Below are 113,698 nucleotides of genomic sequence, written 5' to 3'. Positions count from 1 at the left end.
TGCCGCTGCAGGATATTCTGGCCCAACAACGTCTTTGCTTCGGTATTGACCGCAATAATCCGTTCCGTCTGGTCAACCATCAGCGCGGGCATCGGGATGGCGGTTACAATTTCTTCAAGTTGGTCGTTGGTCATAAAGGGGCAGTTCTCTTAGCAACGCAGTTGGACGCTAGGATAGCTCTCGCATTGTATCGCGAAAATGACGCATGTTTTCTTGATAATGCAAGGCGCTGAAGGTCAGTTTCTGGGCGGTTGCAGCGTCGATCTCCCGCACCACTTTACCCGGTGATCCCATGACCAGAGAGTTATCCGGTATCTCTTTTCCTTCGGTCACCAAAGCCCCTGCCCCGATCAGACAGTTTTTGCCGATCTTGGCACCGTTCAACACGATGGCCCCCATTCCGATCAGGGTATTATCCCCGATCGTACAGCCATGCAGCATGACCTTATGCCCAATCGTGCAGTTCTTCCCGATGGTCAGAGGATACCCCGCATCAATATGCATGACGCAGTTTTCCTGAACATTGCTGCCTTCTCCAATCCGAATTTCTTCGTGATCAGCGCGAATCGTACAGCCGAACCAGACCGAGGCCCCCTGCTCGAGCACGACTTTGCCGATCAGATTGGCGTCTGGGGCGACCCATGTGTCTTCGTGGATTTCCGGTACATCAGAGCCAAGGGCATAGATGGTCATGACTGATCCTCGAATTCGTTTTGCAGCGTACGGACATGATCCTGAAGCTTGGGTTGCTGGATACGCCGAATTCGCTCGGCACTGACGATGGTTTTCAGCTTTTCTTCGGTCTCGTCCAGATCGTCATTGACCAGCACATAGTCGTAATATCCCCAATGACTGATCTCATCCCAGCTTTTGAGCATCCGCTTGGAAATAACCTCTTCACTGTCCTGACCGCGGCTTTCCAGTCGGCGGCGCAATTCGGGGATCGACGGTGGCAGGATGAAAATTGACAGGGCGTGTTTGCCCAGATCCGAGTTCCTAATCTGCACCTCGCCCTGCCAGTCGACATCAAACAGAACGTCCTTGCCGTCATTGATGGACTCGCGGACTGGCCCAGCCGGAGAGCCGTAGAAATTGCCAAATACATGGGCATGTTCCAGCATCTGTCCCTCGGACACCTGCTGTCGAAAGGTATCTTCGGTCAGGAAATAATACTCACGCCCATGTTCTTCCCCAGGCCGGGGCGCGCGTGTTGTGGCCGAAACCGAGAACTCCAGATCTGTGTCCCATTGCATCAGACGCTTGGCCAACGTGGATTTCCCTGCGCCCGAAGGCGAGGACAGAATGATTAATAGGCCGCGTCGATCCGCCATCAGGGCGCTCCTGTCATTATTCTACGTTCTGCACTTGCTCGCGCATCTGATCTATTACCGCCTTTAACTCAAGCCCAACCGATGTCAAATCGGCGCTTTGTGCCTTGGAACACAGCGTATTGGCCTCGCGATTGAACTCTTGCATCAGAAAATCAAGCTTGCGCCCCACGGCGGCATCCTGTGCAAGCAAATCGCGTGCGGCAGTGACATGGGCTTTCAGCCTGTCAATTTCTTCCGTTATATCCGACTTGACTGCGATCAGAGCCAGCTCCTGTGCAACCCGGTCCGGATCCGCGCCTTGCGCATTATCCATCACGCGCTGCAGGTTTTCTTGTAAGTTTTCAGCGATTTTATCCCGGCGCTCTTCAGCGAGCTTGGCGGCTTGCTCCGTAAGGCTTGAAACCTGCGATAGCTGCGCCTCCAGCACATCGGCCAGGGCCCGGCCTTCGGATTCACGCATCTTAATGAAATCGCTCAGCAAATCTTCTAACGCGTCGGTCAGATGTTTGACCAAGGGGGCCGGGTCATCCGCATCCCCACCGGTTTCCAACATGCCTTTGACAGCAATAAGCTCGGCCGCCGTCGACGGGGCCAGCGCTAGTCCCCGTTCTTCTGCCATCGTCTGCGTTCGCGCCAGAGCATCCAGAGCAGCGGCCATCGCAACTGGATTCAGCACGAGATCGGCTGTCGTTTCCTCGCGGCTCAGCTTGAGCGAAAGCGTCACATTCCCCCGGCCCAGGCTTTTCGAAATCCGTGAACGAAGCGCGGTTTCGAGCCCGGTGAGCCATTCAGGCACCCGCAGACGCATATCCAGCCCTTTGCCGTTTACGCTGCGCAACTCCCAGGTCCAGCTATGTGAACCATGTGTTCCCTTGCCCGAGGCAAATCCGGTCATGGATCTGATCATGCCTGTCTTCTCCGCTTTGCCCGCCCAGTGTTCTTGTCCGCACCTAATGCCATCCTCGTGTGCAGGGCAAGAGTTTGCTGAGAATGACAGCGTCGGACAGAGGTTAACCATTCATTAAAGAATTACTCCAAAATTGACTCAACCCGTGCCAATCTCGTCTAGGCAAGTACCGACAAGGCGCAAAAGCTCCCGGTATCTTGCATTTTATGAAAATGACGGTCGATTGCAGTTAGGGTGATGAAAATGAAGATCTTTTTCGGTAACGGTTCCGGGACTAAATTTGGAAAGATCGTCGCAATGGATCGTTTTGACAGTGGGCGCAGTCTATCGCCCATACGACAGGCCGAAGCGTACTGGACAGCCTTGCTGTCCGGCGATGGTGTTCCTATGCGATCTCAGATCGACCCGCGCGGGCTTGAGAATATCCTGCCTAACACCTTCATCCTTGAACGCATTGCACCCGGTCTGGCCCGGTTTCGTCTAGCCGGCAGTCACTTGAACACACTGGCGGGTATGGAGGTCCGGGGAATGCCGCTGACCGCTTTTTTCGAACCCAGCGCACGAACTCAGGTTACGGAAGTCCTTGAACAGGTTTTTTCCGGTCCTGCCATTGCTGAACTTGAATTGGCCTCGACCGGTGGGTTTGGGCGCACGGATCTTCAGGCGCGAATGATCCTTTTGCCGCTGAAAAGCGATTTGGGCGATGTCAGCCGTGTTCTTGGCGTCATGGTCAGTGACGGGGCGATTGGGGCAACCCCCCGGCGCTTTGATGTAAGCCATCACAAACTGCGTGCTGTGTCAGAAATACAGGCGCCTCAACAACCGGTTCAGCCTGTTGTCGAAGGATTTGCCGAAGAACAACAAGAGTTCAAACGTCCCGGATCTTACCTTCGATTGGTCGTATCACGGGATAAGTAACGAGTAACGCGTGTTGAATGTAAAGAAGGCGGGCCTATTAGACCCGCCTTTTTAAAACCGTCTGACCAAGTGGTTAGGAGGCTGCGCGTTTGCCGCGGTTCCGGCGCAGATCTGTCAGTTCTTCCGCAACAAGGAAGGCCAGTTCCAACGACTGCGACGCGTTCAAACGTGGATCGCAGGCAGTGTGGTAACGGTCTGACAGATCTTCTTCGGTAACAGCGCGTACACCTCCAGTGCATTCGGTCACGTCTAGCCCCGTCATCTCAAAATGCACACCGCCGGGGATCGTGCCCTCGGCCTGATGCACACCAAAGAAGTCGCGAACTTCGCGCAGCACGGAATCAAAGGGCCGGGTCTTATAGCCGGTGGCCGATTTGATCGTATTGCCGTGCATTGGGTCACAGACCCAGGTCACCTTGGCGCCCTCTTCCTTGACGGCTTTGACCAGACGCGGCAGATGCTCTCCCGCCTTGCCTGCACCAAACCGCGCGATCAGGGTCAGACGCCCTTCTTCGTTTTCCGGGTTCAGTTTGGCCATCAGAACTTTGAGGTCTTCGGCAGATGTCGTCGGACCGCATTTCAGACCGATCGGGTTCAGAACACCAGAACAGAATTCAACATGCGCGCCATCAGGCTGACGGGTGCGGTCGCCAATCCAGATCATGTGGCCGGACCCGGCCAACCAGTTGCCCGATGTAGAATCAAGACGGGTCAGCGCCTCTTCGTATTCAAGCAGCAGACCTTCGTGGCTGGTATAGAATTCAACCGACGAGAATTCATGCGTTGTGTCCGCGGTGATGCCCGCAGCCCCCATGAAATCAATCGAATCCTGAATTCGGTCAGCAATTTCAGAGTATTTCTGAACATCCTGGCCATCGGCAAAGCCGAGTGTCCACGAATGCACATGGCTCATATCGGCGAAACCACCGGTCGAAAAGGCGCGCAACAAGTTCAATGTTGCCGCTGCCTGCGTATAGGCTTGCAACATCTTGGACGGATTCGGAATCCGCGCCTCGGGCGTGAAATCCAGCTCGTTGATGATATCGCCGCGATAGCTGGGCAGCTCAATGCCATCCACCACCTCTGTCGGTGCGCTGCGCGGTTTGGCGAACTGTCCAGCCATACGGCCCACTTTGACCACCGGCACCTTTGCGCCATAGGTCAGAACCATGGCCATCTGCAGCATCACCTTAAAGGTGTCGCGGATCGCATCCGCGCTGAATTGTTCAAAGCTTTCAGCACAGTCGCCGCCCTGCAGCAGGAAAGCCTCACCCCGCCCCGCAGCACCAAGATGTTGCTTGAGCCGACGTGCCTCACCTGCAAACACCAGCGGCGGATACTGCGAAAGCTGAGCCTCGACTTTTGCCAGCGCGGCTGCGTCGGTATAGTCTGGCATCTGAACCCGGGGCTTGTTGCGCCAGTTCGTTTTTTGCCATTCGGTCATAGCTTTGATCTCCGCTGAAGTATTCAAGTCGCCTCTATACAAAAACGTTTGATGAGAGGCCATATACGATTTGGACCTCTTGACGTCGCAAACAAGCTTTGATCATGGTGGCGTTCAAATCTGTCGCCGGACGTAGGGTCAAACGGCGCCGAATCAAGGACACCTCGCCATGCAAGAGCAACGCCAAGTTGTCACGGTGGAAACCACTGCGGCCAGCCCTCGTCATTTCGTGTTTGTCCTGTTGGACAAATTCTCGCTGCTGTGTTTTGCCTCTGCGCTGGATAGCCTGCGCATCGCAAACCGCATGGCCGACAAAGAGCTTTACAGCTGGAGCCTGTCTGGCGAAGGCGGCGAGACGATCAAATGCTCCGCCGGGACCGAGTTCAAACTGGACGCTGATCTAGCCGAGCTGCAGCGCGATGACGTCGTGCTGATCTGTGGCGGTGTCGATGTTCAAGCCGCTACCACCAAGAAAATTCTGAACTGGGTCCGCCGCGAAGCACGTCGGGGATTGCGCATTGGTGGGCTGTGTACGGCAGCTTATACCTTGGCTAAGGCCGGTTTGCTGGATGGCAAGCGTGCGACAATTCACTGGGAAAACTCAGACAGTTTCACCGAAGAGTTTGATGAGGTCGAACTGACCAAATCCGTATTCCAAATTGACGGAAACCGGATGACAACAGCCGGTGGCACTTCCTCTATCGACCTGATGCTGAAAATCATCGCCGAGGATTTCGGGGAAGACCTTGCCAACGCGGTGGCCGATCAGTTGATCTATTCCTCGATCCGCACCGATCAGGACACACAGCGTCTGTCGACCCCAACACGGATTGGGGTGCGCCATCCCAAGCTGAGTCAGGTCATCCTGATGATGGAGAAAAACATCGAAGAGCCGATCTCGCCTTCGATTCTGGCCAAAGAGGTCGGCATGTCCACGCGGCAGCTAGAGCGTCTGTTTCGCCGTTACCTCAGCCGGTCGCCTAAACGCTATTATATGGAGCTGCGCCTGCATAAGGCCCGGAACCTGCTGATGCAGACCGACATGAGCGTGATCAACGTGGCGCTGGCATGCGGGTTTGCCTCGCCTAGCCATTTCTCGAAATGCTACCGGGCGCACTACAACACCACGCCCTATCGTGAGCGCGGTGCGCAAAGCGGGCGCTTGTCTGTTTAATCGCTGGGGGTCATGCGAAAGACAGCGCCCTGCCCGACGGAAATAAACCAGATTGATCCATCCGGTGCCTCGACAATGTCGCGGACGCGTTCCGTCTGAGGGCCCTTGATCTGCTCGACCTCAGTCAATGGAGTGCCTTCAAGCCGAGCAATGTAGTCGAATTTGAGCGACCCTACGAATAGATCACCCTTCCATTCGGGCCAAAGCTTGCCTGAATAAATCAAAAGGCCGGATGGGGCGATGGAAGGGTCCCAATAGAATTCAGGCTGCACCATCCCCGGTTTCGCCGTCCCCTCGCCGATTGTTTGCCCGGAATAGTGCTTGCCATAGGAAATCACCGGCCAGCCATAGTTCCGCCCCGGCCGGATTAGGTTCACTTCATCACCGCCCTTGGCTCCATGTTCCGATACCCATAGGCGCCCCCGTGCATCCAGCCCTGCACCTTGGGGATTCCGGTGGCCATAAGACAATATCTCAGGCTGAATTCCCGGTTGTCCGACAAATGGATTATCAGCCGGCACCGAGCCGTCCCGGTTCACACGGATCACCGAGCCGTTGTGACTCGATTGATCCTGTGCGGTCGGGCGATCACCACGATCGCCGATAGTGACAAGTAATGTCCCGTCCTTTGCCTCGACAATACGAGAGCCAAAATGACGCCCAGAATCCCAACCATTTTCAGCTTCGAAAATCGTGCGCAGATCGGTCAGCTCTGATCCGTCTTCGGACAGGCGCGCAATCGCAAGTGCAGTGCCTGCCCCCTTTGGTTGAGGCTTGGAATAGGTCAGGAAAACCTCACGGCTTTGCGAAAAATCCCTGGCAACGGTTACGTCCAGCAAACCGCCCTGCCCCTTTGCAACCACATTGGGAGTGCCTTTGACGCGAGCTATGTTTCCCTCCGACACGAACAGAAGATCACCGTCGCGCTCAGTTACCAGAAAGGACATGTCAGGCAGGATGCCGATTGCCCAGGGCGTATCGAGCCCCTTCACCATCGCCGTCACACGCGCCGATCCGGAGCTGGTAGTTAGCGATTCTGCCCCTGCCAACCCTGAAACAACAGAAAAGATGAAGATCAAAGCTAGTCTAAACATCTCGTTCTCCTTACCGAAAACACCGCGCCGGGCACATCTGAACAACTAGAACTGTGCGCCACAAAAACACGTTTGCGTTAGGACTTTTCTTTTTCGAACAGCTTGCCTAGGGTCGTGCCCAGAACGAATACGTTCACAACTGGGAGTAACCATATGAAAAAGCTGCTTACAGCAACTGCAGCAACCGCCCTTCTTTCGGGCGCAGCTATGGCCGAAGACGTCACATTGGGTGTTCTGTTCGGCTTTACCGGACCGATTGAATCGCTGGCACCCGCTATGGGTTCAGGCGCCGAGATGGCGATGGCCGAAGTCACCGAATCCGGCAAATTGCTGGATGGCTCTACCGTCACTGCATCGCGCGCTGATACCGGCTGTATCGACAACGGCCTGTCCACCTCGAACGGTGAACGCATGATTGCCGACGGCGTTGCCGGCATCATTGGCGGTGACTGCTCTGGCGTGACCGGAGCGATCCTGCAGAATGTCGCGATCCCGAACGGGATGGTCATGATCTCGCCCTCGGCCACCTCGCCCGGTCTGTCGACCATGGAGGATAACGGCCTGTTCTTCCGCACCGCCCCGTCGGATGCACGTGAAGGTCAGGTGATGGCAGATATCCTGAATGATCGCGGGATCACTTCAATCGCACTGACCTACACCAACAACGACTATGGCAAGGGTCTGGCAGACGCGATCCAGTCCTCGTTCGAGGCATCGGGCGGCGAAGTCACAATCGTGGCAGCGCATGAGGATGGCAAAGCGGACTACTCGGCCGAAGTTGGCGCGCTGGCCTCGGCCGGTGGCGACATTCTGGTTGTAGCCGGGTATCTCGATCAGGGCGGATTGGGCATCATTCAGTCGGCGCTGGACAGCGGTGCATTCGACACGTTCGGCTTGCCCGGCGGCATGATCGGTGACTCGCTGCCCGCAAATGTCGGCCCCGACCTGAACGGCTCGTTCGGTCAGATCGCCGGTTCAGGTGGTGAAGGTGCTGAAAAGTACTTTGCCATGGCCGAAGCCGCCGGTTTTGACGGATCGTCGCCCTATTCGCCTGAAAGCTATGACGCCGCAGCGCTGTTCATGCTGGCGATGCAGGCCGCTGGTTCGACCAACCCGGCCGACTACGGCAGCAAGATCCTAGATGTTGCCAACGCTCCAGGAGAGAAGATCTATCCGGGTGAGCTGGCCAAAGGTTTGGAACTGTTGGCCGCTGGTCAGGACATCGACTATGTCGGCGCGTCCGGCGTTGAGCTGATCGGCCCCGGCGAAAGCGCAGGTTCGTATCGCGAGATCGAAGTCACCGACGGCGAAAACAAGACCGTCAACTTCCGTTGATTTTGACCTGAGAAGACCTGAAAATAAGCAGCCCGGACCTTGTGTCCGGGCTGCTTCAGTGAAAAAAGACCGCACCTCTTCAATGAGGGTGTGAAAACAAGAACGCCGAAAACGGCGGCTAGGGGAAAAGATGATCGTCGTCGAGGACGTGCATAAGCATTTCGGCGGGTTTCATGCGGTGGATGGGGCATCGCTGGAAATCCAGAAGGGTTCGATCACCGGCCTGATTGGGCCGAACGGGGCCGGAAAGACAACTCTGTTCAACGTGATCGCGGGTGTGCTCCCGCCCACCTCTGGACGCGTGTTCATGGATGGCGAGGACATAACCGGCTTGCCACCACACGATCTGTTTCACAAAGGTCTGCTGCGCACTTTTCAGATCGCGCATGAGTTTTCCTCGATGAGTTGCCGAGAGAACCTGATGATGGTGCCCGGAGCGCAATCCGGGGAATCGCTGTGGAACACCTGGTTCGGCCGCAAACGCATCGCCAATGAAGAGCGCGCGTTAAAGGCCAAGGCCGATGAGGTGCTGGAGTTTCTTACCATCGAACATCTGGCCGATCACAAGGCCGGTCAGGTCTCGGGCGGGCAGAAAAAACTGCTGGAACTTGGCCGCACCATGATGGTCGACGCCAAGATCGTATTTCTGGACGAGGTCGGCGCGGGTGTGAACCGCACCCTGCTGATGACCATCGCCGACACAATCCTGCGCCTGAACAAGGAACGCGGCTATACGTTTGTAGTCATCGAACACGACATGGATTTCATCGGCAAAATCTGCGACCCGGTCATTTGTATGGCCGAGGGCAAGGTTCTGGCCCAGGGCACTCTGGACGAGATCAAAGCCAATGAGCATGTGATCGAAGCCTATCTGGGCACCGGCCTCAAGAACAAAGACAAGCTGGAGGCCGGGGCATGAGCGATAATCCTTATCAGGATGACCACGGCAACAAGGATGCCTCGATCACCAACACCCAAGGCATGGGCACGATGACGCCCGCACATCGCAAAAGCGGAAAGACGCACCGCGTCGAAGGTGGCCCATTCCTGATCGGCGACACCATGACCGGCGGCTATGGCAAGGGCCCGGATATCCTGCATGATTGCACGATTTCAGTCGATGCCGGTGAAATCGCTGTAATCGTTGGCCCCAACGGCGCCGGTAAATCCACTGCAATGAAGGCCGTGTTTGGGATGCTGGATGTCCGCGCGGGATCTGTGCGACTGGACGGAGAAGACATCACCAACCTGTCGCCCCAGGATCGGGTGATCAAGGGGATGGGCTTTGTTCCGCAGACCTCGAACATCTTCACTTCGATGACGGTCGAAGAAAACCTTGAGATGGGTGCCTTCATCCGTCGTGACGACTTTTCAGACACGATGGAACAGGTCTATGACCTCTTTCCCATTCTCCGTGACAAACGCAATCAAGCTGCCGGAGAGCTATCGGGTGGTCAGCGCCAACAGGTCGCCGTGGGCCGCGCCTTGATGACCCAGCCCAAAGTGCTGATGTTGGACGAACCCACCGCCGGTGTTTCACCCATCGTGATGGATGAGCTGTTCGACCGGATTATCGAGGTTTCCCGCACCGGACTGCCGATCCTGATGGTTGAGCAGAACGCTCGTCAGGCGTTGGAGATCGCCGACAAGGGATATGTGCTGGTTCAAGGGCGGAACGCCTATACCGGTACGGGCAAGGAATTGCTGGCCGATCCCGAAGTTCGTAAAAGCTTCTTGGGGGGGTGAGGATGAAAGTAACCTCCTTCAAATTGTTCATCACGTTCGCTCTTTCGATGAACCTAATGTGGCAAAGCCCTGCGCAAGCCGCCTCGTTTCCTAAGACCTACTGCGAAATGAGAATGTGTGAAGTTAGAGCGATGTGCATGGGTGCAGATTGTCCCGCCACGGACTGTCCAGAAGGAAGCTTTTGGCTGGAAATCTCAATGGACGACGGTGAACTACAAGTTTACGCGGTTCCGTCGACCAAGGACTCTAGAGTTCATTTCGGAGACTTTCAGGCTGACAGCAGACTCTCAAATGATCGCGCGATTGTGGTGAACAGTGTTATTGATAACACTCTGACCAATGCGGTCGTTGAATTGTGGACCGACGGCAAACCAATCGGCATCGCTATGACCATACAGAGGCTCCCTAATTCTCATTTTGTTGAAGTGGTAAACGGCTTCTGCGGAGAAGAAAACTAATGGACTTCCTCAACGCCCTTGTGGCGCTCTCCAACTTCGTTCTTGTTCCCGCAATCGCCTATGGCAGCCAGTTGGCGCTGGGCGCGTTGGGGGTGACGCTGATCTATGGCATCCTGCGGTTCTCAAACTTTGCCCATGGCGACACGATGGCCTTTGGCGCGATGATCGCGGTGCTGGTCACATGGGGTCTGCAGGCCGCCGGGGTCAGTTTCGGGCCGCTGCCGACCGCTCTGCTGGCCCTGCCCTTTGCCATTCTGGGCTGTATCGTTCTGGTTCTGATCACGGATCGGCTAGTTTACCGTTTCTACCGGGAACAAAAGGCCAAGCCGGTCATTCTGGTGATCGTCTCGATGGGCGTGATGTTCATCATGAACGGGCTGGTGCGGTTCATAATCGGGCCGGATGATCAAAGGTTCTCGGACGGCGAGCGGTTCATCGTTTCAGCGCGGGAATTCAAGGCAATGACCGGGCTGCGTGAGGGGTTGGCGATCAAGACCTCTCAGGGCATCACCGTGGTTGTGGCCGTTGTCGCCGTGGCACTTTTGTTCTGGTTTTTGAACAAAACCCGCACCGGCAAGTCGATGCGCGCTTATTCGGATAACGAGGATCTGGCGCTGCTGTCCGGCATCAACCCTGAACGTGTGGTGATGATCACTTGGATCCTTGTCGCGGCGCTGGCGACAACTGCGGGTGTGCTTTACGGGTTGGACAAGAGCTTTAAGCCCTTTGTCTATTTCCAGCTTCTGCTGCCGATCTTCGCTTCGGCCATCGTCGGCGGCCTCGGCAACCCGCTGGGCGCTATCGCGGGCGGGTTCATCATCGCGTTTTCCGAGGTGACGATCACCTATGCGTGGAAAAAGGTGCTGACCTATCTGGCACCGGAACATCTGGAGCCTTCGGGATTGGTCCAATTCCTATCCACCGATTACAAATTCGCGGTCAGCTTTGTTATCTTGCTTATCGTGCTTCTGTTTAAGCCCACAGGTCTGTTTAAGGGGAAAGCAGTATGACCGAGACTGTCAAAAATACGCTGCTTTTCGTGGTTGTTGGCGGCCTGATCCTGTTGACCGGATTCACGCAAAGCTGGAATTCGGCGATCCTGATCCTGAACATGGGGCTGATCTCGGCCATCATGGCGCTTGGGGTGAACTTGCAATGGGGCTTTGCCGGCTTGTTTAACGTTGGTGTTATGGGCTTTGTTGCGCTGGGCGGGCTGGCGGTTGTGCTGGTCTCAACCCCGCCGACACCCGGAGCGTGGTCATCCGGAGGATACGGGATCGTCCTTGCGTTGCTGTTGGGGGCTGCGACCGTCGTTGCGGCGGTTCTGGTGGCAACAAAAATACCGAGGGGCCGTGTACAGACGATTGCCATCGTCGCGATTCTGATCGCCGGGTTTTTCATTTACCGTGCGGTGTTTGACCCCAGCGTTGCTGGTGTCGAAGCCATTGACCCAGCCGTTGCGGGCAACCTTGGCGGGTTGAATCTGCCGGTTCTGTTGGCCTGGCCCGCGGGCGGCGTGTTGGCCGCCGGTGCTGCTTGGTTGATCGGCAAAACTGCCCTTGGCCTGCGCTCGGACTATCTGGCGATTGCGACGCTTGGGATTGCCGAAATCATCATCGCAATCATGAAAAACGAGGACTGGTTGGCCCGAGGTGTCAAGAATGTCTACGGCATCCCGCGCCCCTCGCCCGTGGTCGGCTATGAGGTTGAGCTGCAGCAGGATCCATCCTTCATTGCCCGTGCCGATTGGTTTGGGCTGGACCCTGTCATCGCCTCGACCCTGTCGGTCAAGCTGGGCTATTCCCTGCTGTTCATGGTTGTTCTTCTGATCCTGCTGTGGATGGCCCAGATGGCGCTGCGCAGCCCCTGGGGCCGCATGATGCGCGCCATCCGTGACAACGAGGTTGCAGCCGAGGCGATGGGTAAAGATGTCACCCGCCGCCATTTGCAAATCTTCGTTCTGGGCTCTGCCATCTGCGGTATCGCGGGCGCGATGATGACAACGCTGGACGGGCAGTTGACGCCGGGTACCTACAACCCTCTGCGCTTTACATTTCTGGTCTGGGTCATGGTGATCGTGGGCGGATCGGGCAACAACTTTGGTGCTGTGCTGGGCGCGTTCCTCATCTGGTTTCTGTGGGTCCAGGTCGAACCGATTGGGTTGTGGCTTATGAACCTGATCACGTCCGGAATGCCCGATGGCAGTGCGCTCAAGACGCATCTGATCGACAGCGCGGCCCATATGCGACTGTTCACGATGGGGTTGATTCTGCTGATTGTTCTTAGATTCAGCCCAAGAGGGTTGATCCCCGAGAAATAGGGCCACAGAACCTCCAATATATGGAACCGCGTCAAGAAATTGGCGCGGTTTCTTGCTTTTGAGTGAGGAACTTACTAGAGCAAATCATCGGCCTGACATGTTTCACAGTCGTGTTCACCAATTATTTGCCTTTGTGCAGACTACTACCATTTGCCCGCAGGGAATAGAAAACACCGATGAAAACCACTCTTACAAAGACACTCATTCTGTTGCCGGTTCTTGCCTCTTTGACCGCATGTATTCCGTCACCAAAAGATCTGGAAACCACTCCGGTCAAAGTCCAGACCCCCAAGGGCGTGGTGACATGCCAGCTCTACCGGCAGAACCGCGTGGACTGGGACCGGGCAATCGACTTTCCGGCAACAAAAATGTCCGTCCCCGAGGCTGATGCATATTGCAGACAAGAAGGCCAACGCCGCCTGAAGTGACCGTTGTGTGGCCGGGCAATCAGCCCGGCCCGCCATTCAACGATTACGAAATAACCCGCCCAGAATGCCTCGGACGATCCTGCGCCCGGTTGTTCCCTTAAGCTCTTTAATGACGGCCTCGCTCATGGCGGTGGCAAAGGTGTCTTTCTTTCGCACGATCCGCGAAGAAGACCGCGTTACTTTGCTACCTGAGTATCGGCGAGCCGTGGCAAATTCGCGTTCTGCAATCGATTGAGACTCAAGCTGTTCTTCTGCCTCGGCTGCGGCCTGTGCTGCGGCATCAGTCCGCGCCTGGAGTATCTCAAAGGCTGATCTGCGATCTATGCGGGTTTCGTATTTGCCTTTCATCGGAGACGCATTCATTACCATTTGCCGTTCGGCAGCGGTAATCGGCCCCAACTGTGACCCAGGGGGACGGATCAAAGTGCGTTCGACGATGCCCGGAACCCCTTTCTTTTGCAGCATGGATGTAACCGCCTCGCCCACGCCAACCTCACGGATGGCGGCCTCAGTATCAAAGGTTGGATTCTCGCGGTAGGTTTCAGCCGCAAGGCGAAGGTTTTTCCTGTCTCGGGCGGTGAAGGCTCGCAAAGCATGCTGTACCCGGTTACCCAACTGACCCAGAATGTCTTCTGGGATGTCTGCCGGGTTTTGCGAGATGAAATAGACCCCTACGCCCTTTGATCGGATAAGGCGGGCGACCTGCTCGACCTTGTCCACAAGCACTTTGGGCGCGTCTTCGAACAACAGATGCGCTTCGTCAAAGAAAAATACCAGCTTGGGTTTGTCCGGATCGCCGACTTCGGGCAACTCTTCAAACAGTTCGCTCAGCAGCCATAACAGGAACGTCGCATACAGACGAGGTGATCCCATCAGCTTGTCAGAGGCCAGGATGTTCACCATGCCATTCCCGTTGGCATCGGTGCGCATAAGATCGGCCAGTTCCAGGGCAGGTTCGCCAAACAGATTGGTGCCCCCTTGATTTTCAAGAACCAACAACCGTCGCTGGATGGCACCGATCGAGGCGGTTGAGACATTCCCATAGCGCAGCGAAAGATTTGCTCTGTTCTCTCCGATCCAGACCAACAGAGCTTGCAGATCTTTCATATCCAACAGGGGCATACCTTCTTCATCGGCAACCCGAAATGCAATGTTTACAATGCCTTCTTGTGCTTCGCTCAGGTCCATCAGCCTGGACAACAACAAAGGTCCCATCTCGGATACTGTGGTTCGAACCGGATGGCCTTGCTGACCGAACAGATCCCAGAAAGTGACCGGGCAAGCGGCATATTCGTAATCCGTGAATCCGATGGTTTCGGCACGCTTCTGAAATGCCCCATGTAGCTTGTGACTTTCACTGCCCGCCAGCGCCAACCCAGACAGATCACCTTTGACGTCAGACAGAAACACCGGCACCCCAGCCTTGGAAAACCCCTCGGCCAGGATCTGAAGCGTCACGGTCTTGCCAGTACCGGTCGCACCGGCGATCAGGCCGTGGCGGTTGGCGTATTTCAACGACAACGTCTGCGGTTGGCTGTAATCTGCGCCACCACCGCCAAGAAATATGTTCTCACTCATATGCTTAAGGCCCTGTTTCCTACCGATCTCCGCCCAGCATACAAAGTTAACCTTTGGCTGCGATAGTTTTCTGGTTGTTCGTGTATGAGAATTGCGCGGTCAACAAACTTCCTCCCTGTCGACTGGCCGCGCGTTCACGCGCGGCCCTTTTTCCACCATAGCTTCATAATTAAATTTTCAGGTTAGCAGTTGACCACCGCGCCGCCCTCTCGTAACGTCTGCTCATAATTAAGTCGGCCGGTCCGACGGGGAGAAAAATTCATGAAAGGGAGCCGCTCCACCGGCTCCCTTTTATCTTGGCCACACGTGTTGCCCACGGGGCCTCAGGCGAGATTCCGATCACTTCTGTCTTTTTACGCTGCATAATGCCTGACACTGCGCGCCAGTGGTGCTAGACCCGGCGAAAAGCCACATCAACAATCACGAGGCAATCATGTTCAGGACACCGATAAAGCTTGTTGCGGCAGCTTTTCTTTTCAACGGCGCCGCCCTGGCGCAAGAGACCACCGACACGACAGAACCTGCCACCGAATCCCCTACGACCGAGCAGGTGGACAATGGTCTCGACCTGGGGCAGCCGGTCGATGAAACCGTCAAGGTCGGACAGCGCTATGACAAAGAAAAATTCGGCGACTGGAGCCTGAACTGTTTGAAGATGAACGCGGGCAAAGATCTGTGTTCGCTGCTGCAAGTCATAAATGGCCCGCAAGATGTGCCTATGGCTGAGTTTTCCATGTTCCGCCTACCCGAAGGCGGTTCGGCTGTAGCCGGAGCAAATATCTTGGTTCCGCTTGAAACCCTGTTGCAAGCGCAGCTGACCCTCTCAATCGACGGGGCGCCTGCCAAACGCTACAACTATTCGTTTTGTAACCCTGTTGGCTGTGTTGCCCAAATCGGCCTGACCCAAGGGGATATCGACGCAATGAAGCAGGGTAGCAAGGCGACTTTGACCATCGTTCCAGCGCCCGCGCCGGATCAGGTGATCGAACTTGACCTATCTTTGTCCGGGTTTACTGCAGGTTACGACATTGTTGATGTCGCAACCAACTGAAGACTACATTTCGAGAAAGTCGTTTAACCCAGCGGCTTTCTCAAATCCGCTTCAAAGCAAGTACAGCGTTCAGGCCTCCGAAAGCGAAAGCGTTGCTTAGCGCAACCTCAACTTTCGCTTCGCGTGCCTCGTTGGGCACAACGTCCAAAGCACATTCCGGATCAGGTTCTTCGTAGCCAATCGTCGGTGCAATCACCCCATCTCGCAGGGCCATGATACAGGCCAAAAGCTCTACCGCGCCGGTTCCGCCAATCAAGTGACCATGCATCGACTTTGTGGATGAGATCAAAAGTTCGTCCGCATGCGGGCCGAAAACGCCAGCTACAGCGGCACATTCCGTTTTGTCATTGGCCGCAGTACCTGTGCCATGGGCGTTGATATAACCCACCTGATTGGCATTCAGGCCAGCATCAGACAACGCCCCTGACATCGCACGGGCAGCGCCCTGCTTGCTGGGCATTACAATGTCTGATGCATCCGAGGTCATCGCGAAACCAACAACTTCGCACAAAATTTCTGCCCCACGCGTCTTCGCGTGCTCGTATTCCTCGAACACGAAGATGCCCGCTCCCTCTCCTTGCACCATACCGTTTCGGTTGGCGCTAAAAGGACGACACGCATCCTTGGACATCACCCGCAGCCCTTCCCAGGCCTTAACGCCACCAAAGCACAACATGGATTCTGAGCCGCCGGTGATCATCGCAGGGGCCGCCCCGCTGCGCACCATCTGAAAGGCTTGCGCCATCGCATGGTTCGATGAGGCACAAGCAGTCGATACGGTAAAGCTGGGACCTTTGAGGTTATGTTCCATCGATACGTGGCTTGCCGCCGCGTTGTTCATGAGTTTAGGTACAACAAATGGATGGACCCTGTTCTTCCCGTCCTCATAGACTGAACGGTAATTGTCGTCCCAGGTCGAAACGCCACCACCTGCTGTTCCCAGAACCACGCCAGATCGTGCGGCCAACTCACCGTGGAATTCGATCCCGGACTGATCTATGGCCTCTTTGGCCGCGGTCAGGGTAAACTGTGTAAACCTGTCATACAGAGTCATCTGTTGGCGGTTGAACCGACCCTCGGCTTCGAACCCCCGGACCTGCCCACCGATCTTGATCGCCAACCTGTCGACGTCTCGAAATTCAAGTTCCGAAATGCCACAACGGCCTTCCCGCATCGCCTCAAGCGTATCTGGAACTGAATGACCAAGCGAATTGATCGTGCCTGCCCCGGTTATTACTACCCGTTTCATTTGCTTGGGTCAGACCTTTTCTGCCACAAGCTTTTCGATCCCAGCAATGATCGCGGCGACATTTGAGATGTCAAAGTCACTGGCCGTTGGTTCATTGGCATTGAACGGAACGGTTATGTCGAACTCTTCTTCGATGGCAAAGATACTCTCGACCAGCCCAAGGCTGTCGATCCCCAGATCTTCGAGCGTACTTTCGGGCGTCACATCCGAAGGCTCCAACACGGCTTGTTCGGCAATGATGGCAATGACGCGGTCGGTGATGCTCATATCGATCCTCTGATTATCACGTTGAATGTGATTTAATCGCTCGGAGGCTGTTTGGAAACAGCCTTTTTCAACGCCTCCACGTCACGAAGCATCCGCGGCAATCTGCGCTGCGCCTTATAGACATCAGTAAAGGTTTCCATCTTCACAGCCGGGTAGCCCATCAACACACGACCGGCGGGTACGTTTGACAGGATTTTGGTACCACCGCCGACAATCACCCCGTCGCCAACGAAAATATTGTCCGAAACGCCTGACTGCCCACCCAGAACCACGTTATTGCCAAGCTCAACTGAACCGGAAATACCAGACTGACCACACAGCAGACAGTCATTACCAACGCGCGTGTTGTGGCCGATATGGACCTGATTATCCAGTTTTGTGCCATTCCCGATGCGAGTATTACGAATGGTCCCGTTGTCGATCGTACAATTCGCACCGATCTCGACATCGTCGCCAATTTCCACAGAACCAAGCGAATGAATGCGCAGCCAGCTTTGCGCGCTGGCGTCTCCTGCATCCCCCAAGGTCTTGCGCGCGTTCTCTACCCCCGATACTTCGGGCGTAACAAAACTGAACCCGTCGCTACCGATCCTTGCCCCTGGTTGCGCGATAAAACGATCCCCGATCTGCACACGGGCACCAATGCTGACCATTTCGCGCAGAACGGCGTCTTCGCCCAACACAGCATCCATGCCTATGACGCAATGCGGTCCGATATTCGCCCCTCTGCCGACCCGGGCCCGTGCACCAATGACTGCCAGAGGGCCGATTGAGACCCCATCTGCCACATCCGCAGTTGGGTCGATGACTGCCGAAGGGTGAACCCCGGACCCAAAGCCCTGCCCTTTATCCAGCATGGAGGTGATCCCGGCCATCGCCATGCGCGGTCGTCGAACGAATATTGCTGCCTTAAGTCCCAACGCCTGCCAGTCAGCACCTTCCCAAAGGATGGCGACCTGCGCCGAACCCGATCCCAGATCCTCGGCATATTTCGGCGACATCGCCATCGCCAGATCAGTGGCAGTTGCATCCGACGGTTCAGCAGCAGCATGTACGACCAAGCTGGCGTCGCCCTGGAACTCAGCGTCAAGGGCATCTGCGATTTGTTGAACTGTATATTTCATGTGGGGCTTCCCGGAACTAGGACCTGCCCCCGGTGATTACCCCTGAACGTCCGGCAGGGCCACCCCTGCTTTCTGCAGAGCATTCCAGATTTTCTGATCACGGCCATAGACGTCGCGTCGGTACTGTACCTCACCTTTCGGGCCAATAAAGGCAGTGCGGTAAATCAAGTGGACAGGAACATGCTGCTCAAGCTTCACAGTGGTCTCTTTTCCAGTCGCGAGAATCCGATGGAAAAATGCCTTTGGGTTTTCTTCTTGCTTCGCCAACAGTGCGTAAGCGAATTCGAAAGGCTGAGCCAATCTGATACAACCATGCGAGAAGGCACGAGATTCCCGAGCAAACAAACTTTTCTGCGGTGTATCATGCAGATAGATGTTGTGCTTGTTGGGGAACATGAACTTCACCAGCCCCAGGGCATTGCTTTTGCTGGGCGGTTGGCGCATCGCAAAAGGAAAGTTGCTTGCGGTGAACTGGGTGAAATCTACTGCCCCGCGATTGACCTGGCGACCACTGCGATCGGTAATCTGAATATGCCCGACGGCATTTGGATTGGACTGCAGCTTTGGCAAGTATTCCTTGGTGATGATCGAGCGTGGAACATACCAGCTGGGGTTAATGACCATATGCTCCATCTTGTCGGAAAACTCAGGGCTGCGACGATCATGGGTATTCTTGCCGATCACAGCGCGGGTTTCAAAGGTAATAAAGCCGTCATCAACAATCTTGGCTGAGAAATCAGCCTGATTGACCAGAATGTGGCGTTCACCGCGCTCGCGCGGCAACCAGCGCTCACGCTCCAGCGCGACATAGACGGCCTTCAGACGATCCGAAGCAGTGCGGTTCAATTCAGTAATTGTGCCCGGACCCGCGACGCCATCTGCGGCAAGACCATGTGCGATTTGAAACCGCTGAACACCTGCCAGCAAGGCATCGTCAAAAACAGGGCTGGCTGTTGGGTTCATAAAACCCATTTCAACCAATCTGTTACGCATCGCTATTACGGCGGGTCCCGTATCTCCCAGCTCTAGCTTTGCTTGTGGAACAGTAGTTCCCCAACCGCCTTGGCGAACCAATTCTTCCAGCGCAAGTTTCTGCTTCATCAAAGCCCGATACTGGGTCGAGCTTGGCGCCAACTGATCGAAATAGGCTGCATCCTCCGAGGTCGTCAGTCCACGCAGATGCCCTGCTGTCGAGGTCGGCTCGACCTTCCTGACTAATCCATCGTCTATATCGGATGGTCGTAAAAGGCCTGTCCTCATGTCCTGAGCATAGGCTGCAAAAACGCGTGTCAACTCGACCTCGACGGCCCCAAGCTGACGCGCTGATTTTGCTGATTGAAGCCGGTTAACCAAGCCCTGCGCATCATAGGCGTTCGCAGGTAGCCCGTGTAATTCGACCGCAGAAAGCCCCTCAATCAACCGTTGACGACGTTCAGCATGTGCAGCCGTGTCGCCAACCCAAACAGGCACGAATCCTCTTTCACGGTAGAAATCGGCAATCTCAGACCCGGAAGGTGCAAATTCGGCAACCGCCATCTGGAATGCGGTGTCAGGCTTGGCCTCAGTGTTCGCCATCGCCGAAGACGTCAGAAAACATGCGGCCAAAGCAATACCGGTGCTTGCACGAAGAACAGAGAACATTTGGAGCCCTTGAATTTTCAATATAATACGCCGTTTCAGGCAATGCCGAACAATTATGGTTTTGCTTGAAACCCATTGTCTATTCACAAATGCATCAATTTCGTGCTTATACCCAAGCGTGATGCTTGTTTGCATCGGACAGATTTCGGCGACGGCCTAAGACGTTGGATCTTTGCCATTTTGCACCACCTGCGCAAAAAACTGCCGAAAATTCCCCCTTGAAAAGATGAATTTGAAAGACTTCTTGGCCGCCCTTCACGACTGTGTCATAAATCCCTCATCTGGGATGGGAATAAATTAATACAGCGCGCGTAACATCGTGTGCAGGCAGGAACAGTACGGGACGAAACACAAAATGACGACGAGCAGTTCCTCGGGTTTGACCCGGCGTGCTTTATTGGGCGCATTCGCAGCTACAGCAGTTGTAGCGACTCCAACCTACTCCAATGCAGCAGGATTCCTTCGTGGCGGTGGTGATATTCGCCGTATTCGCATGTATTCCGGACGCACTGGCGAGCGGATCGATATGATCTATTGGGTTGACGGTAAATACATCAAAGACGCGGTCAAAGAAGTGAACCACTTCATGCGCGATTGGCGCACCGACCAGGCCAAAGATATGGACCTCCGCACGATCGACATCATGGCGGCGTCGCATAATCTGTTGGATGTCAACGAACCCTATATGCTGCTGTCGGGCTATCGCTCGCCGCAGACCAACGCGATGCTGCGGTCACGGTCGCGCCGTGTTGCCAAGAATTCGTTGCACATGAAAGGCCAGGCAGCCGACCTCCGCCTGTCATCTCGTTCGGTCTCGCAAATGGCCAAAGCGGCGATGTCTTGCCGTGCTGGTGGTGTTGGCAAATACCACCGCTCGAACTTCGTGCATATGGATTGCGGTGTGGTAAGAAGCTGGGGCGGTTGATCCGCCCCGCCCGTCGTCAAGAGAAGTTTGTCGGTCACGTAACCGTTTGAATGAGCAGATTTATCTGCCATTGTGGAGGTGCTATTCTACTCAGGCAGCCTCATAAATCCTGCGCAAACCGGCTGTTGCAGGTGATCTTCAATACGAGCCCAAATATTCAAGAAATGGCGCACCTGAGAGGATTCGAACCTCTGGCCTCTGCCTTCGGAGGGCAGCGCTCTATCCAGCTGAGCTACAGGTGCCTGAGCCGTTAGCTAACCTTGTTCCGGTCCGGGTGCAACTGAAAATCGACCCGGATCAAACAGGTTTCACGCGAACAGATCATGCGCAAGTTCAAGCGCTTCGATCAAGGTATCGACCTCATCTTTCGAGTTATAGAGACCAAAACTGGCGCGGCATGTCGCGGTGACTCCGAGGAAATCCATCAATGGTCCAGCACAATGGTGCCCGGCCCGAACAGCGACGCCCTTTTTATCCAAAATCGTCGAAATGTCATGTGCGTGGCCTGCACCGTCCAAAGTAAAGCTGAAGATCGCCGCTTTGTCCGGCCGTGTCCCCTGAAGCTGAATCCAGTTCAGCCCCGCAAACCTCTGCATCGCATAGTCTCGGATCCCGGCCTCATGAGCAGCAACGTTGTCCATCCCCAAATCCATCAGATAGTCCAGAGCGACGCCCAGTCCGATGGTTTGCACTATGCCAGGAGTTCCCGCCTCGAATTTCATCGGTGGATCATTGTAGATCACCTGATTTTTGCTGACCTCTTTGATCATGTCACCGCCACCGATAAACGGGCGCATTTCGGCCATTCGGTCAGATTTGATGTAAATCGCTCCCGATCCCGATGGGCCATAAAGCTTATGCCCGGTGATGGCGTAGAAATCGCAGCCGATATCCTGGACATTGACCGGCATATGCACGGCGCCTTGACTGCCATCCACCAGCACCGGGACGCCTTTGGCATGGGCGCCTTCGGTGATGGCTTTGACATTCACAACCGTGCCCAACACGTTCGAACAATGGGTCACCGCGACTAGCTTGGTTTTTGGACCGATGGCATCAATGACAGCTTGCGGATCAAGCCCACCATCAGCATCCACATCCACCCATTTCAGCACTACTCCCTGACGCTCGCGCAGGAAATGCCAGGGTACGATGTTTGCATGATGCTCCATCACACTCAGGACGATCTCGTCCCCTGCCTGAAGACGCGGCATCGCCCAGCCATAGGCGACCAGATTGATGCCTTCGGTCGTGCCCGAGTTCAGAACAATCTCATCTTCATCCGTTACGCCCAGAAATCGGGCAATAGTTCCACGAACGGATTCGTATTTCTCGGTCGCCAGATTGGACAGATAGTGCAGCCCGCGATGCACATTTGCATATTCTTCGGTATAAGCCCGCGTCACTGCGTCAATGACAACCTGTGGCTTCTGAGCTGATGCTCCATTGTCCAGATAGGTCAGCGGCTTGCCGTTTACCTCTCGGGACAGGATCGGAAAGTCAGCGCGAATTTTCTGCAGATCGAACATCGTATTTTTCTTCCCTAGACCGGGCCGTTGGGTGTGAACATGAGGACAAATGAGATTGAAATCAGTGCGGATAACAGAATGACCCCAAAAGATTTCAGCATCGAGTTGAACTTATGAGCTTCATTCAGGAAATGCATTGAGACGTAAAGGCTGACAAGTGCGGTCGCCAGCAAAAACATGACCATCATAAATGGAACAACCATCGAAACGATCAGCGTCACCGACATCGCTGCGATCTGAAGGAATTGAAGCCAGATCGTCAGGATCAGGATATCTTTGAATGTCGCAACGCCCCCGATAGTACGACCAACAAAAAGAAGAGCCACCACGCTGAGCAGCATCGCGCCTGACGAACGCAGAAGGTTCAGAATAACAGGATCAGAAACGGGAAGCGGTTCACCCTGCGGGACAGGGACCATCTGTTCGATACCAATTTGGATGGCACCGTTCAGTACGACAGCCAGAAAGAATGCCAGCCAGACAACTTCACGCCCGGGACGCAGATCCAGCAACCGTCTTGCCGCTTCGGCAGGGTTGGTCAGGGTCAGAACAGCAATCTGACTCAGCACAGCCGGATTCATTCCGCATACCTTTGCGCTTGCCTAAGGCCCGAAAACCAGAACCACAGGAATACGACGAACCAGACCAACCCGACAGTGGTCATGGTTGTCCCCGGACCGACAAAACCAGCGACAAGGCCGTTCAGCAAAATCAACGGCGTCGAGGATAGCAACGCCCAGAACAGAGCTAACCTTGCGCCATATGCAGTCCCCTTTCCGCCGAACAGACGCGCCGCACCGTGGGACACGAAGGCCAGAAGGTAGAAGAACAGCGGCAAGATAATGACCGTTCCAAGCAAGGCACCACCCAACAGCATGTTAAGCTCGAGGTCTTCGAGATGCGCCCGTCGGGACAAACGTGGCAGTTGCGCAATGAATGCCACCACGCAGAACGCCATTACAAAGACCAAAGCGCGGTCCTCACGTTCGCCCAAATCCAAAAGCCGGCTTACAACCCGGCCTGGTCCACGGTATGTGGCCACTATGTCCGACGTTACCGGCATCAGCTTCGCCGAGAAAGCCAGCCTTCAAGGCGGTCAACCATTGCCTCTGCAAGGCCTTCATCCTCGATCTCTTCCACAGCCTCGGCCAGGAACGACAAAGTCAGCAAATTTGTTGCCTCTTTGACGGGCACACCCCGAGACCGCAGGTAGAACAGAGCCGTTTCATCAAGCGCACCTGATGTCGAACCGTGCGAACAGACAACGTCATCGGCATAGATCTCAAGCTCGGGCTTGGCGAGGAACTGACTATCATCATCGAGTAGCAAAGACTGGCTGATCTGATACCCATCTGTTTTCTGAGCGCCCTCTTTCACAAGGATCTTGCCCTGAAACACGCCGGTCGCGCCGTTCCGCAGCACCTTCTTGAACACCTGGCGGCTTTCGCAACCAACCGCGTCATGGGTGACGAATACCGTGTCGTCATGGTGAAAGTCGCCATCTCCGACGCAGGCACCGGCCACGTGCGCCACCGCATCATCGCCGGTCAATTCGATCACCTGTTCGTTCCGGGTCAGAACACCGTTCATGGTCAGGGTGAAGGATTTGTAGACAGAATTGGCACCCAACCGTGTAAACATATGCGTCGCCGCACGGCGCTCGTGGTCACGACCCTGGGCCCGCACATGGTGCAGCGAGCCACCATCGGCAATGTCAATTTCCATACATTTGTTGAAACGCGATGCCGCCGGCCCGTTTTCGAGAATGGTAACCTCGGCGTCAGTTTCGACCCGCACTACGTGATGCAGGATCGCATCCGAATCCTCGGACGCATGGCGATAGATCAGGCTGATCGGTTTCGATGGCTTACCGGTCACATGGATGGCCACGCCGTCTGATGCAAATGCGGTGTTCAATGCGGCCAGAGGGCGCTGAACCGGGACTTGTCCATTTGCTTCAAGAACGCCGTACAAGTCTTTGGCCCAATGGATATCTTTGCAGCAAATATCTTCAAGCCGGTCGATCGAAACACCTTCGAGTGTCAGATCATCGGACTCTTCGGGATTGAACACTCCGTCAACGAAGACAATCTTCAAGCGGTCGAATTCATCGAACATTTGCGGCTCGTCCGACTCGAACAGCGCCGCATGCGCTGCATCAGCCGATACGAGCGTATCGGGTTGGGTGTATTTCCAGTACTCGTCGCGCCGGCTGGGCAAGCCCATTTGACGCACACGGGCAATCGCGTCCTCGCGCGCAGCGCGAGTACATCCGGCATCGGGCAACGACAGGACGGCCAGCCGCTCCTCCGTCGCAGTCTGTTTTGCTTGGGGCAACGCCATCAGTTCACCTCGGCCAGAATGTCGGCATAACCGTTGTTTTCAACCTCAAGTGCCAACTCGGGACCGCCAGTTTTTACGATCCGCCCGTCGGCCATAATATGCACGACATCAGGTTTGATGTGGTCCAGAAGGCGCTGATAATGCGTGATAACAAGGAAGCCACGCGCCTCGTCGCGCAGCGCGTTCACGCCCTCGGCAACCAGTTTCATCGCGTCTACATCCAAACCAGAATCTGTCTCGTCCAGAATGCACATTTTGGGCTCGAGCATGGCCATTTGCAGTATTTCGTTGCGCTTTTTCTCACCGCCAGAAAAGCCAACATTCACAGGGCGCTTCAGCATATCCGCATCGATCTTTAACGATTTGGCCTTGGCGCGCACCTCTTTCAGGAAATCGGCTGCTGAAAGCTCTTCTTCCCCGCGGGCCTTGCGCTGTGAGTTCACAGCGGTGCGCAGAAAGGTCATGTTGCCAACGCCTGGGATTTCAACCGGATATTGGAACGCCAGGAAAACACCGGCTGCTGCGCGCTCTTCCGGTTCCATCTCGAACAGGTTCTCACCACCAAGGGTCGCCGAGCCTTCAGTCACTTCATACCCATCCCGACCGGACAGCACATAGCTGAGCGTCGATTTGCCCGAGCCATTTGGCCCCATGATCGCATGTACCTTGCCAGCCTCAACCTTCAGGTCGACACCTTTGAGGATTTGCTTGTCTTCTTCTTCAAGTTTGACGTGCAGGTTTTTGATTTCCAGCATGTTTAATTCCTTTGACGTATCGCAAGAGGGTCATGCCCCCTGTATGTTCTGAATTCAGGGAAAGTCGGGATTAACCCACAGATCCTTCGAGACTGATGGCCACCAACTGCTGGGCCTCCATCGCAAATTCCATCGGCAGTGCCTGTAGCACGTCCTTGCAGAACCCGTTGACAACAAGGGCCACGGCCTCTTCCTCGTCCATTCCGCGCTGACGGCAATAGAATAGCTGATCATCATCGACCTTCGACGTCGTCGCTTCATGCTCGACGCGCGATGAGTTGTTCTTGACCTCGATATAGGGCACCGTATGCGCCCCGCATTTGTCGCCGATCAACAGGCTGTCACACTGGGTGTAATTCCGGCTGTCCTTGGCTTTCGGATGCATCGAGACCAGCCCGCGATAGGTGTTCTGCGCCTTGCCCGCGCTGATCCCTTTCGAAACGATCCGAGACTTGGTGTTCTTGCCGAGGTGGATCATCTTGGTGCCAGTGTCGGCCTGCTGATAGTTATTGGTAATCGCGATCGAATAGAACTCACCTTGGCTTTCATTGCCGCGCAGGATGCAGGACGGGTATTTCCATGTCACGGCCGAGCCGGTCTCCACCTGCGTCCACATCACCTTGGACCGGTCGCCACGGCAATCCGCGCGCTTGGTCACAAAGTTATAGATGCCGCCCTTGCCATTCTCATCCCCAGGGTACCAGTTCTGAACGGTCGAGTATTTTACCTCGGCGTCTTCTTCGATGATGATTTCGACGACCGCCGCATGCAGCTGCGCAGTGTCGCGCTGAGGCGCAGTACAGCCTTCCAAGTAGCTGACATAGCTGCCTTTATCGGCAATGATCAGGGTCCGTTCGAACTGACCTGTGTTCTCCGCATTGATGCGGAAATAGGTGCTCAGCTCCATCGGGCAGCGTACGCCCGGCGGGATGTAGACAAATGACCCGTCCGAGAACACGGCCGAGTTCAGCGTGGCATAGAAATTGTCCGATACCGGAACCACCGTGCCAAGGTATTTCTTGACCAGCTCGGGGTGTTCCCTGATCGCTTCAGAGATCGAGCAGAAGATCACACCTGCCTTTTTCAATTCCGCCTGAAAAGTTGTGCCAACGGACACCGAGTCGAACACCGCATCCACGGCCACCTTGCGGCCCTCAGCAGGCATATCCTCAGCACCTTCGACGCCAGCCAGAATCATCTGTTCTTTCAGTGGGATACCAAGCTTTTCGTAAGTGGCCAGCAGTTTCGGATCCACCTCATCCAGCGATTTCGGCTTTACCTCCATCGATTTCGGACGGGCATAGTAATACTGGTTCTGAAAGTCGATTTCGGGATAGCTGACCATCGCCCATTTCGGCTCTTCCATCTTGGTCCAGCGTTCGAACGCGGCCAGACGCCATTCGGTCATCCATTCCGGTTCTTCATTCTTGTCCGAGATCAGACGGACGATATCGGGGTTCACGCCTTTTGGGGCGTATTCCATCTCGATATCGGTGTTCCAGCCGTATTTATAGGTTCCGGCCTCGCGCACCGCATCAACGGTTTCCTGATCGACACCTTCTTTTACCTGAGTCTGGTCCAAAGCGGCCATGACTTATCCTCCGTCAGATCACGCGGCACGCGCGCGATGCTTTTTCTCTTTTTCCAGCCACGTATCCGCGAAACGCAGCACATCATCTTCTGTTGTCCAAGGGCCGAGCGATACGCGAATTGCGCTGGCTGCCGTTACCTCGTCATATCCCATTGCCGTTAGAACTCGGCTGGTCTTTACCTTGCCACTTGAACAGGCCGATCCTGCGCTGATCGCAAATCCAGCCAGATCCATCTGCATAACCTGCGTCTCCCCTTTCCATCCGGGAGTTGCAAAACACAAAGTGTTGGGGAGTCGCTCCTGATCTTTCCCGACAAAAATAGTCGCTTTCGATCCGGCCTCAAGTGTGTTCTCTAGAATATTTCTAAATTTAGTAACATTTTCCCAAACACCGTTAGCCAGATCTTTCACTGCGGCCTCGGCAGCGGCACCAAAACCCGCGATTCCAACAACGTTTTCCGTCCCGGAGCGCCGGCCCATTTCCTGCCCGCCGCCAACCGCAAGCGGGTTGATGTCCAGCCCTTGTTTTAGGATCAGGGCGCCAACACCCTTAGGACCGCCGATTTTATGCGCCGAAAGAACCGCCATATCCGCATCGCTCCAGGCGAAGGAAAAGGGGATACGGCCAACAGCCTGTGTAATATCCAGCAACAACCAATCGGCGCGCCGTGCGCCATAGGGCCACTGACCTTCGACCTTTTTCGGTGGCAAGGTAACGATACCTGTTTCCGAATTCGCCAACCCCATTGCTAAGATGTGACCAGGTCCGAACGGGCGTTCGTTGCAGTTCGATAGATCAAGATGCGACCAAAGCGCGTCATGCGCCGTTGCATCAACGAACACATCGCAATTATTCGGTCTATTCTGCAGGGCCCGAGCCGCTTCGGTCGCACCAGAGGTGAAAATAACTTCCTGCGGTCGGCACCCGACAGCTTCGGCCACCTGCGCCCGTGCCCGCTCCACCATGGCCTTTGCCGCTCGTCCTTCAGCGTGAACCGAGGAAGGGTTACCGATCTGATCCATTGCCGTGATCATCGCATCGCGCGCTTCGGGACGAATTGGCGTTGTGGCGTTATGATCAAGGTAAACACGATTCATGGATGCACCTTTTGGCAGCCAAAGGGACTTGGACAAAGCAAATTCATCTTACTCGTCCACGACCGCAAACAGATTAGGAACAGCCGGACAGGGCGCCAAGTCGTTCCTGATCACATCAGAAAGCCGCGTTTGATGCAGAAACACATAAACATGGGCACTCAGCCCTTCCCACAATCGGTTGGTCAGCGATTGCGCACGACTGCCCGATGAGGCCCCGGATGCCCCTGCCCCTTTTTTCAACGCGTCTACAGTTTCGTCGACGGCGGACAGAATTTCGACTACACGGATTTCCGACGCAGGGCGCGCCAACCGATAACCTCCGCCCGGACCGCGCACTGACGAGACAAGCTCGGCCCGGCGCAGCTTTACGAACAGCTGTTCAAGATAAGGCAACGAGATGTCCTGCCGTTCGGAAATTTCGCTCAGCGTTACCAGTCCGTCAGAAGACTGAAGAGCGATATCAGCCAAGGCCACCATCGCGTAACGACCCTTGGTCGAAAGCTTCATTCTCATTCCCTTATGGCAGTTAACGCGCGAAATCATTGACGCCGCCGCTGCCAGTGCGTATCTCCGACTGACAGCGCCCTTGCGCCGACTATCACAATTAGAACCGTTCTAAGGTGTCCGACGATTATCGTCAAGTATTTCCGGACACCCAGAAGAAAAAGACAGGACCTATGCACACATGCCCGAGGTGATTTTTCCCGGACCCGAAGGACGCCTGGAAGGCCGCTACCACCCGCAAAAGGAAAAAGACGCACCGATCGCCATCGTGTTGCACCCGCATCCTCAATTTGGCGGGACCATGAACAACAAGGTGGTCTATAATCTGCACTATGCGTTCTACAACATGGGTTTCACCGTGTTGCGGTTCAACTTTCGCGGTGTTGGCCGCAGCCAGGGCGAATATGACCAGGGCGTAGGCGAGCTGAGTGATGCGGCATCGGCACTGGACTACCTGCAGTCGATGAACAACAATTCGAAACACTGCTGGGTCGCAGGGTTCTCGTTCGGAGCCTGGATCGGGATGCAACTGCTTATGCGCCGCCCTGAGATTACCGGTTTCATCAGCGTTTCTCCGCCAGCCAACATGTATGATTTCTCGTTCCTGGCGCCCTGCCCCTCTTCGGGTCTGATTATCAACGGATCCTCTGATCGGGTAGCCCCGCCTGCAGACACCACTGCATTGGTTAACAAGCTGCATGAACAGAAGGGCATCACAATCACCCATAACGAAGTTGAGGGTGCAGACCACTTCTTTCAGGATCGCCACATGGATACGCTGATCACTGATGTAAGTGACTATGTGAAACGGCGGCTGACAGAGAACACGCGCTAATGTCCGACACGATCATCAGGCTTGCTTCCAAGCTGGCCGAAGACACAATGAAAGTGATGGACGAAACCGGAAACGACCGCTTCTTCATGGAAGTTGGCGAAGTGATCGGGGCGTCCTCACAAACATTGGAAGAAGCATTCCTGACCGAGATCCGTGTCCGGATGGCCGAACGTAAGGCCCGCAAGTTTGTCGTCGAGAAATTGACCGAACATCGGTCAAAACTGAAAGCTATAGAAAAACAATGACGCAAAGATTGTCCGCGCAAATCGACTTCCTTAAACGCGCGGACAGGCTGAAATCTGTCAATCGTGCCAACGCCTTGTTGGATCAGTCCCGCCCAGAGAACGCGGCTGAGCATAGTTGGCAACTGGCGCTTTGGGCCCTGGTTTTGGAACCGGTTGCCGGGCCAGACGTGAATATCGACCGCGTGATCAAAATGCTACTGCTGCATGATCTGGTCGAAATCATCGTAGGCGATCACCCGATTCACCTGAAAACAGATTGGAAAGCACTGGAATTGGCGGAACAAACAGCTGCTGAAGAGCTGTTTGGCATGCTGCCTACGGATCAGGCCACGACGTTTCTGGCTCTTTGGCAAGAATTCGAAGCCGACGCCACTCCGGACGCGAAATTCGCCAAGATTCTGGATCGGTCGCAACCGATGTTTCAGGTGCTGTGTGCAGAACGGCCAAACCCAGAGCATTTAGCTGTCGTGAATGACAACCTAAAACGTGGTCGCGCTGCCTATCTGCAACAAGCTTTCCCGGACGCATATAATCTTGCCCAAGCACTGCTGAATGGAGGCAAACTCGAAACCTCCGAGCTTTCTTTGCGTTTGGGTTTCTTGTCCGAAACTGACCAACTCAAATCGGTTCAGCGCGCATCTCGTCTGCTCTATGATGGCCGGTTTGAGAATTCAGCCGAACATTCCTGGCACATCATGCTTTTTGCCTGGGTCCTGTCCGAATATGCAGCCCCTTCCGTTTCTGTAAACCGCGCCCTCAGGATGCTTTTGCTGCACGACATTGTTGAAATTGACGCCGGTGATCACCCAATTCATGGGCAGGTCGACCACGCGGCACAAGCCGCCGAGGAACTTGCTGCGGCGCAAAGGTTGTTTGGAATGCTCCCAGAGGTCCAAAATCAAGAATTCATGTCGATCTGGCAGGAGTTTGAACAGGCCGAAAGCCCCGATGCCTGTTTCGCCAAAGCGATTGATCGCTTCCAAACCCCGGTTGGCAACCTCGAGACAGGAGGCGGTTCCTGGATTGATTACAACGTCACATACGAACAAATCCACAGCCGTGTCGGCACGGTGATTATTCCCGGTGCACCAGCCCTGTGGGCATGGCTGGATCCGTTGCTTCGGGGTTACTTTTCTGAGACTGCAGAAGGCTGAAAACACAGCGGAAAAAGGAGCATAGCACCCCTTTTTCCTGTATTCGGCAGTCGCTTAAACCGATGTACCAATCAATCGCGCAACATTTCGGGCTGCTTTTGTTTCGACGGCCCCCCCGCCAGCAAGCCACCCAAGCGCAACAATAAGTGCCGAAAGAGCGATGACGTATTTTGCAAATTTCGTCATGGCGATACTCATAAAAAAAACACGATAAAACGCGGACAAAGTATCACATTGCCGAAAATCCACATAGTCGGGTAATCCTGACCCCTGACGGATGCCAGTAAACTCCTGCTATCGCTTGCGGGTATCGGTCATTTCGTGCTCAACCCAATGCAACCTTATTGAATGCGAGACCACCGTGCCCAAAGCATATCTTCTACTGCTGTTGGCAGTTGTTGCCGAAACGATTGGTACAACTGCACTTCAGGCCAGCCAGCAATTCAGCCGGTTCTGGCCGTCAGTGCTTGTGGTTGTTGGCTATGGAATTGCCTTTTATCTGATGGCCCTCACGCTCAAATACATGCCGGTTGGTATCGTCTATGCAATCTGGTCCGGTCTTGGAATCGTGCTGATTGCCATCATCGGTTTCATTGTCTTTGGTCAGAGGTTGGATTTACCCGGGATTGCTGGACTCAGCATGATTTTGGGTGGAATACTAATCATACACCTCTTTTCCGGTACAGCAGGACACTGACGATCGGTTAGGGCTGGCATATTTCGCCGAGCCGCGTTATGCGCGCGTCAACTTCCCGTTCAAAGGCTGACCTCTCATGGACCTGCGCAATATCGCAATCATCGCTCACGTGGACCACGGCAAAACAACGCTGGTCGATGAGCTGCTAAAACAATCCGGTGCGTTCCGGGAAAATCAGGCTGTCGCAGAACGCGCCATGGACAGCAATGACCTCGAGCGTGAGCGTGGTATCACCATCCTTGCAAAGGCTACTTCGGTGGAGTGGAAAGGCACGCGGATCAATATCGTCGACACGCCGGGCCACGCCGATTTCGGCGGCGAGGTTGAACGCATCCTCAGCATGGTCGACGGCGTTGTCCTGCTGGTCGATGCTGCCGAAGGTCCGATGCCGCAGACCAAATTCGTGACCTCCAAGGCGCTGGCGCTGGGTCTGCGTCCGATTGTGGTGCTGAACAAAGTCGACAAGCCCGACGCCGAACCAGACCGCGCGCTGGACGAATGCTTTGATCTGTTCGCAAACCTTGGTGCGGATGACGATCAGCTTGATTTCCCTTCAATGTACGCCTCAGGCCGGTCGGGCTGGGCAGATATGGAGCTGGAAGGACCCCGCAAGGATCTGTCAGCACTGTTCGACCTGATCGTTGACCACGTCCCTGCTCCCAAACAGATCGAACGCAAGGACGAACCCTTCCGGATGCTTGCCACGACACTGGGCAGCGACCCGTTCATCGGTCGCATTCTGACTGGCCGTGTCGAAAGTGGTACGCTCAAGGCAGGTGACACCCTCAAGGCGCTCAGCCGGGATGGAACACTTATCGAGAACTTCCGCGCCTCAAAAATCCTGGCTTTCCGCGGTTTGGGGCAGCAACCCATTGATGTGGCCGAGGCGGGCGATATCGTTACCATCGCAGGTATGAGCAAAGCGACCGTGGCAGACTCGCTTGTTGCCCCACAGGTCGAAGACGCTCTGCCTGCGCAGCCGATCGACCCGCCGACAATCACAGTGACCTTTGGTATCAACGATTCGCCCCTTGCCGGCCGAGACGGTAAAAAGGTTCAGTCCCGTGTCATTCGCGACCGTTTGATGAAAGAAGCAGAATCAAACGTCGCCATTCGCATTACCGACACTCCGGGCGGTGAGGCCTTCGAAGTTGCGGGACGCGGCGAATTGCAGATGGGTGTTCTGATCGAAAACATGCGCCGCGAAGGGTTCGAGCTGAGCATCTCTCGCCCACAGGTCCTGTTCCGCGAAGAAGACGGACAGCGCCTGGAGCCCATCGAAGAAGTCACCATTGACGTGGACGACGAGTATTCCGGCTCGGTCATTGAAAAGATAACAGGTGTCCGCAAAGGTGAACTGGCCGAGATGCGGCCTGCTGGTACAGGCAAAACCCGCATCATCGCCCATGTGCCGTCACGCGGGTTGATCGGTTATCACGGTGAATTCCTGACAGATACACGCGGTACTGGCGTTTTGAACCGTGTGTTCCACGACTGGGCACCGCATAAAGGACAAATTCCGGGCCGCCGCGCAGGCGTTCTGATCTCGATGGAGAACGGACAGGCAGTTGCATATGCCCTTTGGAACCTCGAAGAGCGTGGCCGCATGTTTGTTGGCCCTCAGACCGATGTATATCAGGGCATGGTAATCGGCGAGCATTCGCGCGACAACGATCTTGAGGTTAACCCGCTGAAGGGGAAAAAACTGACCAACGTCCGGGCCAGCGGATCGGATGACGCTGTGCGCCTGACACCCCATATTCAGTTCTCGTTGGAAGAGGCGATCGCCTATATCGACGATGACGAACTTGTCGAAGTGACCCCGAACGCAATCCGTCTGCGCAAACGCTTTCTGGATCCGCACGAGCGCAAGCGTATGGCAAGATCTGCCTGATCATTGCAGTGATGCAGTTCACAGATTGGAAACAATAACACAATCGTGACATATTTGCGCACACGCGTATTAAGGCCCATCCTGGAAGGCTCGCTCTCAAAGCGGGCCTTCTTTTTGTTTTACCTACACTTTCTTCTTTAAGTTGTTTCACTTTTAACATTCACAATTTTAGGAAACTTGTAATTCTGGCTCAAAAGGGATGTATTTGTGTCCAAAGTATGGCACCTGTTTGCCTGCCAAGTTTTGAGTAATGAGTATCAAGGAGTAGCGCCATGCGCATTAAGTCTCGCTTACTTTCAATAGTATTTGTTTCAGCAACATTCCCAGTTATTTCAGCTGTATCCGCTTCAGCTTCAGACATGTGTACAATACGAACAGCCAAACAGTCGGTATCGACTGAAACGCTTTGTGCATGTTCTGTTGTAGACGCCCGGATGCTTCGCTATTTGCAGCGACGCTCAGATTTCGAGGACATCTTGTCCCGTACATTGGAGAGTTGCCCAGCTTTTGCAGCAGTTCTAACTGACTTTCCAACCGCATCTATTCTCGGAAATGAGCAACGATCAGGAGACGGCCCTGCTGATGAAAATGGCGGTGGTGGTTCCGGCGGCGGCGGTGGCGGCGGCGGCGGTGGTACCGGCGGCGGCGGCGGTGGTACCGGCGGCGGCGGCGGCGATGGTGACGACGGCGACGATGGTGATGACGGCGACGGTGGTGACGGCGGCGACGGTGGTGATGGCGGCGACGGTGGTGACGGCGGCGACGGTGGTGACGGCGGCGACGGTGGTGACGGCGGCGACGGTGGTGACGGCGGCGAAGGTGGCGAAGGTGGTGACGGCGGCGAAGGTGGTGACGGCGGCGACGGCGGCGAAGGTGGTGACGGCGGCGACGGCGGCGAAGGTGGTGACGGCGGCGAAGGTGGTGACGGTGGACCCAAGGGCAACCGTTCTGGCCATAGCGACGGAACCAATCCAGGCGGCCAATCTCAGAACCCGAACGGTACCAACAATCCGGGCAACCCTAAGTAAGCTAATTTAGTACTACAGAAAATGGCGAAGCTGCTGCTTCGCCATTTTTGCATTCTAACCAGCTAAGATTAGCTTTCCTCAGCTTCTGCCGAAGACCCCGACCCATTTACTGGGCCGCCGAGGGTCCTGCATCCGCAGAAACAGATATCGTGTCGCCGACCAGGGTTTGATGCGGTTGGTTACGTTATCCAGAACCAGATCGCCATTGACCGAGCGATAAACCAAAACCGCATGAGAATTTCGCTGCGTATCCAGTACAGTCGCGATCAAAAGTTTGTTCGGATCGACGCCCGCACGGATAAGATCCCTTTTCTTCAACAGAGCAAAGTCTTCGCAATCCCCACCGCGCGAAGTCGGCAGTGCCCAACGTTCCCGAGTTCTATATTGGGCCTGATCAGTAACCGAGCGGGTGGTTGCGTTTACCTGCCGGTTGACCTTTTTGATGATCTGCATCTCTTGCTGGCTCGACATTGAATTCGAAGCCTTGCTGGAACATGCCCAAGAGTATTGACGGCACAGTTGCCGCGCTCCAGACGGCGGGGGCGAAGATGCGACTGTGCGGATGAAGTTGCCTTCCCGCGCTTGCGCATCTGGTGCCACAACCGAAGACCCCAACGCCAATGCGAGGATTCCTAAAGTTCTACCAAAACCAGTCCAGATCCGCGCATTAACGGCCCTAAATTCCGTACCCATGGTCGCCATGCCTGTCCCTCGATCCGTGTTTTCCCTGCGATTGCCGCAAAACAGGACCATATTCCGTTTTCCGAAACTATCGGTAAACACGCCTAATTGTGCAATCTGTCTCAAATCTTGCAACTAAAAGAGGCGGAATTCCGTCATTGAAAATGGCATTTTTGGGTAAGAATCTGGCGCTGCTCGCCACATTCGAAACACGAACCCCTTGGCAGGCCCGACATCAAGACCCGCTAACTACTTGTAAATAAAATATTTATGGGACTTCAGGTCGACGCTTGCCGCAACGTCATAATTGGGCGGCTATATTTTGGCTGAAAACCGCCCAATGAATGAGCTGACAGGGGTATTAAATCCCTGATCGCACGGGGTGATTCTAATCTGTGATCTCTACGACCACCAATTCCCGCTCACTTGCACCACGCGCGTGATCCAGTGCTTGCTGATATTCCACCGAATTATAACACTCTACAGCGGCTTCCAATGAGGGGAATTTGGCGACAACGTTGCGCGGCCGTTCTTTGCCTTCCAACTGCACGTATCGCGCAGCACGCGCGATAAACGCACCACCGTGTTTGGCAATCGCTGGCCCGGCGAGCTCGGCATATTTTCCATAGGATTCGGCGTCAGTAACACTGACATGTGCAATCCAAAGTGCGGACATTTTGTTAACCTCCAAGAATATTCTCTGCAGCCTTGATCGCGGCATCAGCATTCGAAGCGTCCTTGCCACCACCCTGCGCCATGTCAGGGCGTCCACCGCCACCTTTTCCACCAAGTTCAGCAACCGCCGCCCGAACCAGATCCACGGCCGAGATTGCATCCGTCAGATCAGCTGTGACACCGGCCGCGACGGCTGCTTTGCCGCCCGTATCCGCTATCAGCAACACAGCACCCGATCCAAGTCGGCTTTTGTGTTCGTCGATCAGCGCGGGTAAGTCCTTGCCAGATACGCCAGTAAGGGACTGAGCCAAGAACGAGATACCGTTTACCGTTTTGGCCTCAGCGCTACCGCCCTGCCCCGAACCACTAGCCATCGCGAGATCGCGGCGCAGCTGTGCAACTTCATTTTGAAGGGATTTACGTTCATCCAACAGAGCTTTGACACGAGATACAACGTCATCCGGTTGCGCTTTCAGTTCAGATGCGATCTGCCCCAAACGTTGGTCCTGGTCGGTCAGGTAAACCATGGCTTCGTCACCGGTAAGCGCTTCGATCCGCCGGACACCGGCACTGCTGGCGCTATCCCCCAATACAACAAGCGCGCCAATATCACCGGTCTGGCGAACATGCGTTCCACCACACAGTTCGATCGACCAGGTCTCACCATCCTGGCCTTTGCCGGTTGGCGCTTTGCCCATCGAAACCACGCGAACTTCGTCGCCATATTTCTCACCGAAAAGGGCCTGCGCACCCAGTTCCCGGGCATCATCCGGTGTCATGATCCGGGTCTCGACGGTCGAGTTCTGGCGGATGAAAGCGTTGACCGAGCGTTCAACTTGCCGAATTTCCTCGGGGCTCATCGCCTTCGCGTGGCTAAAGTCGAACCGCAGCCGGTCAGCCGCATTCAAAGAACCACGCTGCGCAACGTGGTCACCCAATGTTTCCCGCAATGCTTCGTGCAGCAAATGTGTGGCCGAATGGTTGGCCCGGATGGCGGTGCGGCGAACATGGTCTACCTCAAGCTCAACTGCGTCTCCCTTGGACAAGGTTCCGTGATCGACCCTGACCCGATGCGCATAGATTTTGCCATCCGCAAATTTCCGGGTGTCCTCGACCCGCGCGACATCATCACGCTCTTCCAGACGACGAATTTCGCCGGTGTCGCCTATCTGACCACCGGATTCACCATAAAACGGGGTTTGGTTCACAACGACCCAGCCGGAACAACCTGTCTCGATCTTGTCGACCAAAGCGCCATCCACGACCATTGCCGCGACCTGTCCTTCAGCCTTTTCTGTATCGTATCCAAGAAAATCCGTAGCGCCCGCAATATCCAGAACGTCAAACCAAACGGCTTGATCCGCTGCTTCCCCCGATCCAGCCCAGGCAGCGCGTGCCTTGGCCTTTTGCTCGGCCATCGCCGTATCAAACCCGTCGGTATCAACCGTCCGGCCCTTTTCACGCAGTGCATCCTGCGTCAGATCAAGCGGAAAACCATATGTATCATACAGCTTGAAAGCGGCTTCTCCAGACAGTGCCGCACCCTCTGGCAGGTCAGAGACCTCGTCATCCAACAACTTCAGGCCGCGATCCAATGTTTGCTTAAAGCGGGTTTCTTCCAGCAACAGCGTCTCTTCGATCAGCGACTGAGCCTGGCCAAGTTCGGTGTACTGGGCACCCATCAGTTGGACCAATGTCGGTACCAGCTGATACATCACCGGATCCTTCGCACCCAACAGATGTGCATGCCGCATCGCACGACGCATGATCCGCCGCAGCACATAGCCGCGCCCGTCATTGCTGGGCATTACCCCGTCTGCAATCAGGAACGAGGTCGACCGCAGGTGATCCGCAATCACGCGGTGATGTACGTTCTGATCCCCATAAGGATCGACATTGGTGGCACTCGCCGAGGCCTCGATTAGGGTCTTGAACAGATCGGTGTCGTAATTGTCATGGCTTCCTTGCAACAGGGCACCAATCCGCTCCAGCCCCATCCCGGTGTCGATTGACTGCATGTCGAGCTCGACCATCGAGCCGTCTTCGAACTGTTCGTTCTGCATGAAAACGATGTTCCAGATCTCGATGAACCGATCACCGTCTTCCTCAGGTGAACCCGGAGGGCCGCCCCAGATATGATCCCCGTGGTCGTAGAAAATCTCGGTGCAGGGACCGCACGGGCCGGTCGGACCCATCTGCCAGAAATTGTCACTGGTTGCGATACGGATGATCCGATCTTCGGGAACGCCCACCTTCTTCCACATCTCGAACGCTTCGTCATCGGTGTGGTAAACCGTTGTCAGAAGGCGGTTTTTATCGACCCCGAATTCTTTGGTGATCAATTCCCATGCGAATGGAATTGCTTCGGGCTTGAAGTAATCGCCGAACGAAAAATTGCCCAACATCTCAAAGAATGTGTGGTGACGCGCAGTATAGCCGACATTGTCCAAGTCGTTGTGCTTGCCACCGGCCCGAACACATTTCTGTGCTGTCGTCGCGCGCTGATAGTCACGGGTTTCGACCCCGGTGAACAGGTTTTTGAACTGCACCATACCCGAGTTGACGAACATCAATGTCGGGTCGTTGCGTGGCACCAGGGGACTGGATGCCACTACTTCGTGCCCCTGTTTGGCAAAGTAGTTCAAAAAGGTCGATCGGATTTCGTTCAACGTTGACATAGGGCTCTCTCGGCGCGCGATCAGTTTGTTTCAAAAAGGGTTTATCCGCCTCCCCCGGGATAGTCCACAGGCGAGCGTCGCAGAACGGAACAAGGCGGCCCCGACGGACCGCCTTGTTCGGAATATGGTTCGTTCTTAGGAAAGAGCAGCGAAAATCGCTTTCTTCCCGAACCACTTATGCCTCGAGGATATCATCCTCTTCCGCGCCGGGCGGCACATCGAATTCCAGCCCATGTGCCGCGCGAATCTTGTCCTCGATCTCAAACGCGATGCGGTTGTTGTCGCGCAGATACTGCTTGGCATTCTCACGCCCCTGCCCGATCCGCTCATCACCATAGCTGAACCATGAGCCCGACTTCTCGACCACACCGGCCTTGACGCCCAGATCCAGCAGCTCGCCCATTTTACTGATGCCTTCGCCATACATGATGTCGAATTCAACTTGCTTGAAGGGCGGTGCCACTTTGTTTTTAACGACCTTCACACGGGTCTGGTTGCCAACAACCTCATCCCGGTCCTTGATCGCACCGATCCGACGAATATCCAAACGGACCGAGCTGTAGAATTTCAGGGCGTTACCACCGGTGGTGGTTTCCGGGCTGCCGAACATCACGCCGATTTTCATCCGGATTTGATTGATGAAGATCACCATACAGTTCGAGCGGCTGATCGAACCCGTCAGTTTACGCATTGCCTGGCTCATCAGCCGGGCCTGCACACCAACGCTGCTGTCGCCCATATCGCCTTCGAGTTCAGATTTCGGCGTCAGCGCCGCGACCGAGTCAACCACGACCATGTTAACCGCGCCCGAACGGACCAGCGTATCGGTAATCTCAAGCGCCTGTTCGCCGGTGTCGGGTTGCGAAATCAGCAACTCGTCCAAATCGACGCCCAGTTTGCGCGCATATTGCGGGTCCAACGCATGTTCCGCATCGACAAATGCGCATACACCGCCATGTTTCTGCTGTTCTGCGATGCAGTGCAGTGTCAGCGTAGTTTTGCCCGAACTTTCCGGGCCATAGATTTCAACGATCCGGCCCATCGGCAGGCCGCCAATTCCCAGTGCGATATCCAGACCCAGCGATCCGGTCGAACTGGCGTCGATGTCCTGCTTGGAATCCTCGCCCAGCTTCATGATCGAGCCTTTGCCGAACTGCCGTTCGATCTGTGCCAGCGCGCTGTCGAGCGCCTTTTGCTTATCTGCGTTTTTCTTGTCGCTCATCGTCAGAAGATCCGCCATTGTCCTGTCGCCTTCCCTTTTGTCACACCCTTGAACGGGCGGCAATCGCTGCTTTGTTCGCCTCTTGTTCCTTATGGGACCAAAAAGAGAACATTTCAACTAAAACTTACATTACTTACTGTTCTGTAATTGTATTAAGGAGTCGTTTACGCCAATCTGAGCTGGAGATAATTACTGCCGATGGACGAATAAATGCTTGTTTTTTATAAAGAACGCCTTGCGTTTCTGGCTGTCCCAAAAACCGGCAGCACCGCTTATCATACGGCTTTGCGGGACCGTGCCGATCTGGTTGTCACCGATCCGCCAGATCTGAAACACGCACCTGTCCGCCGGTATGATCGGTTTTTCCAGAACATTTTCCGTAAAATGTACGATACTGAGATGGAAATCATGGCGGTTGTTCGTGAACCGGTCGATTGGCTGGGCAGTTGGTACAGGTTTCGCGGCCGCCAAGAGCGTCTTGACCACCCGCATTCAACACATGACCTGAGCTTTGATGATTTCATCCAGGCCTATATGCGCACACCCCGACCTGAATTTGCCGATGTCGGCAGTCAGAGCCAATTTTTTCGCACCCGCAACAACGGGCGTGGCGCCACCCATGTCTTCAAATATGAAAACCAGGACAAAATTCTCGATTTCCTGCAAAACCGCTTGAATATGGATATCCGGCTGCAACGCGAAAACGTGTCACCCACACGAGACCTAACACTGGGCGCAGAGACATTGACCAAGTTCCGCAACACACACTCCGCGGAATTCGATTGCCACGCCTCGGCACTTTGAAACCCTAATTGATCTGCTGAAAAACAGCTTCGGTCAGTTGGTTTAGTGAAAATGGTTTGGGCAGGAAAGTTGAATCGGAAATCTCTGGTCCGGAATCGCCAAACGCACCCTCTGTGTATCCAGACATGAATATGACCCGGACATCTGGCCTGTTCTGCTTAGCCATACGAACCCAGGTCGGACCATCCAATCCGGGCATGACCACATCGGTGACGAATGCGTCAACATTCAATGTGCCATCTTCGAGAAGCCTCAGAGCCTCTTCTCCCGAATCGGCCTCGAGCACAGTGTAGCCTTTCAACCTCAGTGCGCGGGTAGCAAAGGCCCGAACCGGGGCTTCGTCTTCGACCAGCAGCACGACACCCTCACCCTGGCGAACCGTTGGATTCTCAGGGGATTGCGCAGGTGCTGCCTCGGTTTTTTTGGGGGCGGTTGAAACCGGCAGGTACACAATAAACTCGGTCCCTCTCCCCTGAATGCTGTCGACAAAAATAAAACCGCCGGTTTGCTTTACAATTCCGTAGACAGTCGACAGGCCCAAACCTGTCCCTTCACCCGTGCGTTTGGTTGTAAAGAAAGGCTCGAACACTTTCTGTAGCTTATCGGGGGCAATCCCCGTACCGCTATCAATGACTTTGACGGTGACGTATTCACCAGGTTGTACCGTAGCGCGATCCCTTGTGAAGCGTTCTGTCAGCACGACCACTTCGGTTTCGATCCTTACCTCACCGCCTTCAGGCATTGCATCGCGGGCATTTACGACAAGGTTCATCAACACCTGCTCTAGCTGGCGTTTATCCGCACGAACCGCTTTCAGAACGGGATCGTGGCTGAGTGTCAGCTTAATCTTTTCTCCGACCAGACGATTTAGCAGATGAATAAGGTCTGAGATCGTATCTCTGAGATCCAGAATTTCCGGCTGCAAAGTCTGTTTGCGCGAAAAGGCCAGCAGTTGGCTCACCAAAGCTGCAGCACGGTTTGCGTTCTGATTGATTTGTACAAGATCCCCGTAGTCAGGGTCATTCTGGTCGTGCCGCAAAAGCAGAAGATCGCAATGTCCGGAAATAGCCGTTAGTAAATTGTTGAAATCATGCGCCACACCCCCAGCCAGTTGGCCAACGGCCTGCATTTTTTGTCCCTGCACAAATTGCGCCTCTAAAGTCTTGAGTTCGGTAGCATCATTCAGAACCGCAATCAGTCTGACTTCTCCCTCGCTCAGCACACGTTTCAATGTGACCTGTACGAATATCTCGCGGTCTTCCCGTGTCAGTCTCAGGAATTCAGATCGTGGAACGGCGCCCTCATTTGAAGCCTGCGTCAGCCAATCCAGAACCGGATACCCCAGACCATGCATGATATGCACAACATTGGATTCTCCGGGCTCTATGTTTCCGACAAGACGCGTTGCCAGCCTGTTGGCCTCGAGGATGCTCCCGTCGGGAGACAGGGTCATTACCGGGACCGGAAGATCCACAAATGACGCGCCAATTCCACTTTCCTGTGCACGAACAAGCGGTAGAATAAGCAGATCGCGCGTGGTTCCTGACCGAGACAGTTCGGCCATCGTAGCCGGAATTGGCCCCTGTGCCGTCTGTACCTGCACAACCTCACCCAATTCGGGCTGCGCGCCAGTCAGAACCTGTGCAAGGTTGTCGGGTCGTTGTCCCAGGATTTGTTCCGCCGCCCCGTTGATCCGCAGCAATGCTCCGTTTCTTCCTTCGGTCAAAATGGGTACAGGCACAGCATCCCACTGACCTGTTCCATCCAGATGAAACCGCCAAAAGAAAAAGTTATTCCCAACACCGAGAACAGAAATCGGTACGGTTGTCTCTAAAGTGACAACGTCTTCTCTTGCACGGCCATGGATCTCGGCCAAAGACTGCAGGCGCAGCAGAATTGCCGACGGATTGGCAAAAATAGACTTTAGACCTTCATCCAGCCGATTGCCGGGAAAAACATGAAGCTGAGCCCGGGCATGAGAATTGCAAATCAGAACATCACCCTGTGCATTGGCAATCGCGCAAGGGTACAGCTCTTCTTCGGCAAAAACCTCCATAACCCTAAGCTCTCGACGTACCGAGTCGTCGGAAATCAGCGCCCTCACCACGACCAACAGTGATGCAGCAAGCAAAGACACACCTGCCACCGCAAGGCCGAGATTCCAGGCTTGGGGAATGATTCCTGCCAGCGGCAGCAGTGAGAGCAACACCCCTAGCGCAACCAATGGTGCTAGACGCAAACCACTTGGTGTATTTCGTAACTTTGGGTCAGAATAGAAATCTGCGGTATCGGACATTAAATACTCAACTTGCCGGGCTAGGTGTAACCCAGCGCAAAAGGGTTAACGCCCACTTAACTAACAAAGTGAGCAATTCTCCTTTAGGTTGCTATTTATCCGCCGACTACCGCGTCAAGTGTGACGTGAAAAACCCGTCAGTACCGTGTGATACATACCACGTTTTGCGAAACTTCTCGGTCCATTCGGAGTGCGCCGCCACGAACGCATCGACCACTGCACCGTTTTCGACCTCGAGCATGGAACATGTTGCATATGCAAGAACACCCGCTGGCCCCACCAAAGGCGCGACATCATCAAGGATCGTCCGCTGCGTTTCCGTAAGCCGGTTCAGTCCATCTTGTGTAAGAGACCATTTTCCCGCCGGGGCGCGACGCCAGGATCCGCTGCCTGAACAGGGGGCATCCGTCAGCACAATGTCGAATGGTGCCTGCGCAGAGATCTCGTCATTGGTCAGGAGCGTTATCTGTGCACCCGCTCTTTCGGCTCGGGCGGGCAAATCACGCATTCGCGCCGCATTAACGTCATGCGCGAACACATCTACACCGTGATGCGCGGCCAAGGCCAAGGCTTTGCCGCCACCACCGGAACAATAGTCCAGAACCCGCATTCCGGGGTTTAGGTCCAATGATTCAACTACGGCCTGGCTCGCCGCATCCTGCAGTTCGACCAACCCATCAGTATAGGCGCGGCTTCCCGAGATTTTCCGCTCGCCCTCGACAACTTCGAGTGCGGTCGAACAAGCGGGATGTGGCCTCGCTTGGATGCCGTCCGCCAGCAAGACCGTGACCGCCTGATCGACACTCGACTTAATCAGATTGACCCGCAAATGAACCGGGGCCCGAGCGCGCAATGCCTCGGCCACTGAAAGAGTCAAATCACCCAAAGACTCTTGAAAGGTTGGCCAAAGCCATTCCGGTATGTCGTATTTCTGGGCGTCGGATTCACATGGTTTAGCCTGTTCGTGTTCATCCAAACTGGCTGGTGCGTACCCTTCGCCATTGAATATCTGATCCAGATCGACTTCTTGCATGCGCATCGCGCCGATCATCAACCCCCGACCGGTTTCCACCCCACCTGCCGCCGCAAATGACCTTTTGCACCGCAAAGCACCAAACACGTGGTCGCGAATAGCAGCCCTGTCTTTGGAACCGGCGAAACGGCTGCGCCGCGCCCAACCGGTCAGGGCCTTTTCGACAGGGGCACCCGAAAGAATCTGATCAAGAATTTCGATGGAGGCCTGAACACGTGCGGCGGGGGTCATTTCATTCTCCGATATGGTGCAGGGCAAAAACGCAAAGCGGCGCCCTCACCGGGGCGCCGCAGTTCAGGTTCCGGCAATTTACATCACTCGATAATTCGGGCTTTCGCGTGTGATTTGCACGTCATGCACATGGCTCTCCTTCAGGCCAGCCCCTGTGATTCTGACGAAGTTGCAGTTCTTTCGCATCTCTTCGACCGTGGCGCAGCCGGTATAGCCCATGGCTGCGCGCAGGCCGCCGACCAGCTGATGCACAACCGCGCTGGCCGAGCCCTTGTAAGGCACCTGCCCTTCGATCCCTTCGGGCACCAGCTTGTCGCTGGCGGCATCCTTCTGGAAATAGCGATCCGCAGAGCCACGTGCCATCGCGCCTAGACTGCCCATGCCGCGATAAGATTTGAACGATCGGCCCTGATACAGGATCACTTCGCCCGGACTTTCATCTGTTCCGGCGATCATTGAGCCAACCATGGCACAGGACGCACCCGCCGCAATCGCTTTGGCAAAATCGCCCGAGAATTTGATACCACCATCCGCGATAACCGGCACATCGCCGGCGGCCGCGGCGCAATCCATGATCGCAGTCAGCTGCGGCACGCCCACACCGGCCACCATCCGCGTAGTACAGATCGAACCCGGCCCGATCCCCACCTTGATGGCATCCGCTCCTGCGTCGATCAGCGCCTTGGTTGCGTCCCCAGTGGCGACGTTACCGGCAATGATCTGCACCTCGTTCGACAGGGTCTTGACCCGCTTCACCGCGTCCAGCACCCCTTGAGAATGCCCATGAGCGGTGTCTACAACGATAATGTCGACACCGGAATCCACCAGTTGTTCGGATCGTTCGAAACCAGAGTCACCAACCGACGTCGCTGCCGCGACTCGCAACCGGCCCAGCCGATCCTTGCAGGCCGTTGGGTTCAGCACCGCCTGTTCGGTATCTTTCAAAGTCAGCAGACCCGTCAGCTTGCCCGCCCCGTCCACAACCAGAAGCTTTTCGATCCGACGCGCGCGCATCAGGCTTTTGGCCTCTTCCAGATCGGCGGGTTCCTGAAGCATCGCCAGATTGTCCGAGGTCATCATCGCGTGAACCGGCGTATCATCCGAGGTCGCAAAACGCATATCACGGTTGGTCAGAATACCGACCACGCGGCCTTCTTCGTCCACCACGGGAAAGCCGGTGAAGTTATAACGCTGCACCAACGCGTTGGCGTCCGCCAGCGTCTGATCCACCCGCAGTGTCACCGGGTTGTAAACAATACCGGATTCAAATCTCTTGACCCGCCGAACCTCTCGGGCCTGTTCTTCGATCGACAGGTTCTTGTGCACCACGCCGATGCCGCCCGCCTGCGCCATGGCGATGGCCATGCGCGCCTCGGTCACCGTGTCCATCGCCGAGCTGAGCAGCGGGATGTTCATGGTGATTTCCCGCGTCACGCGCGTGGTCGTATCCGCCGTGGCCGGCAGCACAGAAGATGCGCCCGGAACCAGAAGAACGTCGTCAAAGGTGAGTGCCTCACGAATCTGCATCTGTTAACCCCATGCAAAAGCCCGTTTGACGGTGACCCTATTGCATGGATTGCATCTAAGGAAAAGCCCCCGACATAAACTAGTTTTTACCTGCTGGTCGGTGCTGCGGCAAAAAACGACGCAACGCACACAAAACGTGCCGCTGAATGGCCTTTCCCTTTGCGTACAAAACCATATCTTGCCCGACATAGGCGCGAATATAAAAGGCAGGCCAATCATGACCACCGACCCTCTTGTTGTCTTTACCCCATCGGGCAAACGCGGGCACTTTCCCGTAGGCACTCCGGTTCTGACTGCGGCACGGCAACTGGGTGTGGATCTGGATTCCGTTTGCGGTGGACGCGGGATTTGTTCGAAATGCCAGATCACACCAAGCTATGGCGAGTTTCCCAAGCACGGCGTGACCGTAGCCGACGGTGCACTAAGCGAATGGAACGCGGTTGAACAGCGCTATGACGACAAGCGCGGATTGAAACCCGGCCGCCGTCTTGGATGTCAGGCCACGGTTCAGGGGGATGTGGTGATCGACGTGCCACCAGAAAGCCAGGTGCACCGTCAGGTCGTACGCAAGGCCGCCACAGCACGCGCCATCACAATGGATCCGGCCACCCGGCTGTATTTTGTTGCGGTAGAAGAACCCGACATGCATTCACCAACCGGCGATCTGGAACGTCTGGAACGCGCTCTGCGCGAGCAATGGAACGTCGAGGCCGTTACGGCTGATCTTTCCTTGTTGTCCAAACTGCAGCCCATATTGCGCAAGGGTAAGTGGGAGGTCACCGTTGCGGTGCATAAAGGCCACAAGGACGAGGTCGCACGGATCGTGGAAATCTGGCCTGGATTGCACGAGAACGGACTTTTCGGTCTGGCCATCGACCTCGGCTCTACCACGATTGCAGCTCACCTGACCGATCTGGACACAGGCGAGGTCAAGGCATCTTCGGGACTGATGAACCCCCAAATCCGCTTTGGCGAAGACCTGATGAGCCGCGTATCCTATTCGATGATGAACCCCGGCGGCGACAAAGAGATGACCCGAGCCGTACGCGAAGCGATAAACGATCTGACAACATCCATCGCGGATGAGGCCGGGATTGACGCCAACCTGATTGTCGAAACAGTGTTCGTCTGTAACCCGGTCATGCACCATCTGCTGCTTGGGCTGGATCCGGTCGAGCTGGGCCAAGCGCCCTTTGCCTTGGCTACGTCCGAAAGCATGTCTTTGCCCGCGCGCGAGATGGATCTGACCAACATGAACCCACGTGCGCAGGTCTACATCCTGCCCTGCATTGCGGGTCATGTGGGTGCGGATTGTGCGGCGGTTGCCTTGTCGGAAGAGCCCGGCAAATCCGAAGATCTGGTTCTGATCGTAGATGTCGGCACCAATGCCGAGATTTTGCTGGGCAATACCAGCCGGGTTCTGGCGTGCTCCTCACCGACCGGCCCGGCCTTTGAAGGCGCGCAGATTAGTTCTGGTCAGCGTGCCGCCCCCGGTGCGATTGAGCGGATCGAGATTGATCCTGTCACTAAAGAACCCCGTTTTCGCGTCATTGGGTCCGAGAAATGGTCGGATGAAGAGGGTTTTGATCAAGACATCGCAACCACTGGCATCAGTGGTATCTGTGGATCAGGCATTATTGAAGCTGTGGCGGAAATGCGTATGGCGGGCTTGCTGGATGAAAGCGGCCTGATCGGATCCGCAGAACAAACGGGCACATCACGCAACGTCCCCGAGGGGCGCACCCATTCCTATCTGATCCACGACGCAAGCGCCGAAGGCGGCCCGCGTATCACAGTCACTCAGGGCGATATTCGCGCGATTCAACTGGCGAAATCCGCGCTTTATGCAGGCGCGCGGCTTTTGATGGACGAAATGAACGTGGATACTGTCGACCGCATTGTTCTTGCTGGTGCCTTCGGCGCGCATATTTCGACCAAACATGCCATGGTTCTGGGAATGATCCCCGATGCGCCCTTGAACAAGGTCTCAAGCGCGGGCAACGCCGCCGGTACGGGCGCCCGGATCGCCCTTTGCAACATCGGGTCGCGGAGTGAGATTGAGCGCGTCGTACGCGAAATCACCAAGGTTGAAACCGCCATCGAGCCCAAGTTTCAGGATCATTTCGTGGCAGCGAACGCGATCCCCCATAAGACGGATCCCTTCCCGGAATTGGCCAATGTGACGACCCTGCCCTCGCCCTCGTTCAACACCGGTGGCGGCGACGAAGATAGATCCGGCCGTCGGCGTCGCAGACGGTCATAGTCGTTTCAGACGATGTACCTGACCATGATCGCGCGATCTGAGGCCGGACCGAATGTGGAGTTTTGGAGCGGGTAACGGGAATCGAACCCGTAACAAGAGCTTGGGAAGCTCGTGTGATACCTTTTCACCATACCCGCAGCTGCGTCTTGAATAGCACCGGTTCAAGATCGGGTTCAAGGCGTTTCGGCCCGGATCATTCAGACGAAACACATTTGCCAAACAAAAAAGGCCGGATCAAAAGATCCGGCCAGAATGTTGTTTTATAACGTTTATGCGCGGCGACGACGGCCACCACCGCGACGACCACCTCCAGTCCCTTCGGCACCGGCTTCGCTGGGGGCTTTGTTGAACTTGATCCAAGCCCCGCCATGCGGATCGTTGTTGGTCAGCAGGTTGGCGGCGCGGATGGCCTCCATCTCTTTGCCCGCGCGCGGCAGGGTCGAACCCAGGCCAAACAGTTGGCAGAAGGTCTCATCATCCATGTCCGCAGGCAGGATGATGCCCTTTGCTTCAACCTCAGCCTTCTTCTCGGCCAGTTTCTTGGGACCAACCGGCAGAGCCACCGGGTTCATGATCGCTGAGGTCATGCCAGCGCCCATCGCCATCGGCAGGAAGGCGTTGTTGATGCCATGACGGTTCGGCAGACCGAACGAGACGTTGGACGCCCCGCACGTGGTGTTCACACCCAGCTCTTCGCGCAAACGACGAACCAGAGCGAACACCTGCTGACCCGCAGTTGCCATTGCGCCGATGGGCATCACCAGCGGATCGACCACGATGTCATGGGCCGGGATGCCGAAATCAGCGGCGCGCTGGACGATCTTCTTGGCAACTTCAAACCGCACATCGGGGTCCTCCGAAATCCCGGTATCGTCGTTGGAAATCGCCACAACCGGCACGTTGTATTTCTTGACCAGCGGCAGAACCAGTTCCAGACGATCTTCTTCGCCGGTGACCGAGTTCAGCAGCGGACGGCCCTCTGCCGCCTCAAGACCCGCTTCCAGAGCTCCCGGAACCGATGAATCGATACACAGCGGCACTTCGACCAGCCCCTGCACCATTTCGACGATCTTGCGCATCAGCGGCGGCTCGGTCTCGTTCGGATTGGGGTTCGAGTTATAGACAACGCCCGCATTGATATCCAGAACGGTCGCACCGGCCGCAACCTGCGCGAGGGCGTCCTTTTCGACGGTCGAAAAATCGCCTGCTTCCAGTTCCGCCGCCAGTTTCTTGCGGCCTGTCGGGTTGATCCGCTCACCGATCACGCAGAACGGTTCGTCAAAGCCCAGGACGGCGGTTTTTGTTTTTGATTCTACGACTGTACGGGTCATGTCCGATCCTTAGGAGTTTACAGGCTTTGCCGAAGCGCCGCCGTTGTTGATGGCCCAGTTGGCGTTTGTCTTGATGCCACCAAGCGGGAAGAAATGTACGTTTGTAATATTGAAATCAGGGTTGGCTGCTTTGTGGTTGGCCAATTCGGTGATCACATCCGTGGGCTCATAAGGCAGCAGCAGCTTGGACACATCCATAGCGCGCTTTTGCAGAACCTTCAGCGATGGACCAACGCCGCAGGCGATGGCGAATTTGATCAGTGTTTGCAGTTTTGCCGGACCGGCGATGCCGATATGAACCGGAATGTCGATCCCCGCCTCTTTCAGGCTGTCGGCCCAGGCGATGATCGGTTTGGCGTCAAAGGCGAACTGAGTGGCCAGCGCCATTTCGGCATCCGTGGTCTCAGAGAGCTTCTGTTTCCAACGCAGCGCATCGTCAACATTCTTGGTCGATCCGTCAGGGTCGATGTCCTTGTTGCCTTCAGGGTGGCCTGCGACGTGCAGACGCTTGAACCCGGCCTTGTCGAACAAACCAGTTTCCAGCAGCTGCATCGAGCTGTCGAAATCACCATGAGGATTCGCGACACCACCGGCCAGCAACAGCGCCTGATCCACACCTGCTTCACCCTGGTACATGGAAATCCAGTTTTCCAGCGTCGCCGTGTCTTTAATGATCCGCGCCGGAAAATGCGGCATAACAGGATAGCCGTCCGCCGCGATGCGCTTGGCGGTCTTGACCATGTCTTCGATCGGAGTGCCTTCGATATGGGCAATATAGACGCGTGTGCCTTCAGGCAACAAAGCGCGAAAATCCTCGACCTTCTCGGCGGTGCGCGGCATCACCTCAATCGAATAGCCCTGCAGGAAGGCTTCGACGGTTGGATTTACCGGACCGTTTTCGGCGGCATCACGTTTCTTGAAGTTCAGCAAAGCCATAGCGGCCTCCCATATAGATTTCGAGCTCATGCCCAACCGTCATTGGCGATCAGAGCCTTGATACGGTCCTGATCATATTCCGTTTCCAAACGCACAGCCTGCTGTTCGGCAATTTCGGACGGATCGCCCTCAACCGCGAAAGGCGCGGCCTTGCGCCATTCGGCCAGATAGGCATCGCTATCCTTGGCGTTCACCTTCATGGCGGCGCGGTCAATGGCTTGCTCGAACCGTTCTTCCAACTGCCGTTTTGCGCCCCGGCGGCCCTTGCCGACGATGACTTGGGCGGGAATGTCGCGCCAGTATACGATGGTGACGTCAGGCATCTGCTTTGATTCCTCCTAACCAGATGGACCGGTTCTAAACTTCAATGTGGTCGCAGGTCGGTCGATTTTCGACACAAGGCGCATTTCAAACGACGTTTTCACCTACGACGGGATACACGGCTTGTAACGAATTGTTCCTGTAAACCGCACCTCAAAATTCTCATCACTTTAATGAGTATCTTGCACGAACCAAAAGGCCGACCTATGGTCGGGGTAACTCGTAAATCGGAGGGCGTTGAAGATGGCGCCCAAGCGTCCCAAAGGTGCGGGCGCGTTCCCGAAGGCGGTCGAAAGCCCCGCGCCGGCAAGACCCGATCCTGATGCGCTTTATGCCGCGCTGGATTTGGGAACAAATAGCTGTCGCATGTTAATTGCCCAGCCCAAGGGCAGCGGGTTTCATGTGGTGGACAGTTTCTCTAAATCCGTGCAGTTGGGCGCGGGCTTAGAGCGGACGGGGCGTTTGTCTCGGTCGTCGATGGCGCGCACTATTCAGGCGTTGCGCATTTGCCAGCAAAAGCTGAAACGCAACAAGGTCAAGCGGATGCGTCTTGTCGCAACTGAGGCTTGTCGCCGTGCAAAAAACTCACGTGAATTCATTCGCCAGGTAAAGGGTGAAACCGGGTTGACGCTTGAGATCATCCAGCCCGAGGAAGAAGCGCGTCTGGCCGTAATATCCTGTGCCCCGCTGGTGTCCACTAAGACAGAACAGTTGTTGGTTGTGGATATTGGCGGCGGTTCGACAGAGCTTGTCTGGATCGACATATCCTCGCTTCCGCGTCGGGATCGCCCGGCGGCGATTATGCGTCTGCATAATGGATTTCATACAACAGACAGCCCGTTTCCTGCAGCCAAGGTTGTGGATTGGATCAGTGTTCCCCTCGGCGTTGCGACGCTGCGCGATCAGTTCCATGATGTCGAAGATGATGCGGCGCGGTTTGCTTTGATGAGCTGGTTTTTCGAAGAAAACCTGGCCGATTTTGCGCCTTATAAGGATGAGCAAGCCCGCGAAGGTTTTCAGATCGTCGGCACCAGTGGCACGGTTACGACAGTCGCAGCCTCACATCTGGGATTGAAGCGGTATGACCGGACCAAGGTAGACGGTTTGCGCATGACAAGCGATCAGATTGACAAAGTGATACGCGGGTATCTAGAACTCGGCCCACTGGGGCGGCGGAGAGATCCGCGTATCGGCGATGACCGCCAGGCCCTGATCATGTCCGGCTCGGCCATATTGCAGGCTTTGTTACGATGTTGGCCAACCGACCGTCTTTCAGTGGCGGACCGGGGGCTGCGCGAAGGCCTGCTTTATGCGCAGATGAGCGCGGACGGTGTATTGGAAGACGGACCGTTCTGATGGCGAAGACACCTACTGGCAAAAACAATTCAGGCCGCGGGCAGCGCGACCTGAAGGTTAAGGTCAAAACCGCCCGCGGGCGCAAAATCAGCTCGACCCGGTGGTTGGAACGTCAGCTGAATGACCCCTATGTCAAGCGCGCGCAGGTCGAAGGCTATCGAGGGCGGGCGGCGTTCAAGATATTGGAACTGGACGATAAATTCCGCTTCCTGGTTCCAGGTGCGCGCATCGTCGATCTGGGTTGCGCCCCAGGCGGCTGGCTGCAGGTTGCGGTCCAGCGCGTTAATGCATTGGGTGAGAAAAGCGGTAAGAAAATCGGCACTGTTCTGGGTGTCGACATACAAGAGGTCGAACCGGTGGCCGGGTCCGAGGTTCACCAGTTGGACTTTATGGAGGACGATGCCGACCAGAAGGTCAAAGACTGGTTGGGTGGCAAAGCTGACGTGGTGATGTCAGATATGGCTGCTGCGTCCTCGGGGCATAAACAAACCGACCATTTGCGGATCATGGCCTTGTGCGAAACCGCCGCCTATTTCGCCTTTGATGTGCTTGAACAGGGCGGCACGTTTGTCGCCAAGGTTCTGGCCGGAGGGGCCGAAGGGGATCTGCAGAAGATTCTGAAACAGAAGTTTGACAAGGTGGCGCATGTTAAACCACCGGCATCCCGCGCTGACAGTTCGGAAAAATTCGTTGTGGCAACAGGATTTCGCGGCTGAAGTTAATCTACGAAGTCAGCCAGAGAACGAGCAAGGCGCTGTTCACGCAGCGAAGATATTGCGTTTCCTTGCAACAACAATGCCTCACCGTGACTGATATCCGTCGCCGGTTTTGCCCGTAATTCTTCAATCCGCCGGGTCAGCGACGATGGATTTTGCGATTTCGCGCTTTCGGGCAGTTTGGTCATGAGGCCTCACCTTGATGCGTACGGGGTCACAGTCCATGCAGTTTGGGTAAGAAACGTGCCGATTTCATGACGCAAACCGGGCTTTGAATTGCTATTTTACAGCCCCAGCCACCCTGCCCTTCAGGTTTGTCCGTTAATTTGATCCTGCAAATCCATCAGCGCGCCGTTGAATTCAGCGCCCAGAATCAGGATGGCCGCGCATAGATACAGGAAAATCAACGCAGCCATCGCCCCCGCAAGACCAGCATAAGTAGCGCTGTACGAGGCGAACTGTCCGATATAGATCGAAAAGCCCCAACCGCCCATCGCCCACAGAGCGAGTGTCAGAACAACGCCCGGAAGGATTTGCCAAAGCCGATGGCGGCGCGTCGGCAGCACAAGATGTGCAACGATAACTGTGCCCGCAGGAACCGCCACGGTAAAAGTCCAACGCAATCGATCAACAGACAACCAGTCTGACACGTTAACATCCGTCTTTTCGGACACGAGGCGCGTGTAGACTGGCAAGACGACTTCGACGGCGGCGATGGCCAGAATGGCCGCCCCGCCAACAATCACCAATCCCAGGCACAGCAAGCGTGTCTTCCAGAATGGCCAGGCGTCATGATCATGATAGGCCTGGTTCATGGCCGCCCGCACCGCAACTACGCCGTTTGAGGCAAAGAAAATGGCCAGCAAACCGCCCAGGGTGATTACCCCCGAACCTGATTCCGCCAGGACCGAGCGCAACTCTCCCACAATCGGGCCGGCGACATCTTTTGGCCAGGCGCCAAAGATCAGTTCGATCAGCTCGTCCGTGACATAATCCTGAGACAGCGTACCAGCCAGTGCCACAGTGAACAGAACAAACGGAAACAGGGCCAGCATCAGGGACATGGCAACGTGGCTGCTCATGACCATGCCGTTTTTGGCCCCAAATCGCCCCAAGGCCAGCCAAAGGGCTCGAATTACTCTTCCAGTCAGGGGAATCAAACTTGTCGTCATCCGAAAACTCTACCCTGACTGTATTCGAACCAGAACCGGCAAAACCCGACTGGACGCAATTAACCAACTCCAAATGTTTGGTTGCATTGCATAATCCCTTTGTCCCGTGCAGGATCGAAACGAAACCTACACAAAGCCGGGCGAAAAATGCCAACCAGCGACCAGAACCCAAGCATACCGAACAGGTTGCGCCTTTCGGTTGTCCGCGACACCGCGATTGTCGTGTCACTGATCGTATTGGGGCTTTATGCGGGCTCGGCTTTTCTGATCCCGCTGACCATGGCCTTGCTGATCAACGTCCTGATCATCGCGCTGAGTGACCGGGTTATTGCGCTGACCAAGGCTCCGGTCTGGTTGGCTAACCTGGCTGGAGTGACCGTGGTTTTGGTCGGGTTGTTCATGATCATGTATATTCTGGGCAATCAGGCGACGCAGTTTGCACGCTCGATCAATACATACGAAAGCCAGTTCGACGAGGCCGTTAACCGCATAAACGACCTTGTGGGCAACGATATCACGGCCTTCATCCGGGACAATCTGGTCAACATTGATATGTCTTTCGTCGCCCGGATGTTGCTGGGCAGCGCGACGTCTTTGCTGAACCAGTTTTTCCTCATCAGCCTTTACGTTGCCTTCCTGATGGCCGAACGTCTGGCGTTCCGAAAAAAGATCCGTATGGCCGCCGGTGACCCTAAAACCGGTGCCGAGTTCGCTTTGGTTCTGGACGCGATTTCCTTTAGTCTGCAGCGTTATGTCGGAGTGAAGACCTTTATCAGCCTGATAACGGCTGGAATCAGCTATGTGGTCTTCAAAACCCTTGGTCTTGAGTATTCCGAGACATGGGCCGTGCTGACATTTGCCTTGAATTTCATACCCTCGATTGGGTCGATTATTGCCGTTTTGTTTCCAGCGGCGATTGCGCTGGTCCAATTTGAAAGCATCGGGCCGTTTCTGATCATAGTTTTCGGCTGTGGCACGCTTCAGTTCATGATCGGTAATTTTCTGGACCCGGCCATGCTGGGCCGATCGCTGAACATGTCGACATTTCTCGTCATTCTGGCACTTATGTTCTGGACCACGGTCTGGGGTCTGATCGGAGCCTTCCTGAGCGTTCCGCTGACCGTCTGCATCCTGATCATCTTCAGCCATATACCCGCATTGCGCCCGATCGCAATTTTGATGTCCCTGAATGGTGAACTCGGCGACGAAGGGCCACCATCGGGGAATACAGTCTGAACAGGCCAATCCCCAATGCAACTTGAAACACTAAGGAAAATGCCAGGATCGAATCATCTATGCTGACACTCTTTGTTTCCCTCTTTGTCCTATGTTTGTACCTGACCGCCGCGGTCTTTTCGATACGCGCCGCTCAAACAGCGCGCACACCCCAGGGTGCCGTGGGATGGGTGGTCTTTTTGATCTCGGCACCGATAGCTGGCGTACCACTGTACTTGTTTCTGGGACATCATCGTTTTCGCGGGTATCGCATGGCCCGAAAGCACGCTGAGACTGTTGTCGAAGGGATAAAGAGCTTTGCGGATTTTTCGCGCCCAGATCCGGGCATGATTACGATCAACCCACTCCCTTTCGAAGAGCTTGCGCATCTACCCATATCACGCGGCAACGGTGCAGAATTGCTTGTCGATGGGCAGGCAACCTTTGACGCTATCTTTCAGGCTATCGACGCGGCTCAGGACTATGTGCTTGTCCAATTCTACATCGTGCGTGATGACGGATTGGGGCGGCAACTGCAAAGCAAACTGATCGCTGCCGCAGAGCGCGGCGTGCAAGTTCGCTTTATGACCGACGCCGTAGGCAGTTATGGCCTACCGACAAGCTACATCACGTCGCTGCGCGCGGCGGGAATTCACGTTGCCGGTCAGCATGAAAAGCGTCATCCAGGACAGCGATTTCAGCTAAACTATCGCAATCACAGGAAAACGGTGATCATAGACGGTGAAATCGGCTTTATCGGCGGCCACAATGTCGGCGACGAATATCTCGGTCAGTCCGCAAAGTTCGGACATTGGCGGGACACACACATAAGGCTGACTGGACATATCGTGCGCCAACTACAACTGATCTTTACGGAGGACTGGTACTGGGCGCATCAAGAAGACCTGATAGATCAACTGGCCTGGGCGGGTCAGGAATCTGATCAGGACATGAACGCCCTTCTCGTCGCCACAGGTCCGGGGGACGAAACCGAAACCGGCGCCATGATGTTCTTTTCTGCAATCACGGAAGCAAAGGAACGATTGTGGATCGCATCCCCCTATTTCGTTCCTGATATCGACATCATGACCGCACTTCGCCACGCCGCAATGCGCGGGGTAGATGTTCGCATTCTGGTTCCCGACGTGATTGATCACCGCTTACCTTGGCTGGCGGCCTTTGCCTATTTCGACGAGATCAGGGAATGCGGCGCGAGGGTCTACCGGTACACTGATGGATTCATGCATCAAAAAGTATTTCTGGTGGACGACACTCTGACTGCTGTTGGCACCACCAATCTGGACAATCGCTCTTTCCGCCTGAATTTTGAGGCGATGGCCCTGTTCTTTGACAAGGACGCGGCCCATGCGGTTCATAACATGCTGCTGATGGACTTTGAATCCAGCTATGAGCTGGACAAAACCTTGCCCGAACAACCGGCCTATATTCGGTTCGGCTCGCCTCTGGCGCGGTTGTTCGCACCAATCCTTTAAAGGATCGACTCTTCCTGCAGCACCCGCGACATGACTGCGACCAAAAAGGCTGTGGACAGCCCAAATGCCAAAAGCCCGGTGACCGAGGCGAAGGCACCAAAAATGCGCAGCCCGTCGTCCAGAACAATGTCGCCGTAACCCAGCGTTGTGAACGTAACCAAAGAGAAATACAGCGCCGAGTTCCAGTCCGCCAGAACATCCCCAAAGACCCAGACAATCGCCCAAAGCCAGACCTGAAAGGTATGGATCATCACGATAAAAATCAGCGCGATAGTCAGCGGGCTTGCAATGGTGACGAACCTTTTGCTTTTTTCCAGTTTGATCGACATCACCCGGATGATCTGCATGCACCAGGTCAGCAGGGCAATTTCGATCAAAAAGCAGATACCCAAATAAACGCTTCCCCAGATAATCTGCTCGGATAAGGTCACCGGCGCCCATCCCCTCTGTTTTTAAGTCTCGTCACAATCGCTTCAAATGCAGGATTGGGCAACCCTGCGTCTGCGACGAATGGAAACGATAGCGCCATTGAACTGGACACCGGCCCGGTCGGCTGCAAATTGTGAGTGGCAGAATACAGGGCGCCTATGAATGCTGCTTAAAATAACTGATGTCCATAAATCATATGCAAACGGTCGACCGATTTTGAACGGAGTATCTCTGTCGTTGGACCATGGCCAAACGCTTGCCCTAACCGGGGAAAGTGGCAGTGGCAAAAGCACGCTTCTAAATCTCGCAGGTGCGCTGGACATATTCGATGCGGGCGAAATCTCACTGGGCGGAACCAACCTGTCCACACTAGACGATACCGGGCGCGCAGCCCTTCGGCGCGAGCGTGTGGCCCTGGTATTCCAACAATTCAATTTGATCCCGTCGTTGACGGTCGGCCAAAACCTGTCCTTCCATGCCCGGCTTGCCGGTAAACATGATCCGGACTGGTGCGATCATCTTGCCGACAAACTGGGATTGCGGGACCTGCTGAACCGCTTTCCCGAGAACCTGTCAGGCGGCCAGCAGCAACGCGTTGCCATCGGGCGCGCGCTTGCGCCGCGCCCCAGTCTTTTGCTCGCGGATGAACCAACAGGAAATCTGGATGAGGTCGCAAGCACTAATGTATTGGATTTGATGCTTGCGCTGGTCGCCGAAACCAGCGCAGCCCTGCTTTTGGTGACACATTCGCAGGACATAGCAGCCCGTCTGGACCAACAGGTCCGCCTGTCCGGCGGCCTTATCTCGTGACTTTGGCCATCATACAGGCGTTGGTGTCGCACTGGCGTGCCCATTGGCTTCAGCTGTTAACCTTGTTGACCGGCATTGCGCTTGCGACCGGGCTGTGGTCGGCAGTTCAAGCCATAAATTCCGAGGCGCGGGCAAGCTATCAACGGGCCAATGATCAACTCTCATTTGGTCAATACGATGAATTGCACGCCACCTCGGGGAATTTGACGATCGACCATTATGTCAGCTTGCGTCGGGCTGGCTGGCAGGTCGCTGCGGTGCTTGAGGGGCGTTGGCGCCATAGCGGGCGCAATCTGCAGGTCATGGGGGTCGACATGGTCGCCTTTCCACCCCTGCCCGCCCTTAGCCGTCTGGAACAAAGCGATACGCCGCCCGATCCCGCAGACATGCTGACCGCGCCCGGCAGGATACTGGTCGCGCCGGAACTGGCCCAGGTTCTGGAGCAAGCCAGCGACCTGCCGCCGATCCTGTCCAGCGACGCGCTGCCGCCTGATCTGGTCTTTACCGATATTGGCATCGCCGAACAGCTGCTTGACAAAAAGGGGCAGATTTCACGTCTGGTCATCCTGCCTGATCAACCCCGAGCGATCCCTCCGCTTGAGCAGATCGCTCCTGATCTGACACGAATTGCAGCCTCAACCAGATTGGACACGGCTCAACTGACAGAGAGCTTCCACCTCAACCTCTCTGCCTTCGCGCTTTTGTCCTTTGCCGTTGGGCTGTTCATCGTCCATGGCACCGTCGGGTTGGCTTTTGCGCAGCGCCGAGCGATCATCCGGACAATCCGTGCGCTGGGCGTATCGATGCGCCGGATCATCTGGATCATCCTGGCCGAACTGTCGCTGTTGGCCCTGATTGGAGGGGGCGCCGGTCTGGTCCTGGGGTTCTTGCTGGCCGGGGCCTTGCTGCCCGACGTGGCATCCACCCTACGCGGGTTGTATGGTGCACCAGTTGAAGGTCAGCTATCGCTTCAACTGCACTGGGTTCTCGCGGGCTTGGCCATGGCCCTGTTCGGAACGCTCTTGGCCAGTTCTCAGGCTTTGTTCCGATTGGCTCGGCTGCCGCTGTTATCAAGCCCGGGTCCGCAGGCCTGGCGGGGGGATGACACTGCAACCAAAAGATTGGCTCTGATCGGAGTATTCCTGATTGGGTTGGGGATCGTTTCAATCTTTGTGGCCGACGGTTTGGTCGCAGGGTTCGTGCTGGTTGCCGGAATCCTGACGGGTTCTGCGTTGATTTTACCGTTTCTCTTGCTGATCGCAGTAACCGGACTTCAGAAGCTACAGAACGGCCCGGTCAGACAATGGGTATTCGCCGACATGCAGGCGCAACTGCCCGGTCTCTCTTTGGCCCTGATGGCATTGATGTTGGCATTGGCCGCGAACATCGGCGTGGGCACCATGGTGTCGAGTTTCCGGCTGACATTTACCGGGTGGCTTGACCAACGACTGACATCAGAACTGTATATAACCGCATCCGACGAACAACAGGCGCAGGACATCAAGAAATGGCTGCTGCCTCAGGTCGACGCCGTTTTGCCGATCCGCAGCGTCGAGCTGTCGCACGGAAGCGGCCCCTTGTTTCTTTACGGGGTGGTGAACAATCCGGTTTATCAAGAAAACTGGCCGCTGATCGCCTCAGTGCCCGGAGTATGGGATCAGGTGATGTCCGGAACCGCCGTTCTGATCAACGAACAGCTTGCGCGCAGATCCAGTCTGTGGCCCGGAGATCAAATCACGCTCCGCCCGGGTCACAAGCTGGTCATTGCAGGGGTCTATTCTGATTATGGCAATCCAACCGGACAAGCCATCGTGTCGATGGAGCTTTTGGAAGACATCGCACCCAATACCGAGGAACGGCGATATGGCGTTCGCATGCCCCCTGATCAAGCCAGCGATGTTGCCGAAAGGCTTCGGGCGGAATTTGACCTTCCTCCGCAGGCAGTCGTTCATCAAGCTGACATGAAGGCCCGATCCACGGAAATCTTCGAAGACACATTTGTGGTGACCTCTGCGCTGAATATCCTGACGCTCGGGGTTGCTGGATTTGCGATCCTGACCAGCCTGCTGACGCTTTGGACACAACGGTTGCCTCAGATCGCCCCGGTCTGGGCGCTTGGCCTGACGCGGGCGCAACTGGCGCGGTTTGAACTGACGCAGAGCGTGCTTCTCGCCTCTCTGACCGCCGCGCTGGCCTTGCCGCTTGGGTTGGTTCTGGCCTGGACGTTGCTGACGGTCATCAATGTCGAGGCGTTTGGCTGGCGGTTACCAATGTACCTATTCCCAAGCGACTGGTTCTATCTATTTCTTCTGACCTTACTGGCCGCTGTTATCGCCGCTGCGGTTCCAGCCCTTCGGTTGCTGCGCATCCCGCCTGCCGAGTTGTTAAGAGTGTTTGCCAATGAACGCTAAAGTCTGGTTCCTAATTCTGGCCCTGCTATTGCCCGCCCAACTTCGGGCGCAGGGCTTTGCCGGTCTTGGAGGTGAGGCCGACGGGTTCGACGTCCCCCAGCTTGGGTATCAGTTGAGCTTTCCGCAGGATCACGGTCCCCATCCCACTTTCAGGATCGAATGGTGGTATCTGACCGCAAACCTGAAAGGAGAAGACGGGCGCGATTATGGGGTGCAGTGGACGTTGTTCCGCTCGGCGCTGAAACCCTATGAAGAGCAATCCTGGCAAAGCCCGCAGCTGTGGTTGGGCCATGCGGCCCTGACCACCCCCGACGCCCATTACTTCGCAGAGCGCCTGTCGCGCGGCGGGATCGGTCAGGCCGGGGTCACCGCCACCCCATTTGAGGCCTGGATCGACGAGTGGTACATGCGTGGCCCAGACTTTGATAGGCTGGAGCTGCGGGCCAATGGTGCTGATTTCGGATACGATCTGTCACTGCGTGCAATGGGGCCTTTGGTCTTTCACGGAGATGCCGGGTATTCGGTCAAATCTGCGCAGGGGCAGGCAAGCTATTACTATTCACAGCCGTTTTTCGACGTGACAGGAACCCTGCATTTGCCGGATGGGGATGTTGCGGTAACCGGACAGGGCTGGTTGGACCGGGAATGGTCCTCGCAACCTTTGGCCGAGGATCAAAGCGGATGGGATTGGTTCTCGCTCAGCTTCGAGGGCGGCGACAAGCTGATGGCCTTTCGCCTGCGCGGAGAGGCTGAGGATTTCACCTCTGCCACGTGGATCGGCAAGGATGGCGAAACCACCGCGCTTGCCGATGGCTCTGTTTCTTTTGAACCGCTTCAGACCGCTCATGTCGCTGACCGGGATATCCCGATTGAATGGCGTGTTACACTCCCCGCCCGCGGGGTGGATATTGTCGTCAGCGCCCTGACACCCAAAGCCTGGATGGCAACCCGCTTTGCCTATTGGGAGGGGCCCGTTAAGGTCTCAGGCAGCCATTCAGGCCGTGGCTATCTTGAAATGACCGGGTATTAGATCATCGCACCACGTAGACCGAGACTGTCGAATGCCGCACGACGCGCGCAGCATTCGGACCCAGCAGGTAATCCTTGAAGTCCGGCTTATGCGCCCCAATGACGATCAGGTCAGATCCGGCGCTTTCTGCGGTTTTCAGGATCTCCTGATAGGCCGTGCCCGTGGCCACCACATGGCGGATCTTTTCATTGCGCTCACTGCCCAATGTTGATGCGCACAGCTCAGTCAGTTGTTTCTGCGCCTCGGCCAAAGCCTTTTCATGGAAATCCGCCTGGAAAAAGCCGGACACCCAGCTTTCTCCAAAATCGGGCAGAACACTGACCACATCCAGCTGCGCCCCCTCCAAATCGGCCAATGCAGCGGCCTTTTGAAGGACCGGGCCATCAATTTTGCCATTGCTGATATCAACAGCACACAGAACAGAACGTGTCATGCGGGCACCCCTTGTCTGGCGGCACGGCCGCGTTGCAGGAAGGCGATCAGACCCAACAGGATCATCGCCGGGATATAAACCAGCTGCTTGGGTGGCTGGCTTGACGGCAGGCTGACCGAGGTCAGGCGCACGGCCTCATCCCCGTAATAGTCGAAGATGCTCAGATCATCGGCAACAGGCGCGCCGAACAGCGGCTCTTCCAGCTTGATCAGACCGTCCTCTTCGATCAGCAGTAGACCCATCGCATCAACCCGTGCAGGACCGCCGTCTTCGTCGCCGACAGAGACGACAACCGTGGTATCCACCATCTCAAGCGTGTCGAAATCCGGGCCGCTGATGACCAGACGCACCTCGGTTCCGGGCGGTGTTTCCCCGATCGTTTCGGTGAAAGCTGCCGGTTCAACGGTCTGATATGGGGGTGAAATCCTGTCCATAAAGTAATCCGGACGGAATAGTGCGAAAGCAACCGCGACCAAGGCAACGCTTTCATAGATCCGGCTGCGGGTCAGGAAGTAGCCCATCGTGCCCGCCGTAAAGACAAGGATCGCTATCGTCGCAAATATCGCAACGATTATCCCTTCGACCCAGGTCACATCAATCAACAGAAGGTCTGTGTTGAAGATGAAGACAAACGGCAACGCGACCGTGCGCAGGCTATAGAAGAAGGCGATGAATCCGGTCTTTATCGCATCGCCCCCCGATACGGCAGCAGCGGCGAAACTGGCCAGCCCCACAGGCGGCGTCACATCCGCCATGATGCCAAAGTAGAAGACAAACAGATGCACCGCGATCAGCGGCACAATCAGCCCGCTCTGCGCGCCCAGCTCCACGACCACACCGGCCATCAAAGAACTGACGACGATATAGTTCGCAGTGGTCGGCAGGCCCATGCCCAGGATCAGGCTGAGGATACCGACCATGATCAGCATCAGGATCAGATTGCCGCCAGACAGGAACTCGACCAGATCGGCCATCACTTGGCCCACACCGGTAAGGGTAACGGTTCCCACGATCACACCCGCCGTGGCCGTCGCCAGCGCGATACCGATCATGTTGCGCGCGCCGTCGATCATGCCCTGCCACAGATCCGCGACACCGTCGATGAACGCGTTGTAGAGGTTGCTTTGCCCCCGGAACATCGCCTTCAGCGGTTTCTGCGTCAGCAGGATCACAAACAGCAAGGACGTGGCCCAAAAGGCCGAAAGACCGGGCGATTTCTGTTCAATCATCAGGAAATAGACCAGCACGATGATCGGCAGAAGGTAATGCAGACCGGCCTTGTAGATCTCGCTAATGACCGGCAGCGTCACCTCTTTGGCATTCGGGTCATCGGGTTCCAGATCGGGCACCTGTGCGGCCAGATACAGCAGCGCCACGTAAATTGCGCAGATGATCAGGCTGAGGACCAGACCGGCCGAGTTCGGCATCCAATTTGTCACCGCCTCCACAGGGAATTGAGAGCCATAGCAGAGCCCAGCAAAAACAATGAAGAACGAGAACATACCAACCACGGTACGTGCCAGCTTCACTTCGCGGTCGCCCAATGTGGGCATGTTCCGCTTTACGGCTTCGAGATGCACGATATAGACCAGAGCAATGTATGAGATCGCCGCTGGCAGGAAGGCGTGGGTGATCACCTCGACATAGGAAATACCCACATATTCTACCATCAAGAAGGCTGCAGCGCCCATGACGGGTGGCATGATCTGCCCGTTCACCGAACTGGCGACCTCGACCGAACCTGCTTGTTCGCTGCTGAACCCAACACGTTTCATCAATGGAATGGTGAAGGTACCAGTAGTCACAACGTTTGCTATGGACGAGCCCGAGATCAGACCGGTCGCAGCTGAGCCCACAACCGCCGCCTTGGCGGGGCCGCCGCGCAGGTGACCCAGCGCGCCAAAGGCCATCTTGATGAAATAGTTCCCTGCCCCGGCCTTATCCAACAAGGCGCCAAACAGAACAAACAGGAATACAAACTTGGTCGAAACACCCAAGGCGATACCGAACACGCCCTCGGAGGTGATCCACATATGGCTCATCGCCTTTTTCAGGCTGGCGCCTTTCCAGCGGATGACTTCGGGCACCCATTCGGATGATCCAAAGAAGACATAGGCCAAAAAGATCGTCGCAATGATCGCCATCGCCGGGCCAAGCGCACGGCGCGCGGCCTCGAACAACAGCAATAGCCCACCCAGCGCGATCCACTTGTCAGTGTTGTCTGCCAGCCCTCCGGCATCGACGATCTTGGTATAGAAGAAATATCCGTACAGCGCCACAAACGCGCCCAGAAGGCCCATGATCCAATCCTGCACAGGGATATAATCCCGTGGGCTGGATTTCAGCGCCGGATAGGCTGCAAAGGCCAGAAACATCGCAAAGGCCAGGTGAAACTGACGCGAATTATTAACCACGCTGCCGGGCAACACATAGTTCGCCAGGGGCGAAGCAAGTACGACCTGAAAGATCGACCAGATCGCCGCCACGATCGCAAGGAAAACGCCTACATTCCCAACCGGATTACGCCCTCCGGCATCTGAAGATGCGACCAGATCCTGTAGTTCTTCTTCGGATAGCGGGCGGTTCGATTGTGTCTCGGAACTCATGAAAATGTCTCCCCGTCGTGGCCATTTGCGGCCTTCTGCATCACCCGCTTGATACGGGTTTTGTGCGGGGCGCCCGACGGGCACCCCGCGTCAGGTCTGGCTTATTGAATCCAGCCTTTTTCTTTGTAGTACTTCTCGGCACCCGGATGCAGCGGGGCTGACAAGCCGTCCGCGATCATCTCTTCGGGCTTGAGGTTGGCAAATGCCGGGTGAAGCTTTTTGAAGTCATCGAAGTTCTCGAAAACCGAGCTGACAACCGCATAAACCGCATCATCCGACACGTCCGCCGAAGTCACGAAGGTCGCGCCAACGCCGAATGTCGCGGTATCACCATCCGACCCGCGGTACATGCCGCCGGGAATGGTAGCTGTACGGTAGAACGAGTTGTCGTTGACCAGCTTGTCCACGGCCTCGCCGCTGACATTGACCAGAACCGAGTCGCAAGCCGTCGTGGCTTCTTGAATCGAGCCCGAAGGGTGACCCACGGTATAGACCATTGCGTCAATCTGGTTGTCGCAAAGCGCCGCAGACTGTTCCGCCGCCTTCAACTCGGTCGCCAGTTCGAAATCGTCAGTGGACCAGCCCATTTCGCCCAGCAGAACCTCCATGGTGCCACGCTGACCGGAACCGGGGTTACCGATATTTACGCGCTTGCCTTTCAGGTCTTCGAAATTGGTCACACCGGAATCGGCACGGGCCACAACGGTAAACGGTTCGGGGTGAACCGAGAAGACGGCGCGCAGGTTTTCAAACGGGCCGGCCTCTTCGAATTTCGAGCTGCCGTTATAGGCGTGGTACTGCCAGTCGGACTGCGCGACACCAAACTCCAGCTCGCCTTCGCGAATGGTGTTGATGTTGTACACGGAACCGCCGGTCGATTCGACCGAGCAGCGCACGCCATGTTCCTTGCGCCCTTTGTTGACCAGACGACAGATTGCACCGCCAGTTGGGTAATACACCCCGGTCACGCCACCTGTGCCGATCGTGATAAACTCTTCGGCATAGGCCGCAGGCGCCATCAGAGCCGCCGTGACAACCGCGCCGAGGCTAAGCTTGCTGCTGTTTTTCATAAGTGAACTCCCATTATTTTTCTGGTGGGAGACACATCAAAGCGCCGGATAAATGGCCCTGCGATATGCAACAACGCCCGCTATGCAGCAGGCATATCTTTGATTTTTCAGAATCTCCCAACCCGTAAGAGGTTTCATTCTGAGCATTAGCTTGTCAAGGCCAGCAGGTCACCAAAGCAGGCGTATCCTCAGATTTGACAAGCCCCCCTGAATTTTCCCCGCCTTTGAAGCTTTTCTTGCGCATCTGCCCCGCAGTGACCGCAAACACATCCAATTATGCGCTTTTGACATCGGGAATTCTGACCAGAACGCGAAAGTGTGAGTTGGGAATGCGAGCAATTAGAACTGCCGGAAAGAAAAAACAGAAGGCAGGTTCCCCTAACCCTCTGTTTTTACTTTGGTACCCAAGGCCGGACTCGAACCGGCACGGTATCACTACCGGGGGATTTTGAATCCCCTGCGTCTACCATTCCGCCACTTGGGCCACGGACACTGAATTAGCGCTCAAAATCGAGAAGGTCCAGAGGCAAAAAACACCCTGATTGAGGAATGTTCCAGCCTGCAAGGTTGACGGCCTGCGGGGCGCATGATTTGGCTTACCCAACACATGTACAGGGAAATTGCACCTGATGCTGCGACCTCTTTATGACTGGACCATTCGTCTGGCAGAACACCCGAATGCCTTGTGGGCGCTGGCTATTGTTTCCTTCATCGAAAGCTCTTTCTTTCCGATACCGCCGGACGTTCTGATGATTCCCATGATCCTTGCCCGACCCTCCCGGGCCTGGCTGATTGCTTCTGTGGCACTGGTAGCTTCGGTTTTGGGCGGAATGTTAGGATATGCAATCGGCGCGTTCTTTTATGAAAGCCTCGGCCAGCCCATCCTTGAATCCATGGGCAAAGCCCACGCCATGGAAGAGTTCAACACACGGTTCAATGACTTTGGTTTCTGGGCTGTTCTGGCCGCTGGGGTTACGCCTTTTCCCTATAAGGTCATCACCATCATGTCCGGCTGGACAGGGATGCCCCTGGGCACCTTCATTGCCACCTCGATTCTGGCCCGAGCGATCCGGTTCTTCATCGTCGCCGGTCTGCTTTGGGGGTTCGGAGAGCCGATCCGCACCTTCATAGAAAAGCGGCTGGGCCTTATGTTTACCCTGTTCATCATCCTTTTGTTCGGCGGGTTCCTAGCGGTGAGATTCCTATGACAAGACGAAATTTACTGGTCCTGGTTGCCACGTTTGGATCTGTGGCATTGCTGCTTGGGGCCTTTGCGTTTCAGTATCTCGGCGGGCTTCCACCCTGCAAAATGTGCATCTGGCAACGCTATCCGCATGCTGTCGCCATCCTGATCGGTGCTGCGGCGCTTGCGCTACCTCGGCTGGCGATCCTCCCTCTTTTAGGCGTCATGGCGGCGCTGACCACTGCGGTCATTGGTGTCTATCACGCTGGTGTAGAACGCGGTTTGTGGGAAGGTCCGTCAAGCTGCACATCAAGCAGCATCGGCGGTCTGTCGGCAGAAGAACTGCTGGATCAGATCATGTCGGCACCACTGGTACGCTGTGATGATATTCCATGGGAGTTATTTGGTGTTTCCATGGCCGGATGGAATGCCGCTTTGTCTTTCGTTCTGGTTCTGCTCTGGTTCGCCGCGTGGCGTGAAGGCCGTTAGAGCTCGTCCAGTTCCGCATCCCAATAGAGAAAGTCGATCCAACTGTCATGCAGGTGGTTCGGTGGGAATTTTCGTCCAACGTTGCGCAAAGCCTCGGCATCCGGCTGCCGCGGAGGCTTGCGCAATGTCATTCCTGCTTGCCGCAGTGATTTAGACCCTTTGCGCAAGTTACATGGGCTACAGGCCGCAACAACATTCTGCCAGCTTGTCACCCCGCCCGCCGCGCGCGGGATCACATGATCAAAGGTCAGATCCCCACGGCTGCCACAGTATTGGCAGCGGAATTCATCCCTCAGAAATAAATTAAAGCGCGTGAAGGCCACGCGCTTTCTGGGTTTTACATAATCTTTCAGCACAACGACCGAGGGTATTCGTATCTCGGTGCTCGGGCTTCGGACAACTTCGTCATATTCGGCGACGATATCCACCCTGTCCAGCCAGGCAGCTTTTATGGCCTCCTGCCACGGCCAGAGCGATAGTGGATAGTAGGACAAGGGGCGGTAATCGGCGTTCAAAACCAATGCCGGATGATGCTTGAGCGCACCGGGTTCCCTGACAAATTCGGTCCTGAAGTCTCCGTCCATATCAGAATCGCTCCACGCTCTGCTCTGCCTCTTTTGACATCAGAGCGGAGAACCCCCGCCCCGGCCTTAGCTTTACTATATATCGTGTTAAAGCTCTGACAAGCCCTGAGTTTCCACAATATCTCGGGGATTGAGCATTCCGAATCCGTAACAGGCCGATGACAGTTATCCACAGGTTGCACCAATTCGATCGCCGGGCTATGGCGGGTAATGTCCTGGTTCATCCGCTTCAATAAACCATTCAATGTATTGCCGCAGTTCACGGATCGCGCGAATGCGGAGTCTCCGCGCAGTACGCTGTCGGATTTCATTGATCTGCCGGACGTGTATCCCGCCGGGCGATTGGACCGCGATAGCGAAGGTTTGATGCTGTTGACCGACAATGGTCGCCTTCAGGCGCGGATAGCCGATCCCAAGCATAAAATGGCTAAGACCTATTGGGTGCAGGTCGAAGGGGAGCCAGACGCCTCCGCCCTAAAAGCCCTGCGCGATGGTGTTGAGCTGAAGGAGGGCTTGACCCGCCCTGCCAAGGCGCGATTGATGGATCAGCCCGAGGCATTATGGCCGCGCGACCCGCCGATCAGAGTGCGGCAGACGGTGTCGGATTGTTGGGTCGAACTGGTCCTTCGAGAAGGTCGAAACAGGCAAGTGCGCAGGATGACGGCGGCCGTTGGGCACCCGACCCTTCGACTGATCCGCGCCCGGATTGGCGACTGGACATTGGACGGGCTTGAGCCGGGGCAATGGGATAGCCTATCTATGCCTGCCCTCGCGCCATCTTCTTCGCGCAAACGGGACCGGCGCCCACGTCGGTGACCGATACGCCTAATTGTGATAGGATAGAGGAATGAAGGTATCACCTGACATTCCGCAGCCAACCGGCCTTTTAGAAGCGTCACTTTATGTCGACGACCTGGATGCTGCAGAGCATTTCTATGGGGACGTTCTGGCGCTTGAGCAAATCCAGCGTGTCGCCAACCGGCATGTGTTCTACAAGGTGGGTGGTTCAGTGTTGCTGCTATTCAATGCGGCAGAGACCGAAAAACCTCCGGGCAACCCGCGCCTGCCTGTTCCCGCCCATGGCGCCCAAGGTCCGGGTCATGCCTGCTTTGGCATGGCGCGCGCGCAAATCGCGGTGATGCGAAAACATCTTATAGACTGGAACGTGCCCGTAGACGCTGAATTTGAATGGCCGAACGGAGCATTGTCACTTTACGTTCGCGACCCGTCCGGAAACTCCATCGAATTCGCCGAGCCTACCTTATGGAGTTAGGATCACCGCAGCGGCTTCTTGTCGCCGCCGGTGATGCGATAGATCTGACTTTCGGTCACTCCGACCGTGCCCAAAACCGCCTGAAACCTCGCCATATGCGGCGTGGCAAAATGCGCCTCGAGCGCGGCCTGGCTTTCCCATTCTTCGTAGATCCGAAACCGATTGGCATGACCCAGAATCTGGCTGAACTCATAGACCAGACAACCCGATTCCTTGACTGTCTCGGCGACCATCTCTTGCGCGGCTTTGGCAGCTTTTTCAACAGCTTCCGGCGCAACGTCAACTGTTCCCGTCACGATCAGCACAGCGTGTCCTTCCTCAGTTCATACCGTTTGGAAATCCGGTCGACCGGCGTTCCATCCTCTAACGGCACACCATAAGCCACCGAGTAATCCCGAAACCCCATCTTGCCATAATATCCGAGACCAGGGGCATTGTCGGCGCGAATGGTTGCGTTGAGATATTTCAACCCGAGCCCTGCCGCAAATTTGGAAGTTTCTGCAAACAGGGCACGCCCTGCCCCTTTCAAAGGCGGTTCACGGCGCGAGAACGTGGCGATATCCCCGCAATCGTCGGGAAGCCTGTCATTCACCCCTAGCCATTGAAACCCGGCGACCTCTCCGGCCTGATCCAGCGCCACGTGGCAGCATATCTTATCCTGCCCCTCCAGATAGCTCTGTGCAAACTGCGCTTCAGAGAAAGGGGTTTCATTCGCGGTCGTACCACCAATGGCGATGATCTGGTTGAGCAAATCGCAAGCTGCTGCGACATCCTCGGGCATCATGGGGCGGACCGCAATCATTGCTTAAAGGCTCAGCTTGTCACGCATGAAAGCCAGTGCGACGCTAAGACCATCCGGGGCAATACCGTGGCCGGTGCCCTTCATGACATGGGCATAGACCTCTTTGAACTCAGCCGCTTGCAGGGCCTCGGCGGCCTCGGGCAAGGATTGAGGCGGCACGACGTCATCGGCGTCGCCATGTACCAGTAGGACCGGCATGCGGCTGACTGTTTCATCCGGCAGAAGATCGGGTTCCAGAAGGCGTCCTGAAATGGCTACTATCCCGGCCACTGGGTCCTCGCGGCGCGGGGCGACATGCAGGCTCATCATCGTGCCTTGCGAAAATCCGAACAGAACCACCTGCTCGGGCAGAACGTCTTCGTCCACCATCAACGCATCGAGGAAAGCGTCGAAGTCATCCGCCGCCATTTCCATCCCGCGGCGCGATTCTTCTTCGGAAGAGCCATCAATCCACGGGATCGGGAACCACTGAAAGCCATTGGGCATACCCGGGATCTGCTCGGGCGCGTCAGGGGCAACGAACAGAGTGTCCGGTAGATGCTCGCCCAACACATCGGCCAGCCCCAGCAAGTCGGCCCCGTTGGCGCCATAGCCATGCACGAACACCACGACCGAGCGTGTATCGCCCGAAACCGGCTCTTTTCGGAGCGCATTCAAAACCCGTGTCATCTGATCCCTTCTCGTTCTTTTGCGACCCGGTAATAGGCCCACAACACCCGCGCTGCAACCGACCGCCAGGGTGACCACGCTTCGGCCATCTGGCGCAGTTCTTTATCCGTAGGGCGCTTGGGTAAATCATAGAGGATGCGCGCGGCCTCTTGCAGCGCAAGGTCGCCCGGCGCAATCACATCGGCACGGCCCAGAGAAAACATCGCGTAAATCTCGGCAGTCCAGACGCCTATGCCTGAAACTTCGGTCAGGATCGCCACAACATCCTCATCAGGTGCGTCGCGTAACGCTTTGTAATCAATACGAGCCTCCGCAAGCGCCCGGGCATATCTGATCTTTTGGCGGCTTAGGCCCACCGCGCGCAAATCCTCATCCATGGCCCACATGATTTTGCGTGGACCGGTCAGCTTTGCATCCTGCAGGCGTTTCCATATGGCATTGGCCGAGGCCACGCTGACCTGTTGGCTGACGATCGCGCTGAGCAGCTGGGCAAACCCGTCAGGCTTACGGCGCAGCGGCAAAGGCCCGGTCTGGTCCATCGCATAGGCCATGCGCGGACAGGTCTCGGCCAGCCACTTGGCCCCCTCCGCCACGCAATCGGGGGTTTCAATGATACGTCCGACGGACATGCGCGCTCCGGCAAATTGGTCAGCAGCACGTTAGGGTGCTTTGTCGCAGATGCAACCGTCTTGTATGACCCGGCTTTCATCGCTACGCATTGGCGCATGACAATGACACCCACGATCCCGGATAACAGTCAGGCCAAGCGCAATGTCGCTGTTCTGGTCGCAGCTCAGGCCATTCTGGGATCGCAGATGCCGATGATCTTTATTGTTGGCGGTCTGGCCGGGCAGTCGCTGGCCACCAATGCCTGTCTCGCAACCTTGCCCATCTCGCTGATCGTGCTGGGGTCAATGCTGGCGGCAACGCCGATTTCCGCCATAATGCAACGCTGGGGACGGCGCGCAGGGTTTCTGGTTGGGGCAACGGCAGGTGCCTGCGGGGGTCTGGTTGGGGCCTACGGTTTGTATCTGGCCTCGTTCCCGGTCTTTCTGGCGGGCAGCCTGCTGACCGGCATCTATATGAGCGCGCACGGATTCTATCGCTTTGCCGCCGCGGACACAGCCTCGGACGCGTTTCGCCCTAAGGCAATCTCATACGTCATGGCCGGTGGTCTGGCAGCCGCGCTCATTGGCCCCCAAATCGTTAAGCTGACCTCTACCGCCTATGTGATCCCATTCCTGGGCACCTATCTGGCGGTGATTGCGCTCAACATTCTGGGCTCGGTCTTGTTTTTCTTTCTGGACATCCCCACGCCTGCAAAAGCCGCTGAGGGGGCCCCGACCGGACGCACCCGGCTTGAGATGCTAAAGACGCCGCGCATCGCCGTGGCCATCATCTGCGCAATGGTTTCTTATGCGTTGATGAATCTGGTCATGACATCCACTCCGCTGGCAGTGGTTGGTTGTGGCTACACAGCCAATGACGCGGCAGATGTGGTCTCTTTTCACGTTCTCGCCATGTACATCCCCAGTTTCTTCACCGGCCAGTTGATCGCCCGTTTCGGCGTAGAAAAGATCGTAGCTCTTGGTCTGGCAATCCTTGCCGGTGCTGGCGTTGTCGCCTTGCAAGGGGTTGAGCTCGAGAACTTCTTCATCGCTCTGATCTTGCTGGGCGTCGGATGGAATTTTGGCTTTATTGGCGCGACCACCATGTTGGCGGCATCGCATGATATCAACGAGCGTGGCCGCATGCAGGGTCTGAACGACCTGCTGGTATTCGGTGGCGTCACACTGGCTTCACTTGCTTCGGGTGGGTTAATGAACTGCTCTGGCGGCTCACCGGTTGAAGGCTGGACCGCGGTAAACCTTGCCATGGTTCCATTGTTGACTCTGGCCGGGGGCGCATTGCTTTGGTTGGTTCTGCGCCCGTCCGATCCCGAAACGGTCTGAGGTCTACCAGCGACCCCGGACCACCTTCCACATCAGTGAAACCCGGCGCCGAACCTCACCCTGCATCAAATTCCCTGCGGCCACGCGATCTGGCTGAGCAATCGCCTTGCGCAACACCCATTCAGATTGCCAACCCGCCAAAAGCGCCGGGCGCGCCTCTGGTGAAATCGCCAGAGGCTGTCCCTGTGCGCGCCGTAACCGGTCCAGAGCCTTTTGCGCCAGATCGCGCACTGCATCGGGTGTTCCATCCAACAAAGGTATACGCCCGCGCGCTTCAAGATCCGGGATTGCGCGCAACCAGTTCGCCACGCCAACGGCATAGCCGAAATCCCGCAACACAGGCTCGTCGGCCTCACCCAAAGATTGCGCCGACGCCACCATCAAACTGGCCGAGCTGTGATTTAGGTAGGCCTCCAAATGGGCCTCGTCCTCAAAAGGATCGCGATAGATATCCCAGCGCCTTACGGCCACGTATTCATCCAGCATCACCGCCAGATGTGGAGAAAGAACCTGCGATAAAGGCGTCACGACCTCATGTCGACGCACAGTCGGACCTTCAGCAATTTCCTGCAATGCATCGCGCCACCATTGCAGGCGCATTTCGGCAATCATCGCCTCTTGCGTGACCCAGGGCACTCGGGCGACCTCGACATTCAGCGCATAGATCGGAAACAGAACCGAACGTGCGGCAACCGGCGCGGCCATCGCCGCCATGAACCGGTCCGGATCGGCGCGATGCACCAATGCAGCACAGGCCTTCAGATCATCATTGAACTGCACCGTCACTCGGCCACCACCGCCCGAGGACGGCAATCCCGTACAAGCTTCCACTGGATCGCATCCAATAGGGCCTCAAACGACGCATCCACTATGTTCGCGCTGACCCCGACAGTTGACCAGCGCCGCCCCTGCCCGTCTTCGCTGTCGATGATGACCCGCGTCACGGCCTCGGTTCCGCCTTGGGTGATCCGCACCTTGAAATCGACCAGATGCATGTCGTCCAATATCCGCGAATACTGCCCCAGATCCTTGGCCAGAGCCTTGGCCAAAGCGTTCACCGGCCCTCGGTCGCTGCCATCTTCGTCCAGAGATTCACTGACCGACAGCTTCTTTTCCCCGTCGACCTTCACCACGACAACCGCCTCGGACAGGCTGACCATCTTGTCATACTTGTTCTTCCGCCGCTCAACCGTGACCTTATAGCGTTTGACCTCGAAAAAGGCGGGCAACTGACCCAGCTCATCGCGCGCCAGCAGCTCAAAACTAGCCTGGGCAGTGTCATAAGAATAGCCTTCGGCCTCGCGCTGCTTGATCCGGTCAAGAATGCGCCCCAGCGCCGGATCACCACTTTCCACGCTCAGGCCGGCCTCAGTCAGGCGTTTACGCAGATTCGACTGCCCCGCCTGGTTCGACATCGGGATGATCCGTGCATTGCCGACAGTCGCCGGATCGACATGTTCGTACGTCGACGGATCCTTCAGGATCGCGCTGGCATGCAGCCCCGCCTTATGCGCAAAAGCAGACGCCCCCACATAGGCCGCCTGCTTGCTGGGCACCCGGTTCAGGATTTCGTCCAACATACGGCTGACCCGAGTCAGACCCGCCAAGGCCCCGACGCTGACCCCAATATCAAACTGCGACACATAAGGTTCTTTCAGCAGCAAAGTGGGGATCAAAGCAGTCAGGTTTGCATTCCCGCAGCGTTCGCCCAACCCGTTCAGGGTTCCCTGAACCTGACGCACGCCCGCATCCACAGCAGCGAGCGAGCACGCAACCGCGTTTTCCGTGTCATTATGGGTATGAATGCCCAAACGATCACCTTGCAAGCCTGCGGCAATCACCTCGGATACAACCCGCGACACTTCACCGGGCAATGCGCCCCCATTGGTGTCACACAGAACAACCCAGCGAGCTCCGGCCTTTAAAGCGGCCTTGCAAACCTGGACCGCATATCCGGGATTGTCCCTGTAGCCGTCAAAGAAATGCTCGGCGTCAAAAAGCGCCTCACGCCCCTGCGCCACGATATGCGCAACCGAGGCGCGCACGTTCTCGACATTCTCGTCCAGAGTGATCCCCAGCGCCTGGGTCACGTGGTAATCATGCGACTTGCCCACAAGACACACTGCCTTTGTGCCTGCGTTCATCACCGCCGCAAGAACATCGTCATTCTCAGCCGACCGGCCGGCGCGTTTGGTCATCCCAAAAGCGGTCAACTGCGCGGCAGTTTTCGGCGCAGCATCAAAAAACGCACTGTCAGTCGGGTTCGCACCGGGCCAACCACCTTCGATGTAATCCACACCCAACTCGTCCAGAGCCTGCGCGATCTGCACCTTCTCAGCGGTCGAGAACTGCACGCCCTGCGTCTGCTGCCCATCGCGCAAAGTGGTGTCGTAGAGGTAGAGGCGAGTTTTTGTCATAACACTCCCTCCAACTTGGTAAGGTCAAAGCCGGTACCGGGAACCAACTCTACACCTTCTTTGCTCATCCGCACTTCAAGGCCAGCGGCCACATATGTTGCTTTCAGGCGATCCACCTCTGAGAAGTCCTTGCTCTGCATCGCCCCGGCCCGCGCTTCTGCCAGTTTATCCGCATACGACCCCAAATCCACTGAGGCCAGATCGGCCCATGCACCCATTTCGGGCATCAACAGACCCATAACCTGGGCGCCAGCCAACAGGCTTGCATGGTCACCTTCGGACGCCAGCCGGTATAGCTCGGTGATGGCGCCCGCTGTGTTCAGATCATCGCTCAGCGCAGCGATGACCGCGGGCGCCGCGCTGGCGGCGGGCTCGATGCCTGATGTCAGCGCCCGCCACTTGCGCAGCGTTGCTTCCGCTTCACGCGCCTTTTTCTCGGTCCAGTCCATCGGCTTGCGATAATGCGTCTGCAAGAACACAAACCGGATCACCTCGCCCGGCACGTCCTTTTCCAACAGATCACGCACGGTGAAGAAATTGCCCAGCGATTTGGACATTTTCTTGCCTTCGACCTGCAGCATCTCATTGTGCAGCCAAACGCGCGCAAACTCGCCATGCGGGTGGGCGCATTTGCTCTGGGCGATCTCGTTTTCATGGTGCGGGAACATCAGATCGTTGCCACCACCGTGAATGTCAAAGCTCTCACCCAACAGCTCATAGCTCATGGCCGAGCATTCGATATGCCAACCCGGACGCCCTCGGCCCCAAGGAGACTCCCACCCTGGCAACTCGTCGGTAGACGGTTTCCACAGAACGAAATCCATCGGGTTCTTCTTATACGGCGCAACTTCGACCCGGGCACCCGCGATCATGTCATCCACGGACCGACCGGACAGGGCTCCGTACTGCTCTTTCCAACTGTCCACCGCGAACAGAACATGCCCTTCGGCCGCATAGGCGTGACCCTTGGCAATCAGATCCTCGATCATCGCGACCATCTGAGTAATATATTGCGTCGCGCGCGGCATCTCGGTCGGCTCCAACGCCCCCAGCGCGCCCATGTCGTGCAGATACCAGCCAATGGTCTCATCCGATCGTTCCTGCACCAAATCCTCCAGCGACCCTTTGGCCCCGGCCTTTTGGCGTTCCAGGGCGGTCGCGTTGATCTTGTCATCCACATCGGTGAAATTGCGCACATAGGTCACATGATCTGCGCCATAAACATGCCGCAGCAAACGATAGAGCACATCAAACACGACCACGGGCCGCGCGTTACCCAGATGGGCACGGTCATAGACGGTAGGTCCACAGACATACATCCGCACATTGTCGGCGCTGATCGGAACGAAATCCTCTTTTGTCCGTGTCCGTGTGTTGTGCAGTTTGATCGTCTTCATCTGTCGGCTCCTAAGAACGGCATAGCGTCTCGCGTTGGCGCGGGCTTAGCAACTTGTCTCAGGGAAGAAAACGAAAGAAACCGGCCCGCTTGATAAATCAGCAGGTAATGCAGCAGATAATGATGCAGGTCATCCGGTTCATGGATCATCCTCTAGCACGGCTATCCCGCCGCGCCAAGCCTTACGTTCTATCATGACCAGGGAGTGATTGGCGAACGCCTTGAATTGGAATAGGAAATTGACGCCATGTTCCGCAAACACCTGACCTTCATGGTCGTGAATTCGGCAGCTCAGATCAGATTCAATCTGGAAATCTTGCTAGAACCGGAATGTCGTACGCAGGTTGAACACATTCGAATCCAGCCCCCCATTCGATCGGGTAACGTCATTGAAATTCTGGCGCAGCGCCTCACCGCTGATGACGAAATTATTGCCAATCGGATAAGCGACACCAATGCCATAAACCGCTGCGGTATCGTTTTCGACCGTGGAATCCACGCGCGCCGCACCGATAACTACATATCCCAACGCATTGCCGAAATCGTATCCGCCGCGCAATTTCAGCCGGGTCATGCTATCCAGACTGCCTTCGCCCTGACCAAGATTCAGCGACAGCCGGTTATACTCAAGCTCACCACCCAACACGAACTTGCCGAAATCAAAGTCATACCCGAGATGAGGACCAAAGCTGGTGTCGCTGCCGCTTGAACCATTCGGCCCGTCTGCATCAGCATAGCCAAAGCTGAATCCCGCATAGGCACCGCTCCAATCCTCGGCCAAAGCCGGTGAGAAGCCGGATGTCGCCAGAGCAACAATTAATGCGATATGCACCTTCCTACGATTCACCAAAAACCTTTCAGCAATGCTTTCGAGTATTCAGATCAATTTGCTACAAACTGGGCCGCATTCGTTAAAAAAGTGTTTAGCCTAGAGGCCCAATTCAAGTAAGCACAGGAATTATAGCAGATTTCGACCGCCTCGGGGAAAAATATCTTTAGGCAACAATCACTTGAGAATTTGCTTCGCTTTTCGGCATCAAGGTCGCAAATAGAACAGATAATGCCGTTCTGAATTGGAACACTGCGGCCACTGGATGAGGAACCAAATGCAGAACGAATTTTGGAAAATCCACCTGATCAGCCGCACAATCGGCGCGGATCGGGGACGTGCTGCCAGGGGGCGGCCGTCAGGCTTTTTGTAAGGCCTCTCAAAATACGTTTCTCACTACTGGATCCTAAACATGAACGACCAACCCCGTAACTCTTCCCGCAGTGGCGGACGTGCTGCGCGTCGTGCTGCCCGCGCATCTGCTCTGCCTGATCATCTGCGCCCTATCCGCCCGGGAATGGAGGGCGGACGCTACAAGCCACTGACTCAGCCACAAGTCGAACGCATTCACGAGGCCGCGCTGCAGGCGCTTGAAACCATAGGTCTGGCGGATGCTCCGCAAAGCGGGATCGACTATCTGGTTGGCGCAGGCTGCACACTTGGCGACGACGGGCGCATCCGGTTTCCGCGCGCGCTGGTTGAAGACACCATTGCCAAAGCCAACCGCTCGGTCACATTGTTCAGCCGGGATGGTCAAACTGACCTGGAATTGTCGGGGGCAAAGGTTCACTATGGGACCGCCGGTGCCGCTGTCAGTATGGTTGAAGTCAACGGCCGCGAATACCGCGATTCGACTGTGCAGGATCTGCACGATGCCGCGCGGATTTGCCAACAGCTGGACAACATCCATTTTGTCCAACGCCCGATGGTTTGTCGCGATATTTCCGACAATCTCGAGATGGACCTGAACACGATTTACGCTTGTAGTTCTGGTACTTACAAGCATATCGGCACATCGTTCACCGATCCTAGTTATGTCGCGCCAGCGATGGAATTAATCCACATGATCGCAGGCGGTGAAGACAAGTGGCGCGAGCGGCCATTCATCTCGAACTCGAACTGCTTTGTCGTACCGCCCATGAAGTTTGCCACTGAAAGCTGTCAGGTGATGGAGGAATGCATCAAGGCAGGAATGCCTGTTCTTCTTCTTTCGGCCGGAATGGCAGGTGCAACTGCTCCGTCCACAATCGCAGGCGCCATTGCCCAGGCGACAGCAGAATGTCTTGCCGGTTTGGTTTATGTAAATGCCATAAAGCCCGGTGCACCAGCGATTTTTGGAACCTGGCCCTTTGGGTTGGACCTTCGGACAGGCGCCATGTCCGTAGGATCTGGTGAACAGGCTCTGCTCAGCGCAGGCTGTGCCCAAATGCACAAGTTTTATGATCTGCCAGGCGGAGCCGCCGCAGGCGCATCGGATTCCAAATTGCCCGATATGCAAGCGGGATGGGAGCAGATGTGCTCGAACGTCATGGCCGGCCTGTCGGGCCTGAATATGGTTTATGAATCCGCCGGAATGCACTCGTCTCTGTTGGGTTTTTGCTTTGAAAGCCTGATCTTAGGGGATGATCTTATCGGACAGGCGATGCGCTGCGTCCGCGGGATCGAAGTGTCTGACGAAACACTGGCATTGGATCAGATGGCCGAGGTTTGCCTTGGTGGACCCGGTCACTATTTGGGAACCGATGCCACACTTGGGCGCATGCAGGCCGACTATGTGTATCCAGCACATGGAGATCGAACGTCTCCGAAAGAATGGGTCGAGCTTGGCAAACCTGACTTGATCGAAAAAGCGACCGCGCGAAAACTGGAAATCCTGTCGACCTCTTCGCCAGCACGGTTCGATCCGGCATTGGATGCGCAGATTCGCAGTAAATTCAACATTCACCTACCCCGATAAACACCTAGAAAGGCGGCCAGAATTTTCGTCTGGCCGCCTTGAAAATTTGTTAATCAGCCGTTTGTAGATGGCAGCAACCCGGCTTCCTGCGCGATGGTGATCTCATCCTGATCCAGCGCGCCGTCACCATTTGCATCCATCGCCGCAAATCCGTTTGCGTCGACGTCCGGCACGACTGCCTGAACCTCTTCGATTGTCAGAACGCCGTCCCCGTTGGTATCCGCCGTAGATTGCGCGAGGGCCAAAGTGGGCAGAGCAAGAGCAAGTGCGGAAAAGGTCGCCAGAGTATTCGGTTTCATTGTGATGCCTCCTGATAGAGTTTGTGTGTTTTGTGTCCGGACAGGCATCAGAAACACGCAATCACCACCGGTTGTCAGCCGCTCACTTCAATCGCTTTGATTTCGCGCCAAACTCCGCGTGTTTGCCAGAGTCGCATCCGCGGTCAGTCGCTCGGCAAAATTCCCTCAAACCCGCTCGGCGGTTCTTGCCCGACGGGAAACGGGTAATCCGGCGAGGCTCTGCCGAATTCGCCGTTTTTAGGTAAAAAGAAAGGGGGCCGAAGCCCCCTGTCAGTTTCGCCATCCAGGCTCCATTCGTTGACCGCCCGGTGTTTTGTTTGCCTGCGGCCTGGACGTCGCATGGAACGAGCGCACCCGTTCCGTGAAAGAGTGGGAAAGAGCATATATTCCGCCCCACCCTGTTCCCGGCCAACACGGGCATGTCGGCCGAGTGGACCAAGGCATCGAAGGTAAGTCTCTGCGCCTTGCTCCGTATTCGTCGGGGCCGGTAACTGTGGCAGCTTCCGACCCCTGCGCCCCGGGTTGCCGGGGCGCTTAACTCAGCTACACCCGCTTGTTGAGCCGCAGGTGTTGCACTTCATGCAGGTGCCGTTGCGCACCAGCGTGTAGTTTCCGCATTCACCGCAAGGATCGCCCTCATAGCCCTGCATCTTGGCTTTGGTGCGGGCATCCATTCCGGTTGCGGCGGCGGATTCAACCACCGGAGCTTCGAAAGTGGCTGCGGTTTCGGCCATGCCGTTAACCACGGTTTGTCCGCCATTGAGAACCATCAGTTCCTGCGGCATCCGTTTGCGCAGATACCCGGTCGAGCTGATTTGTTTCAGAACTTCCAAAGACTTGGATGCAGCGCTTTCGCTGATCTCGGACACGTTCGAGACACCCTCTTCCTCACCCCGACCCAGATCGTCAAAGCTTGCTCCTTCTGGCTTCACATGAGCCAGATCGGTGCGATCCAGATAGGACACGGCCAGTTCGCGGAAGATGTAGTCCAGGATCGACGTCGCATTTTTGATCGAGTCGTTGCCCTGTACCATCCCAGCGGGCTCGAACTTGGTGAAGGTAAAGGCATCCACAAACTCTTCCAGCGGCACGCCATATTGCAGGCCAACCGACACGGCGATGGCAAAGTTGTTCATCATCGCCCGGAAGCCCGCGCCTTCCTTGTGCATGTCGATGAAGATCTCACCCAGTTGGCCGTCTTCGAACTCACCGGTGCGCAGATAGACCTTGTGGCCGCCGACAATCGCTTTTTGCGTATAGCCCTTGCGGCGATGGGGCAGTTTTTCGCGATGGCTGCGGATCATTTCCTTGACCACAACCTTCTCGATCACCTTCTCGGCCAGAACGACGGCTTTTTCCTGCGGCGTCCCGGTTTCCAGAACTTCTGCTGCCTCTTCGTCATCCTCGACCAGCGCGGCTGCCAATGGCTGCGACAGTTTAGAGCCGTCGCGATACAGCGCGTTGGCCTTCACACCCAGCGACCAGGACAGCTCATAAGCTTTCTGGCAATCCTCGATGGTGGCGTCATTCGGCATGTTGATCGTCTTGCTGATCGCACCCGAAATGAAGCTCTGCGCTGCAGCCATCATGGTGATGTGGCTGTCAACACCCAGGAAACGCTTGCCTTTCTTGCCGCACGGATTGGCGCAGTCGAAGATCGAATAATGCTCTTCCTTCAGATGCGGCGCGCCTTCCAGCGTCATGGTTCCGCAGACGTGGTCGTTGGCCGCGTCGATATCCGCCTTGGTAAAGCCCAGATGGCGCAGCAGATCGAAGGTCGGGTCATTCAGTTTGGTCGCAGGAATGCCGAGAACGCCGGTGCAGAAATCCTCGCCCAGAGTCCACTGGTTAAACACGAACCGGATGTCGAAGGCGCTTTCCAGCGCGGCATCCACTTTGGCCAGTTCATTGGGGCCAAAGCCGTGACCCGTCAGGGAGGTGTGGTTGATCCCCGGAGCGTTGCCGATGGTGCCATGACCAACCGCGTAGCTGACGATCTCTTCAATCTGAGCCGAGGAATACCCCTGCTTTTCCAGCGCTGCAGGCACCGAACGGTTGATGATTTTGAAATACCCGCCACCGGCCAGTTTCTTGAACTTTACCAAAGCAAAGTCCGGCTCGATCCCAGTGGTGTCGCAATCCATCACCAGACCGATGGTTCCTGTTGGCGCAATCACAGTGGCCTGCGCGTTGCGATAACCGTTCTGTTCACCCAGGCTCAGCGCTTCGTCCCAAGCTGACATCGCCAGATCAACCAAACGTTTATCCGGGCAGTTGCCATGGTCCAGAGGTACAGGCTTCACTGCCAGTTTCTCATACCCTTCAGTCACACCCTGAGATGCGCGTCGGTGGTTGCGGATGACCCGAAGCATGTTATCGGCGTTGCGCTCATAGCCATTGAACGGCCCCAGTTCGCCGGCGATCTCGGCCGAGGTTGCATAGGCAACACCGGTCATGATCGCGGTCAGCGCGCCACAGATCGCGCGGCCTTCATCCGAGTCATAGCTATAGCCCATGTTCATCAGCAGACCGCCGATATTGGCATAGCCCAAACCCAAAGTGCGGAAGTCATAGGACAGCTGCGCGATTTCCTTGGACGGGAACTGCGCCATGGTCACCGAGATCTCCAGCGTTAGAGTCCACAAGCGCGAGGCATGCATATAGTCCACTGCCTGGAACTCATCATCTTTGAGGAAAGTCAGCAAGTTCATCGACGCAAGGTTACAGGCCGTATCATCGAGGAACATATATTCCGAACACGGGTTCGATCCGCGAATCTCCCCATCTTTGGGGCATGTATGCCACTCGTTGACTGTGTCGTGAAACTGGATGCCGGGATCGGCGCAGGCCCAGGCCGCGTGGCCAACCTTTTCCCACAGGTCGCGCGCCTTGACGGTCTTGGCGACTTTCCCGTTTGTGCGGTTGACCAGCTCCCAGTCCGCGTCCTTCTCGACAGCGGTCAGGAAGGCGTTGGTTACGCGAATCGAGTTGTTCGAGTTCTGGCCCGAAACCGAGCTGTAGGCTTCCGAATCCCAATCCGTATCGTAGGTCGGGAATTCGATGCTATCGTGACCCTGCTTGGCGTAATCCAGAACGCGTTTGATGTAAGTCTCGGGGATCGCAACATTTTTCGCCTCGCGAACCGCCTTTTTCAGGCTGTCATTTATCTTGGGATCATACGCATCTTCCTGCGCGCCGTCCCAGCTGCGGATGGCCTCGAAAATGCCGTTCAGCATCTTCTCGTGCATCTTCGATCCGGCAACGATCGAGGCCACCTTCTGCTCTTCGATCACCTTCCATTCGATGAATTTCTCGATGTCTGGGTGATCTGCATCGACGATGACCATCTTTGCTGCTCGACGGGTCGTGCCACCTGATTTGATCGCGCCAGCGGCGCGGTCGCCGATCTTGAGAAAGCCCATCAAACCCGAGGATTTACCGCCACCCGACAGTGCCTCGCCCTCGCCACGCAGGTGGCTAAAGTTGGTCCCGGTTCCGCTTCCGTATTTGAACAGGCGCGCCTCGCGGACCCACAGGTCCATAATGCCACCCTCGTTCACCAGATCATCATCTACGGACTGGATGAAACACGCATGCGGCTGCGGATGCTCATAGGCGGATTTCGATTTGGTCAGCTTGCCTGTCTTATAATCGACATAGTGGTGCCCCTGTGCTGGGCCATCGATTCCGTAAGCCCAGTGCAGGCCGGTATTGAACCATTGCGGGCTGTTCGGCGCAGCGCGCTGAGTCGCCAGCATATAACGCATCTCGTCGAAATAGGCGCTCGCGTCATCCTCGGTCGAGAAATAGCCACCTTTCCAGCCCCAATAGGCCCAGGCGCCGGCAAGACGGTCAAACACCTGCTTGGACGAGATTTCGCCCCCAAATTCAGCGTCCTCAGCCGGAACAGAACGCCACAGGAATTCAGGGACATCCTTTTCCTTGACCTTCTTCAGCTTGGTCGGAACGCCTGCCTTGCGGAAATACTTCTGCGCGATGACGTCGCTTGCGACCTGGCTCCAGCTGGTAGGAACCTCGATATCGTCCAGGCGGAAAACGATGGTCCCATCCGGGTTTCGGATTTCTGACGTCGCAGAAGCGAACTTAAGCTCTGCATAAGCATCCTGTCCCGATTTGGTAAATTTTCTGTCAATCTTCATGTCCGCCGCCCTAGATTCAATCAACTTGTCTCTTGGCTTTTGATCCCAATAAACGGACCATCTGCCCTAACCGAAAATCTTGGGCGCAGGAAACCGGCCGCTGCCCGAAGCAGCGTGACCCCGTTCCGACGGACGCACGTAAGTATGATGTGCTCTCCAGCCCTCGCCCTATGCCACGTTCTGGATTTTCTACCAGATTTAGTGGCAGCACTTTCGGCCTATACAATCTGGCGTATTCACACATAGATCGTCAACGGCCTTTTTCCGCCATTTTTGGAATCTTTTATGTTGACCGATCCGCATAGACAAACTGGAGAAGGACAGTTTCCGATTCCTCCACAGAGTTATCCGCCATGGTTCGCCATCACCTAGCCAAGTCCGTAATACGATTAACCGTTCTTTCCGGCTTACTTATCGCGATTTGATAAACCAGCCTTAAGATGTCTAGGTTGAAATAGAATCAGCATCCGGCCGATTTCGACATTACTCAGAGGTGCGCGTAAAAGCACATCCAACAAAGGGCAGACCGATCAATGACCGCGTTTCGAATAATTTCCCTGTTTGCCCTGATCGTGGCCTGCACACCACAAGAAACGCCCGCCACATCGCGCAGCGCGCAGTTCTCAGCCTTTCCCGACAAGTTGTTTGCTACGTTCGAGACATCCTGCAACGGCCCGGGTGAGGAATTTAGGAAATTCGGAAATCGTCAGTTCGAGTGTCAGGAACTCCTGCCTCCGAAGACCACAGCCTACCTGATTCTCAACTATAACGGCTATCCACAGAACCTACCCAAAAGTGTGACTCGGCTGACCGCCGAAAAAAATGCAGATGGCTATCTGGTTGAAGCGGATCTGTTTTTTAATGTGCCGCGCGAAACAGGGCCTGCTGCAAAAGTCCCTGTAGAAAGCAAAGAATTGGATAAAACCCTTAGCGCCATCTATCGAACGATGGGTGGGTCGCCATTTTAATTTTTGAAGAAGTGGTCGGGGCGGCAGGATTCGAACCTACGACCCCCTGTACCCAAAACAGGTGCGCTACCAGACTGCGCCACGCCCCGAACCGTGCGCCTTCCTAACCGTGCCGTTCTGATTTGAAAAGCCCTAACAGGGCCAAATTGCCGGACCATGTGAAAAAACTTTGTGCTGGATCTGTGTTCCAGGCGTGATCAGATAACGATCTGCGAGACCAGCGTTGATTTCCAACACCGCGAATACCGAATCGCCCCCTCCGATGGGGGTCAAATCACCGGGAATCGCGTTGTGATGAACTTTCGTTACCATACCCGTCTTATCTATGAAGATCAGGTCCAGAGGAATCAGCGTGTTCTTCATCCAGAACGCAACAGGTTGCGGTGGGTCGAATACAAACAGCATTCCTGAACGTACCGGAAGCGATTCTCGAAACATGAGTCCGCGCGATCGCTCCTGTGGCGACACGGCGAGTTCAATATCAAAGCCGATTTGGGACTTATCATTTTTCAGGCTAACACGATCTGTACGACAGGCGGCGTCTGCGCCACCGGCCCAAAGTAACAAGACAACAGTCAGAACCTTGAAAAGCCCTGCCATGACAGATCAGTCATCCATAGCTGCTTCCCAGGCCATAACCTGGGCCGCCATCCGACCACGCTGTCCGTCTATGACCCGCATGGCCAATGCTTCACCGGGTTGCAGATCCGCAAGCCCCGAACGGCGTAGAACCTCAATATGCAGGAACACATCCTCGCCACGCCCGAATACATTAGCGAAGCCAAACCCTTTGCCCTTGTCGAACCACTTAACCCGCGCAGCCACCAAAGGGGCCGCTGCAATCTCAACTGGATCAAGTTCAGCAAAATCCGCGAGCATCATCGTATCGGCGCGCGCTGGCGGATCGACGCTGATGACTTCGACAGCCTGCACACCGCGATCAGTGCGATGCGTCATAATTTCGATGCCCGCCCCGTCTGCAACCGAGCTTTGACCGAAATTACGCAAAACGTTTACGTGCAGCAGAATATCCGGCCCACCTTCATCCGATACGACAAAGCCGTATCCTTTGGCAGGGTCGAACCATTTAACGTGTCCTCGGACGCGGTACATGTTGTTCAGATCTTCTGGCACTGTGGTCCCACTGCGTTTTTTTTCACTTTATTAAGGGTCCGATGTGTATGGGATTGACGCGCAAATTCAAGGTGAAAAATCCCTTTGTTATCTGCGCATTGCAATTCGCGACACGTGAACGTCATGGATTCAACCTCTGAATCTGCCATTCGGAAGCAGCGTCATCCCGGCACCACCTGAACCTGTCATGCAGACGAAATGCGCCGTCTGCCCAGAATTCGATTTCCGTCGGCACAAGCCGGTAACCACCCCAAAATTTAGGGCGCGGAGGGTTAGGGCCAAGCCTTGCGGTCACTTTCGCCACATCCGCCATCAGCGCGGAACGGCTGCTAAGCGGCTGAGATTGCTTGGACGCCCATGCACCAAGCCGACTTTTCAATGACCTGGAGGCATAATACTCATCAGCCTTTGGTCCATCCTCGCGCGTGATTGTACCACGAACGCGGATTTGACGCCGCAAAGATTTCCAATGCATCACGAAGGCCGCCTTGCCAGCATTGTCCAACTCGCCTGCCTTGGCACTTTCGTAATTTGTGTAGAAAACGAAGGCGTCGGCTTCAATCTCTTTCAACAGCACCATTCGTACATTGGGCATACCATCTTCGCCCACGGTTGCCAGTGCAATCGCGTTAGGATCGTTGGGTTCACTCTTCACAGCTTCGCCCAGCCACCGCCCTGCTATTGCAAATGGGTCGGTTCCTGCGAAGATGCCATCACGTTCGCTCATTTCCATCCCCTGGAAACTATTGAGGGATACCCTAGGGCGAGTTCCCGCCACGGGCAAGAGTGCACGGCCTTGAAGCAGACCAGCCAATGGCATAAACCAACGCAACATAACGCGAAGACAGGCGGAGAACCGAACATGTCAAATCAGTTGATGGCCGGAAAGCGCGGCCTCATCATGGGACTGGCCAATGACAAATCAATCGCATGGGGAATCGCCCGCGCCTTGTCCGAGGCCGGGGCCGAGTTAGCATTCTCATATCAAGGGGATGCCTTGAAAAAGCGCGTTGACCCTCTGGCGGCACAGCTGGGCAGTGAAATCGTCCTGCCCTGCGATGTCAGCGATGAAGCCTCGATCGACGGATTGTTCGATGCGCTGTCCGAGAAATGGGGAAAGCTGGACTTTGTTGTCCACGCAATCGGTTTTTCAGACAAGAATGAGCTACGCGGGCGCTACGTTGATACATCGCGGGCGAATTTCAACCTCACGATGGACGTGTCGGTTTATTCCTTTACCGCCGTAATGCAGCGTGCCGAAAAGATGATGACCGAAGGCGGCAGCGCCATCACCCTGACCTATTACGGTGCCGAACAGGTGATGCCGCATTATAATGTCATGGGCGTTGCCAAAGCCGCGCTGGAAGCATCGGTCAAATATCTGGCCGAGGATTTAGGCAAGGACGGCATTCGTGTGAATGCGATCTCGGCCGGGCCGATCAAGACGCTGGCCGCCAGCGGTATCGGGGACTTCCGCTATATCATGAAGTGGAACGAATATAACTCACCCCTGCGCCGCAATGTGACCATCGACGATGTGGGCAACTCGGCGCTGTATCTGCTTTCCGATCTAAGCGGCGGTGTCACTGGTGAGAACCTGCATGTGGATTCGGGATACCATATCGTCGGCATGAAAGCAGTTGATGCTCCAGACGTTGAGAAGGGTTGAATCATGAGTGCCAAGGACCGCCTGCCCCACGAAAAAGGCTTTCACATCAGCTGGGATCAGATTCACCGCGATTCCCGAGCGCTCGCTTGGCGGCTGGATGGGCAAGGTCCGGATGATGGAGCCTGGCGTGGCGTCGTTGCCATTACCCGTGGCGGCATGGCACCGGCGATGATTGTCAGCCGCGAGCTGGACATTCGCACAGTCGACACGATCAGCGTGCGCTCCTACCATCATCAGGATCAAGGCGAAGCCGAAGTGCTCAAAGCGCCCGACGCTGACCTCATGGGCGACGGCACCGGAATCCTGATCGTCGACGATCTGGTCGACAGTGGCAAAACTCTGGAACTGGTACGGGCGATGTATCCCAAGGCGCATTTCGCGACGGTTTATGCCAAGCCGAAAGGCCGCCCGATGGTTGACACTTTCATCACCGAAGTCAGCCAGGACACCTGGATTTTCTTCCCGTGGGATATGGCTTTGCAATATGTCGAACCCTACCGGGGCACGGATTGATCCGGCCCAAGCGCAGCAAGTGACTGGGGCGCTGAGATGACCCGGACACGCACCGCCGCCACCTTTCCGCCCCCAGTCATGGAGGCGCGCCGGTGGATCGAAGGCGTGACCTTCCCTGAAGAGCGGCCCTTGATAAACGTAAGTCAGGCGGCCCCCGTCGATCCGCCTCCACTTGAGATGCGTCAGGCGATGGCGGCTTATGCGTCGACCGAGGATTCCGCTCATCTCTATGGCCCGGTTCTGGGCAACAGCGCCCTCAGGTCTGAACTGGCCAGCCAGATTACGGTTCATTATGGCGCACCTGTCGCACAGGAACAGGTTGCCATTACTTCTGGCTGCAATCAGGCCTTCGCCGCTGCGATTTCCTCCATCACAGACCAAGGGGATGAGGTCATTCTGCCCACGCCGTGGTATTTCAACCATAAAATGTGGCTGGATATGACAGGTGTTAACGCCATTGATCTGAGAACTGATGATGGACTGTTGCCAGAGGTGAACGCGGCGCGGGATTTGATAACGGATAAGACCCGCGCCATTGCTCTGGTCACCCCGAACAATCCCGGCGGTGTCGAATACCCGGCTGAGCTGCTGCGCGCGTTTTTCGAACTGTCGCGCGAAACCGGAATTAAGCTTTTGGTTGATGAGACCTACCGCGATTTCGACAGCCGCAGCGGCCCGCCCCATGATCTGTTCGCTCAGCCGGGCTGGGATGACACTCTGATTCATCTATATTCGTTTTCAAAGGCCTACCGTCTGACTGGTCACCGAGTAGGTGCTGTTGCGACCAGTCCGTTGCTGCTGTCTGAGATTGAGAAATTTCTGGATACCGTCGCGATCTGTCCAAACCAAATCGGTCAGTTTGGTGCGCTTTGGGGGATGCAAAACCTGTCGCAATGGCTGGCCGATGAACGAAGGGAAATCCTCGACCGTCGCGCTGTCATTACAAGACAACTTCCCAAACTGACCAGTAAAGGATGGCGGTTGCTTGGGTTGGGCGCCTATTTTGCCTATTTCGAACACCCGTTTGACATCTCTTCGGATGATTTGGCCCGTCGGCTGGTCACGGATGCCAGCATTCTGTTGCTGCCAGGCACGATGTTCATGCCCGATCACGACCCGGCCGGGAAACGACAAGTCCGCATCGCATTTGCCAATCTTGATCGCAACGGAATTACGGAATTGTTTGACCGCCTGCACGCTCTCTCCTTCTAAGCTTGCCCCCCGGCGGTGCGCGTCGTATTCAGGGCCGCAACCGACAGGGCAAATACTTGCCGAATAAAACAAGAGGGCACCATGGCCGCAGGCATGAAAAATCTATCAAAGACCTTTGTCTGGATCCTCATGGGTCTTTTGATGCTGGGCCTTGCAGGATTTGGCGCGACCAGCCTGACTGGAACTGTGCACACTGTGGCGCAGGTGGGCAACGAAGATATCTCGATTGACGATTACGTCCGCGAACTTCAGCGAGAAATCCGCGCGGTCGAAAGCCAGACCGGCCAGCCCCTGCAAATGTCACAGGCCCGCGATTTTGGCTTGGACCAGCTGGCTCTGTCGCGCCTCACCGCGCTGGCTGCTTTGGATAACGAAGTTGGTCTGCTGGGTATTTCGATCGGCGATGAAAATTTGCAGGAAGAAATCGTCTCGATCCCTGCGTTTCAGGGGCCTGATGGTTCTTTCGACCGTGAGGCATATCGCTTTCAGCTTGAACAGGTTGGCATGACCGACACCGAGTTTGAAACCGATCTGAGGAAAGAATCCGCACGGACCATCGTGCAGGATGCCGTGGTCAGCGGAGTAGAAATGCCCTCAATCCTGACTGAAGTTCTGACAGACTTTGTCGGTGCGCGCCGCAGCTTTACTGTTGCAACCGTTTCGCCCGAAGCTTTGGCAGAGCCGGTTGCAACCCCAACCGATGAACAAATCCAGGCCTATTACGACGAGAACCAGGACCAGTTTTCCCTGCCCCGCACCAAAAAGCTGACCTATACGATTCTGTCGCCCAATATGATGCTGGATAGTGTCGAGGTGGACGAAGATTCAGTTCTCCGGCTTTTCGAACAGCGCGCAGACGAGTTTCAGCAACCCGAGCGTCGCCTTGTTGAACGCCTTTCTTTTTCTGATGACGCCGCTGCGCAAGATGCCATGGCACAGATTGAAGTTGGCGGGACAACCTTCGAACAACTTGTCCGTGACCGTGAGCTTGAGCTGAGCGACGTGGATCTGGGCGACGTTACCCGCGACGACCTAGGCGATGCGGCCGAGGCCATTTTCGCGGCTGAACTGGACACTGTTGTTGGACCTCTGCCCTCGGTATTCGGCCCTGCCCTTTTCCGTATCAACGGCTCGCTGGCTGAGAACAACACTCCCTTCGAAGACGCCGCCCCAGCTCTGCGCGAAGAGTTGGCCGCAGACCGTGCGCGCCGCCAGATCGAGGCTCAGTCCGAAGACATCAATGACCTGCTTGCAGGCGGGGCAACACTTGAGGAGTTGGCAGCCGAGACTGGGATGGAGCTGGGACAGATCGACTGGACTCGCGCCAGTCAGGATGGCGTGGCCGCATATGACGGTTTCCGCAGTGCAGCCGAAGCCGTGCAAGACGGAGATTTTCCCGAGATTGCATTCCTTGAGGACGGTTCGATCTTTGCGCTGCGCCTGAACGAAACGCTGCCTCGTCGGCCTGAACCGCTGGAATCAGCGCGTGATCGCGTTGCGGCGGCCTGGACACAGGTTCAAACTGACAAAGCGTTGGAAGACCACGCGAATGCCGTGTTGGAGCAGTTGCAGGAGAACGGGGATTTCACCACGACCGGCCTACCTCACCGCGTGGAAAACGCTCTGACACGAACTGCATTTCTAGAAGATGTACCCGCAGGTTTCATGCCGGAAGTGTTCGACATGGAACTAGGAAGCTATCGTGTCGTTCCCGGTGCCGGGGTCGCGTTGATCGTTCGACTTGACGAATTGTTGCCCCCTGCCGAGACCGATGAACGCCGTCAGGTTCAACAAGCGCTTGCCGCTCAGCTGAATCAGGCTCTGGCACAGAACATTTTCGATGCCTATGTTCGCGACGCCCAGGCCCGCGCCCGTCCTGTGGTGGATCAGCAAGCACTGAACGCCGTTCAGGCGAGCTATTAATTAAGAGACCGAAAATATGGCCCTGACCCCAGAGTTTGACAGCTTCGCCCGTGCTTATGAGGCCGGCGAGAACCAGGTCGTTTACACCCGTCTGGCAGCCGATCTTGATACGCCTGTCTCCTTGATGCTGAAACTGACCGGAGCGCAAAAAGACGCCTTTATGCTCGAGTCGGTAACTGGTGGCGAGGTCCGCGGACGGTATTCGATCATCGGTATGAAACCCGACCTGATCTGGCGCTGTCGCGCTGAGACCTCGGAACTGAACCGCTCGGCCCGGTTCGACCCGGACGCTTTCACGGCGCAGGATGGCGATCCGATGGACAACCTTCGGACGCTTCTGGCCGAAAGCCGGATCGAGCTGCCTGACGACCTTCCACAAGCTGCGGCGGGACTATTTGGCTATCTCGGTTATGACATGGTGCGCTTGGTCGAGCATCTGCCGAACATCAACCCCGACCCTCTGGGCCTGCCGGATGCCGTCATGCTGCGCCCTTCTGTCGTCGCGGTTCTGGATGGTGTGAAGGGCGAAGTCACGGTCGTTTCCCCCGCCTGGGTCAGCGATGGCCAGTCGGCCAAGGCTGCATATGCCCAGGCTGCCGAGCGCGTCATGGACGCAGTGCGCGATCTGGAGCGGGCGATGCCTGCTGAAACACGTGACCTTGGCGATGCGTACGAAGTCGCCCCGCCCGTCTCGAATTTTACCAAATCCGGCTATCTGGAGGCGGTCGAGAAAGCCAAGGAATACATCCGCGCTGGTGATATCTTTCAGGTAGTGCCAGCGCAGCGCTGGACGCAGGATTTCCCGCTGCCTCCATTTGCGTTGTACCGGTCGCTGCGGCGAACAAACCCGTCGCCCTTCATGTTCTATTTTAACTTTGGCGGGTTTCAAGTGATCGGCGCCAGCCCGGAAATCCTGGTGCGCGTGTTTGGCAATGAAGTCACCATACGACCCATCGCCGGGACGCGCCCACGTGGAGCGACCCCGGAAGAGGACAAAGCTTACGAAATTGAGTTGCTGGCCGACAAGAAAGAACTGGCCGAACATCTGATGCTGTTGGATCTAGGCCGTAATGACACCGGGCGCGTTTCAAAGATCGGAACGGTGCGCCCGACCGAAGAGTTCATCATTGAACGGTACAGCCATGTTATGCACATCGTTTCAAACGTTGTGGGTGAGTTGGCCGAGGGTAAAGATGCGCTGGACGCCTTTTTTGCGGGAATGCCCGCGGGGACTGTCTCGGGCGCGCCCAAGGTACGAGCCATGGAAATCATTGATGAGCTTGAGCCGGAAAAACGCGGTGTCTACGGCGGCGGCGTCGGTTATTTCAGTGCCGGCGGAGACATGGACATGTGTATCGCCCTGCGAACGGCCATCGTTCAGGATCAAAAGCTATATATTCAGGCCGGTGGTGGCGTTGTGTATGATAGCGATCCAGAGGCTGAATTCATGGAAACCGTCCACAAGTCCAACGCCATCAGACGCGCTGCGGCTGACGCGGCCCGATTTACGCTGTCCGGCAAGAATTGATAAAGGCAGCCCGTCTGGGCTGCCTGTTTCGGGGAAGGAAGCGACCGGGCCTATTTTGCCCCTTGCATCATCACCGCCGAAATAGGCGCCATTGCTACGCGGCCTCCGCGATCTTCCAGACCCCAAAGCAGCAAGGCCGATATGGTATCCGGGCGCAACCGGCCCAACATGACAACGGTGCCCTCCTGCCCGGCCCGGAACGCAGCCTGGTCCAGAAAACGTCGCATGATTTTTGCATCCTGCCGCGCGCCGTCGATATCTCTGAAAATTACCGCAGACGGAATTCCATTACGGGAGGCCAACTTCTGAACCGTGTTGAGCCCGTTATCCTGAGTGATCAGTCCTCGACCCGTTCCACCGGCGATGGCGGCGACCTGATCCGCCAGTTTCCGGTTACCCTGGATGCCGGATCCATCACCTTCAAGAATTCCTACCGTTTCGGGCAACGCTTCAAGCCACACCGAAAGCGATACCTCAGCATCCTGTGCGCTGGCCGCCTTGGGCAGGTCAGCAGTGACCATCACTTCGAACCCGGCCGCCCGATGTCGAGCCATTTTCTCAGCTGCATCGGGGTCTGATGGGCGCACCGCAAACGTAAGCGGATATGGGAAATCCTGAAGCGCCTCGGCGCCATATGCACCCTCATCGTCAATCAGAATGATCGACATGAGGGGTTTGGAATCCGGATTGTCAAACTTCTCTGCGAAGGCCTCGATCGGTTTACCTAAAGGAACCTCTTCCTGCGGATCTTGGGCTGCTTCATCATCTCGTTCAGTCAAAGGCACTACACGACGCCCGATAGTGGTATTTCCCGACGTGTTGTCCTCTGCGCCGATCTGCGGAACCGAGGCGATACGCGGTAGCGGCTGACTGGGCAGCGTGTCCTCGTCCCCTTCCACTGCGATTGGGTTATCCTCCGGATTCACCTCCAGCTCGATTGATTCCGAAGGCGAGACTTCGGGCAAGGGCTCGGCAAGAGCAACCTGATCAGCCGGTGGCTCAGGGGCATCTTCTGCGGCATCTGGGCTGAGGTCGGCAAGCGGCGCAGGCTGAACGGGGACAGGCATTCGCGGAACGACAGGGGCCTCACTCGAGATGCTTACGGAATCCGCCTCGCTCGGCGTCGGCGCTTCGACCGGAACGCTTACGTTATTCACTACCGGCTGGCTGTCCGGGGCGTTCTCAGCTTCGGATAAACCGGCCAGAGAATCCTCTTCTTCGACTTCATTCTCGGGCGTCTGCGCAGGGAGTTTGAGCAGATCGGCATCTGCACCCGCCTCAGCGACAACCTCGGAGCTCTCCGACGTCTGCACCGGTGCAGGTTCTGGTGCGACTGTCGCTATGGACGGCTTTTTCGACAGCGGCGCGTTGAGCGATAAGACTGCCCCCAGCACCACAACGACAACTGCGCCTGCGATCATTCCGCCGACAAATCCGCCCATAATATTTGCCTCTCGCCTTAGTCCTGCTGCCTTGCCCTTGCACCATCTGTTGTGGCACCTGCCTGCTGGACCGCCAAGTTCGGGATGCACCCTTGACGCTGCCCCACAAGCCTGAGCATGTATGTGCCAACACTATACCGTGGCCTTGGGTTGCATCGCCAGCCCGAAATGCCCAACACGAGACAAGAGCCAAATGCTGCTGCTGATCGACAACTACGACTCATTTACCTACAACCTGGTACATTATTTAGGCGAACTTGGCTCGGAAATGGTCATTCGAAGGAATGACGCGCTGGACGTGCAAGAAGCGATGGCCATGAACCCCGCTGGCATCCTGCTCAGCCCTGGCCCTTGCGACCCTGACCGGGCAGGCATTTGCCTTGCCCTGACCGAGGCAGCCGCCGAAACACGGACGCCTTTGTTGGGTGTCTGCCTTGGCCATCAGACCATAGGTCAGGTTTTCGGTGGAAAAGTCACGCGTTGCCATGAGATTGTGCATGGCAAAATGGGAACAATGCACCACACCGGTAAAGGTGTGTTCGCGGGCCTGCCCACGCCGTTTGAGGCGACGCGCTATCATTCGCTGATTGTGGATCGCGATACTCTGCCCGATTGCCTGGAGATTACGGCGGAATTGGAAGATGGCACCATAATGGGCCTCCAGCACCGCGAACTGCCCATTCATGGCGTACAGTTCCACCCGGAATCCATCGCTTCCGAGCACGGCCACGCGTTGCTCAAGAATTTCCTGTCCGAGATGAAAGTTCCCGCATGAGCGACGCCCTGAAACCGCTGATCGGAGTTGCCGCCGACCGCCCCCTGACACGCGCCGAAGCGGAAGAAGCCTTTGGGATCCTGTTTGACGGCGCCGCAACACCCAGCCAGATCGGCGGGCTTTTGATGGCTATGCGCACACGCGGTGAGACCGTCGATGAATATGCCGCCGCCGCTGCCGTGATGCGTGCAAAATGCAATGCAGTTCAGGCACCAGCTGGCGCGATGGATATCGTAGGCACCGGCGGTGACGGCAAGGGAACGCTGAATATCTCGACAGCGACCGCCTTTGTGGTTGCAGGTGCCGGTGTCACCGTGGCCAAACACGGCAACCGGAACCTGAGTTCTAAATCCGGAGCCGCAGATGCGCTAGGTCAGCTGGGTATCAACGTTATGGTCGGCCCGCAAACCGTTGAAAATGCACTGCAAGATGTCGGAATCGGATTCATGATGGCCCCCATGCATCACCCGGCGATTGCGCATGTCATGCCCACCCGGCAAGAGCTTGGGACACGGACGATCTTTAACATTCTCGGTCCGCTGACCAATCCGGCAGGCGTCAAGCGGCAGTTGACCGGAGCCTTTAGCCGAGAGTTGATCCGCCCGATGGCCGAAACGTTGGGCCTGCTTGGGTCCGAACGCGCATGGCTGGTGCACGGATCGGACGGCACAGACGAATTGACCATCACGGGTATCAGTTGGATTGCGGCCCTCGAAGACGGCACAATCAAAGAGGTCGAGCTTCACCCAGAAGATGCAGGGCTGCCGGTACATCCCTTCGAGGACATTCTCGGCGGAACCCCCGAGGAAAACGCAGTAGCCTTCCGAGCTCTTCTAGACGGTGAGGCCTCCGCCTATCGCGATGCGGTATTGTTGAATGCCGCAGCAGCCCTGGTCGTCGCAGAGGCCGCTGCTGATCTGCGCGAAGGTGTCGCAAAAGCCGCTGAAAGTATCGACAGCGGAAAAGCCAAAGACAAGATCGCGGCCCTGGCCCGCATTACTCAGGAGGCCGCATGACCGAAACGGTTCTGGACAAAATCAAAGCTTACAAGCTCAAAGAGGTCGCTTCGGACAAGGCCAATAAGTCTCTGGAAGCTGTTGAAAACGAAGCAAGATCAGCCTCTGAACCGCGCGGATTCGCATCGGCGTTGCAAATGGCTGTACGTAGCGGGTACGGGCTGATTGCAGAAGTCAAAAAAGCCAGCCCCTCCAAAGGTCTGATCCGCGCTGACTTTGATCCACCAGCACTTGCACAAGCTTACGAAGAAGGCGGCGCTGCCTGCCTTTCCGTGTTGACCGACACGCCCAGCTTTCAGGGTGCCAAAGAGTTTCTGGTTCAGGCACGCGCAGCCTGTTCTTTGCCGGTTCTACGCAAAGATTTCATGTACGATCCCTATCAGGTGGCTGAAGCCCGCGCTCTTGGGGCGGATTGTATTCTGATCATCATGGCATCGGTGGATGACAGCCAGGCGGCTGAATTGGAACAGACCGCCTTTGACTGGGGCATGGACGTTCTGATTGAAGTTCATGATGAAGCCGAGCTGGAACGTGCAACGCAGCTCAAAAGCCCGTTGATTGGGATAAACAACCGTAATCTCAAGACCTTCGAGACCACTCTTGATACGACACGCCGCCTGTCAAAACTTGTACCCGCTGACCGGACCATCGTTTGTGAAAGCGGTTTGAGCACTCCAGCAGACTTGGCCGATATCGCCCGTTACGGTGCGCGTTGTTTTCTAATTGGCGAAAGCCTGATGCGTCAGGATGACGTCGCAGCAGCGACACACGATCTGCTTTCGCGTCCGCTCAGCCCGGGTGTGATGTGATGCCGCTGACTCATTTTGATGCCCAGGGTCAGGCTCATATGGTCGATGTGTCGAACAAGCCCATCACGGATCGTGTCGCCATCGCAGCGGCTCATATCACGATGGCACAAGATACGTTCGACTTGATCGCAGAAGGTCGCGCCCAAAAAGGTGACGTCTTGGGGGTTGCACGTCTGGCCGGTATCATGGGGGCAAAGAAGACACCCGATCTGATCCCACTATGTCACCCACTGCCAGTGACCAAAGTTACCGTAGACCTGACACTGGACCAAGAATTACCCGGCATACAGGTACAGGCAACCGTCAAGACATCTGGTCAAACCGGCGTGGAAATGGAGGCGCTGACAGCGGCCTCAACTGCCGCACTGACCATATACGACATGGCCAAAGCCGTCGATAAGGCAATGGAAATTGGCGGCATTCGCGTCTTGCTAAAAGATGGTGGTAAATCAGGTCGTTACGAGGCGAAATGATAACCGTTGAAAGCGCCCGGACGCAGCTATTCGATCTTGTAAACACCCTCCCCTCCGAGCCGGCTCCCTTGATGGATGCGGCGGGTAGAGTACTGGCCGAGGATGTAGCAGCCACACGCGATCAGCCGCCATTCGCCTCGTCTTCGATGGATGGCTACGCGGTAAAATCGACCGAGGTCGAGCTGCACGCCATGTTCAAAGTCATTGGCGAGGCTGCGGCCGGTCGGCGATTTGACGGTCAGGTTGGACCCGGACAGGCGGTTCGGATCTTCACTGGCGCCCCTATTCCTGAAGGTGCAGATTTTGTGGTCATTCAAGAGGATGTTGATCGCCGAGGTGACCTGATCACGATTTCAGATCTGCCGGGCCCTAAATCTAACATTCGCCCCAAAGGCGTCGATTTCGAAATTGGGGCCAAGATCTCGGCCCCACGCCGTTTGCGCCCCGAGGATCTAGCGCTTTTGGCGGCGATGAATATCCCCATGGTGCCGGTTGCACGTAAACCCGTGGTCGCGCTGATCGCAACCGGGGATGAATTGATCATGCCTGGCGAAACACCGGGACCGGATCAGATAATCGCCTCAAACACCTTTGGTATCAAAGCCTTGCTAGAGGATGTTGGAGCGCATGTTCGGGTTCTGCCTATCGCCTCTGACACGGGTTCGTCCCTTGAGACCGCTTTTGCCCTAGCAGCCGACGCTGATTTGGTGGTTACGATCGGCGGTGCCTCGGTTGGGGATTATGATCTTGTCTCTCAGGTCTCCACCGCACTGGGGTTGGAGCGGAGTTTTTACAAAATCCGCATGCGCCCCGGCAAACCGCTGATGGCCGGTCGCTTGGGCGATAGCGTGATGGTTGGACTTCCGGGTAATCCGGTCAGCGCAATGGTTTGCAGCTATCTGTTTCTTGCCCCGATGATCCGTAAGATGCTGGGCCTGGAACAGGTTCTGACCCCGCTTCAAAGCGCCAATTTAACCGAGGCAATCCCCGCGAATGGGCCGCGAGAGCATTACATGCGTGCCATCGTGACCGCGGACGGGATAAAAGCCTGCCAAAACCAGGACAGCTCGCTGCTCAGCGTCCTCGCCGAAGCAAACGCGCTTTTGGTTCGGCAACCGAATGATCCGGCGCGCCTGGCCGGTGACGAAGTGATGTTCCTCCCGATCTGAGTCCCTACAAGATCATTGACACAAAACGTGAACATGCGTAGAACAAAAGAAAACGTATGAGCGACGAGGTGTGAGCAATGCTGACCAAGAAGCAGTTGGATTTGTTGGAGTTCATCCATAAACGCGTTCAGGCGGATGGCGTCCCCCCAAGTTTCGATGAAATGAAAGCTGCGCTGGACCTGCGGTCCAAATCCGGCATCCATCGGTTGATCACAGCGCTTGAAGAACGCGGCTTTATCCGTCGTCTGGCCCATCGTGCCCGGGCCATCGAAATCGTCAAACTTCCTGAAAGCCTGGGAGGAGAGCCAACAGTCGCTTTCAAGCCCCGTGTTATCGAAGGTGACAAACCCGAAGGCAGACGCCCCGCGAATTTCGAACCAGTGACCGTAGACGCAATGGAATTGCCGGTCATGGGACGCATCGCAGCAGGTGTTCCGATCGAGGCGATCAGCCATGTCTCGCACCGCGTTGCCGTTCCCGGCAGCATGGTTTCCGGCAGAGGTGAGCATTACGCGCTTGAGGTGCGTGGCGACTCGATGATTGACGCTGGTATCAACGACGGTGATGTGGTCGTCATCCGCGAAACCTCTGCGGCTGATAATGGCGATATCGTTGTCGCGCTGGTCGAAGATCAGGAAGCAACGCTCAAACGGTTCTATCGGAGAGGTCAGGCGATAGCGCTTGAGGCTGCCAACCCGGCCTACGAAACGCGTGTACTGCCCGAAGATAAGGTCAAGGTTCAGGGCCGTTTGGTTGGGCTGATCCGAAGCTATTGATCTTTAGCTGTCTGGCGACCACAGCCTTTTGCCTATGACTTCGGCACTGGTCATTACGTTTCCGCTGGACAGTGCAATACTTCCTGTCTTGTTCAACAACTCGGGATCAATCACCATACAGGTGCCGGACAGCTGGACCGGAACAGCAGAGATGACGATTTGGTCATCTGCACATTCGCTGAATTCGCGCGCAGATCGTTTGCCGGTGAGGTGAATCAGCTCTTTGCCCTGCCAGAAATATCTTTGCGACAGATCTTTCCCATCGGGCCAGCGATTTGCGGCAGTTTTCTGGCTCGCGCCGTCTCCGTCGTTTTCAAGCCATACGGTTGCAATAAATTTGCTGCCCTTTTCCTTGCTCAGCGCGCGCCCCTGATCAGTCATCACACCAACTAACCCACCGGAGTCTGCGACCAAAACTTCCGGACGGTTACCCTGCCCCCAAAGCGCAATCGCCACCATGCAAGGTGCGACGCCGACCCACCTTGCCCCACCGCGCCACAAGGCGATCCACAGCGCGCCCAATGCAAATATGGGCAAGACGTAGGACGGTGGACTGACCACATAACCTTGCGCACCTTCCAGTCCCGAGATCCAGTCTGAAACCGCCAGAATCCATTCCAACCCTGCCCCCATGACCGCCAGCCCAATCCACTCAAGCCCGAATGGCGCCAGGATTGCGGCAATAACGGCCGCAGGAACCACGACGGTTCCCATCACCGGGACCGACAGCATATTCGCAACCAGCCCATAGTGAGACAATGAATTGAAATGCGCCGCCCCAATCGGTGCGGTGGCAAGCCCCGCTATGGCAGATGACATCAATACCCCGATAATGGGCCGTAGCCATTTCGGCCCGAAAGCAGAACCGAAACCGCGTAAGGCTCCGAAAACGGCCACCAGTGCCGTTGTTGCAGCAAAGGACATCTGAAAACCGGGACTTAACAGAGATTCTGGTCGCAACGACAGCACGATAAGGGCAGCGACGGCCACCGCGCGTAGCGAAATTGACCTTCTGTCGATCAAAATGGCCCCCAGCATTACGCTGACCATGATAAAGGCCCGCTCTGTTGCGACATTCCCGCCAGACAGCAATAGATAAACAACCGCCGCGACCAAGGCGCAAACCGCTGCAATCTTGCGGACCGGAAGTCTAAGAGCGAGCACCGGGACAGCAGACAGCGTGACCCTGCAGATCAGATAAACAAAACCTGTCAACAACCCCATATGCAATCCGGATATCGCCAACAGATGAGCCAGATTAGATGCCCGTAGATTGTTCAGCGTTTCCTGACCCATTCCGCTGCGATCACCCGTCGTGACAGCCGCGGCGAAACCTCCGACCTCTCCAGGCAGCAATGCGCGCACATGTTCAGAGATCGCCGTCCTCCACGCCGTGATGCGGAGATTGGTCCTGTCCGGCGGGGCAACCGACAACACCGGTACGCGCGTGTACCCGACCGCCCCTAAACGTTGAAACCATGCGTGGCGACGGAAATCGAAACCGCCGGGCTCTACCGGCCCCTGAGGCGGCAACAGATGACCTGTTGTCATGATCCTTTGCCCAGGAACCAACGCGACATCCCCACCATGCAGGGAAAGTCGGACGCGCCGCGGTCGTCGATCCAAGGGCACGTCCCCTAATCGCACCCGATCGAGCGTCACCCGCAGCGCATCCGACGCAGAGCGGTCTATGGCGACAACACGTCCCTCGACCGGGCCATAGTACCGCCAAGACAGAACCGGCTCTGCCACCGTATGGGCACGTGCGCCGGCCAGGATAAACCCGGCAGCGATCAGCGCCCCCCCGATTGCCAACGAAGCCCAGCCAGACCGCGATTTGCGGGCCATCCCCATAGCCGCAACAATCACCGCGCTGAAACAAACGTAAATCTGCCACCCCGGCTCGAACCGGAGCGCGAAATACAGGCCGATGCCAATGGCCAAGCACACTGGTGACCACTGAAACAAATAGCCTGTCTGGTTCAGCAATGCGGTCTCGACCCGTGCCAGAACACGCATGGTTGCCCCCGTCCTTCGGGCTCGTTAGACAGGCGCCAAGTTAAGCCCGACACGGTTACCAAAAGGTTAATCCACACTATGTCCGATCAGGTCGTCACCCGTTTTGCACCTTCACCCACTGGTTTTCTTCACATCGGCGGCGCGCGCACTGCATTGTTCAACTGGCTCTTTGCTCGGGGACGTGGTGGCAAGTTCTTATTGCGGATTGAAGACACGGACCGCGAACGCTCAACCCCAGAGGCTACTGCAGCAATTCTTCAGGGGATGTCCTGGTTGGGCCTGGACCATGATGGCGATGTGATCAGCCAATTCGAAGGCGCCCCGCGTCATGCTGAAGTGGCACATCAGCTGCTGGCGGACGGCAAAGCCTACAAATGTTTTTCGACCCAGGACGAGATCACAGCCTTTCGCGAACAGGCGCGTGCAGAGGGAAAATCGACACTGTTCCAGAGCCCCTGGCGCGACGCTGACCCTTCGACCCAACCTGACGCCCCATATGCGATCCGCATAAAGGCACCGCGGGACGGGGTCACCGTGATCCGCGATCAGGTTCAGGGCGACGTGACAATCCGCAACGATCAGTTGGACGACATGATCCTGCTGCGCTCGGACGGAACACCGGTTTATATGCTGGCGGTTGTTGTGGATGATCACGACATGGGTGTGACCCATGTTATCCGGGGCGACGATCACCTGAATAATGCCGCACGCCAGATGATGATCTATGAAGCCATGGGTTGGGATGTTCCGGTCTGGGCACATATTCCGCTGATTCATGGCCCGGACGGCAAGAAACTATCCAAACGTCACGGAGCTTTGGGTGCCCAAGAATATCAGGCGATGGGGTACCCGGCCGCGGGTATGCGCAACTATCTAGCCCGTCTCGGCTGGAGCCATGGGGATGACGAATTCTTTACTGATGAGCAGGCGAAAGAGTGGTTCGATCTGGCTGGAATCGGTAAAAGCCCTGCACGGTTCGATCTGAAAAAGCTCGAGAATCTATGTGGTCAGCATATTCCAATCACTGGCGATGCCGCGTTGCGGCAGGAAATTCAGGGATACCTGGCGGCGGCGGGACTGCCCGCTCTCACCAATGCACAATCAGGTGATCTGGAACGTGCGATGTATTGCCTCAAGGATCGGGCACGCACATTCCCGGAACTCCTTGAAAAAGCGCATTTTGTGCTGACGTCACGCCCGATCAAACCTGATGAGAAGGCTGCAAAGGCGCTGTCCTCTGTATCCGACGGTATACTGAGTGAATTGACGCCGCACGTGCAAAATGCTAGCTGGACCCGGAACGAACTGGAGAGTGCCCTGAACTCGTTTGCAGAAGCGAAAGGGCTAAAGTTTGGCAAGCTGGCAGGGCCATTGCGCGCTGCATTGGCTGGTCGGGCTGTAACGCCTTCGGTTTTTGATATGATGCTTGTGCTTGGGCGGGATGAAACCCTGGCACGGCTCTCCGACGCAGCGACATAACCAAAGGTTTCACATTTGGGTAACGCTGCTCCGCTAACACCCGGGCTGCGCCCCTGTGCGCAACCGTTGCCCGCCGAAACGGACGACGATCCGTTTCACGTATGAATGAGGAAGGGACATTATGACCGACAGCAATAAATCAGCCACTTTGACCGTACATGGTAAAACATACGAGTTGCCGGTTCATTCGCCTACCGTGGGACCTGATGTCATCGACATCCGCAAGCTGTACAGCGAAGCGGATGTGTTCACCTATGACCCCGGCTTCACCTCGACAGCCAGCTGCGACAGCACCATCACCTATATCGACGGCGAAAAAGGTGAACTGTTGCACCGTGGCTATCCGATCGACCAGTTGGCCGAGAAATCGCATTTCCTCGAAGTGTGCTACCTGCTGCTTTACGGAGAGCTGCCGGCGGCCAAGGAACTGGAAAAGTTTGAAACCACGATCACCCGCCACACCATGCTGCACGAACAGATGCAATATTTCTATCGTGGCTTCCGCCGTGATGCGCATCCGATGGCGATCATGGTTGGTGTCGTGGGCGCGATGTCTGCGTTCTATCACGATTCGACCGATGTTTCGGACCCGCATCAGCGTGAGGTCGCATCCCATCGTCTGATCGCCAAGATGCCGACCATCGCTGCCTGGGCTTACAAGTATCACACCGGTCAGCCCTTCGTGTACCCGCGCAACGATCTGGATTATGCGTCAAACTTCCTGCGCATGTGCTTTAGCGTCCCTGCCGAAGAATATGAGGTGAACCCAATCCTCAGCCGCGCGATGGACCGCATCTTTACTCTGCACGCGGATCACGAACAGAATGCCTCGACTTCGACGGTGCGTCTGGCCTCGTCCTCGGGGGCGAACCCGTTTGCGTGTATTGCCGCTGGTATCGCGTGTCTTTGGGGCCCTGCCCATGGCGGCGCAAACCAGGCCTGCCTTGAAATGCTGGAAGAAATTGGCACGGTTGACCGTATCCCTGAATATATCGCCCGCGCCAAAGATAAGGCCGATCCGTTCCGCCTGATGGGCTTTGGTCACCGCGTCTATAAGAACTTTGACCCGCGCGCCAAGGTTATGAAGCAATCCGCCGACGAAGTGTTGGATCTGCTGGGGATTGAGGACAATCCCAAGCTGCAAGTCGCCAAGGCGTTGGAAAAACAGGCGTTGGAAGATCCGTATTTCTCCGAAAAGAAACTGTTCCCGAACGTGGACTTCTATTCGGGAATCATCCTCGAGGCGATGGGTTTCCCGACGTCGATGTTCACCCCGATTTTCGCACTGTCGCGCACCGTTGGCTGGGTCAGTCAGTGGAAAGAGATGATCGCAGATCCACAGAACAAAATCGGCCGCCCGCGCCAGCTCTATCTGGGCGAAACCAGTCGCGATTACGTGGACATCGAAAAACGCTGATTTCGATTCCCAACAAACCAAACAGCCCCGGACCAGAATCCGGGGCTGATTTGTTAGAACAGCGTCAACTGGTCCCCGGCTTGGGGCGGGATATCGAACAAATCGCACCGCAGCTTCGGGGTGCGCGTTGCAAGGCCTAGCCGCTTTACAGCCAGTGAAAACCGTTTAGCCACCATCTCGGCATATTCGCCCTCACCGCGCATTCGGTGGCCCCAACGCGGATCATAGTCCCGGCCCCCGTGCATTTGCCGAAGCTTGGACATGACTTTTTCGGCGCGCGTTGGCTCTTGCTCTTGCAGCCAGATTTGCCAAAGTTCCGAAACTTCGCGCGGCAACCGCAGCATAATCCAGCTTGCTGCATCCGCCCCGGCATCCCTGCCCGCCTCTAACAGGCTTTCCATCTCATGATCTGTCAAACCGGGAATAGAAGGAGAGGTCATGACCCGCACCGGAACCCCCGCTTCGGTCAGCCTGCGAATGATTTTCAGGCGCCGATTTGGCGCGGGCGCCCGTGGCTCCATTCGGCGCGATAAATCCGCATCCAACGTGGTCAGAGATATCCCGACCCGAACCAAACCCTGTTCCGCCATCTGTGCGAGCAGATCGAGATCACGTTCGATCAATGCCCCCTTGGTCACAATCGCAACCGGATGGCGAAACTCAGTAAGCACCGACAAACAAGACCTTGTGATTCCCAGGTTTTTTTCAACAGGCTGATAAGGGTCTGTATTGGTTCCAATCGCAATCGGCGCAACACTGTAACCTTTCGCAGAAAGCTCTTTGCGAAGAAGCTCGGCCGCATTGGGTCGGGCAATCAAGCGCGTCTCAAAATCCAGCCCCGGCGACAGACCCAGATAGGCGTGGCTGGGCCGTGCAAAGCAATAGATGCAGCCGTGCTCGCACCCCCGATAGGGGTTGATCGAACGATCAAATGGCAAGTCGGGGGAGCGGTTATAAGTGATTATGCTGCGTGCCGTCTCGTGCCTGACTTCAGTCCGCAACGGAGGAAGATCGTCATCATACCCCCAGCCGTCATCGCAGGGGATTGTGTCAAACCGTTCGAATCTGCCTGCCGTATTTTCCGTGGCTGCTCGCCCCTTGGCAATGGCCGAAGGCAGGTTTGTTCTACTTTTGTTCATGTCATTTGGTATATGGAATATCGACCGGTCCGGCAAGTGGCACATTTACCTTTCTGAGGCATCATCAGAGCCCCAATCAGCCCCTGAACAATTGGTGCATTTGAACGAATTGCAGGATGTTCATGTGTAAAATGACGTCGAGATAACGACAAATTTGGCCTATAGGTCGGTCTCGGAACTGCCAAGGTCGCAATCGTCACAGTAGTATTACGGCGAAATGGCCAAAACGGAAAAAATGCCACCACGGGCGCAAGGCCCGAACAGCTCAGGGAAACGCCCCATGTCCGATGAAGAAGACATCGTCCTGTCCGAACTGAACGACGACGAACTGGTCGAACAGATGTTCGATGACCTTTACGACGGTCTGAAAGAAGAAATCGAAGAAGGTGTGAACATCCTGCTGGAGCGCGGATGGACACCTTATGACATCCTGACCAAGGCACTGGTCGGCGGCATGACGGTTGTGGGCCACGACTTCCGTGACGGCATTCTGTTCGTACCCGAGGTCTTGCTGGCCGCAAACGCAATGAAGGGCGGCATGTTTATCCTCAAGCCGCTGCTGGCCGAAACCGGCGCACCGCGCGTTGGTAAAATGGTGATCGGCACTGTTAAAGGCGACATTCACGACATTGGCAAAAACCTGGTGTCAATGATGATGGAAGGCGCCGGATTCGAGGTTGTTGATATCGGCATCAACAACCCCGTCGAAAACTATCTGGAAGCGCTTGATACCGAACAGCCCGATATTCTGGGCATGTCGGCCCTGCTGACGACGACCATGCCATATATGAAAGTCGTGATCGACACACTAATCGAACAGGGTCGGCGCGACGACTATATCGTTCTGGTTGGCGGCGCGCCCCTGAACGAAGAGTTCGGCAAGGCGATCGGTGCTGATGCCTATTGCCGTGACGCGGCCGTAGCTGTTGAGACGGCAAAGGATTTTGTCTCGCGCAAGCACAATCAGCTGGCGGGTTGATCGACATCTAAACCATTTCAGGGCCGTCCGGTTTTCGGGCGGCCTTTTTCATTTATTCACCCTACCCTGATCCGAAGCCGACATTATGTGTCGAATACGGGCTTGCCAGCCACCGAATAAGCCGATTTTCTAGATAACGAGAAAGAGGCGCGAAATGACTCAGGACCAACTTCCCGACGACGCCAGCCTGACAACGCAGGGCTATTCAGACCATCACGGCGCAGGGCGAATTCTGTTATTGGCCTGCGGTGCGCTGGCGCGGGAAATCCTGGACCTAAAGCGTCGTAATGGCTGGGATCATATGGAACTGACCTGCCTGCCCGCCATCTTGCACGTCCACCCGGAACGGATCACGCAGGCGGTGGAAGAGGCCGTTGCCAAACACCGCGACCAATACGATAAAGTTTATGTCGTCTACGCAGATTGCGGCACCGGTGGCCTGTTGCAGAAGGCCTGCGAGGAGATGGGTGTGGAGATGATTAAAGGGCCCCACTGCTATTCTTTCTTCGAGGGGAACCAGGTCTTTGAAAATCGCGGCGAGGATGAAACTACAGCGTTCTACCTAACAGATTTTCTGGCACGTCAATTCGATGCCTTCGTCTGGAAGCCGCTGGGGCTGGATCGCCACCCCGAGCTTAGGGAAATGTATTTCGGCAACTACACGAAACTGGTTTATCAGGCACAGACTGATGATGCGGTTCTGACCGAACGGGCCAAGGAGTGCGCAGACCGAATGGGCCTGGCTTTCGAGCGCCGTTTTACCGGTTATGGTGATCTGCAATCCACGCTGAGCGACTGGGCCAGCCGCCCGCTTTAGGCGGCCTCTATCGCGACCTCGCGGATACGGTCGATCATCGCCCTCAAACCGTTAGATCGTTGAGCGGAAAGATGATCGTTTAACCCCAGCCGCGCCAGTTCGCCTCCTGCGTCAACCTGCGGGACTTCTTGAACCGGCAGGCCGTTATATAGGGATCGCAGAACCGCAATCAGCCCCCTCACGATCAGAGCATCACTGTCGCCGTCAAAATGAAAGGTCCCTCCCTCGACACTGGGATGCAGCCAGACCTGGCTGGCGCAACCATGGACTTTGGTTGCAGGCACCTTCAACGCATCATCCAATGGCGCCATCGCTTTCCCCTGCTCGATGACATGGCGGTACCGGTCTTCCCAGTCCTCCAGGAATTCGAAATCTTCGACGATTTCTTCAAAAGCAGGTGTCGCCATCTCGGGGCTGTCCTCTCATTGGGTTCACATTTTTGAACTATGGTCCTGACCAGCATCTGTCCAGCCCCCCACGTGGCTTTTCAAACCCGGAAAAGTGCTATAACTCATTGCCATATAGACTGCTCTGGGTGTTGTGACGATGAAGAAATCACTGTCTGTTCTTTTGGCTGCTGCCTTGACCCTGTCGGCTTGCAGCGCTTGGCGTGATTCTCGGGTCAACCCGACAAACTGGTTTGGGTCCAGTACTCCGGCACCCTCTGAAGTCTCGGTGAACGATGCAAATGCGCTGGTTCCCCAGACAGACGATGGTGTTGGCCTGTTTTCCAAGAAGCCACCCGAGGATAAGAGCTTCCCGATCGCCAAGATCGAAGAATTGCGGATCGATCCAATTCCGAATGGAGCTATCGTTTACACGACTGGGATTGCTGCAAGGCAGGGTGCATATAATGCGCGGCTTGTTCGTGTTGAAAGCGAAGAGAATGCAAAAAACGGCATTCTCGAATTCACGTTCCGTGTCGACTACCCGTCATATGCGACAAGCCAGGGGACCGAACGGTCCCGAAGGGTATCCAATGCAATCAATATCAGCCGAGACGAGCTTGCAAACATTCGGCTGGTCCGTGTCAAAGGGGAACAAAATGCCCTGGAATCCCGCCGCAGATAATTCCTGCTAAAGCTCTACGACCGTGACGGTCTGCCCTTTAGCTGCCAGGGCGATTTTGCCATCGCACAGTTTCAGGGCATCTTCGCCGAATACCTCGAACCGCCAACCGGACATTGCAGGTAATTCCCGTTCACCGGCTGCGATCTGATCCAGTTCGGAACTGGTAGCAATCAGTTTGGCGGCCACGCCCGAGCTTTCCGTTTTTGATTTCAGCAGCACCCGCAATAGGTCGGCAAGCGCAGGATTTACCTTCAACTTGTCACGGCTGGTATCAATCTTGGGCAATTTTTCTGGTGGGCAATTAACACCCTTTTTGACGGCGGCCAGAATCCCATCCGCAATGACCCCTTTGCGGGCCTCGCGCAGCAGCAGGCGCGATCCACCCAAATCTGAGAAAGATTTCGGCTTGGTCGATGCCAGTTCGATCAGCGCGTCATCTTTGAACACACGGCTGCGCGGTACGTTGTTTTCCTGCGCATAGGCTTCGCGGAACTCGGCCAACTCGCGAACAACGGCCAGAAACTTGGCCGAGTTCGTCCGGGTTTTGATACGCTTCCACGCGTTTTCGGGCTGGATCTCATAGGTGCCGGATTGCGTCAGCGTGCGCAGCTCTTCGGCGACCCAATGGCTGCGCTTGGTTTTCGTCAGCTCGGCCGCCAGATATTCATAGATTTTCCGCAGATGCGTTACATCCGCCAGCGCATAGGTCTTTTGCGCCTCGGACAGCGGGCGGCGTGACCAGTCGGTGAATCGAGAGGTCTTGTCCACGCCTTCCTTACAAATCTTGCGCACCAGGGTTTCATAGCCAACCTGCTCGCCAAATCCGCAGACCATAGCAGCGACCTGCGTGTCGAACAGAGGGTTGGGGAACACACCCGCCTCAACCCAGAAAATCTCAAGATCCTGACGGGCTGCGTGAAATACTTTGACCACGCTTTCATCGGCGAAGAGCTCGTACAAAGGCTCCAGAGTCATCCCTTCGGCCAACGGGTCGACCAAAACGGCGCTGTCTTCGTCGGGCGACGGGACCGCCAGTTGAAGCAGGCAAAGTTTTGAATAGTAGGTCCGTTCGCGCAGGAACTCGGTATCTACGGTTACGTAATCAAAGGCCGCAGCCGCTTTGCAGAAATCGGCCAGCTCTTGCGTCGTCGTGAGGGTTTTCATTCGTGGTGCTATTCTTGCTTTTGTTTTTAATCACCCGTCAGTCCTACACGTTTCCGGGCCGTCGGGCGAACCATAGGCCGAATGGCAACCGCGTGTAAATCACCCCGCGGGATTCACGGCAAAAGCACCGGCGTGCGGTCATTTCCGGCAAAGCGGCGCAATACGGCCGGATAAAGCCTGTGTTCGTAGGTCAGAACGCGCGCCGCCAAAGTCTCAGGAGTGTCTCCAGCCTCAATATTCAGGCGGGCTTGCCCCAAGATTGGGCCATCGTCCAGCGCTGCGGTCACTTCGTGAACCGAGCATCCATGCTCGATATCACCTGCTGCAATCGCACGGGCATGGGTGTTCAGACCCTTGTATTTTGGCAACAGTGACGGGTGGATGTTCAGCATCCGACCCTGAAAGCGCGAGACGAAATCACCGGTCAGCACCCGCATGAACCCAGCCAAACACACGATGTCCGGTTGTGCTTGCTCTAACGGTTTCAGCAGCTCGGCCTCAAAAGCTGCGCGGTCGCCCTTGAATGGCCGGTGATCTACGGCTGCCGTTGCAATTCCCCGATCAGCTGCCTTCTTCAGTCCCCCAGCCTCAGCATCGTTCGACAAGACCAAACAAGGTCTGGCCGGATGGTCACCGGTCATGCTGTCGACCAGAGAGACCATATTCGACCCCCCACCTGAGAGCAGAATGGCGACGCGCTTATGGCTCACAGCAATTTGCCCGAATAGGCCACTCCTGCGGTGTCGGTTACGGTGCCAATCCGCGAAACCGTCTCACCAGCTTGGGCCAGCAGTGCCGACAGGTCGTCGGCCTGCTCTGCGCCGCAAACCACGATCATGCCGATGCCGCAGTTGAAAGTCTTGAGCATCTCGGATTCAGCAATACCGCCGGTTTCTGCCATCCAGCGGAATACGGGGGGCAAATCCCAGGAGTTCAAGTCGATCTGGGCACCCAGCCCTTCGGGTAGCACCCGTGGCAGGTTTTCTGTCAGGCCACCGCCGGTGATATGGGCGAGCGCATGCACCCCGCCTGTCCGGATCGCCTGTAGCGCAGGTTTCACGTAAAGGCGCGTCGGGGTCAGCAGTGCCTCGCCCAGCGATCCATCCCCAAAGGGCGATGCCGCATCCCAACCCAGGCCCGAGATCTCGACCAGCTTGCGCACTAGCGAATAGCCATTGGAATGCACCCCGTTTGAGGCCAGCCCAAGCAACACGTCACCCTGTTGAACATCTGCAGGAAGGTGTGCGCCGCGCTCCATCGCACCGACTGAAAACCCGGCCAAATCGAAATCACCATCGGGATACATGCCCGGCATCTCGGCAGTTTCGCCGCCAATCAATGCGCAATCCGATTGAACGCAGCCTTCGGCAATGCCCTCAATGATCCGTGCGGCGGTCTCGGTATCCAGTTTGCCTGTGGCGAAATAGTCGAGGAAGAAAAGTGGCTCGGCCCCCTGACAGATCAGATCGTTGACGCACATGGCCACAAGATCGATACCGACGCCATCGACCAGGCCTGTATCAATCGCGATCCGCAACTTGGTGCCAACACCGTCGGTGGCGCCGACAAGAATCGGGTCCCGATAACCTGCATCCTTCAGGTCGAACAATGCGCCGAACCCGCCCAGCCCGCTCATCACGCCGGATCTGTTGGTCCGCTTGGCAGCAGGTTTTATCCGGTCGACCAGAGCATTCCCCGCATCAATATCAACGCCCGCATCCGCGTAGGTGATTCCGTTTTTGCCCGCTGTCATGGCCAACCTCTTTTGAATGGTTCCCGCGCGGGTTAGTCGATTGTTGGAGATGTTGCAACGGTCAGGCTTGACGCGGGCGTTCACCATGATAGGCAAAGCGCCTAGGCGGGCCTGTAGCTCAATTGGTTAGAGCAGAGCGCTCATAACGCTTTGGTTGGGGGTTCGAGTCCCTCCGGGCCTACCAAAATCCGCATATTTCCCTTTAAAAACAACGCTCGATTGGCCCGAAAATTGAGAGAGATGCTCCACGACCTAACAATAGGTTGCGAGGCAAGTGCCCCACGATTTCAAGACAAATCTTCGATTCCCGCCCGGGATATCCCGGTAACTTTTCAGGCGCTTGAATCAGTTTATCGGTCACTGAACATCCGACAATCCAAGATGAACTCACACCGGATTTGGCAGAGCAGAGGTCCGGTGCACGATGATCTAGCGACCGATGATAATATCGGCACACAGACCGCCCAGATGTTCGCTTTTGCCCAATCGAAGCACGCCGCCATGGGCTCGGGCGACATCTGCCACAATGGCCAACCCCAGACCGACACCGCTGCCCCGATTCTGGTTGCGCGCCGGATCCAATCGCGAGAAAGGTTTGACCGCTTCGGTGCGCTGCTCGGGCGGAATACCCGGACCATCATCTTCGACGCGGATACGCAGCGATTTGGAGGAGACCGACAGGCTGATTTCAGCGCGATTTCCGTACCTGACCGCATTCCCGATCAAGTTCTCTACCGCGCGACGAATAGCCGTCGGGCGCAACATCGCGGTTCCTGCGCCATCAACCTTTACCAATTCGACCTTATGCCCTGCCCTGCACGCATCCTTGACGATCTGCCGAAGGAACCTCTCAGGGTCTACGGATTCCGGCGCCACCTCTGCCGCTCCTTTGGAAAAGTCCAAAAACGCGTCCAGCAATAGCTGCATTTCATCCACGTCCTGTTGCAATGGCGCTGCCTCACCTTCGGGCAACAAAGACAGCCCAAGCTTGAGACGCGTCAAAGGCGTTCGCAAATCGTGGCTGACACCGGACAGCATCATGGTGCGCTGCTCCATCTGACGCTCTATCCGGGCGCGCATATCCAGAAACGCACTGCCAGCCGCTCGCACCTCGATCGCGCCGCCTGGCGAATAAGGAACAACCCGCCCTCGTCCGAACGCCTGTGCAGCCTCGGCCAGACGGGTGATCGGTCGTAGCTGGTTGCGCATGTACAAGAACGAAATGGTTGTCATGATGATCGCAAAGAACAAGACGGTCACAATCAACTGATGCGGCGCGGTTGGGGACAATCGCCGACGGTCGAAAGTTAGCTGCAATACACCCAAATCCGTCTGCAGATACAATCGAGCCTCCTGCCCGCTTGGCAAGGCGACCGCTACAAGATCGGGAAGCAGGGCGCGCAACTCGGATTCGACTTGAGGTGCAATGAAATCATACCAGCGGCGTTTCCCGATGACTGGCATTTCGTTTATCCCGAGAAACCGCAGTTTCATATCAAGCGCGGCCAGATCCGGCCGAAGTTCGCCCACCGCCTGTTGCTGCGTTTCAGAATGTTCTATCACATCCGTAACCAGCGTAACCTCACGCGATGCGGCACGAGTCATTTGCCCAGTGACATCTTCTAGGTGCTTTTGCAAAAAGGCGACACTGATCACCAGCAGCATCACCACCACCGGCAAAATGAGAATCAAAGCCGCCCGAGCATACAGGCTGCGCGGCATATAAAGTTTGAGCCATTGCGTCGTCATGGGTTAAACCTAACGAGCTGTTCAGACGAGAGAAAGAGTGCAGAATGCAAGCACCGGACGATTTCAATCCAATGCCAGGTCGAGATGACGAATTACAACCGGGCCTGAGGCGGATTCTTGCCCCCAACCCGTCTCCGATGACATATCGCGGCACCAATACTTACTTGCTTGGCCAAACCGATCTTGCGGTGATTGACCCCGGCCCTGCCAATTCGGACCATCTGGATGCAATCCTGAACGCGGTTAAACCCGGACAACGGATCAGCCACATCATTGTCACACATTCTCATCTGGACCACTCTCCGCTTGCTGCACCGCTGGCCGAACGAACGCAAGCAAAGATCATTGCTTTCGGAGGCCCCGAAGCAGGCCGCAGTGAGGTGATGGCCGAATTGGCTACTCAGGGGCTCGCAGGCGGAGGTGAAGGGATCGACACGGCGTTCCGCCCGCATATCGAAGTCGAAGATGGAGATGTAATCGCCGCCGAAGGGTGGCAGTTGAATGTGATCCATACGCCTGGTCATCTTGGTAACCATATTGCGCTGGGTTGGGGGGATGTCTGCTTTACCGCCGATCATGTGATGGGTTGGGCCAGTTCATTGGTGTCACCACCTGATGGTGATCTGACCGATTTCATGGCGGCTTGCGAAAAGCTAGGACAACATAACTGGTCCGTATTCCATGCAGGGCATGGCGCACCGATTAACGACCCTGCCAAAAGGCTCGATTGGTTGATCACCCACCGGCGCGCCCGGGAAACACAGATTCTGTCCGCATTGGAAACCAGGCCAGGAACCGCCCGGGAATTGGCGGAGCGAATCTATACCGAAACCCCCGCTGCCCTGTTGCCCGCTGCCGAACGGAATGTATTCGCCCATCTCGTTGATCTTACGTGCCGATTTCTGGTTGCACCGCAGTCAAAATTATCTGTCGGCGCGATCTTCGCCAGAACCCCATAGATGCCGAGGTAAATTTTTTTCCAAAACCGCGCTTCCCCTCTGGACGGCGAAAATTCGGGTTGCTATACGGCGCGAACCGTTCCGGCGTAGCTCAGCGGTAGAGCAGTTGACTGTTAATCAATTGGTCGTAGGTTCGATCCCTACCGCCGGAGCCAATTTCCCCAAAACACACCAAAAATTGTCATGGGCGCCCGCCTTCGCTGTGTGCACGGTTTTTCGACGAAAAAACTCACGCCCCCCACTGGACGCCGAAGAGTCGGGTTGCTATACGGCGCGAACCGTTCCGGCGTAGCTCAGCGGTAGAGCAGTTGACTGTTAATCAATTGGTCGTAG

At 56.1% G+C, this 113,698-nt stretch carries 109 protein-coding genes and 6 tRNA genes (1 of these 115 cut by a window edge); 51 read left to right on the top strand and 64 right to left on the bottom strand.

Annotation, left to right across the window (positions count from 1 at the left end; genetic code table 11):
- The 4 genes in view from AC2FJW_RS00575 to AC2FJW_RS00560 are tightly spaced (at most 34 nt apart) and all read right to left on the bottom strand, a layout consistent with a single transcriptional unit that may run on beyond the window.
- Positions 1–134: the 5' portion of a sensor histidine kinase gene (locus AC2FJW_RS00575; RefSeq protein ID WP_496748943.1), read on the bottom strand. It extends 913 nt beyond the left edge of the window; the window shows 134 of its 1,047 coding nt (coding positions 1–134); it begins with the start codon at positions 132–134; its stop codon lies beyond the left edge, outside the window.
- 34 nt (positions 135–168) lie between these two features.
- Positions 169–693, bottom strand: a complete 525-nt coding sequence (locus tag AC2FJW_RS00570; RefSeq protein ID WP_496748942.1) for a gamma carbonic anhydrase family protein — start codon at positions 691–693, stop codon at positions 169–171.
- Positions 690–1,331 (bottom strand): guanylate kinase, encoded by a 642-nt coding sequence (gmk, locus tag AC2FJW_RS00565; RefSeq protein WP_496748940.1) that lies wholly within the window; start codon positions 1,329–1,331, stop codon positions 690–692. Before gmk ends, AC2FJW_RS00570 begins: the two co-directional genes overlap by 4 nt.
- 16 nt (positions 1,332–1,347) lie before the next feature.
- Positions 1,348–2,238 (bottom strand): YicC/YloC family endoribonuclease, encoded by an 891-nt coding sequence (locus AC2FJW_RS00560; RefSeq protein ID WP_496748939.1) that lies wholly within the window; start codon positions 2,236–2,238, stop codon positions 1,348–1,350.
- A gap of 243 nt (positions 2,239–2,481) precedes the next feature.
- On the opposite strand from AC2FJW_RS00560, the gene AC2FJW_RS00555 reads away from it, so the two are divergent.
- Entirely contained in the window at positions 2,482–3,156 is a 675-nt protein-coding gene (locus AC2FJW_RS00555) for a PAS domain-containing protein (protein WP_496748937.1), read from the top strand.
- 73 nt (positions 3,157–3,229) lie between these two features.
- On the opposite strand, the gene AC2FJW_RS00550 is transcribed toward AC2FJW_RS00555, so the two are convergent.
- Positions 3,230–4,600, bottom strand: coding sequence for a class II 3-deoxy-7-phosphoheptulonate synthase (locus AC2FJW_RS00550; RefSeq protein WP_142633778.1), 1,371 nt, complete (start codon positions 4,598–4,600; stop codon positions 3,230–3,232).
- A gap of 169 nt (positions 4,601–4,769) precedes the next feature.
- Here AC2FJW_RS00550 and AC2FJW_RS00545 point away from each other — a divergent pair, with 169 nt between their 5' ends.
- On the top strand, positions 4,770–5,774 hold the full coding sequence (locus AC2FJW_RS00545) for a GlxA family transcriptional regulator (RefSeq protein WP_496691228.1): 1,005 nt from the start codon (positions 4,770–4,772) through the stop codon (positions 5,772–5,774).
- Here AC2FJW_RS00545 and AC2FJW_RS00540 read toward each other — a convergent pair.
- Positions 5,771–6,868 (bottom strand): PQQ-dependent sugar dehydrogenase, encoded by a 1,098-nt coding sequence (locus AC2FJW_RS00540; protein WP_496748936.1) that lies wholly within the window; start codon positions 6,866–6,868, stop codon positions 5,771–5,773. The genes AC2FJW_RS00545 and AC2FJW_RS00540 overlap by 4 nt on opposite strands.
- A 153-nt stretch (positions 6,869–7,021) precedes the next feature.
- Between AC2FJW_RS00540 and AC2FJW_RS00535 the strand changes: the two genes are divergently transcribed.
- From AC2FJW_RS00535 to AC2FJW_RS00505, 7 genes are all read left to right on the top strand, one after another.
- Positions 7,022–8,203, top strand: coding sequence for an ABC transporter substrate-binding protein (locus tag AC2FJW_RS00535; RefSeq protein ID WP_142633772.1), 1,182 nt, complete (start codon positions 7,022–7,024; stop codon positions 8,201–8,203).
- Positions 8,204–8,333: 130 nt separating this feature from the next.
- Entirely contained in the window at positions 8,334–9,122 is a 789-nt protein-coding gene (locus AC2FJW_RS00530; RefSeq protein WP_271947144.1) for an ABC transporter ATP-binding protein, read from the top strand.
- Positions 9,119–9,949, top strand: a complete 831-nt coding sequence (locus tag AC2FJW_RS00525; protein WP_271947146.1) for an ABC transporter ATP-binding protein — start codon at positions 9,119–9,121, stop codon at positions 9,947–9,949. The genes AC2FJW_RS00530 and AC2FJW_RS00525 overlap by 4 nt, the downstream gene beginning before the upstream one ends.
- A 2-nt stretch (positions 9,950–9,951) precedes the next feature.
- On the top strand, positions 9,952–10,407 hold the full coding sequence (locus tag AC2FJW_RS00520) for a hypothetical protein (RefSeq protein ID WP_496748934.1): 456 nt from the start codon (positions 9,952–9,954) through the stop codon (positions 10,405–10,407).
- Positions 10,407–11,417 carry a branched-chain amino acid ABC transporter permease gene (locus AC2FJW_RS00515; RefSeq protein ID WP_282021241.1) on the top strand — a complete coding sequence of 337 codons (1,011 nt, stop codon included), beginning with the start codon at positions 10,407–10,409 and terminating at the stop codon, positions 11,415–11,417. The genes AC2FJW_RS00520 and AC2FJW_RS00515 overlap by 1 nt, the downstream gene beginning before the upstream one ends.
- Positions 11,414–12,727 carry a branched-chain amino acid ABC transporter permease gene (locus AC2FJW_RS00510; protein WP_496708458.1) on the top strand — a complete coding sequence of 438 codons (1,314 nt, stop codon included), beginning with the start codon at positions 11,414–11,416 and terminating at the stop codon, positions 12,725–12,727. Before AC2FJW_RS00515 ends, AC2FJW_RS00510 begins: the two co-directional genes overlap by 4 nt.
- A gap of 176 nt (positions 12,728–12,903) precedes the next feature.
- Positions 12,904–13,155 (top strand): hypothetical protein, encoded by a 252-nt coding sequence (locus tag AC2FJW_RS00505; protein ID WP_142633761.1) that lies wholly within the window; start codon positions 12,904–12,906, stop codon positions 13,153–13,155.
- Positions 13,156–13,191: 36 nt separating this feature from the next.
- Here AC2FJW_RS00505 and AC2FJW_RS00500 read toward each other — a convergent pair whose 3' ends face one another.
- Positions 13,192–14,733: a helicase HerA-like domain-containing protein gene (locus tag AC2FJW_RS00500; RefSeq protein ID WP_496691226.1), complete on the bottom strand. Its 1,542-nt coding sequence runs from the start codon at positions 14,731–14,733 to the stop codon at positions 13,192–13,194.
- Positions 14,734–15,166: 433 nt separating this feature from the next.
- Here AC2FJW_RS00500 and AC2FJW_RS00495 point away from each other — a divergent pair, with 433 nt between their 5' ends.
- The gene (locus AC2FJW_RS00495; protein ID WP_142633757.1) at positions 15,167–15,784 is read left to right on the top strand and encodes an invasion associated locus B family protein; all 618 of its coding nucleotides are present in this window, start codon (positions 15,167–15,169) and stop codon (positions 15,782–15,784) included.
- A gap of 40 nt (positions 15,785–15,824) precedes the next feature.
- Here the strand turns inward: AC2FJW_RS00495 and AC2FJW_RS00490 are convergent, their stop codons facing one another.
- From AC2FJW_RS00490 to AC2FJW_RS00475, 4 genes are read right to left on the bottom strand one after another with little or no spacing between them, the layout of a single operon-like run.
- A complete protein-coding gene (locus AC2FJW_RS00490) occupies positions 15,825–17,033 on the bottom strand; it encodes a beta-ketoacyl-[acyl-carrier-protein] synthase family protein (protein ID WP_496748932.1) in 1,209 nt (402 codons plus the stop codon).
- Positions 17,034–17,042: 9 nt separating this feature from the next.
- Positions 17,043–17,300: an acyl carrier protein gene (locus AC2FJW_RS00485; protein ID WP_142633752.1), complete on the bottom strand. Its 258-nt coding sequence runs from the start codon at positions 17,298–17,300 to the stop codon at positions 17,043–17,045.
- 32 nt (positions 17,301–17,332) lie between these two features.
- Complete coding sequence (lpxD, locus tag AC2FJW_RS00480) at positions 17,333–18,424, bottom strand: UDP-3-O-(3-hydroxymyristoyl)glucosamine N-acyltransferase (protein ID WP_271947158.1); 1,092 nt, start codon at positions 18,422–18,424, stop codon at positions 17,333–17,335.
- A gap of 36 nt (positions 18,425–18,460) precedes the next feature.
- Entirely contained in the window at positions 18,461–20,065 is a 1,605-nt protein-coding gene (locus AC2FJW_RS00475; RefSeq protein ID WP_496748930.1) for a L,D-transpeptidase family protein, read from the bottom strand.
- Positions 20,066–20,420: 355 nt separating this feature from the next.
- Between AC2FJW_RS00475 and mepK the strand changes: the two genes are divergently transcribed.
- Positions 20,421–20,990 (top strand): peptidoglycan L,D-endopeptidase MepK, encoded by a 570-nt coding sequence (gene mepK / locus AC2FJW_RS00470; RefSeq protein ID WP_142633747.1) that lies wholly within the window; start codon positions 20,421–20,423, stop codon positions 20,988–20,990.
- A 165-nt stretch (positions 20,991–21,155) separates the two neighbouring features.
- Here mepK and AC2FJW_RS00465 read toward each other — a convergent pair.
- From AC2FJW_RS00465 to iscR, 9 genes are all read right to left on the bottom strand, one after another.
- Positions 21,156–21,232, bottom strand: a tRNA-Arg gene (locus AC2FJW_RS00465).
- A gap of 66 nt (positions 21,233–21,298) precedes the next feature.
- Positions 21,299–22,519, bottom strand: coding sequence for a cysteine desulfurase (locus tag AC2FJW_RS00460; RefSeq protein ID WP_496748929.1), 1,221 nt, complete (start codon positions 22,517–22,519; stop codon positions 21,299–21,301).
- 14 nt (positions 22,520–22,533) lie between these two features.
- Positions 22,534–23,100 (bottom strand): YIP1 family protein, encoded by a 567-nt coding sequence (locus tag AC2FJW_RS00455; RefSeq protein ID WP_496695491.1) that lies wholly within the window; start codon positions 23,098–23,100, stop codon positions 22,534–22,536.
- The gene (locus AC2FJW_RS00450) at positions 23,097–23,582 is read right to left on the bottom strand and encodes a YIP1 family protein (protein ID WP_496748927.1); all 486 of its coding nucleotides are present in this window, start codon (positions 23,580–23,582) and stop codon (positions 23,097–23,099) included. The genes AC2FJW_RS00455 and AC2FJW_RS00450 overlap by 4 nt, the downstream gene beginning before the upstream one ends.
- Complete coding sequence (sufD, locus tag AC2FJW_RS00445; protein ID WP_271947165.1) at positions 23,582–24,862, bottom strand: Fe-S cluster assembly protein SufD; 1,281 nt, start codon at positions 24,860–24,862, stop codon at positions 23,582–23,584. Before sufD ends, AC2FJW_RS00450 begins: the two co-directional genes overlap by 1 nt.
- Complete coding sequence (gene sufC, locus AC2FJW_RS00440; RefSeq protein WP_142633737.1) at positions 24,862–25,617, bottom strand: Fe-S cluster assembly ATPase SufC; 756 nt, start codon at positions 25,615–25,617, stop codon at positions 24,862–24,864. The genes sufD and sufC overlap by 1 nt, the downstream gene beginning before the upstream one ends.
- A 70-nt stretch (positions 25,618–25,687) precedes the next feature.
- Positions 25,688–27,208, bottom strand: a complete 1,521-nt coding sequence (gene sufB, locus AC2FJW_RS00435; RefSeq protein ID WP_496748925.1) for a Fe-S cluster assembly protein SufB — start codon at positions 27,206–27,208, stop codon at positions 25,688–25,690.
- An 18-nt stretch (positions 27,209–27,226) separates the two neighbouring features.
- On the bottom strand, positions 27,227–28,306 hold the full coding sequence (locus tag AC2FJW_RS00430; protein ID WP_496748924.1) for a cysteine desulfurase family protein: 1,080 nt from the start codon (positions 28,304–28,306) through the stop codon (positions 27,227–27,229).
- 48 nt (positions 28,307–28,354) lie between these two features.
- Entirely contained in the window at positions 28,355–28,813 is a 459-nt protein-coding gene (gene iscR / locus AC2FJW_RS00425; protein WP_142633731.1) for a Fe-S cluster assembly transcriptional regulator IscR, read from the bottom strand.
- Between the two features lie 178 nt (positions 28,814–28,991).
- Between iscR and AC2FJW_RS00420 the strand changes: the two genes are divergently transcribed.
- The 3 genes from AC2FJW_RS00420 to AC2FJW_RS00410 are packed head-to-tail and all read left to right on the top strand — an operon-like array spanning position 28,992 to position 31,044.
- Positions 28,992–29,645, top strand: coding sequence for an alpha/beta hydrolase (locus AC2FJW_RS00420; RefSeq protein WP_142633729.1), 654 nt, complete (start codon positions 28,992–28,994; stop codon positions 29,643–29,645).
- Positions 29,645–29,890 carry a hypothetical protein gene (locus AC2FJW_RS00415; RefSeq protein WP_142633727.1) on the top strand — a complete coding sequence of 82 codons (246 nt, stop codon included), beginning with the start codon at positions 29,645–29,647 and terminating at the stop codon, positions 29,888–29,890. Before AC2FJW_RS00420 ends, AC2FJW_RS00415 begins: the two co-directional genes overlap by 1 nt.
- Complete coding sequence (locus AC2FJW_RS00410) at positions 29,887–31,044, top strand: HD domain-containing protein (RefSeq protein ID WP_496748923.1); 1,158 nt, start codon at positions 29,887–29,889, stop codon at positions 31,042–31,044. Before AC2FJW_RS00415 ends, AC2FJW_RS00410 begins: the two co-directional genes overlap by 4 nt.
- Positions 31,045–31,098: 54 nt before the next feature.
- Here AC2FJW_RS00410 and AC2FJW_RS00405 read toward each other — a convergent pair whose 3' ends face one another.
- The gene (locus AC2FJW_RS00405) at positions 31,099–31,230 is read right to left on the bottom strand and encodes a hypothetical protein (protein ID WP_496748922.1); all 132 of its coding nucleotides are present in this window, start codon (positions 31,228–31,230) and stop codon (positions 31,099–31,101) included.
- Between the two features lie 175 nt (positions 31,231–31,405).
- On the opposite strand from AC2FJW_RS00405, the gene AC2FJW_RS00400 reads away from it, so the two are divergent.
- Positions 31,406–31,741: a DMT family transporter gene (locus AC2FJW_RS00400; RefSeq protein WP_142633723.1), complete on the top strand. Its 336-nt coding sequence runs from the start codon at positions 31,406–31,408 to the stop codon at positions 31,739–31,741.
- A gap of 76 nt (positions 31,742–31,817) precedes the next feature.
- The gene (gene typA / locus AC2FJW_RS00395; protein WP_271947178.1) at positions 31,818–33,635 is read left to right on the top strand and encodes a translational GTPase TypA; all 1,818 of its coding nucleotides are present in this window, start codon (positions 31,818–31,820) and stop codon (positions 33,633–33,635) included.
- A gap of 190 nt (positions 33,636–33,825) precedes the next feature.
- Here the strand turns inward: typA and AC2FJW_RS00390 are convergent, their stop codons facing one another.
- From AC2FJW_RS00390 to recA, 6 genes are all read right to left on the bottom strand, one after another.
- Positions 33,826–33,996: a hypothetical protein gene (locus tag AC2FJW_RS00390; RefSeq protein ID WP_185956608.1), complete on the bottom strand. Its 171-nt coding sequence runs from the start codon at positions 33,994–33,996 to the stop codon at positions 33,826–33,828.
- A gap of 202 nt (positions 33,997–34,198) precedes the next feature.
- Complete coding sequence (locus AC2FJW_RS00385; RefSeq protein WP_496748920.1) at positions 34,199–34,591, bottom strand: hypothetical protein; 393 nt, start codon at positions 34,589–34,591, stop codon at positions 34,199–34,201.
- Between the two features lie 150 nt (positions 34,592–34,741).
- On the bottom strand, positions 34,742–35,356 hold the full coding sequence (locus AC2FJW_RS00380) for a transglutaminase-like cysteine peptidase (protein WP_496704921.1): 615 nt from the start codon (positions 35,354–35,356) through the stop codon (positions 34,742–34,744).
- Positions 35,357–35,732: 376 nt separating this feature from the next.
- Positions 35,733–36,020, bottom strand: coding sequence for a DUF1330 domain-containing protein (locus AC2FJW_RS00375; RefSeq protein WP_142633718.1), 288 nt, complete (start codon positions 36,018–36,020; stop codon positions 35,733–35,735).
- Between the two features lie 4 nt (positions 36,021–36,024).
- Positions 36,025–38,697 (bottom strand): alanine--tRNA ligase, encoded by a 2,673-nt coding sequence (gene alaS, locus AC2FJW_RS00370; RefSeq protein WP_496748918.1) that lies wholly within the window; start codon positions 38,695–38,697, stop codon positions 36,025–36,027.
- A 175-nt stretch (positions 38,698–38,872) separates the two neighbouring features.
- Positions 38,873–39,937: a recombinase RecA gene (gene recA / locus AC2FJW_RS00365; protein ID WP_142633714.1), complete on the bottom strand. Its 1,065-nt coding sequence runs from the start codon at positions 39,935–39,937 to the stop codon at positions 38,873–38,875.
- Positions 39,938–40,129: 192 nt separating this feature from the next.
- On the opposite strand from recA, the gene AC2FJW_RS00360 reads away from it, so the two are divergent.
- Positions 40,130–40,723 (top strand): sulfotransferase family 2 domain-containing protein, encoded by a 594-nt coding sequence (locus tag AC2FJW_RS00360; protein WP_496748916.1) that lies wholly within the window; start codon positions 40,130–40,132, stop codon positions 40,721–40,723.
- A 4-nt stretch (positions 40,724–40,727) separates the two neighbouring features.
- Here AC2FJW_RS00360 and AC2FJW_RS00355 read toward each other — a convergent pair whose 3' ends face one another.
- From AC2FJW_RS00355 to guaB, 3 genes are all read right to left on the bottom strand, one after another.
- Positions 40,728–43,019 carry a hybrid sensor histidine kinase/response regulator gene (locus tag AC2FJW_RS00355; RefSeq protein WP_496748914.1) on the bottom strand — a complete coding sequence of 764 codons (2,292 nt, stop codon included), beginning with the start codon at positions 43,017–43,019 and terminating at the stop codon, positions 40,728–40,730.
- A gap of 106 nt (positions 43,020–43,125) precedes the next feature.
- Positions 43,126–44,283, bottom strand: coding sequence for an RsmB/NOP family class I SAM-dependent RNA methyltransferase (locus AC2FJW_RS00350; RefSeq protein WP_496748912.1), 1,158 nt, complete (start codon positions 44,281–44,283; stop codon positions 43,126–43,128).
- Between the two features lie 78 nt (positions 44,284–44,361).
- A complete protein-coding gene (gene guaB / locus AC2FJW_RS00345; RefSeq protein ID WP_281972072.1) occupies positions 44,362–45,810 on the bottom strand; it encodes an IMP dehydrogenase in 1,449 nt (482 codons plus the stop codon).
- 217 nt (positions 45,811–46,027) lie between these two features.
- On the opposite strand from guaB, the gene AC2FJW_RS00340 reads away from it, so the two are divergent.
- Positions 46,028–48,073: an ASKHA domain-containing protein gene (locus tag AC2FJW_RS00340; protein ID WP_496748910.1), complete on the top strand. Its 2,046-nt coding sequence runs from the start codon at positions 46,028–46,030 to the stop codon at positions 48,071–48,073.
- Between the two features lie 63 nt (positions 48,074–48,136).
- Here the strand turns inward: AC2FJW_RS00340 and AC2FJW_RS00335 are convergent.
- The 4 genes from AC2FJW_RS00335 to AC2FJW_RS00320 all read right to left on the bottom strand — a co-directional run bounded on the left by AC2FJW_RS00335 (position 48,137) and on the right by AC2FJW_RS00320 (position 50,663).
- Positions 48,137–48,210 (bottom strand) — tRNA-Gly (locus AC2FJW_RS00335).
- A gap of 132 nt (positions 48,211–48,342) precedes the next feature.
- On the bottom strand, positions 48,343–49,404 hold the full coding sequence (locus AC2FJW_RS00330; RefSeq protein ID WP_496695521.1) for a methyltetrahydrofolate cobalamin methyltransferase: 1,062 nt from the start codon (positions 49,402–49,404) through the stop codon (positions 48,343–48,345).
- A gap of 9 nt (positions 49,405–49,413) precedes the next feature.
- Complete coding sequence (locus tag AC2FJW_RS00325; RefSeq protein WP_496749172.1) at positions 49,414–50,340, bottom strand: methylenetetrahydrofolate reductase; 927 nt, start codon at positions 50,338–50,340, stop codon at positions 49,414–49,416.
- Between the two features lie 26 nt (positions 50,341–50,366).
- Entirely contained in the window at positions 50,367–50,663 is a 297-nt protein-coding gene (locus AC2FJW_RS00320) for a virulence factor (RefSeq protein ID WP_142633696.1), read from the bottom strand.
- A 241-nt stretch (positions 50,664–50,904) separates the two neighbouring features.
- On the opposite strand from AC2FJW_RS00320, the gene AC2FJW_RS00315 reads away from it, so the two are divergent.
- Both AC2FJW_RS00315 and AC2FJW_RS00310 read left to right on the top strand, forming a co-directional pair.
- Positions 50,905–52,017, top strand: coding sequence for a Ppx/GppA phosphatase family protein (locus AC2FJW_RS00315; protein WP_142633694.1), 1,113 nt, complete (start codon positions 50,905–50,907; stop codon positions 52,015–52,017).
- On the top strand, positions 52,017–52,733 hold the full coding sequence (locus AC2FJW_RS00310; protein WP_142633692.1) for an RlmE family RNA methyltransferase: 717 nt from the start codon (positions 52,017–52,019) through the stop codon (positions 52,731–52,733). The genes AC2FJW_RS00315 and AC2FJW_RS00310 overlap by 1 nt, the downstream gene beginning before the upstream one ends.
- Positions 52,734–52,735: 2 nt before the next feature.
- On the opposite strand, the gene AC2FJW_RS00305 is transcribed toward AC2FJW_RS00310, so the two are convergent.
- Complete coding sequence (locus AC2FJW_RS00305) at positions 52,736–52,921, bottom strand: hypothetical protein (RefSeq protein ID WP_496748909.1); 186 nt, start codon at positions 52,919–52,921, stop codon at positions 52,736–52,738.
- Between the two features lie 120 nt (positions 52,922–53,041).
- Positions 53,042–53,905: a YihY/virulence factor BrkB family protein gene (locus AC2FJW_RS00300; RefSeq protein WP_496748908.1), complete on the bottom strand. Its 864-nt coding sequence runs from the start codon at positions 53,903–53,905 to the stop codon at positions 53,042–53,044.
- Between the two features lie 147 nt (positions 53,906–54,052).
- Here AC2FJW_RS00300 and AC2FJW_RS00295 point away from each other — a divergent pair, with 147 nt between their 5' ends.
- Both AC2FJW_RS00295 and cls read left to right on the top strand, forming a co-directional pair.
- Positions 54,053–55,141 carry an AI-2E family transporter gene (locus AC2FJW_RS00295; RefSeq protein WP_496691208.1) on the top strand — a complete coding sequence of 363 codons (1,089 nt, stop codon included), beginning with the start codon at positions 54,053–54,055 and terminating at the stop codon, positions 55,139–55,141.
- 59 nt (positions 55,142–55,200) lie between these two features.
- On the top strand, positions 55,201–56,613 hold the full coding sequence (cls, locus tag AC2FJW_RS00290; protein WP_496695526.1) for a cardiolipin synthase: 1,413 nt from the start codon (positions 55,201–55,203) through the stop codon (positions 56,611–56,613).
- Here the strand turns inward: cls and AC2FJW_RS00285 are convergent.
- Positions 56,610–57,044, bottom strand: a complete 435-nt coding sequence (locus AC2FJW_RS00285; protein ID WP_271947221.1) for an ion channel — start codon at positions 57,042–57,044, stop codon at positions 56,610–56,612. The two genes, cls and AC2FJW_RS00285, sit on opposite strands and share 4 nt — an antisense overlap.
- A gap of 160 nt (positions 57,045–57,204) precedes the next feature.
- Here AC2FJW_RS00285 and AC2FJW_RS00280 point away from each other — a divergent pair, with 160 nt between their 5' ends.
- From AC2FJW_RS00280 to AC2FJW_RS00270, 3 genes are read left to right on the top strand one after another with little or no spacing between them, the layout of a single operon-like run.
- Positions 57,205–57,852: an ABC transporter ATP-binding protein gene (locus AC2FJW_RS00280; RefSeq protein ID WP_496748906.1), complete on the top strand. Its 648-nt coding sequence runs from the start codon at positions 57,205–57,207 to the stop codon at positions 57,850–57,852.
- Positions 57,849–60,263, top strand: a complete 2,415-nt coding sequence (locus tag AC2FJW_RS00275; protein ID WP_496695528.1) for an ABC transporter permease — start codon at positions 57,849–57,851, stop codon at positions 60,261–60,263. The genes AC2FJW_RS00280 and AC2FJW_RS00275 overlap by 4 nt, the downstream gene beginning before the upstream one ends.
- Complete coding sequence (locus AC2FJW_RS00270) at positions 60,253–61,293, top strand: lipocalin-like domain-containing protein (protein WP_496748904.1); 1,041 nt, start codon at positions 60,253–60,255, stop codon at positions 61,291–61,293. Before AC2FJW_RS00275 ends, AC2FJW_RS00270 begins: the two co-directional genes overlap by 11 nt.
- 1 nt (position 61,294) lies before the next feature.
- Here AC2FJW_RS00270 and AC2FJW_RS00265 read toward each other — a convergent pair whose 3' ends face one another.
- From AC2FJW_RS00265 to AC2FJW_RS00250, 4 genes are all read right to left on the bottom strand, one after another.
- Positions 61,295–61,726: a universal stress protein gene (locus AC2FJW_RS00265; protein ID WP_271947228.1), complete on the bottom strand. Its 432-nt coding sequence runs from the start codon at positions 61,724–61,726 to the stop codon at positions 61,295–61,297.
- Positions 61,723–64,332 carry a TRAP transporter permease gene (locus tag AC2FJW_RS00260; protein WP_496691202.1) on the bottom strand — a complete coding sequence of 870 codons (2,610 nt, stop codon included), beginning with the start codon at positions 64,330–64,332 and terminating at the stop codon, positions 61,723–61,725. The genes AC2FJW_RS00265 and AC2FJW_RS00260 overlap by 4 nt, the downstream gene beginning before the upstream one ends.
- A gap of 101 nt (positions 64,333–64,433) precedes the next feature.
- Positions 64,434–65,402 (bottom strand): TAXI family TRAP transporter solute-binding subunit, encoded by a 969-nt coding sequence (locus AC2FJW_RS00255; protein ID WP_142633669.1) that lies wholly within the window; start codon positions 65,400–65,402, stop codon positions 64,434–64,436.
- 398 nt (positions 65,403–65,800) lie between these two features.
- A tRNA-Leu gene (locus AC2FJW_RS00250) sits at positions 65,801–65,886 on the bottom strand.
- Between the two features lie 145 nt (positions 65,887–66,031).
- On the opposite strand from AC2FJW_RS00250, the gene AC2FJW_RS00245 reads away from it, so the two are divergent.
- The gene (locus AC2FJW_RS00245) at positions 66,032–66,610 is read left to right on the top strand and encodes a YqaA family protein (protein ID WP_496700406.1); all 579 of its coding nucleotides are present in this window, start codon (positions 66,032–66,034) and stop codon (positions 66,608–66,610) included.
- Positions 66,607–67,074, top strand: coding sequence for a disulfide bond formation protein B (locus tag AC2FJW_RS00240; protein ID WP_271947233.1), 468 nt, complete (start codon positions 66,607–66,609; stop codon positions 67,072–67,074). The genes AC2FJW_RS00245 and AC2FJW_RS00240 overlap by 4 nt, the downstream gene beginning before the upstream one ends.
- Here AC2FJW_RS00240 and AC2FJW_RS00235 read toward each other — a convergent pair.
- Positions 67,071–67,658 (bottom strand): HNH endonuclease, encoded by a 588-nt coding sequence (locus AC2FJW_RS00235; protein WP_142633663.1) that lies wholly within the window; start codon positions 67,656–67,658, stop codon positions 67,071–67,073. The two genes, AC2FJW_RS00240 and AC2FJW_RS00235, sit on opposite strands and share 4 nt — an antisense overlap.
- Before the next feature lie 210 nt (positions 67,659–67,868).
- On the opposite strand from AC2FJW_RS00235, the gene AC2FJW_RS00230 reads away from it, so the two are divergent.
- The gene (locus tag AC2FJW_RS00230) at positions 67,869–68,474 is read left to right on the top strand and encodes a pseudouridine synthase (protein WP_496691200.1); all 606 of its coding nucleotides are present in this window, start codon (positions 67,869–67,871) and stop codon (positions 68,472–68,474) included.
- A 31-nt stretch (positions 68,475–68,505) separates the two neighbouring features.
- Complete coding sequence (locus tag AC2FJW_RS00225) at positions 68,506–68,931, top strand: VOC family protein (RefSeq protein ID WP_496748901.1); 426 nt, start codon at positions 68,506–68,508, stop codon at positions 68,929–68,931.
- A 2-nt stretch (positions 68,932–68,933) separates the two neighbouring features.
- Here the strand turns inward: AC2FJW_RS00225 and AC2FJW_RS00220 are convergent, their stop codons facing one another.
- From AC2FJW_RS00220 to AC2FJW_RS00205, 4 genes are read right to left on the bottom strand one after another with little or no spacing between them, the layout of a single operon-like run.
- Entirely contained in the window at positions 68,934–69,236 is a 303-nt protein-coding gene (locus tag AC2FJW_RS00220) for a putative quinol monooxygenase (protein ID WP_496748900.1), read from the bottom strand.
- Positions 69,230–69,733, bottom strand: coding sequence for a GNAT family N-acetyltransferase (locus AC2FJW_RS00215; protein WP_496748899.1), 504 nt, complete (start codon positions 69,731–69,733; stop codon positions 69,230–69,232). The genes AC2FJW_RS00220 and AC2FJW_RS00215 overlap by 7 nt, the downstream gene beginning before the upstream one ends.
- Before the next feature lie 3 nt (positions 69,734–69,736).
- Entirely contained in the window at positions 69,737–70,402 is a 666-nt protein-coding gene (locus AC2FJW_RS00210) for an alpha/beta hydrolase (RefSeq protein ID WP_142633653.1), read from the bottom strand.
- Positions 70,399–71,031, bottom strand: coding sequence for a DNA-3-methyladenine glycosylase family protein (locus AC2FJW_RS00205; protein ID WP_281972057.1), 633 nt, complete (start codon positions 71,029–71,031; stop codon positions 70,399–70,401). The genes AC2FJW_RS00210 and AC2FJW_RS00205 overlap by 4 nt, the downstream gene beginning before the upstream one ends.
- Positions 71,032–71,127: 96 nt before the next feature.
- Here AC2FJW_RS00205 and AC2FJW_RS00200 point away from each other — a divergent pair, with 96 nt between their 5' ends.
- Positions 71,128–72,354: an MFS transporter gene (locus AC2FJW_RS00200; protein WP_496695543.1), complete on the top strand. Its 1,227-nt coding sequence runs from the start codon at positions 71,128–71,130 to the stop codon at positions 72,352–72,354.
- Between the two features lie 3 nt (positions 72,355–72,357).
- Here the strand turns inward: AC2FJW_RS00200 and AC2FJW_RS00195 are convergent, their stop codons facing one another.
- The 4 genes from AC2FJW_RS00195 to AC2FJW_RS00180 form a co-directional block, all read right to left on the bottom strand.
- Complete coding sequence (locus AC2FJW_RS00195; protein ID WP_496749171.1) at positions 72,358–73,134, bottom strand: squalene/phytoene synthase family protein; 777 nt, start codon at positions 73,132–73,134, stop codon at positions 72,358–72,360.
- Between the two features lie 2 nt (positions 73,135–73,136).
- A complete protein-coding gene (gene cimA, locus AC2FJW_RS00190) occupies positions 73,137–74,771 on the bottom strand; it encodes a citramalate synthase (RefSeq protein ID WP_496748897.1) in 1,635 nt (544 codons plus the stop codon).
- A complete protein-coding gene (cysS, locus tag AC2FJW_RS00185; RefSeq protein ID WP_496748895.1) occupies positions 74,768–76,168 on the bottom strand; it encodes a cysteine--tRNA ligase in 1,401 nt (466 codons plus the stop codon). The genes cimA and cysS overlap by 4 nt, the downstream gene beginning before the upstream one ends.
- A 318-nt stretch (positions 76,169–76,486) precedes the next feature.
- Positions 76,487–76,999, bottom strand: a complete 513-nt coding sequence (locus AC2FJW_RS00180) for an outer membrane protein (RefSeq protein WP_142633643.1) — start codon at positions 76,997–76,999, stop codon at positions 76,487–76,489.
- A 409-nt stretch (positions 77,000–77,408) separates the two neighbouring features.
- Here AC2FJW_RS00180 and AC2FJW_RS00175 point away from each other — a divergent pair, with 409 nt between their 5' ends.
- Positions 77,409–78,953: a trimethylamine methyltransferase family protein gene (locus AC2FJW_RS00175; RefSeq protein WP_496748894.1), complete on the top strand. Its 1,545-nt coding sequence runs from the start codon at positions 77,409–77,411 to the stop codon at positions 78,951–78,953.
- Positions 78,954–79,006: 53 nt separating this feature from the next.
- Here AC2FJW_RS00175 and AC2FJW_RS00170 read toward each other — a convergent pair whose 3' ends face one another.
- Entirely contained in the window at positions 79,007–79,252 is a 246-nt protein-coding gene (locus AC2FJW_RS00170; protein ID WP_496748892.1) for an EF-hand domain-containing protein, read from the bottom strand.
- 539 nt (positions 79,253–79,791) lie between these two features.
- Positions 79,792–83,412: a vitamin B12-dependent ribonucleotide reductase gene (locus AC2FJW_RS00165; protein WP_496695552.1), complete on the bottom strand. Its 3,621-nt coding sequence runs from the start codon at positions 83,410–83,412 to the stop codon at positions 79,792–79,794.
- A gap of 533 nt (positions 83,413–83,945) precedes the next feature.
- On the opposite strand from AC2FJW_RS00165, the gene AC2FJW_RS00160 reads away from it, so the two are divergent.
- Positions 83,946–84,380 carry a hypothetical protein gene (locus AC2FJW_RS00160; RefSeq protein WP_496748891.1) on the top strand — a complete coding sequence of 145 codons (435 nt, stop codon included), beginning with the start codon at positions 83,946–83,948 and terminating at the stop codon, positions 84,378–84,380.
- A 12-nt stretch (positions 84,381–84,392) separates the two neighbouring features.
- Here the strand turns inward: AC2FJW_RS00160 and AC2FJW_RS00155 are convergent.
- The 4 genes from AC2FJW_RS00155 to pdxH form a co-directional block, all read right to left on the bottom strand.
- Positions 84,393–84,469: transfer RNA gene (locus AC2FJW_RS00155), tRNA-Pro, on the bottom strand.
- 43 nt (positions 84,470–84,512) lie between these two features.
- Entirely contained in the window at positions 84,513–84,980 is a 468-nt protein-coding gene (locus tag AC2FJW_RS00150) for a DUF192 domain-containing protein (RefSeq protein WP_281972048.1), read from the bottom strand.
- 6 nt (positions 84,981–84,986) lie between these two features.
- The gene (locus AC2FJW_RS00145) at positions 84,987–85,493 is read right to left on the bottom strand and encodes a cold-shock protein (RefSeq protein ID WP_282021219.1); all 507 of its coding nucleotides are present in this window, start codon (positions 85,491–85,493) and stop codon (positions 84,987–84,989) included.
- A 142-nt stretch (positions 85,494–85,635) separates the two neighbouring features.
- Positions 85,636–86,241, bottom strand: coding sequence for a pyridoxamine 5'-phosphate oxidase (pdxH, locus tag AC2FJW_RS00140; RefSeq protein WP_142633627.1), 606 nt, complete (start codon positions 86,239–86,241; stop codon positions 85,636–85,638).
- Between the two features lie 135 nt (positions 86,242–86,376).
- Here pdxH and fabI point away from each other — a divergent pair, with 135 nt between their 5' ends.
- The 5 genes from fabI (at position 86,377) to trpE (ending at position 92,359) form a co-directional block, all read left to right on the top strand.
- Positions 86,377–87,183, top strand: coding sequence for an enoyl-ACP reductase FabI (gene fabI / locus AC2FJW_RS00135; RefSeq protein ID WP_142633624.1), 807 nt, complete (start codon positions 86,377–86,379; stop codon positions 87,181–87,183).
- A 3-nt stretch (positions 87,184–87,186) separates the two neighbouring features.
- A complete protein-coding gene (gene gpt / locus AC2FJW_RS00130) occupies positions 87,187–87,696 on the top strand; it encodes a xanthine phosphoribosyltransferase (RefSeq protein WP_496688181.1) in 510 nt (169 codons plus the stop codon).
- Between the two features lie 36 nt (positions 87,697–87,732).
- Positions 87,733–88,908: an aminotransferase gene (locus tag AC2FJW_RS00125; protein ID WP_496748889.1), complete on the top strand. Its 1,176-nt coding sequence runs from the start codon at positions 87,733–87,735 to the stop codon at positions 88,906–88,908.
- An 81-nt stretch (positions 88,909–88,989) separates the two neighbouring features.
- Complete coding sequence (locus AC2FJW_RS00120; RefSeq protein WP_496748888.1) at positions 88,990–90,831, top strand: peptidylprolyl isomerase; 1,842 nt, start codon at positions 88,990–88,992, stop codon at positions 90,829–90,831.
- 16 nt (positions 90,832–90,847) lie between these two features.
- Positions 90,848–92,359 carry an anthranilate synthase component I gene (gene trpE / locus AC2FJW_RS00115; RefSeq protein ID WP_142633617.1) on the top strand — a complete coding sequence of 504 codons (1,512 nt, stop codon included), beginning with the start codon at positions 90,848–90,850 and terminating at the stop codon, positions 92,357–92,359.
- Positions 92,360–92,409: 50 nt separating this feature from the next.
- Here the strand turns inward: trpE and AC2FJW_RS00110 are convergent, their stop codons facing one another.
- Positions 92,410–93,801: a divergent polysaccharide deacetylase family protein gene (locus tag AC2FJW_RS00110; protein ID WP_496748886.1), complete on the bottom strand. Its 1,392-nt coding sequence runs from the start codon at positions 93,799–93,801 to the stop codon at positions 92,410–92,412.
- Between the two features lie 193 nt (positions 93,802–93,994).
- Here AC2FJW_RS00110 and AC2FJW_RS00105 point away from each other — a divergent pair, with 193 nt between their 5' ends.
- The 6 genes from AC2FJW_RS00105 (at position 93,995) to lexA (ending at position 98,819) form a co-directional block, all read left to right on the top strand.
- Positions 93,995–94,576: an anthranilate synthase component II gene (locus AC2FJW_RS00105; protein ID WP_142633613.1), complete on the top strand. Its 582-nt coding sequence runs from the start codon at positions 93,995–93,997 to the stop codon at positions 94,574–94,576.
- A complete protein-coding gene (gene trpD, locus AC2FJW_RS00100) occupies positions 94,573–95,592 on the top strand; it encodes an anthranilate phosphoribosyltransferase (protein ID WP_496708488.1) in 1,020 nt (339 codons plus the stop codon). Before AC2FJW_RS00105 ends, trpD begins: the two co-directional genes overlap by 4 nt.
- Positions 95,589–96,401, top strand: coding sequence for an indole-3-glycerol phosphate synthase TrpC (gene trpC / locus AC2FJW_RS00095; protein ID WP_496748884.1), 813 nt, complete (start codon positions 95,589–95,591; stop codon positions 96,399–96,401). The genes trpD and trpC overlap by 4 nt, the downstream gene beginning before the upstream one ends.
- Entirely contained in the window at positions 96,401–96,874 is a 474-nt protein-coding gene (gene moaC / locus AC2FJW_RS00090; RefSeq protein ID WP_496748883.1) for a cyclic pyranopterin monophosphate synthase MoaC, read from the top strand. Before trpC ends, moaC begins: the two co-directional genes overlap by 1 nt.
- Complete coding sequence (locus AC2FJW_RS00085) at positions 96,871–98,043, top strand: molybdopterin molybdotransferase MoeA (protein ID WP_496748882.1); 1,173 nt, start codon at positions 96,871–96,873, stop codon at positions 98,041–98,043. Before moaC ends, AC2FJW_RS00085 begins: the two co-directional genes overlap by 4 nt.
- 77 nt (positions 98,044–98,120) lie before the next feature.
- Positions 98,121–98,819 carry a transcriptional repressor LexA gene (lexA, locus tag AC2FJW_RS00080; protein WP_281972042.1) on the top strand — a complete coding sequence of 233 codons (699 nt, stop codon included), beginning with the start codon at positions 98,121–98,123 and terminating at the stop codon, positions 98,817–98,819.
- Positions 98,820–98,822: 3 nt separating this feature from the next.
- On the opposite strand, the gene AC2FJW_RS00075 is transcribed toward lexA, so the two are convergent.
- On the bottom strand, positions 98,823–100,838 hold the full coding sequence (locus AC2FJW_RS00075) for a ComEC/Rec2 family competence protein (RefSeq protein WP_496748880.1): 2,016 nt from the start codon (positions 100,836–100,838) through the stop codon (positions 98,823–98,825).
- 78 nt (positions 100,839–100,916) lie between these two features.
- Here AC2FJW_RS00075 and gltX point away from each other — a divergent pair, with 78 nt between their 5' ends.
- Together gltX and gltA are read left to right on the top strand one after the other, a co-directional pair.
- Positions 100,917–102,317, top strand: coding sequence for a glutamate--tRNA ligase (gene gltX, locus AC2FJW_RS00070; protein WP_496688195.1), 1,401 nt, complete (start codon positions 100,917–100,919; stop codon positions 102,315–102,317).
- A gap of 121 nt (positions 102,318–102,438) precedes the next feature.
- Positions 102,439–103,734 carry a citrate synthase gene (gene gltA, locus AC2FJW_RS00065; protein ID WP_281972039.1) on the top strand — a complete coding sequence of 432 codons (1,296 nt, stop codon included), beginning with the start codon at positions 102,439–102,441 and terminating at the stop codon, positions 103,732–103,734.
- A 53-nt stretch (positions 103,735–103,787) separates the two neighbouring features.
- Here the strand turns inward: gltA and AC2FJW_RS00060 are convergent, their stop codons facing one another.
- Positions 103,788–104,873, bottom strand: coding sequence for a PA0069 family radical SAM protein (locus AC2FJW_RS00060; protein WP_496748879.1), 1,086 nt, complete (start codon positions 104,871–104,873; stop codon positions 103,788–103,790).
- A gap of 280 nt (positions 104,874–105,153) precedes the next feature.
- Here AC2FJW_RS00060 and AC2FJW_RS00055 point away from each other — a divergent pair, with 280 nt between their 5' ends.
- Together AC2FJW_RS00055 and AC2FJW_RS00050 are read left to right on the top strand one after the other, a co-directional pair.
- Positions 105,154–105,852, top strand: coding sequence for a corrinoid protein (locus tag AC2FJW_RS00055; protein ID WP_271947279.1), 699 nt, complete (start codon positions 105,154–105,156; stop codon positions 105,850–105,852).
- A gap of 154 nt (positions 105,853–106,006) precedes the next feature.
- Entirely contained in the window at positions 106,007–106,669 is a 663-nt protein-coding gene (locus AC2FJW_RS00050) for a DUF1638 domain-containing protein (RefSeq protein ID WP_142633590.1), read from the top strand.
- Here AC2FJW_RS00050 and AC2FJW_RS00045 read toward each other — a convergent pair.
- Positions 106,666–107,076, bottom strand: a complete 411-nt coding sequence (locus AC2FJW_RS00045) for a SufE family protein (protein ID WP_142633588.1) — start codon at positions 107,074–107,076, stop codon at positions 106,666–106,668. The two genes, AC2FJW_RS00050 and AC2FJW_RS00045, sit on opposite strands and share 4 nt — an antisense overlap.
- A gap of 139 nt (positions 107,077–107,215) precedes the next feature.
- Between AC2FJW_RS00045 and AC2FJW_RS00040 the strand changes: the two genes are divergently transcribed.
- Positions 107,216–107,740: a hypothetical protein gene (locus AC2FJW_RS00040; protein ID WP_271947285.1), complete on the top strand. Its 525-nt coding sequence runs from the start codon at positions 107,216–107,218 to the stop codon at positions 107,738–107,740.
- A gap of 6 nt (positions 107,741–107,746) precedes the next feature.
- On the opposite strand, the gene rnd is transcribed toward AC2FJW_RS00040, so the two are convergent.
- The 3 genes from rnd to purM all read right to left on the bottom strand — a co-directional run bounded on the left by rnd (position 107,747) and on the right by purM (position 110,657).
- Positions 107,747–108,904 carry a ribonuclease D gene (rnd, locus tag AC2FJW_RS00035; protein WP_496688199.1) on the bottom strand — a complete coding sequence of 386 codons (1,158 nt, stop codon included), beginning with the start codon at positions 108,902–108,904 and terminating at the stop codon, positions 107,747–107,749.
- A gap of 113 nt (positions 108,905–109,017) precedes the next feature.
- On the bottom strand, positions 109,018–109,614 hold the full coding sequence (gene purN / locus AC2FJW_RS00030) for a phosphoribosylglycinamide formyltransferase (protein ID WP_496695576.1): 597 nt from the start codon (positions 109,612–109,614) through the stop codon (positions 109,018–109,020).
- Positions 109,611–110,657, bottom strand: a complete 1,047-nt coding sequence (purM, locus tag AC2FJW_RS00025) for a phosphoribosylformylglycinamidine cyclo-ligase (RefSeq protein WP_282021209.1) — start codon at positions 110,655–110,657, stop codon at positions 109,611–109,613. The genes purN and purM overlap by 4 nt, the downstream gene beginning before the upstream one ends.
- Before the next feature lie 107 nt (positions 110,658–110,764).
- Between purM and AC2FJW_RS00020 the strand changes: the two genes are divergently transcribed.
- Positions 110,765–110,841 (top strand) — tRNA-Ile (locus tag AC2FJW_RS00020).
- A 245-nt stretch (positions 110,842–111,086) separates the two neighbouring features.
- Here the strand turns inward: AC2FJW_RS00020 and AC2FJW_RS00015 are convergent.
- On the bottom strand, positions 111,087–112,406 hold the full coding sequence (locus AC2FJW_RS00015; protein WP_496748878.1) for an ATP-binding protein: 1,320 nt from the start codon (positions 112,404–112,406) through the stop codon (positions 111,087–111,089).
- Between the two features lie 44 nt (positions 112,407–112,450).
- Between AC2FJW_RS00015 and AC2FJW_RS00010 the strand changes: the two genes are divergently transcribed.
- Both AC2FJW_RS00010 and AC2FJW_RS00005 read left to right on the top strand, forming a co-directional pair.
- Positions 112,451–113,365: an MBL fold metallo-hydrolase gene (locus AC2FJW_RS00010; protein ID WP_496748877.1), complete on the top strand. Its 915-nt coding sequence runs from the start codon at positions 112,451–112,453 to the stop codon at positions 113,363–113,365.
- Positions 113,366–113,445: 80 nt separating this feature from the next.
- Positions 113,446–113,520: transfer RNA gene (locus AC2FJW_RS00005), tRNA-Asn, on the top strand.
- The last annotated feature ends 178 nt before the right edge of the window (positions 113,521–113,698 follow it).

It is taken from the genome of Ruegeria sp. CDSA020 (assembly GCF_059612345.1).
This window is presented reverse-complemented; position numbering and strand designations above follow the sequence as displayed.

Coding starts and splice junctions, on each gene's coding strand:
- moaC (WP_496748883.1), top strand. CDS start 96,401: ATGCCGCTGACTCATTTTGATGCCCAGGGTCAGGCTCATATGGTCGAT.
- AC2FJW_RS00085 (WP_496748882.1), top strand. CDS start 96,871: ATGATAACCGTTGAAAGCGCCCGGACGCAGCTATTCGATCTTGTAAAC.
- AC2FJW_RS00450 (WP_496748927.1), bottom strand. CDS start 23,582: ATGCCGGTAACGTCGGACATAGTGGCCACATACCGTGGACCAGGCCGG.
- AC2FJW_RS00430 (WP_496748924.1), bottom strand. CDS start 28,306: ATGAATCGTGTTTACCTTGATCATAACGCCACAACGCCAATTCGTCCC.
- AC2FJW_RS00375 (WP_142633718.1), bottom strand. CDS start 36,020: ATGTCCGCACTTTGGATTGCACATGTCAGTGTTACTGACGCCGAATCC.
- AC2FJW_RS00110 (WP_496748886.1), bottom strand. CDS start 93,801: ATGGGCGGATTTGTCGGCGGAATGATCGCAGGCGCAGTTGTCGTTGTG.
- AC2FJW_RS00270 (WP_496748904.1), top strand. CDS start 60,253: ATGAACGCTAAAGTCTGGTTCCTAATTCTGGCCCTGCTATTGCCCGCC.
- gltX (WP_496688195.1), top strand. CDS start 100,917: ATGTCCGATCAGGTCGTCACCCGTTTTGCACCTTCACCCACTGGTTTT.
- sufC (WP_142633737.1), bottom strand. CDS start 25,617: ATGCTGGAAATCAAAAACCTGCACGTCAAACTTGAAGAAGAAGACAAG.
- fabI (WP_142633624.1), top strand. CDS start 86,377: ATGTCAAATCAGTTGATGGCCGGAAAGCGCGGCCTCATCATGGGACTG.
- recA (WP_142633714.1), bottom strand. CDS start 39,937: ATGGCGGATCTTCTGACGATGAGCGACAAGAAAAACGCAGATAAGCAA.
- AC2FJW_RS00120 (WP_496748888.1), top strand. CDS start 88,990: ATGGCCGCAGGCATGAAAAATCTATCAAAGACCTTTGTCTGGATCCTC.
- AC2FJW_RS00280 (WP_496748906.1), top strand. CDS start 57,205: ATGCTGCTTAAAATAACTGATGTCCATAAATCATATGCAAACGGTCGA.
- AC2FJW_RS00510 (WP_496708458.1), top strand. CDS start 11,414: ATGACCGAGACTGTCAAAAATACGCTGCTTTTCGTGGTTGTTGGCGGC.
- AC2FJW_RS00520 (WP_496748934.1), top strand. CDS start 9,952: ATGAAAGTAACCTCCTTCAAATTGTTCATCACGTTCGCTCTTTCGATG.
- gmk (WP_496748940.1), bottom strand. CDS start 1,331: ATGGCGGATCGACGCGGCCTATTAATCATTCTGTCCTCGCCTTCGGGC.
- purM (WP_282021209.1), bottom strand. CDS start 110,657: ATGACAGCGGGCAAAAACGGAATCACCTACGCGGATGCGGGCGTTGAT.
- AC2FJW_RS00230 (WP_496691200.1), top strand. CDS start 67,869: ATGTCCTGGTTCATCCGCTTCAATAAACCATTCAATGTATTGCCGCAG.
- AC2FJW_RS00340 (WP_496748910.1), top strand. CDS start 46,028: ATGACCACCGACCCTCTTGTTGTCTTTACCCCATCGGGCAAACGCGGG.
- AC2FJW_RS00055 (WP_271947279.1), top strand. CDS start 105,154: ATGTCCGATGAAGAAGACATCGTCCTGTCCGAACTGAACGACGACGAA.
- AC2FJW_RS00160 (WP_496748891.1), top strand. CDS start 83,946: ATGACCGCGTTTCGAATAATTTCCCTGTTTGCCCTGATCGTGGCCTGC.
- AC2FJW_RS00535 (WP_142633772.1), top strand. CDS start 7,022: ATGAAAAAGCTGCTTACAGCAACTGCAGCAACCGCCCTTCTTTCGGGC.
- AC2FJW_RS00455 (WP_496695491.1), bottom strand. CDS start 23,100: ATGAATCCGGCTGTGCTGAGTCAGATTGCTGTTCTGACCCTGACCAAC.
- AC2FJW_RS00170 (WP_496748892.1), bottom strand. CDS start 79,252: ATGAAACCGAATACTCTGGCGACCTTTTCCGCACTTGCTCTTGCTCTG.
- AC2FJW_RS00255 (WP_142633669.1), bottom strand. CDS start 65,402: ATGAAAAACAGCAGCAAGCTTAGCCTCGGCGCGGTTGTCACGGCGGCT.
- AC2FJW_RS00175 (WP_496748894.1), top strand. CDS start 77,409: ATGAACGACCAACCCCGTAACTCTTCCCGCAGTGGCGGACGTGCTGCG.
- AC2FJW_RS00045 (WP_142633588.1), bottom strand. CDS start 107,076: ATGGCGACACCTGCTTTTGAAGAAATCGTCGAAGATTTCGAATTCCTG.
- mepK (WP_142633747.1), top strand. CDS start 20,421: ATGACGACGAGCAGTTCCTCGGGTTTGACCCGGCGTGCTTTATTGGGC.
- gpt (WP_496688181.1), top strand. CDS start 87,187: ATGAGTGCCAAGGACCGCCTGCCCCACGAAAAAGGCTTTCACATCAGC.
- guaB (WP_281972072.1), bottom strand. CDS start 45,810: ATGCAGATTCGTGAGGCACTCACCTTTGACGACGTTCTTCTGGTTCCG.
- AC2FJW_RS00015 (WP_496748878.1), bottom strand. CDS start 112,406: ATGACGACGCAATGGCTCAAACTTTATATGCCGCGCAGCCTGTATGCT.
- AC2FJW_RS00515 (WP_282021241.1), top strand. CDS start 10,407: ATGGACTTCCTCAACGCCCTTGTGGCGCTCTCCAACTTCGTTCTTGTT.
- AC2FJW_RS00350 (WP_496748912.1), bottom strand. CDS start 44,283: ATGACCCCCGCCGCACGTGTTCAGGCCTCCATCGAAATTCTTGATCAG.
- typA (WP_271947178.1), top strand. CDS start 31,818: ATGGACCTGCGCAATATCGCAATCATCGCTCACGTGGACCACGGCAAA.
- AC2FJW_RS00050 (WP_142633590.1), top strand. CDS start 106,007: ATGACTCAGGACCAACTTCCCGACGACGCCAGCCTGACAACGCAGGGC.
- AC2FJW_RS00330 (WP_496695521.1), bottom strand. CDS start 49,404: ATGACCCGTACAGTCGTAGAATCAAAAACAAAAACCGCCGTCCTGGGC.
- AC2FJW_RS00410 (WP_496748923.1), top strand. CDS start 29,887: ATGACGCAAAGATTGTCCGCGCAAATCGACTTCCTTAAACGCGCGGAC.
- trpC (WP_496748884.1), top strand. CDS start 95,589: ATGACCGAAACGGTTCTGGACAAAATCAAAGCTTACAAGCTCAAAGAG.
- AC2FJW_RS00305 (WP_496748909.1), bottom strand. CDS start 52,921: ATGACCAAACTGCCCGAAAGCGCGAAATCGCAAAATCCATCGTCGCTG.
- AC2FJW_RS00385 (WP_496748920.1), bottom strand. CDS start 34,591: ATGGCCAGAACGGTTGCCCTTGGGTCCACCGTCACCACCTTCGCCGCC.
- AC2FJW_RS00165 (WP_496695552.1), bottom strand. CDS start 83,412: ATGAAGATTGACAGAAAATTTACCAAATCGGGACAGGATGCTTATGCA.
- sufD (WP_271947165.1), bottom strand. CDS start 24,862: ATGGCGTTGCCCCAAGCAAAACAGACTGCGACGGAGGAGCGGCTGGCC.
- AC2FJW_RS00495 (WP_142633757.1), top strand. CDS start 15,167: ATGTTCAGGACACCGATAAAGCTTGTTGCGGCAGCTTTTCTTTTCAAC.
- AC2FJW_RS00325 (WP_496749172.1), bottom strand. CDS start 50,340: ATGGCTTTGCTGAACTTCAAGAAACGTGATGCCGCCGAAAACGGTCCG.
- AC2FJW_RS00485 (WP_142633752.1), bottom strand. CDS start 17,300: ATGAGCATCACCGACCGCGTCATTGCCATCATTGCCGAACAAGCCGTG.
- AC2FJW_RS00010 (WP_496748877.1), top strand. CDS start 112,451: ATGCAAGCACCGGACGATTTCAATCCAATGCCAGGTCGAGATGACGAA.
- AC2FJW_RS00105 (WP_142633613.1), top strand. CDS start 93,995: ATGCTGCTGCTGATCGACAACTACGACTCATTTACCTACAACCTGGTA.
- AC2FJW_RS00260 (WP_496691202.1), bottom strand. CDS start 64,332: ATGAGTTCCGAGACACAATCGAACCGCCCGCTATCCGAAGAAGAACTA.
- AC2FJW_RS00310 (WP_142633692.1), top strand. CDS start 52,017: ATGGCGAAGACACCTACTGGCAAAAACAATTCAGGCCGCGGGCAGCGC.
- AC2FJW_RS00240 (WP_271947233.1), top strand. CDS start 66,607: ATGACAAGACGAAATTTACTGGTCCTGGTTGCCACGTTTGGATCTGTG.
- cysS (WP_496748895.1), bottom strand. CDS start 76,168: ATGAAGACGATCAAACTGCACAACACACGGACACGGACAAAAGAGGAT.
- lexA (WP_281972042.1), top strand. CDS start 98,121: ATGCTGACCAAGAAGCAGTTGGATTTGTTGGAGTTCATCCATAAACGC.
- AC2FJW_RS00550 (WP_142633778.1), bottom strand. CDS start 4,600: ATGACCGAATGGCAAAAAACGAACTGGCGCAACAAGCCCCGGGTTCAG.
- AC2FJW_RS00570 (WP_496748942.1), bottom strand. CDS start 693: ATGACCATCTATGCCCTTGGCTCTGATGTACCGGAAATCCACGAAGAC.
- AC2FJW_RS00390 (WP_185956608.1), bottom strand. CDS start 33,996: ATGTCTGAAGCTGAAGCGGATACAGCTGAAATAACTGGGAATGTTGCT.
- AC2FJW_RS00125 (WP_496748889.1), top strand. CDS start 87,733: ATGACCCGGACACGCACCGCCGCCACCTTTCCGCCCCCAGTCATGGAG.
- trpD (WP_496708488.1), top strand. CDS start 94,573: ATGAGCGACGCCCTGAAACCGCTGATCGGAGTTGCCGCCGACCGCCCC.
- AC2FJW_RS00265 (WP_271947228.1), bottom strand. CDS start 61,726: ATGACACGTTCTGTTCTGTGTGCTGTTGATATCAGCAATGGCAAAATT.
- AC2FJW_RS00040 (WP_271947285.1), top strand. CDS start 107,216: ATGAAGAAATCACTGTCTGTTCTTTTGGCTGCTGCCTTGACCCTGTCG.
- gltA (WP_281972039.1), top strand. CDS start 102,439: ATGACCGACAGCAATAAATCAGCCACTTTGACCGTACATGGTAAAACA.
- cls (WP_496695526.1), top strand. CDS start 55,201: ATGCTGACACTCTTTGTTTCCCTCTTTGTCCTATGTTTGTACCTGACC.
- lpxD (WP_271947158.1), bottom strand. CDS start 18,424: ATGAAATATACAGTTCAACAAATCGCAGATGCCCTTGACGCTGAGTTC.
- AC2FJW_RS00225 (WP_496748901.1), top strand. CDS start 68,506: ATGAAGGTATCACCTGACATTCCGCAGCCAACCGGCCTTTTAGAAGCG.
- AC2FJW_RS00210 (WP_142633653.1), bottom strand. CDS start 70,402: ATGACACGGGTTTTGAATGCGCTCCGAAAAGAGCCGGTTTCGGGCGAT.
- AC2FJW_RS00315 (WP_142633694.1), top strand. CDS start 50,905: ATGGCGCCCAAGCGTCCCAAAGGTGCGGGCGCGTTCCCGAAGGCGGTC.
- AC2FJW_RS00380 (WP_496704921.1), bottom strand. CDS start 35,356: ATGGGTACGGAATTTAGGGCCGTTAATGCGCGGATCTGGACTGGTTTT.
- AC2FJW_RS00245 (WP_496700406.1), top strand. CDS start 66,032: ATGCTGCGACCTCTTTATGACTGGACCATTCGTCTGGCAGAACACCCG.
- AC2FJW_RS00545 (WP_496691228.1), top strand. CDS start 4,770: ATGCAAGAGCAACGCCAAGTTGTCACGGTGGAAACCACTGCGGCCAGC.
- alaS (WP_496748918.1), bottom strand. CDS start 38,697: ATGTCAACGTTGAACGAAATCCGATCGACCTTTTTGAACTACTTTGCC.
- AC2FJW_RS00490 (WP_496748932.1), bottom strand. CDS start 17,033: ATGAAACGGGTAGTAATAACCGGGGCAGGCACGATCAATTCGCTTGGT.
- AC2FJW_RS00420 (WP_142633729.1), top strand. CDS start 28,992: ATGCCCGAGGTGATTTTTCCCGGACCCGAAGGACGCCTGGAAGGCCGC.
- AC2FJW_RS00355 (WP_496748914.1), bottom strand. CDS start 43,019: ATGTCCGATACCGCAGATTTCTATTCTGACCCAAAGTTACGAAATACA.
- AC2FJW_RS00505 (WP_142633761.1), top strand. CDS start 12,904: ATGAAAACCACTCTTACAAAGACACTCATTCTGTTGCCGGTTCTTGCC.
- AC2FJW_RS00415 (WP_142633727.1), top strand. CDS start 29,645: ATGTCCGACACGATCATCAGGCTTGCTTCCAAGCTGGCCGAAGACACA.
- rnd (WP_496688199.1), bottom strand. CDS start 108,904: ATGAAAACCCTCACGACGACGCAAGAGCTGGCCGATTTCTGCAAAGCG.
- AC2FJW_RS00295 (WP_496691208.1), top strand. CDS start 54,053: ATGCCAACCAGCGACCAGAACCCAAGCATACCGAACAGGTTGCGCCTT.
- trpE (WP_142633617.1), top strand. CDS start 90,848: ATGGCCCTGACCCCAGAGTTTGACAGCTTCGCCCGTGCTTATGAGGCC.
- AC2FJW_RS00560 (WP_496748939.1), bottom strand. CDS start 2,238: ATGATCAGATCCATGACCGGATTTGCCTCGGGCAAGGGAACACATGGT.
- AC2FJW_RS00320 (WP_142633696.1), bottom strand. CDS start 50,663: ATGCCTGACGTCACCATCGTATACTGGCGCGACATTCCCGCCCAAGTC.
- AC2FJW_RS00205 (WP_281972057.1), bottom strand. CDS start 71,031: ATGTCCGTCGGACGTATCATTGAAACCCCCGATTGCGTGGCGGAGGGG.
- AC2FJW_RS00500 (WP_496691226.1), bottom strand. CDS start 14,733: ATGAGTGAGAACATATTTCTTGGCGGTGGTGGCGCAGATTACAGCCAA.
- AC2FJW_RS00540 (WP_496748936.1), bottom strand. CDS start 6,868: ATGTTTAGACTAGCTTTGATCTTCATCTTTTCTGTTGTTTCAGGGTTG.
- AC2FJW_RS00215 (WP_496748899.1), bottom strand. CDS start 69,733: ATGATTGCGGTCCGCCCCATGATGCCCGAGGATGTCGCAGCAGCTTGC.
- AC2FJW_RS00060 (WP_496748879.1), bottom strand. CDS start 104,873: ATGAACAAAAGTAGAACAAACCTGCCTTCGGCCATTGCCAAGGGGCGA.
- AC2FJW_RS00555 (WP_496748937.1), top strand. CDS start 2,482: ATGAAGATCTTTTTCGGTAACGGTTCCGGGACTAAATTTGGAAAGATC.
- iscR (WP_142633731.1), bottom strand. CDS start 28,813: ATGAAGCTTTCGACCAAGGGTCGTTACGCGATGGTGGCCTTGGCTGAT.
- AC2FJW_RS00475 (WP_496748930.1), bottom strand. CDS start 20,065: ATGTTCTCTGTTCTTCGTGCAAGCACCGGTATTGCTTTGGCCGCATGT.
- AC2FJW_RS00150 (WP_281972048.1), bottom strand. CDS start 84,980: ATGGCAGGGCTTTTCAAGGTTCTGACTGTTGTCTTGTTACTTTGGGCC.
- cimA (WP_496748897.1), bottom strand. CDS start 74,771: ATGACAAAAACTCGCCTCTACCTCTACGACACCACTTTGCGCGATGGG.
- pdxH (WP_142633627.1), bottom strand. CDS start 86,241: ATGAGCGAACGTGATGGCATCTTCGCAGGAACCGACCCATTTGCAATA.
- AC2FJW_RS00530 (WP_271947144.1), top strand. CDS start 8,334: ATGATCGTCGTCGAGGACGTGCATAAGCATTTCGGCGGGTTTCATGCG.
- AC2FJW_RS00075 (WP_496748880.1), bottom strand. CDS start 100,838: ATGCGTGTTCTGGCACGGGTCGAGACCGCATTGCTGAACCAGACAGGC.
- AC2FJW_RS00300 (WP_496748908.1), bottom strand. CDS start 53,905: ATGACGACAAGTTTGATTCCCCTGACTGGAAGAGTAATTCGAGCCCTT.
- AC2FJW_RS00360 (WP_496748916.1), top strand. CDS start 40,130: ATGCTTGTTTTTTATAAAGAACGCCTTGCGTTTCTGGCTGTCCCAAAA.
- AC2FJW_RS00235 (WP_142633663.1), bottom strand. CDS start 67,658: ATGGACGGAGACTTCAGGACCGAATTTGTCAGGGAACCCGGTGCGCTC.
- AC2FJW_RS00405 (WP_496748922.1), bottom strand. CDS start 31,230: ATGACGAAATTTGCAAAATACGTCATCGCTCTTTCGGCACTTATTGTT.
- sufB (WP_496748925.1), bottom strand. CDS start 27,208: ATGGCCGCTTTGGACCAGACTCAGGTAAAAGAAGGTGTCGATCAGGAA.
- AC2FJW_RS00460 (WP_496748929.1), bottom strand. CDS start 22,519: ATGTTCGATCTGCAGAAAATTCGCGCTGACTTTCCGATCCTGTCCCGA.
- AC2FJW_RS00200 (WP_496695543.1), top strand. CDS start 71,128: ATGACAATGACACCCACGATCCCGGATAACAGTCAGGCCAAGCGCAAT.
- AC2FJW_RS00525 (WP_271947146.1), top strand. CDS start 9,119: ATGAGCGATAATCCTTATCAGGATGACCACGGCAACAAGGATGCCTCG.
- AC2FJW_RS00145 (WP_282021219.1), bottom strand. CDS start 85,493: ATGTACCGCGTCCGAGGACACGTTAAATGGTTCGACCCTGCCAAAGGA.